Source organism: Winogradskyella flava, assembly GCF_014243395.1.
GTDB classification, from domain to species: domain Bacteria; phylum Bacteroidota; class Bacteroidia; order Flavobacteriales; family Flavobacteriaceae; genus Winogradskyella; species Winogradskyella flava.
The window spans coordinates 230,686-346,028 of the sequence record NZ_JACLCP010000002.1; the positions used below are offsets into that span (position 1 = coordinate 230,686).

General features: G+C 34.3%; 89 protein-coding genes (2 of these 89 only partly in view). 27 read left to right on the plus strand and 62 right to left on the minus strand.

Annotation, left to right across the window (positions count from 1 at the left end):
* The 19 genes from H7F21_RS08185 to H7F21_RS08275 form a co-directional block, all read right to left on the minus strand.
* Window positions 1-173, minus strand: partial view of an AAA family ATPase gene (locus H7F21_RS08185; RefSeq protein WP_185788785.1) — the start only. It extends 1,786 nt beyond the left edge of the window; the window shows 173 of its 1,959 coding nt (coding positions 1-173); its start codon is at window positions 171-173; its stop codon lies off the left edge, out of view.
* A gap of 119 nt (window positions 174-292) precedes the next feature.
* Window positions 293-805 carry a hypothetical protein gene (locus H7F21_RS08190; protein WP_185788786.1) on the minus strand — a complete coding sequence of 171 codons (513 nt, stop codon included), beginning with the start codon at window positions 803-805 and terminating at the stop codon, window positions 293-295.
* Between the two features lie 868 nt (window positions 806-1,673).
* On the minus strand, window positions 1,674-1,985 hold the full coding sequence (locus H7F21_RS08195) for an NAD(P)-binding protein (RefSeq protein ID WP_185788787.1): 312 nt from the start codon (window positions 1,983-1,985) through the stop codon (window positions 1,674-1,676).
* Window positions 1,986-2,188: 203 nt separating this feature from the next.
* Window positions 2,189-2,959, minus strand: coding sequence for a matrixin family metalloprotease (locus H7F21_RS08200; protein WP_185788788.1), 771 nt, complete (start codon window positions 2,957-2,959; stop codon window positions 2,189-2,191).
* 21 nt (window positions 2,960-2,980) lie between these two features.
* Complete coding sequence (locus tag H7F21_RS08205) at window positions 2,981-4,612, minus strand: phospholipase D-like domain-containing protein (RefSeq protein ID WP_185788789.1); 1,632 nt, start codon at window positions 4,610-4,612, stop codon at window positions 2,981-2,983.
* Window positions 4,613-4,617: 5 nt separating this feature from the next.
* Window positions 4,618-5,469, minus strand: a complete 852-nt coding sequence (locus tag H7F21_RS08210; RefSeq protein ID WP_185788790.1) for a phosphate/phosphite/phosphonate ABC transporter substrate-binding protein — start codon at window positions 5,467-5,469, stop codon at window positions 4,618-4,620.
* A gap of 3 nt (window positions 5,470-5,472) precedes the next feature.
* Window positions 5,473-6,666, minus strand: coding sequence for a ferritin-like domain-containing protein (locus tag H7F21_RS08215; RefSeq protein WP_185788791.1), 1,194 nt, complete (start codon window positions 6,664-6,666; stop codon window positions 5,473-5,475).
* Window positions 6,656-8,359, minus strand: coding sequence for a GMC family oxidoreductase (locus H7F21_RS08220; RefSeq protein WP_185788792.1), 1,704 nt, complete (start codon window positions 8,357-8,359; stop codon window positions 6,656-6,658). The genes H7F21_RS08215 and H7F21_RS08220 overlap by 11 nt, the downstream gene beginning before the upstream one ends.
* 1 nt (window position 8,360) lies before the next feature.
* Window positions 8,361-8,759 (minus strand): hypothetical protein, encoded by a 399-nt coding sequence (locus tag H7F21_RS08225; RefSeq protein ID WP_185788793.1) that lies wholly within the window; start codon window positions 8,757-8,759, stop codon window positions 8,361-8,363.
* Between the two features lie 552 nt (window positions 8,760-9,311).
* Complete coding sequence (locus H7F21_RS08230) at window positions 9,312-10,583, minus strand: nuclear transport factor 2 family protein (RefSeq protein ID WP_185788794.1); 1,272 nt, start codon at window positions 10,581-10,583, stop codon at window positions 9,312-9,314.
* A gap of 134 nt (window positions 10,584-10,717) precedes the next feature.
* Window positions 10,718-11,638 (minus strand): NAD(P)-dependent alcohol dehydrogenase, encoded by a 921-nt coding sequence (locus H7F21_RS08235; protein WP_185788795.1) that lies wholly within the window; start codon window positions 11,636-11,638, stop codon window positions 10,718-10,720.
* 2 nt (window positions 11,639-11,640) lie between these two features.
* A complete protein-coding gene (locus tag H7F21_RS08240) occupies window positions 11,641-12,327 on the minus strand; it encodes a DUF4386 domain-containing protein (protein ID WP_185788796.1) in 687 nt (228 codons plus the stop codon).
* A gap of 26 nt (window positions 12,328-12,353) precedes the next feature.
* Window positions 12,354-12,944, minus strand: coding sequence for a hypothetical protein (locus H7F21_RS08245; RefSeq protein ID WP_185788797.1), 591 nt, complete (start codon window positions 12,942-12,944; stop codon window positions 12,354-12,356).
* A 131-nt stretch (window positions 12,945-13,075) separates the two neighbouring features.
* Window positions 13,076-13,678, minus strand: a complete 603-nt coding sequence (locus H7F21_RS08250) for a hypothetical protein (RefSeq protein WP_185788798.1) — start codon at window positions 13,676-13,678, stop codon at window positions 13,076-13,078.
* Window positions 13,679-13,751: 73 nt separating this feature from the next.
* Window positions 13,752-14,879: a serine hydrolase domain-containing protein gene (locus tag H7F21_RS08255; protein ID WP_185788799.1), complete on the minus strand. Its 1,128-nt coding sequence runs from the start codon at window positions 14,877-14,879 to the stop codon at window positions 13,752-13,754.
* Window positions 14,880-14,970: 91 nt separating this feature from the next.
* A complete protein-coding gene (locus H7F21_RS08260; protein WP_185788800.1) occupies window positions 14,971-15,417 on the minus strand; it encodes a thioredoxin family protein in 447 nt (148 codons plus the stop codon).
* 40 nt (window positions 15,418-15,457) lie between these two features.
* Window positions 15,458-16,153 (minus strand): hypothetical protein, encoded by a 696-nt coding sequence (locus H7F21_RS08265; protein WP_185788801.1) that lies wholly within the window; start codon window positions 16,151-16,153, stop codon window positions 15,458-15,460.
* A gap of 46 nt (window positions 16,154-16,199) precedes the next feature.
* Window positions 16,200-17,285 carry an acyltransferase family protein gene (locus tag H7F21_RS08270; protein ID WP_185788802.1) on the minus strand — a complete coding sequence of 362 codons (1,086 nt, stop codon included), beginning with the start codon at window positions 17,283-17,285 and terminating at the stop codon, window positions 16,200-16,202.
* 12 nt (window positions 17,286-17,297) lie between these two features.
* Complete coding sequence (locus tag H7F21_RS08275; protein ID WP_185788803.1) at window positions 17,298-17,885, minus strand: ankyrin repeat domain-containing protein; 588 nt, start codon at window positions 17,883-17,885, stop codon at window positions 17,298-17,300.
* 227 nt (window positions 17,886-18,112) lie between these two features.
* Here H7F21_RS08275 and H7F21_RS08280 point away from each other — a divergent pair, with 227 nt between their 5' ends.
* The gene (locus H7F21_RS08280) at window positions 18,113-20,194 is read left to right on the plus strand and encodes a helix-turn-helix domain-containing protein (RefSeq protein ID WP_185788804.1); all 2,082 of its coding nucleotides are present in this window, start codon (window positions 18,113-18,115) and stop codon (window positions 20,192-20,194) included.
* 465 nt (window positions 20,195-20,659) lie between these two features.
* On the opposite strand, the gene H7F21_RS08285 is transcribed toward H7F21_RS08280, so the two are convergent.
* The 5 genes from H7F21_RS08285 to H7F21_RS08305 all read right to left on the minus strand — a co-directional run bounded on the left by H7F21_RS08285 (window position 20,660) and on the right by H7F21_RS08305 (window position 25,451).
* Window positions 20,660-21,004, minus strand: a complete 345-nt coding sequence (locus H7F21_RS08285) for a hypothetical protein (RefSeq protein WP_185788805.1) — start codon at window positions 21,002-21,004, stop codon at window positions 20,660-20,662.
* A gap of 148 nt (window positions 21,005-21,152) precedes the next feature.
* Window positions 21,153-22,334, minus strand: a complete 1,182-nt coding sequence (locus H7F21_RS08290) for an aspartyl protease family protein (protein WP_185788806.1) — start codon at window positions 22,332-22,334, stop codon at window positions 21,153-21,155.
* Between the two features lie 115 nt (window positions 22,335-22,449).
* Complete coding sequence (locus H7F21_RS08295; RefSeq protein WP_185788807.1) at window positions 22,450-23,208, minus strand: LytR/AlgR family response regulator transcription factor; 759 nt, start codon at window positions 23,206-23,208, stop codon at window positions 22,450-22,452.
* 10 nt (window positions 23,209-23,218) lie between these two features.
* Complete coding sequence (locus H7F21_RS08300) at window positions 23,219-24,244, minus strand: sensor histidine kinase (protein ID WP_185788808.1); 1,026 nt, start codon at window positions 24,242-24,244, stop codon at window positions 23,219-23,221.
* Entirely contained in the window at window positions 24,237-25,451 is a 1,215-nt protein-coding gene (locus tag H7F21_RS08305) for a serine hydrolase domain-containing protein (RefSeq protein ID WP_185788809.1), read from the minus strand. The genes H7F21_RS08300 and H7F21_RS08305 overlap by 8 nt, the downstream gene beginning before the upstream one ends.
* A 211-nt stretch (window positions 25,452-25,662) precedes the next feature.
* Here H7F21_RS08305 and H7F21_RS08310 point away from each other — a divergent pair, with 211 nt between their 5' ends.
* The gene (locus H7F21_RS08310; protein WP_185788810.1) at window positions 25,663-28,920 is read left to right on the plus strand and encodes a WD40/YVTN/BNR-like repeat-containing protein; all 3,258 of its coding nucleotides are present in this window, start codon (window positions 25,663-25,665) and stop codon (window positions 28,918-28,920) included.
* A gap of 91 nt (window positions 28,921-29,011) precedes the next feature.
* On the opposite strand, the gene H7F21_RS08315 is transcribed toward H7F21_RS08310, so the two are convergent.
* From H7F21_RS08315 to H7F21_RS08385, 15 genes are all read right to left on the minus strand, one after another.
* Window positions 29,012-31,012, minus strand: a complete 2,001-nt coding sequence (locus tag H7F21_RS08315) for a serine hydrolase domain-containing protein (protein ID WP_185788811.1) — start codon at window positions 31,010-31,012, stop codon at window positions 29,012-29,014.
* An 83-nt stretch (window positions 31,013-31,095) separates the two neighbouring features.
* Window positions 31,096-32,271, minus strand: coding sequence for a hypothetical protein (locus H7F21_RS08320; protein ID WP_185788812.1), 1,176 nt, complete (start codon window positions 32,269-32,271; stop codon window positions 31,096-31,098).
* A gap of 5 nt (window positions 32,272-32,276) precedes the next feature.
* Window positions 32,277-32,810, minus strand: coding sequence for a hypothetical protein (locus H7F21_RS08325; RefSeq protein WP_185788813.1), 534 nt, complete (start codon window positions 32,808-32,810; stop codon window positions 32,277-32,279).
* 86 nt (window positions 32,811-32,896) lie between these two features.
* Complete coding sequence (locus H7F21_RS08330) at window positions 32,897-33,691, minus strand: AraC family transcriptional regulator (protein ID WP_185788814.1); 795 nt, start codon at window positions 33,689-33,691, stop codon at window positions 32,897-32,899.
* Between the two features lie 83 nt (window positions 33,692-33,774).
* Entirely contained in the window at window positions 33,775-36,585 is a 2,811-nt protein-coding gene (locus tag H7F21_RS08335; protein WP_185788815.1) for a S9 family peptidase, read from the minus strand.
* Between the two features lie 13 nt (window positions 36,586-36,598).
* Window positions 36,599-39,889 (minus strand): glycosyl hydrolase, encoded by a 3,291-nt coding sequence (locus H7F21_RS08340; protein ID WP_185788816.1) that lies wholly within the window; start codon window positions 39,887-39,889, stop codon window positions 36,599-36,601.
* Window positions 39,890-40,625: 736 nt separating this feature from the next.
* Window positions 40,626-41,990, minus strand: a complete 1,365-nt coding sequence (locus H7F21_RS08345; RefSeq protein WP_185788817.1) for a serine hydrolase domain-containing protein — start codon at window positions 41,988-41,990, stop codon at window positions 40,626-40,628.
* A gap of 65 nt (window positions 41,991-42,055) precedes the next feature.
* Window positions 42,056-43,135, minus strand: a complete 1,080-nt coding sequence (locus tag H7F21_RS08350) for a serine hydrolase domain-containing protein (protein ID WP_185788818.1) — start codon at window positions 43,133-43,135, stop codon at window positions 42,056-42,058.
* A gap of 92 nt (window positions 43,136-43,227) precedes the next feature.
* On the minus strand, window positions 43,228-43,788 hold the full coding sequence (locus tag H7F21_RS08355; RefSeq protein ID WP_185788819.1) for a porin family protein: 561 nt from the start codon (window positions 43,786-43,788) through the stop codon (window positions 43,228-43,230).
* A 139-nt stretch (window positions 43,789-43,927) separates the two neighbouring features.
* Window positions 43,928-44,527, minus strand: coding sequence for a hypothetical protein (locus tag H7F21_RS08360; RefSeq protein WP_185788820.1), 600 nt, complete (start codon window positions 44,525-44,527; stop codon window positions 43,928-43,930).
* Between the two features lie 169 nt (window positions 44,528-44,696).
* Window positions 44,697-45,131, minus strand: a complete 435-nt coding sequence (locus H7F21_RS08365) for a hypothetical protein (RefSeq protein WP_185789212.1) — start codon at window positions 45,129-45,131, stop codon at window positions 44,697-44,699.
* A gap of 64 nt (window positions 45,132-45,195) precedes the next feature.
* Window positions 45,196-46,095 carry a hypothetical protein gene (locus tag H7F21_RS08370; RefSeq protein WP_185788821.1) on the minus strand — a complete coding sequence of 300 codons (900 nt, stop codon included), beginning with the start codon at window positions 46,093-46,095 and terminating at the stop codon, window positions 45,196-45,198.
* Window positions 46,096-46,199: 104 nt separating this feature from the next.
* Window positions 46,200-47,288: a helix-turn-helix domain-containing protein gene (locus H7F21_RS08375; RefSeq protein ID WP_185788822.1), complete on the minus strand. Its 1,089-nt coding sequence runs from the start codon at window positions 47,286-47,288 to the stop codon at window positions 46,200-46,202.
* A 146-nt stretch (window positions 47,289-47,434) separates the two neighbouring features.
* Window positions 47,435-48,187: an aspartate/glutamate racemase family protein gene (locus H7F21_RS08380; RefSeq protein WP_246431447.1), complete on the minus strand. Its 753-nt coding sequence runs from the start codon at window positions 48,185-48,187 to the stop codon at window positions 47,435-47,437.
* Window positions 48,162-50,522, minus strand: a complete 2,361-nt coding sequence (locus H7F21_RS08385; RefSeq protein WP_185788823.1) for a TonB-dependent receptor — start codon at window positions 50,520-50,522, stop codon at window positions 48,162-48,164. The genes H7F21_RS08380 and H7F21_RS08385 overlap by 26 nt, the downstream gene beginning before the upstream one ends.
* Window positions 50,523-50,712: 190 nt before the next feature.
* Here H7F21_RS08385 and H7F21_RS08390 point away from each other — a divergent pair, with 190 nt between their 5' ends.
* Complete coding sequence (locus H7F21_RS08390) at window positions 50,713-51,603, plus strand: LysR family transcriptional regulator (RefSeq protein ID WP_185788824.1); 891 nt, start codon at window positions 50,713-50,715, stop codon at window positions 51,601-51,603.
* A 110-nt stretch (window positions 51,604-51,713) separates the two neighbouring features.
* Here H7F21_RS08390 and H7F21_RS08395 read toward each other — a convergent pair whose 3' ends face one another.
* The gene (locus H7F21_RS08395; protein ID WP_185789214.1) at window positions 51,714-54,206 is read right to left on the minus strand and encodes an ABC transporter permease; all 2,493 of its coding nucleotides are present in this window, start codon (window positions 54,204-54,206) and stop codon (window positions 51,714-51,716) included.
* Window positions 54,207-54,253: 47 nt separating this feature from the next.
* Window positions 54,254-54,943 (minus strand): ABC transporter ATP-binding protein, encoded by a 690-nt coding sequence (locus tag H7F21_RS08400; RefSeq protein WP_185788825.1) that lies wholly within the window; start codon window positions 54,941-54,943, stop codon window positions 54,254-54,256.
* Between the two features lie 74 nt (window positions 54,944-55,017).
* Here H7F21_RS08400 and H7F21_RS08405 point away from each other — a divergent pair, with 74 nt between their 5' ends.
* The 3 genes from H7F21_RS08405 to H7F21_RS08415 all read left to right on the plus strand — a co-directional run bounded on the left by H7F21_RS08405 (window position 55,018) and on the right by H7F21_RS08415 (window position 59,220).
* Entirely contained in the window at window positions 55,018-55,713 is a 696-nt protein-coding gene (locus H7F21_RS08405) for an arylesterase (RefSeq protein WP_185788826.1), read from the plus strand.
* An 80-nt stretch (window positions 55,714-55,793) separates the two neighbouring features.
* Window positions 55,794-57,887, plus strand: coding sequence for a DUF3857 domain-containing transglutaminase family protein (locus H7F21_RS08410; protein ID WP_185788827.1), 2,094 nt, complete (start codon window positions 55,794-55,796; stop codon window positions 57,885-57,887).
* A gap of 115 nt (window positions 57,888-58,002) precedes the next feature.
* Window positions 58,003-59,220, plus strand: a complete 1,218-nt coding sequence (locus tag H7F21_RS08415) for a multiheme c-type cytochrome (protein ID WP_185788828.1) — start codon at window positions 58,003-58,005, stop codon at window positions 59,218-59,220.
* A gap of 159 nt (window positions 59,221-59,379) precedes the next feature.
* On the opposite strand, the gene H7F21_RS08420 is transcribed toward H7F21_RS08415, so the two are convergent.
* The 3 genes from H7F21_RS08420 to H7F21_RS08430 are packed head-to-tail and all read right to left on the minus strand — an operon-like array spanning window position 59,380 to window position 61,886.
* Window positions 59,380-60,840 (minus strand): MltF family protein, encoded by a 1,461-nt coding sequence (locus tag H7F21_RS08420; RefSeq protein WP_343067568.1) that lies wholly within the window; start codon window positions 60,838-60,840, stop codon window positions 59,380-59,382.
* A gap of 3 nt (window positions 60,841-60,843) precedes the next feature.
* Window positions 60,844-61,416, minus strand: coding sequence for a pyridoxine/pyridoxamine 5'-phosphate oxidase (locus H7F21_RS08425; RefSeq protein ID WP_185788829.1), 573 nt, complete (start codon window positions 61,414-61,416; stop codon window positions 60,844-60,846).
* 14 nt (window positions 61,417-61,430) lie between these two features.
* Complete coding sequence (locus H7F21_RS08430; RefSeq protein WP_185788830.1) at window positions 61,431-61,886, minus strand: DUF1801 domain-containing protein; 456 nt, start codon at window positions 61,884-61,886, stop codon at window positions 61,431-61,433.
* Window positions 61,887-62,137: 251 nt separating this feature from the next.
* Here H7F21_RS08430 and H7F21_RS08435 point away from each other — a divergent pair, with 251 nt between their 5' ends.
* Entirely contained in the window at window positions 62,138-62,953 is an 816-nt protein-coding gene (locus H7F21_RS08435; RefSeq protein WP_221892458.1) for a sterol desaturase family protein, read from the plus strand.
* A 34-nt stretch (window positions 62,954-62,987) separates the two neighbouring features.
* Here the strand turns inward: H7F21_RS08435 and H7F21_RS08440 are convergent, their stop codons facing one another.
* Together H7F21_RS08440 and H7F21_RS08445 are read right to left on the minus strand one after the other, a co-directional pair.
* Window positions 62,988-63,680, minus strand: a complete 693-nt coding sequence (locus H7F21_RS08440; protein WP_185788831.1) for a LytR/AlgR family response regulator transcription factor — start codon at window positions 63,678-63,680, stop codon at window positions 62,988-62,990.
* Entirely contained in the window at window positions 63,677-64,474 is a 798-nt protein-coding gene (locus H7F21_RS08445) for a sensor histidine kinase (protein ID WP_185788832.1), read from the minus strand. Before H7F21_RS08445 ends, H7F21_RS08440 begins: the two co-directional genes overlap by 4 nt.
* Window positions 64,475-64,686: 212 nt before the next feature.
* On the opposite strand from H7F21_RS08445, the gene H7F21_RS08450 reads away from it, so the two are divergent.
* Complete coding sequence (locus H7F21_RS08450) at window positions 64,687-65,784, plus strand: serine hydrolase domain-containing protein (RefSeq protein ID WP_185788833.1); 1,098 nt, start codon at window positions 64,687-64,689, stop codon at window positions 65,782-65,784.
* 4 nt (window positions 65,785-65,788) lie between these two features.
* On the plus strand, window positions 65,789-66,736 hold the full coding sequence (locus H7F21_RS08455) for a M28 family metallopeptidase (protein WP_185788834.1): 948 nt from the start codon (window positions 65,789-65,791) through the stop codon (window positions 66,734-66,736).
* A 495-nt stretch (window positions 66,737-67,231) separates the two neighbouring features.
* Here H7F21_RS08455 and H7F21_RS08460 read toward each other — a convergent pair whose 3' ends face one another.
* From H7F21_RS08460 to H7F21_RS08470, 3 genes are all read right to left on the minus strand, one after another.
* Window positions 67,232-67,774 carry a lipocalin-like domain-containing protein gene (locus H7F21_RS08460; RefSeq protein ID WP_185788835.1) on the minus strand — a complete coding sequence of 181 codons (543 nt, stop codon included), beginning with the start codon at window positions 67,772-67,774 and terminating at the stop codon, window positions 67,232-67,234.
* A 153-nt stretch (window positions 67,775-67,927) separates the two neighbouring features.
* Window positions 67,928-69,682, minus strand: a complete 1,755-nt coding sequence (locus H7F21_RS08465; protein WP_185788836.1) for a patatin-like phospholipase family protein — start codon at window positions 69,680-69,682, stop codon at window positions 67,928-67,930.
* Window positions 69,683-69,894: 212 nt separating this feature from the next.
* Complete coding sequence (locus H7F21_RS08470) at window positions 69,895-70,557, minus strand: peptidase associated/transthyretin-like domain-containing protein (protein ID WP_246431448.1); 663 nt, start codon at window positions 70,555-70,557, stop codon at window positions 69,895-69,897.
* A 400-nt stretch (window positions 70,558-70,957) separates the two neighbouring features.
* On the opposite strand from H7F21_RS08470, the gene H7F21_RS08475 reads away from it, so the two are divergent.
* The 8 genes from H7F21_RS08475 (at window position 70,958) to H7F21_RS08510 (ending at window position 88,110) form a co-directional block, all read left to right on the plus strand.
* Window positions 70,958-71,449: a hypothetical protein gene (locus H7F21_RS08475; protein WP_185788837.1), complete on the plus strand. Its 492-nt coding sequence runs from the start codon at window positions 70,958-70,960 to the stop codon at window positions 71,447-71,449.
* Between the two features lie 266 nt (window positions 71,450-71,715).
* Complete coding sequence (locus H7F21_RS08480; protein WP_185788838.1) at window positions 71,716-73,038, plus strand: hypothetical protein; 1,323 nt, start codon at window positions 71,716-71,718, stop codon at window positions 73,036-73,038.
* Window positions 73,039-73,105: 67 nt separating this feature from the next.
* Entirely contained in the window at window positions 73,106-74,575 is a 1,470-nt protein-coding gene (locus tag H7F21_RS08485) for a T9SS type B sorting domain-containing protein (RefSeq protein WP_185788839.1), read from the plus strand.
* Between the two features lies 1 nt (window position 74,576).
* Window positions 74,577-77,144 carry a PorP/SprF family type IX secretion system membrane protein gene (locus H7F21_RS08490; RefSeq protein WP_185788840.1) on the plus strand — a complete coding sequence of 856 codons (2,568 nt, stop codon included), beginning with the start codon at window positions 74,577-74,579 and terminating at the stop codon, window positions 77,142-77,144.
* 73 nt (window positions 77,145-77,217) lie between these two features.
* Window positions 77,218-85,440: a T9SS type B sorting domain-containing protein gene (locus H7F21_RS08495; RefSeq protein WP_185788841.1), complete on the plus strand. Its 8,223-nt coding sequence runs from the start codon at window positions 77,218-77,220 to the stop codon at window positions 85,438-85,440.
* Between the two features lie 30 nt (window positions 85,441-85,470).
* Window positions 85,471-86,454 carry a PorP/SprF family type IX secretion system membrane protein gene (locus tag H7F21_RS08500; protein ID WP_185789218.1) on the plus strand — a complete coding sequence of 328 codons (984 nt, stop codon included), beginning with the start codon at window positions 85,471-85,473 and terminating at the stop codon, window positions 86,452-86,454.
* Between the two features lie 283 nt (window positions 86,455-86,737).
* The gene (locus tag H7F21_RS08505) at window positions 86,738-87,550 is read left to right on the plus strand and encodes a DUF1853 family protein (protein WP_185788842.1); all 813 of its coding nucleotides are present in this window, start codon (window positions 86,738-86,740) and stop codon (window positions 87,548-87,550) included.
* Entirely contained in the window at window positions 87,550-88,110 is a 561-nt protein-coding gene (locus H7F21_RS08510; protein ID WP_185788843.1) for a pseudouridine synthase, read from the plus strand. The genes H7F21_RS08505 and H7F21_RS08510 overlap by 1 nt, the downstream gene beginning before the upstream one ends.
* On the opposite strand, the gene H7F21_RS08515 is transcribed toward H7F21_RS08510, so the two are convergent.
* Window positions 88,100-88,789: a hypothetical protein gene (locus H7F21_RS08515; protein WP_185788844.1), complete on the minus strand. Its 690-nt coding sequence runs from the start codon at window positions 88,787-88,789 to the stop codon at window positions 88,100-88,102. The two genes, H7F21_RS08510 and H7F21_RS08515, sit on opposite strands and share 11 nt — an antisense overlap.
* Before the next feature lie 150 nt (window positions 88,790-88,939).
* Window positions 88,940-90,448 carry a DEAD/DEAH box helicase gene (locus tag H7F21_RS08520; RefSeq protein WP_185788845.1) on the minus strand — a complete coding sequence of 503 codons (1,509 nt, stop codon included), beginning with the start codon at window positions 90,446-90,448 and terminating at the stop codon, window positions 88,940-88,942.
* 136 nt (window positions 90,449-90,584) lie between these two features.
* Here H7F21_RS08520 and H7F21_RS08525 point away from each other — a divergent pair, with 136 nt between their 5' ends.
* Window positions 90,585-91,151, plus strand: coding sequence for an ExbD/TolR family protein (locus tag H7F21_RS08525; protein ID WP_185788846.1), 567 nt, complete (start codon window positions 90,585-90,587; stop codon window positions 91,149-91,151).
* Here the strand turns inward: H7F21_RS08525 and H7F21_RS08530 are convergent.
* The 3 genes from H7F21_RS08530 to H7F21_RS08540 form a co-directional block, all read right to left on the minus strand.
* Window positions 91,148-91,561 carry a 3D domain-containing protein gene (locus H7F21_RS08530; RefSeq protein WP_185788847.1) on the minus strand — a complete coding sequence of 138 codons (414 nt, stop codon included), beginning with the start codon at window positions 91,559-91,561 and terminating at the stop codon, window positions 91,148-91,150. The two genes, H7F21_RS08525 and H7F21_RS08530, sit on opposite strands and share 4 nt — an antisense overlap.
* A 399-nt stretch (window positions 91,562-91,960) precedes the next feature.
* The gene (locus tag H7F21_RS08535; RefSeq protein ID WP_185788848.1) at window positions 91,961-94,279 is read right to left on the minus strand and encodes a T9SS type A sorting domain-containing protein; all 2,319 of its coding nucleotides are present in this window, start codon (window positions 94,277-94,279) and stop codon (window positions 91,961-91,963) included.
* A 125-nt stretch (window positions 94,280-94,404) separates the two neighbouring features.
* The gene (locus H7F21_RS08540) at window positions 94,405-96,405 is read right to left on the minus strand and encodes an alpha-ketoacid dehydrogenase subunit alpha/beta (RefSeq protein ID WP_185788849.1); all 2,001 of its coding nucleotides are present in this window, start codon (window positions 96,403-96,405) and stop codon (window positions 94,405-94,407) included.
* A gap of 148 nt (window positions 96,406-96,553) precedes the next feature.
* Between H7F21_RS08540 and H7F21_RS08545 the strand changes: the two genes are divergently transcribed.
* The 5 genes from H7F21_RS08545 (at window position 96,554) to H7F21_RS08565 (ending at window position 100,594) form a co-directional block, all read left to right on the plus strand.
* Window positions 96,554-97,504, plus strand: a complete 951-nt coding sequence (locus tag H7F21_RS08545) for an isopenicillin N synthase family dioxygenase (protein WP_185788850.1) — start codon at window positions 96,554-96,556, stop codon at window positions 97,502-97,504.
* A 65-nt stretch (window positions 97,505-97,569) separates the two neighbouring features.
* Complete coding sequence (locus H7F21_RS08550; protein WP_185788851.1) at window positions 97,570-97,899, plus strand: translation initiation factor; 330 nt, start codon at window positions 97,570-97,572, stop codon at window positions 97,897-97,899.
* 4 nt (window positions 97,900-97,903) lie between these two features.
* Entirely contained in the window at window positions 97,904-98,848 is a 945-nt protein-coding gene (locus H7F21_RS08555; RefSeq protein WP_185788852.1) for a DUF1835 domain-containing protein, read from the plus strand.
* On the plus strand, window positions 98,838-99,710 hold the full coding sequence (locus tag H7F21_RS08560) for a nucleoside phosphorylase (protein WP_185788853.1): 873 nt from the start codon (window positions 98,838-98,840) through the stop codon (window positions 99,708-99,710). The genes H7F21_RS08555 and H7F21_RS08560 overlap by 11 nt, the downstream gene beginning before the upstream one ends.
* Before the next feature lie 29 nt (window positions 99,711-99,739).
* Window positions 99,740-100,594: a substrate-binding domain-containing protein gene (locus H7F21_RS08565; protein WP_185788854.1), complete on the plus strand. Its 855-nt coding sequence runs from the start codon at window positions 99,740-99,742 to the stop codon at window positions 100,592-100,594.
* A gap of 321 nt (window positions 100,595-100,915) precedes the next feature.
* Here the strand turns inward: H7F21_RS08565 and H7F21_RS08570 are convergent, their stop codons facing one another.
* A complete protein-coding gene (locus H7F21_RS08570; protein WP_185788855.1) occupies window positions 100,916-101,590 on the minus strand; it encodes a uracil-DNA glycosylase in 675 nt (224 codons plus the stop codon).
* A 106-nt stretch (window positions 101,591-101,696) separates the two neighbouring features.
* Here H7F21_RS08570 and H7F21_RS08575 point away from each other — a divergent pair, with 106 nt between their 5' ends.
* The 4 genes from H7F21_RS08575 to H7F21_RS08590 all read left to right on the plus strand — a co-directional run bounded on the left by H7F21_RS08575 (window position 101,697) and on the right by H7F21_RS08590 (window position 108,715).
* A complete protein-coding gene (locus H7F21_RS08575; RefSeq protein ID WP_185788856.1) occupies window positions 101,697-103,862 on the plus strand; it encodes an endonuclease MutS2 in 2,166 nt (721 codons plus the stop codon).
* 45 nt (window positions 103,863-103,907) lie between these two features.
* Window positions 103,908-105,791: a tetratricopeptide repeat protein gene (locus H7F21_RS08580; protein WP_185788857.1), complete on the plus strand. Its 1,884-nt coding sequence runs from the start codon at window positions 103,908-103,910 to the stop codon at window positions 105,789-105,791.
* Between the two features lie 22 nt (window positions 105,792-105,813).
* On the plus strand, window positions 105,814-106,236 hold the full coding sequence (locus H7F21_RS08585; RefSeq protein ID WP_185788858.1) for a thiol-disulfide oxidoreductase DCC family protein: 423 nt from the start codon (window positions 105,814-105,816) through the stop codon (window positions 106,234-106,236).
* 364 nt (window positions 106,237-106,600) lie between these two features.
* Window positions 106,601-108,715: a DUF4139 domain-containing protein gene (locus H7F21_RS08590; protein ID WP_185788859.1), complete on the plus strand. Its 2,115-nt coding sequence runs from the start codon at window positions 106,601-106,603 to the stop codon at window positions 108,713-108,715.
* A 400-nt stretch (window positions 108,716-109,115) separates the two neighbouring features.
* Here H7F21_RS08590 and H7F21_RS08595 read toward each other — a convergent pair whose 3' ends face one another.
* The 7 genes from H7F21_RS08595 to H7F21_RS08625 all read right to left on the minus strand — a co-directional run.
* Entirely contained in the window at window positions 109,116-110,276 is a 1,161-nt protein-coding gene (locus tag H7F21_RS08595) for a peptidase MATCAP family protein (RefSeq protein ID WP_185788860.1), read from the minus strand.
* Window positions 110,276-111,106 (minus strand): N-formylglutamate amidohydrolase, encoded by an 831-nt coding sequence (locus H7F21_RS08600; protein ID WP_185788861.1) that lies wholly within the window; start codon window positions 111,104-111,106, stop codon window positions 110,276-110,278. Before H7F21_RS08600 ends, H7F21_RS08595 begins: the two co-directional genes overlap by 1 nt.
* The gene (locus tag H7F21_RS08605; RefSeq protein ID WP_185788862.1) at window positions 111,106-111,441 is read right to left on the minus strand and encodes a hypothetical protein; all 336 of its coding nucleotides are present in this window, start codon (window positions 111,439-111,441) and stop codon (window positions 111,106-111,108) included. Before H7F21_RS08605 ends, H7F21_RS08600 begins: the two co-directional genes overlap by 1 nt.
* A 30-nt stretch (window positions 111,442-111,471) precedes the next feature.
* The gene (locus H7F21_RS08610; protein WP_185788863.1) at window positions 111,472-112,290 is read right to left on the minus strand and encodes a sulfurtransferase; all 819 of its coding nucleotides are present in this window, start codon (window positions 112,288-112,290) and stop codon (window positions 111,472-111,474) included.
* Window positions 112,291-112,299: 9 nt separating this feature from the next.
* Entirely contained in the window at window positions 112,300-113,337 is a 1,038-nt protein-coding gene (gshB, locus tag H7F21_RS08615; protein ID WP_185788864.1) for a glutathione synthase, read from the minus strand.
* 67 nt (window positions 113,338-113,404) lie between these two features.
* Window positions 113,405-114,730, minus strand: a complete 1,326-nt coding sequence (locus tag H7F21_RS08620; RefSeq protein WP_185788865.1) for a dicarboxylate/amino acid:cation symporter — start codon at window positions 114,728-114,730, stop codon at window positions 113,405-113,407.
* Between the two features lie 29 nt (window positions 114,731-114,759).
* On the minus strand, window positions 114,760-115,343 hold the 3' portion of the coding sequence (locus tag H7F21_RS08625) for an AsmA-like C-terminal region-containing protein (protein ID WP_246431449.1). The gene runs 2,611 nt beyond the window's last position; 584 of the gene's 3,195 nt are visible here — the last part of the coding sequence; its start codon lies beyond the right edge, outside the window; it ends in the stop codon at window positions 114,760-114,762.

A 115,343-nucleotide genomic window follows, 5' to 3' on the forward strand; every position in this document is an offset into this window, starting at 1 on the left:
CCAGTTAAAGCGTAATTGAGAATTGTTATAAAAGTTGATTTACCTAAACCGTTAGCGCCTGCAAGGCAAAACACGGATTTGTCCATGTCTATCTCTATTAGGTTTTGCTTACTATATAAGCTAAAGTGATTAATTATCACTTTTGTGATAACCGGAAAGACGAATGGCTTCATTAAAAAATTATTTACAATTCAAATATAATGATTAGAGATTCACTAATGATTGTATTAATTAAGGGAATGTTTAAATATAGTAAATTTGACTTTATGCTTAAATTTTTTAGAAAAAATACTTATATAGGAGCACCTTCCTTAAAGCAAATCATTTGATGTTGACCTGCATTTTCACCTGTTCCTAGAATTAATAGAATACCTAAATTATAATTATAATGATTGCCCAAGTAACTAATTGTCAAGTGCTCTAATTTGATCAAGTCATACTCTTTCTCAGCTTTTGAACTAATGTCTTTTTTTACCTCTATAACAACTAAATTATTATTATTTGTTCCGCGCTCATGAATAATTATATCAGGTGCGAGCCTATAATTATTATTTTTATTCACTTTACGCCCAATTTCTTCGATTCTATTTCTCGCTATATCTAAAGCTTTTCTATCATTTGGTTTATCAAAATCACCATTATATTCAGGATCGACATCATAATCATTAAAATAGATATCAAGGTATTCAGATAATTTAGCAGAAAAAATTCTCTCGCTTAGATTTCTCTTTAATAAATCGATATCACTATCGTAAAGTTCTAGAATTGCTAGTTCTATATTATTTAATATTTCTTCTGTATCCAATTTAAATACTTTATTAAATTAAATATATAATATATATTCCATTCCACACACATTTTCTCCACTACTCTGCCCTTGCTAAAAAGAGTGTTCCATTAACTTTGGTTGAGAATGTTATTAGATAAATTTTTCAGAAACTTTTTAATTAACATGGGCTTTTAACCAAAGCCCATGTTTACATAACGCTAGTACATTATAGGACAAATGCTATTATTGGTTATTTGCTTAGAACATACCATTAGTCAACTATAATGATATTATGTAAAATATCCCACAGTGTTTATAATTCCATTACAATATACAGAACTTGGGCATTAAACTAGAAACGGTTTGCTTCACAGAGTTAAAAAAGCACATGTCCTATAATTTGCCGTTATGTCAAATGTCCGCTGTCAAACGCTCGATTGTTTATATAAATCAAATTGTTATTACAATTTATTTATAACTCAATTTCCAGCCGCTTGCCAGCCGCACAATAAAAGCTAACTTTTTACTTCTATTAAAAATCGCGTAAACGATAAAATGTACGTGATAAAAAATTTTAGACGATTCTCGTGGATTGCCACAAGAGCATAAATTTTAAAAAAAATAAAATTCTATGCACTTGTTATATTTAGAATTCCAAATAGTCTTTTTTTAGTTTTCAATATCTTTTGTCTTGAAACAAAAGAAACAAAAATTCAAGGCTGCATATAATTTTGGAAACAATTAACGGCTCATTCGCTATATTTTAGGAAACTTCTGAACTGATTAAGATTGCTTTGAAGTCCCATTTATAAATAAACTTCTTTATTGCATGTATTACTATCTCCCTAAAATATATACGCTCATTTCACCTATTGTTCTAACCAAAATTTTATGAGGCCGTAGTTCAAAAATTATTAAATATTTCTTTTAACCCATCATCTACATAATTTAGACTGCATTTTTCAAATAAATCAACTTTAAATCCTTTTTTTAATGCAGCTAGACTAAAAGACAATCCAGCCACGCCAGCCCCAATAACAGCAAGTTGATCACCTTTTTTTATTTTACCAGTTTCTAAAGCAGCATAAAAAATGTTTAATGCTCTTAATTGTTGGTTATAGACTGTCATTCCAGGCTGAAAAATTCCCAATAACAAATCACCCGTACCATCAATTTCAAATTGCTTTATAAATTCCTTTAATTCTTTTGTATCCAATTAGATTAAGTTTAATTGTGTTAAAAATTTTAATCTTACACTTTTAAAAGATTAAAATGGTAATGCTGAAAATTAACTAAGGGTAGATTTTAAATATAGCAAATTTTATGCATTGAGCTCTTATGGAATAAATTATTTTAGACCTTTTGTATAACAATCAATTGCTTTAAAATATTAAATTTTTATAATATTAAGAAAACAAGTTATTCATCAGTATAATAATGAAATGGATTTACTAGTTTTATCGGTGTTCCATTTAATTCCGTTAAAGATCCAGACCAAACTTTATCATATAATATATTTAAATCTGAGATGTCATTATCAGTTAGAACGGATTCTTTTCCATAATTCATTATGGAAAATTTTTGATGATTTCCATAAATAATACTTTTATATTCCTTTTCATCTATTTGAGCAAAAAAATGTCTTAATCCAAAAATATGGCCTAACTCATGAGCTATTATATTTACTTTTTCTTCGTAATCTATATACTTATTAAATAATTTAGGATAAAAAACGAACTCATTTTGACCACCATTTGGAAAAAAACTTTTCCCCATGGTACATAAATTATCTTCGTAACATTGATCATTCTGATTAATGCAAATTTCAAAATCCCATAGACTCCTTACCTCTTTAAAATCTACAGGTTTAGCTTTTCCCCAACCTCTTACTGCTTCATTGAATAATGTCCTTATATAAGTTTTTGCCTTTTCAGGTTCTTTGAAGTAGTTTATTGAATTATTAAAACGCCATCTTAATGTAATATTTTTATTCCAAAGCGGAATAAACCCTTTTCTTGCATCTAGAACAATTTCGTCAATCCCTTTTTGAATCGGCATTGAATGTCCTCTTTTATTTGTACTGCACACTATGTTTTTTCCATAAATATGCAATTCAGATTTAGTAATATCTATCTGAAATGAATCCTTAAAATCGAGTTCAGAAATACTTATGTTTTTTTTATTACACATAACTTTTAGAAAGTATTAGTATTATAATTCACCATAAAAATCATCCCATGACATCCTAACCATATTTTTTGGAGTAGATTCATTTGGTAATGCAATTCTGGGAGTATTATATGATTTATTAGTACGCAATTTACGAGTAGCTAAATGGTTCCAGTCATGTTCAAATATTTTTTTATAATAATTAGAAACTTCATCATTGTAGAATATTAGGCTAGCGTCTCTATTTATTGTTGTACCTCCATTGCTAAAGTTATGACTTCCAATTAAAGCTATTTTAGAGTCTATGATAATCCCTTTATTATGACATCTGTCTTGTAATTTAATACTATCCATATCAAAACCAAATCGCTTTATCCTTTCTAGTTGTTCCCTAGTGATAAACTCACCGCGAATTATGATTTTAACATCTATGCCTTCTTTTTGCTTTTGTAACATGATTTTCAATAGTGACATAAATTTTTCACTATTTCCTTTCTTTTTAATGCTTAATGCTTGATTTTGAAAATAAATACTTCTCTGAGCAGTCTTTAATAGCTCTGATACTCTTTCATAAAAATTATCAGGAGTTAATAAGGGCATTACTTCAATAGTAGCGTTTTCAGTATTTTTAATTTTCTTAGGTTTAAAATACTCTAGTCCCTTTTCGGTAAACTCTATTTGTTTCAATAAGAAGTCAATTGGGACAAAAACCTCTCGTTCAATCTCAAATAGGTAGTCCTTATCAGTATCTATCTCTCGATTCTTTTTTCTTGATTCGTTTAAATCATGTAGTAGAAATTCTTGATAGATGTCTGTTAATTTTTGACTCTCAACAACAACATGCCATTCCCTATTATATTTTTTTAAATAATTAATGTTATTTGAATTATCACTTAGATCAGTTGGACTTGCATCAGGAAGGTTTGAACTTTGCCAGTTTCCACTAGACAACCAAAAAAGATCATTATTGGTTGCTACTTTTATATGGTAATAACCGCCAAATATTCTGTTTTTACCTTTAACATGAGCATATGCAAAATTGAATTTATCTTTGTATACTTTTCTAAGTTTTTCTATAAGTTCTTGTTCTTTTAAATCGTTGGCCTTTGTACCACTTCCTACATTAGCTTTTTCTTGGATAACAAGATTTAGTTGATTAATATCTCCTGCTTTTTCAATTAAAGTGTCTAATATGTGTGGTGCAGTAAAATCATACATGCCAATGGTTAAATCTCCTTTTGCATTTAAAATAAATTCTTGAAGTACACCCCATCCGTTATCAGGACTCAAACTACAAACTACAGACTTGACATCATTTGCCTTTTCTAATGACACATTATTTGGCGGTGAATAAGTAATATTACCATATTTACTTTTTGTATTCTCTCTATCCTTATTATATCTAGAAAGCAAATCGATATCTAATGGACTATCTTCTTCTAGTTCTAAAATATCTTGAGGTGTTGCATATTCTATATCAATTTTATACCCAGACTCATTCACATATTCCTGTAGTTTTTGTAATCCTTTTTGACCAAGTTCTAATTCTGGACGAACTTTTAGCACAATAGATTCTTCATCTGTAATCCAATCCTCTTTCAGAGTGAATCCAATTCTAGCTTCTAATACAAATGGATGAATTTCTAATTGTTTTTTAATTTCTTCAAATTTCATAATTATTAGTTTAATATGTCAGACTCTGTTAAATTCAATTGTGTTATAGCTTCTTCAATAGATTGATAATTTTCATGTTTTGTTGGTCCAAGTTTTGTGACATTGCCCCAAAAGTCTTCAAGTAATGATTTTACTTCAGGAAGTTTTGATATCTCAAATAGACTTTCACAGAATTTTTCATAATCTGGGATTTGACCTTTGTTAACTGCTATTGGATCACTATGAATATCAACTTTCTTTATTTGTTTCAGAACTTGATTTGCATCTTCATAACCTTTTACTAATGAAAGCAAATGTATTACACCATCATGACCAGCACCTATATCTGTTTCATTTAAATAAACAGCTTTTGCAACATTATCGTGACCTCCAAAAAACTCAATCTTACGAAATTTAGTCAATGGATTGACACCAGATTTTAATAAATCTGCTGCTGGAATTAAAAAATTTGAAGTACTAAAGGAATCTCCAAAACCTAATCTATGTACCCCTTTAATATCTTCTAAAGATTCAATATTTGTGTTGGTTCTGGTATAAATTTGAGCAAAATAAGTTTCACCTTCTACTCCATCAATAATTCTCCAAGCCACTGCTGCTGGAACTACATCTTTGTTTTTATTATGGCACAAAACATATGAAACTGGTTTCATGAGACCAATACTTGTATTACCACTTGTCATTTGATGTGTTTGTTCTTTTACAGACATTATATCTAAAACTTCAATAACGACATTTTGTCCAATTCTGTTTGAGTAATCTTGCTCCAATATTTTTGAGAAATTCACAATAGCTTTACGAATTTCTTCAAGAGATTTATATTGGTTAATGTCTGGATAGTAGCTGAGTGTTAACTTCATTTTTTATGGTTTTATAGATTTTAAACTTTTTATGGCCTTATAAAATTCTTCTGGTAAATCATATTTTTTCGATATAAATTCTGATCTTTCTATTAAATGAGCTAACCTTTCATTTATTAGGATTATAGCAATGTCATAGTTAGATGGAATTTGCACATGTCGATTAATTGTAAAACTGGGGCTTGCAGTTTTATTCTTGTAAAGACTACCTGCTGGTATTTTACTTAAGCAATCTGCAAGAGGTTTGATGACAATAGGCATCATATGAATAGCAAATTTTCCTAGTTCCCTAGATTTTTTCTTATTCGAAGTCAAGAAAACATGTTGTAAAATTTGCATCATTAATACATATAAATCGTCAAATAAATCTGAAATCAAAATTGCGCTCTCGTTTTGTAAAATATTTGCATTATTGATATCAATATCTCCTTTATTAAAAACAACGGGATTCTCAATTATATTCTTTACTGGATTAAAACTATTGTCGTTAACAATTTCTTGTTCAAATTCACTTAAGATTTGAGAAAAAATCCAATAATGACTATTTTCTTCATCAATCTCTGTTCCTTCACCTTGCTCCATAATTTGATCAATAGCTTCCAATGAAGTTTTTCTATCTGTTACTTTAATAATGTCTGGAAAATCAATTACATCAGATCCTATTTGAATGTCTTTATCACCAATAAACAATTTTTCTTCTGGAATACTCTTAATTCCTTCTTTAATCATTGCATATAAATCTCCAACAGTTTTATAATCATAACTATCTTCAAAAGATAAACCAAATTCAGTTTTTACATAATCTTTTTCATTAATAGTTCGAGGTAATTCATACATTTTGAAGCGCTTCATTGTGCTCACTGAAAATGGATTAAGAGAAATTGGTATGTCAAAATGATAATATTTTGCATTTAGAGGGAAATTGGGTCTTGCATAATACGGCGTACCTCCTATAGCAGTCAATAAATTCCATACTTGAGCCAAATGCAACATTTCTTCTGACGCAACAAAGAAGATTTGAGCAGCCCATTTCTTAACCATGTGTAGTTGTTCCCATTTCAAGGATTCATCAACCTCACATTTCAACGAAAATGCTGTAAATAAATATGAACAAGCTAGTCCATGCTCTATTTCACTTGCTTCGCAAAGCAGTGTCAAAATATCACTTCTTGTTTCTGCCTTGTGCTTATACTTCATTCTTGGTAATTTTATTATTTAATAAATGATCTATTGTTCGTATTGTCAATGCAACAGCTGTTAATGTTGGATTTGCCGTTCCTGAAGTTGTAAAAACACTTGGTCCAATTATATATAAGTTATGATTGTCATGCGAATTGCCATAGTCATTTACAACTGATTTTTCAGGGTCATTTCCCATACATGTTGTTCCCATTATATGACCAGCACCTGAATAATCACGATTATCGTTTGTACTTAACTCAGAAACACCTACTTCATTAAAAATTTTTGTGCATACTTCTTTCGCGACCTCAAATGCATCAGCATTATATTTAGATATATTAAAGGAGATTTTTGGTTTTCTAATTCCAATATTATCCTTTATATCACTAAGTGTAACCCTATTATTTTTGTTAGGCAATACTTCTGTTGAATAACTCATTCTAATCATTCTAGTAACCTTTTCTTCAACAGCATTATATAGTTTACTACCTAATAGATTTTCTTTAATTATTAATTCTCTTACAACTGCATTTGGTGATTTAATTCTTCCCCATCCGTCATTACCAATAGATATTCTAAATGCAGATAACTCTTTACGTTGTTCCCCATCTCTAAATGCATCAATACCTGATGTAGTTAATGGTCCTCTAAAAGGGTATATTTTTTCGTTAGTTAATGCAGTAACATAGCCTTGTGCATGATCCATAAGGTTTCTACCAACTTGATCACTTGAGTTTGCAATTCCTGAGTTTAGCAATAATCTTGGTATTTCAATACTATTCGCGGCAAGAATTACTTTAGCTGTTTTTGTGTCTATTTCTACTTTATTATTATTTAAAGTTAAATATGACAGTGCAATAATTTCTTTGTTTTCGTTTTCTATCAGTTTGTTTACAACTGCATTATCGATAATATCGACATTGCCAGTTTTAAGAGCTTTCTTTATATGAACAGTGGCATCATACTTTGCCTGTATTGGACATATTGGTACACAGCTTGAGTTTCCAGCACAAGCCGGTCTCCCATCATAATTTTCGGAGTTTCTTGCTTGTGGCGTTGGCAAAATTCTTATCTCTTTGCCATTTATACTTTTTCCATCGACTTTTTTTATAAACAGAGTATCAGCATAGCACTCCCATATTTCAGACATAGGGAATGATTTAGATCGATAAGCACCTAAATATTTATTCCATTTTTCATGATTACCTGATACACCAATCTCATTTTCTGCTATGCAATAATAGGTCTCTAAATCATGATAAGTGATAGGCCAATCTTTTCCTACTCTATAAATAGAATTCATTTTAAAATCACTCGGAATGAATCTTGGCACATTACCTAGCCAATGCCAAGTACTGCCACCAGTGATACGTTGATATGTGGACTTAAAAACATTTTTGAATTTATTGTTTTCAATGTCGAAAACATAAAAATTTTTATTTTTTTCTGAGTTATTGTTTTTTATATTTTCGTGAAAATCGGGACTATCGGCAAATTGATTTTCTTTGACATAAGGAGAACCTGGCGTTTTTCTTGAAGTTCTTGCATATCTACCTGACATTTCTATTCTATCTTTATCTCTTGTTTCTCCAGCTTCAAGTAGTAAAACAGTTTTATTAAATTTCGCGAGAAAATAAGCGGCAATAGACCCGCAAATTCCTGAACCAACTATGATATAATCATATTTTTTATTTTTTATTTTATCCATTTCAATTTTCGGGTTTATATTTCCAATAGCCAAAATAACCACCAGTAAGCCCTAATGGATGTGCTCGTATTGCCTTCCATACTAATCCATTATAGTAGGGAACTGGCGAGCTATGGACAAATTCGTTTTGTTTATTAAAATCATCGGAAACATCAAAGAATGAATCTAACTCCGACCTTGTTATGAATTCTGAAGTATACCAAAGATAAATAATAAGACCATTTAGCTTTCTTTCTGAAGAAGTGCTCTTGGCTTTTTTACCAAAATAATTATTATTAAGTAGACTTATAAAATCATCCCCATACTCATTCAATAATAGCTCAAAATAGTAATTAGAAACTTCTAATTTTAAATCTTTAATATCGACTAGTTCAATAGAGAGTTTATAAAAAATTTTCAATAGTTCTTTTTTGGATAACATATATGAAATAATTATTTTAAAAATTACCAATTACCAATTATTAAATATCCAAAGTATTGTACAAGTAAACAATACCCAATACTGGGTAATTAATAAAAATTGAGCTATTATAATTTCTTAAAAGGGAGGATTAACCACTATTAATGCTAGTGATTACGTAAATATATAATAATTATTTTAATCTATTCCATTCCACACACATTTACTCATGTCGTTTTTATTGTTTTAAGAAATCGTGAATCTCGCGAGCTCGATTTGCCTTCACTCCTCCACCCTCTTAGAAAAAGAGTGTTTAGCGCACGTGATACTTATTTTAATAAATAAGAGCTCGTGATTGCTTCGCAATTCATTAACTGAGTAAAGAAGTTTATAGATTAAATTTTTCTAGAATAAGATTACTAACATGCGCTTTTAACCCAATCGAAGATTCATGATCTCAATAGTTTTAAAATAGAAACTTGTGAATAAATCGAAGATTCATGAGCTCAATAACTTAAAATAGATGTCACGCGAGTAAAGCCCATGTAAGCACTAAAACGGATAACGCTTCACATTTTTATGCTGCCATAGTAAATTGATGATACTCCATTTACCATCCAATTTTATTAAATGTAAATATTCCACCCAATTATCTGAAAATAGTTTAACTGTGGCAATTCTATGGTAAACATCTAAAATTTTGACTTGATTGTTTGGGCTTGGCGGAAACTTTGTATTTGACTTATTCCAGTTTTTAGCATTCTCTATCATTCGATCTCTAGATATTGCTGTTACTACTTCTTTACGTAAGGTTCTATTAAATCCTATAGTAACCTTATTTAAACTATCGTTCATAACTTCTTGCATAAGCTCCGGCTTTAACTCCTGTAGGGCTTTTAAATAGCCTAATGCTATTCGTTTTATCTCTAAGGAATCCTCCTTTGAAGCAATGTCACTTAGTTTTACGTATTGGTTGTTTGCGATTTCACGGTCACGTAATAATGTCATATCCTTATCAAAAATCTGCTGCTTAATATAATTACCTATACTATCATAGACTTTTATGCCTACAGCGAAACCGTTAGCATTATTAACTAATGTGTTAGACGCGTCATAATATGCGTATTTCACATGGTTACCAAAATCATCATAGCTATCTTGGTACGATGCCACTCCTGCGCCATTATTTACAACTTGCATGTCAGCGTTTAAGTTATAGTTAGCCAAAGGAGAACCATCTTTTTTAAAGGTCATTCCTGTAGTACCAAAATCGAAATATGTAGATAGGCTTTGCGGTTTATTATCTAGATTCACTCTTTTTTCTATGACCATCTTCTTATGTTTGATCCAAGAATATTTTGAAATTTTCCAGTTAGATGCCATGGGTTCATCTTCCAAATCAAAAAATTGTAAGGCTGTATAATTTCCGTCTTTGTTAAGTGTGAAAACCTCCTTATAAACACCTCTATCATTTGATACTCTGTTTCCTTTTACATCCAAAAAGATGCGTGTTTCTTGATTATCTTGATATGTGATAATGGTTTTATAAGCTCCAATAGAAGCCAATGGATGTCGTCGCTCCGTGAAATAGTGATTATTGGTTATTAAAATGAGTTGATTCTTTCTGTTGTAAGTAAAAATATAATGCGATGTTGTTGATGCTACTGCTTCACTAATAGGGTAAGTTCCTGTAAGTTTAACATATGGCGAAACATGATTGTATTTTAAATGTCTAAAATATTGATTATTACTTTGGCTTTGTGCTATCGCAATGAAAGACATACAAAGCGCAAATGATAATAGAAAGGATTGCTTTAAAGTCATTTTTTGATTGATTTTTGGTTAGTATTGGTCTATATGAATCGTTCGTTAACCTATCAATAATAATGCCGAAGACTAATTAATACATCGATACAATGAGGCAAATAACAAATTTATTGTTGTGAATTAATCTATGCTCATTTCGAAACTTCTATGACTACATTTCCTCTTTTACGTCCTGTTTCAACATACTCGTGAGCTTTTTCTATATCATCAAGTTTAAATGACTTGTCTATAAAAGGCTTCAACTTCCCTTCTTCAGCCAAAGTTTTTATTAATTTCAGATGTTCAGCCTTCTCTTTCGTCAACATTTTAACCGAAACGAAATTCCCTCCAACTTTAAGGACCCTTTTGGCTTTTGTTTTTGCTGTTTTTCCAACGGCATCAAAAACAATATCGAACTTTTCATTTCTTTTGGAAAAATCTTCTTTTTTATAATCGATTACATTTTTGGCTCCCAGTGATTTGACCATTTCAAAATTGGAAGTACTGCACACACCAGTTACGCTTGATCCTTTTTGATTGGATATTTGTACTGCATAACTTCCAACACTTCCAGAAGCTCCATAAATTAAAACGCTTTGCCCTTTTGCTAAATTGGCTTTTTCTAAAAGGAACATTGCCGTCATTGCTCCAACTGGTAATGCAGCAGATTCCTGGTAATTCAAATTTTTCGGTTTTATACCTACCACTCCATTTTTCCATTGTTGAGGCAAGCAAATATATTCAGCATATGAACCTGTATGAAGCATTGTAGTGGTTCCAAATACGCTGTCACCAACTTTAAATTCGGTTACACGTTTCCCAACGTCTTCCACTATTCCTGCTAATTCATGTCCTAAAATTTTCTTTTTGGGTTTGAAAAGTCCAAAAATCAATCTTGCAGGAAGCCAAAATAAAGGAGGGAAATCAGAACTTCGTAATCTTACATCTCCCGAAGTGACTGTTGCTGAATATATTTTTACCAAAATCTCATCATCTTTAGGCTTAGGTTTCGCTATGTCCTTTATTTTGAGAACATTTGGTGAACCGTATTTGTTATAAATTACTGCTTTCATATTTATTTTATATTAGGTCTGATTCCAAAAATTAGCAAATAACCAATCATCCAAAATTCACCAATGGTTGCTGGTAGCATAAGAAATCTATTGAAGCTAAAATCAATTCCGGCATAGCGTATAACTGTAGAAATTAGATAGCCTATACCACCTAAAATAATAACTCTTCCTAACCAGACAGGCAACCTTTTAGATTTGACAACTATGTATCCCATAGGAAATAGCCATAACCCGAAAAATAGGCCACCAATACCCCAAGCATTTGAAATTATATGTTGAAACACCTGAATTAATAAAACTTTGTCTTCCATAGCACCTATATCAGAATTTGCAATACCTATTGCTGAGGCGATTGAAATTGCACTTATCATAATAGCTAAAGCATTTACCATTCCCCATATACCTAAAGTCCAAGCTTCCCACTCATAATTATCTTTAAATAATTTGAAAAACCAAACTGCGGTAAGTGCTTGTGATATTACGATAGCAAACTCTAATAGCAACCTTATTCTTGCTGTAGATTCTAATTCTGCTAAATTTATCAGGGTTTGTTCAGGATTTCCAGACACAAATATTTGAGAATGAAAGACCATAAACCCCAGAATTCCTGTAATAGCCATCATTAAATACCATAAGCCAGTTATTCTAGCGGTCTTAATTAAATTTTTCTGTTCTGTATTTACATTCATAAGTCGTTTAATTTTATTATTTTAAATCAGTTCTGACTATCTACATTGTTAGCACTTGTTTTATTCCTTTTCATAAATTTAATTCCAAGTATAATTAGCATTACTATCAAGACAATAAAAAAAGCACTTGTCGAAATACTTTTTATAAGAGAAAAGGACCTAGTTGTTTTTACAGCAACCTCTGTCAATTCAGGATAGTTTTTTAACATTGCTATAATTCCGATATTTTCCAAATAATCTGCAATACCAGCAATTATTGGTATTACACAGAGATATTTATAAGGGGAATTTAATTTGTTCAATTTTTTTAAGAAATATCCCAAAAGCAAACAGTAAGAAAGCCCGAATAGTAGCGGGTAAATCATATCTACAGGTATTTGGTCGTTTAGATAAGTCAAACGTCCATTTTCTCCAAGCGAAGTGAATAATTCATTTACATAATTCAAATTATATCCTGTGGGCATCATATCCAATAATTGCATTCCGTTAGAAAATTCCATTGTTTTAGGAATTGTAACAGTCAGCATAAAGGTGTAAACAACATTTGTTAAGATAAAAAGTCCTAAAACTATTTTTGCTGAAATGTTTTTTTTAATAAATTTTGTTAATCGTTTCATTTTTTTCTCAAATAAATGCTAACAATAGAATCTATGTAATAGATTAATTTTTGGTGCTTTCATTTTGTTCATTATTAACAGTAAACTCGAATTATGCAATAGACTTTGTATTACATAATTCGGGTGAAAGCTTACAACCAACTAAATCCTAGCCCAATATTAAAGATTAGAGCATCTCTATGTGCATCTCCATCTAAAAAGGCACGACCAAGAACTAATTTGGACTGCACATTAAGCGCGAAGTTTTTCTTTTTGTAAATTTCGTAACCTGTACTAGCCATAACAGCACAACCAAAGTTCCAATCGTCATTTACATCGTCTTTAATATCATATAGCGCTGGCGAATCTATTGCTAAGCCAATTCCTCCATGAATCCACCATCTATCTTTCACCCAATATTGTACGGATGGAATAAAACCACCGAAATGCCTATCATTATCCTGAAATTCGTAGATATTTCCTGGTAAAGAGGCTGTAATGGCGAGTTTGTCGTTTAACATGTAGCCAAATTTTAAATCTGGAAAAACAAATGTGCCTTGAGATTTGTCAAAAGTTTGAATACCTGCACTATCTTCTATACTGATAAGCCCTCCACCTGCTACGAACTCGAAGATGAAACCTTCTCTTTGTGTTGTTGATTCTTGATTTGTGTTTTGTGCATATGTTATACTAGACGCTAATACAAAGGCTACACAAGCCATTCTTAATAAAAATTGTTTTTTGATTGATTTCATAATTGTTTGTTTTTTGATTTTAATTGATGTCATAATTGTTCGTTTTTTTATTGATTTTTTGATGATTTCTATTTTAATTAAACTCGTTCATTAATAATTGTTGAATAATGGTATTACGTTGTGTACCTGTATCGTCTTGTTGATTACTTAATAGTACAATTGTAGCATCATATTCTGGCACAAAACCAATCATACTCCAATAGCCATTAATATCGCCACCGTGCCAATACATTGTAGTATTGCCCTCTTGTGTTGTAAACCACCCTAAACCAAAATCAACAAATCCACTAGGTACGTTTTGAGAAAATATTTCGGTTTTTTCAGTCACTGTAAACCAATTGGTTTTAACAGCATTTGTCCAAGTTTCCATATTTTTGGGAGTACTACTAAAGTCGCCTACACCAAATGCGATAGGCATAGGATAAGTACTGTTAACACTACCATTTTCATAACCTTCAGCATGAATATCAACATCGATAATATTATTACCTTTATAGGTATCAGTCATTTCTAATGGGATAAATATTTTTTGCTGAATATATTCGTGATAAGACATTTGAGCTAATTCTTGAACTAATAAAGCTGCGATAAGAAAGTTTGAATTGCTATACTGTTTACCAGAACCTGGTGTGAAATTGAGACCGTTCTCAGAAATCATATCAGTAATAACTTCATATATATCTTCTTCATCTAAAGTTTCGCCTTGCTCATAAGCGTCTTCAACGACAAATTGGTAATCTGGAATACCCGATTGATGCGATAATAATTGTGCAATGGTAATTTGATTTCCATTTGGAAATTCGGTATCAAATTCATTTAAAGTTTGATTAAAATTGTTGATTAGACCATCGCGTCTTAATTGTACGACAGCTGCTGCGGTTAAAGTCTTAGTAACAGAACCTATGCGGTATGCAAGATTATCACCTTGAGGCATTGCTGTACTTTGATTTGCTAATCCAAAACCTTGACGCACTAAATCATTTCCATTTTTAGTTACAATGGCATAACCTTTAAAATCGATATCTGTTAATACATTTTCAACGGTTGTATAGTTTGTCGTTTGTGGATTGTTATCATCGTCTTTTGAGCATGATGATACTAAGGTTGTTATACATAGTAAAAAGGCTACCATAAAATGGTTTACTCTTCTTCTCACGATAATCGTTTTGTTCTTTTTTAATGTTTGATTCAATGATTTCATGATTGTTCGATTTTTGATTGTTTTAATTGATTTCATAATTGATCGTTTTTTGATTGATGATTTATGTTTTATTAATCTGTTTTAATTTTTTTTATTTTTGACTTAAAAGCATTTCAAGGAATTTTGTTTTCCCAACTTTTCCAACGTAGTAATCAATTACTTTTCCTTCAGGATTAATAAAAATTGTTGTTGGTGTAGCTCCAATATTATATTGCTTCACTAATGATTCAGCATTTGGGTCGTCAATGTTAATTTCAACTTGTACAACTTTTGAATCTATAGCTTTCTTAACTTCGCTATCAGCAAAAACTTGACGCTTCATAATTCTGCAAGGTGAGCACCATTCTGCAGTAAAGAATACCATAATGTTTTTATCAGAATTGTTTGCCAACTTTTGAGCAGATTCAATGTTATCTGTCCAAGTAATATCATTTGAAGGTGCATAAAATGAGTACCATGCATACCAGAGCGAGAGGACTAGAAATGTTAGCCAGAAAAAGCTCCAAAATGGTTGTGTCTTCTTTTTTGATTTCTTCATAGTTGAACTATTTTTTTATTCTTCATATTTAATTTGTGTTTTATAATTCGGAGTAAGTATTTTTTAGGCTTTTTAATGATTCAATGGCGTCATTGTAAGCCTCTATATTTTGTGCAAGCGTAGTCATTCTCGTTAAAACCATATTTTCAAAATAAATGTCTTTTTCGTAAGTATCTGAAGAAATGCCCATATCCCTAAATTTTACGTTTCGCATCAAAAAATTTTCATAATAGGCCTCTATGGTCTGTTGTTCTGAAGATTCAAGTTTTTCTATAGGGTTAAATGTTTCATAAGATTCAGAGATGGCATTACGTAAGTTTAAATCGTCAAATAATTTTAAATCACCAGAAAACTTTAAATTTTCATAGGTTATCATAACTGGATAAAACTTTTTAGACATAATTAAATAGAATGATTTTGTAGATAATCTTGGGTTATCATAATCTTTGAATAATAAAATTTTGAATACTGTATCTAACTCTTTGAGCATTTGCTTTGACTCATTTTCTAGAATTGCTAACTTTTTTAGATTGCGATCTGCTTCATCATGCAGCTGAATAATGTATGAATTTCGTAACTCCAATTTCTTCTCGCTATTTGAATGTTCATTAATTGCTAAGGCAATAAGAATCCCAACAATAACAAGAATTATTTCTCCAGTTGCGTAAGCAAAATAATTACCGAACTTATTTTGAGTAAGCATTTTTAGTCTTTTTTTTCTAAATAATTTTATCATGACTTAATGGTTTATTAAATTGAAAAACAACGTATTGAGTTTTACTTTAAGCACGCTTTAACATTTTCTCTATTACGCTTTTAACTTTCCATTTCAATCCAAACAAGGGTTTTAAAATATTAATTCGTTTAAGGATAAATTCATAAATAAGAAAACAGACAATAAACGTAAAGAGGGTGATTGCAATGAACTCTAATATAGGATGAAGATCTAATGGCAGAATGAGCAATGCACCTGCATATAAGACAAACATGTGAATAATATAAACAGGATAAACAGCAGGACTCAAATAACTTAGTAATGTACTTGGTTTATTAAAGTAGCTATAACCTATTCCAAACAAACCCAATATCCAAGCATTAGATTCTATAGTAGTGATATACATATTTGATATGGATTCATACCTTGTAAATCGAAGAGTAAATAAGACAGCTGCTATACCTATATACAACCATTTCCACTTCGAAACGGTTTGCCAGAATACTTTACCGCTATACACAAAAAGAAATCCGAAGAAGAAAGCAAGAAGCCCTATAAAAAATCCATGCCAGGTTTGAGCGTACAGTTCAAATAGTTGTGGTTTAACAAAACCCACTTCCAACATAAAAAACACAGATATGGTTAGTGGACCAAAAGCATATCTCATCACTTTAGATATTATCTTTTTGAATCTTCCTTTTTCATTTTTCTTTAGATAGAAAAATAGTGGAGACAACAACAGAACGTATACAAAAATGTTACCCAAAAACCATAAATGGCCCATATGCGGAAAGTAGCTTAATGGCATATTATAGTATTGCTGAAAAATTAAAAAATGTAATGGAGTAATGGCCAAAAATCCGAACACAAAAGGTAATAGAATTCGTTTTCCACGCTCGAAAAATAACTGCTTCCAATTTCTTTTTTTCATTGCAAAATAGAGTCCCATTCCTGATACAAAAAAGAGTAAAGGTATTCGCCAAACATTGAGCATCGTCATTGGTTTCCAAAGTCCTTCTAACGCATCATCACTTTTTATAAAACCTATAAACAATGCCCAAGGTTGAAATATAATGGCTATATGATAAATAAGTAATAAACCTATAGCAATGACTCTTAGCCAATCAATATCGTATCTTCTTTCTGTTGTCATCTTAAATTGTGTCTATTGTAACATCATTGCTACAACTGGACGTGCTTTTTCTAATTCATTAAGGTCTAATGTAAAACCCATAGGTTGTAATTGTTGAATTAGCATTTCATAGATAGGTTTCATTTGATCATAATCTACCATAACTATTTCTCTAGCTGTAGCTCCAAAATTATTGCGAACCGTTTTATCTGCTTTTGCGTCAATTAGTAACTGTACAATTTCTATACGTCCAAAGAATGCTGCTGTATGCAAAGCTGTTCCACCATCATTATTCTTTATAGACAAATCTGCATTTGCATTGATCAATACTTTAGCAACTTCAGGTTTATCAAAAGTGGCTGCAGACATTAAAGGTGTAGATCCAGACATGGCCTCTTTTTGATTGATATCTGTCCCAGCTTCAATATGCCGTTTAACTGCTTCCAAATTGCCTGTTACTACGGCACCGTGAATATCTATACTAGGCTTAGCAATATTCTCATTTGCAACGCCTGTTGTGTTTTTAGCTTCCCTTTTTTGAGAACATGATGTGAATGAAATTGCCATTACACATATAATTGTAACTAAAAATTTTACTCGAATTTCAATTGAATTTTTCATGATTTTAAATTTTAAGAATTATTATCTCGATTTGATGATACAAAGATGAGACTAACCATGATGCAGCAGTAAACACTTATGAATCAAGAATTATGACGTTTAATGCAGTACTATAAATTATGGCGCAAGACTATAAATTATGGCGCAAATCATCATAAAATCAAAAAAATTAACTCAAAGCCTGACGTTTAAATTTTACTTATCTTCGTTGCTGTTACTTAAAGAAAATGACGACAAGCAATTCTTCAAATTCATTTTTATCAGAAGCTAAATCGATAGTTTTAGATAATATCTCTAACGAGCAATTTGGAGTTTCTGAATTGGCAGAAGAAATGAATATGAGCCGCTCTAGTTTGCTTAGAAAAATTAAAAAGCAAACTAGTTTATCTGCTAGTCAGTTTATCCGAGAATTACGTTTGCAGAAAGCAGCAGATTTACTACTAGAAACTGAACTTACCGCTTCAGAAATTTCATTTGAAGTTGGCTTTAGCAATCCGTCTTATTTTACAAAATGCTATCGTGAATATTATGGCTATCCACCTGGTGAAACGAAAACCAAGAATGAAGAAGAATGGGATGCTGAGCAAAAAAATGAAGTAGTAACCAAAGAAACTGTTCTAAAAAACACAAATGCTAATAGATATATTATAGCAATTACAGCCATATCAATCATTGCTATTATTTTCTTTTTTAAAGATCAATTCACTTCTTCTGAATCTATAGCAAATAAGGAAAAGTCGGTTGCCTTTTTACCTTTTGAAAATTTAAGTGAAGACAATTCTAATTTATACTTTATAAATGGTGTTATGGAATCTTCACGCAATAATCTTCAAAAGATTAAAGATTTACGAGTGATAAGTAAGACTTCTACAGAAAAATACCGAAACAATCCAAAGACCGTTTCAGAAATTGCTAAAGAATTAAAAGTTAACTATTTAATTGAAGGAAGTGGTCAAAAAATCGGAAATGAAGTACTTCTAAGTATTCAATTAATAGATGCCGAAGCAGATAGTCCTATTTGGTCTGAACAATACAAATACCAACTCGACAATGTTTTTGAGCTTCAAAATACCATTGCAAAAAAGATTGCTTTCGCCATAGAAGCTAATGTAACACCAAAGGAATTGGCACTTATTGATAAAAGGCCTACAGAAAATATCATCGCATATGATTATTATTTAAAGGGTTTGGAAAATCAAAATGAGCAAAGTGAATCAGGGTTAAAAAAGGCTATTCTTAATTTTGAAAAAGCCATAGAGGAAGATTCTAAATATGCCAACGCTTATGCTCAGATTGCCATTTGTTACTATTATTTAGATGAAAATAAAATTGAAAAAAAATATTTAGACCAATTAAATGAGTATGCAGACAATGCCTTGTTGTATGATTCTACTTCAGAATTATCTCTAATCGCAAAAGCACTATATTATTTAAATTCAAGCGATTATAAATTGGCGGTACCATATTTGGAAAAAGCATTAGACTACAATCCCAATGCGTCTTCTGTAGTATTATTTTTATCAAATTTATATTCGCGGGTTATACCAGATACAAATAAATATCTCACTTATGCATTAAAAGGAATTAAATTAAATATTGAAGCTAACGATCGCGTGTCTAAAAGCTTTATCTATTTGAACTTAAGCAATGCGTTAATACAAAACGGTTTTACTAAAAAAGCATCAGAATACATAAATGAATCTTTAAGATATAATACAAACAATCCTTACGCTCCTTATTTAAAAAACTTTATAGATTATGCGAATAACAAAGATTTAAAAGCTTTAACAGGTAAAATGTTAATGGAGTGGGAAAAAGACACTACGCGAGCGGATATTACTCAAGAATTAGCGAAGCTATATTATTTCCAAGAAGATTATGATAAGGCATTATTTTATTATGAAAAATACATTAACACATTAGGTACCAATAGAATTGATCTGTATCCTGCAGAGAATATAAAAATTGCTTATACTTATAAGAAAATGGGTTTTTCTAGTAAAGCTGAGCAATACTTTAATAAGTATAAAGATTATCTTGATAAAGATGAGTCAATTTACAAAGACGCAGCTTTAGCTGTACTATATCTTTATGAAAATAAGCCAGATAAAGCTATTGAGGCTTATGATAAATTCAGCTTACAAGATGGTTTTCAGTATTGGGTAATCTTGTTTATGAATGAGGACCCACTATTGAAGCTATTGAAAAACCACCCTAAATACGAGGAAACTATCGAGAAAATAAAAATGCAATTTTGGGAACAACATAAAAATCTTAAAGAAACATTAGAAGAAGAAAAACTACTATAAATTTTTGAATTTTTCTTTTTGATTGAGTTGGCTCATAAACTATTGCTTTTAAGTAATTAGAGCAAGTATAGATTGTATTTTAATAGTTTCTTTTGGGAATTTGATAATAATAAATTCTCTTTGTTATTACCATTCCACACACATTTACTCATGTTGTTTTTATTGTTTTAAGAAATCGTGAATCTCTCGAGCTCGATTTGCCAACACCACTCTGCCCTTTACTCATGTGTAAATATTTCAATAAATAGGAATTCGTGAATCTTTATTATGAGTATTTGGTCTCGCTGCACTCAACCTAATCTCAAAATTCGATTTCATAAATTGAGGCTTCTATTAACTGAGCAGATAAAAATTATAAAAGCATAAAAAAGACCGCAGTCAAATGCGGTCTTTTTGCTACAAATGTTAGTCTAAAGTTGTTAGGTTTTGTAGAAGCTGATAAAATAAGTTGTATATATTTCAGCGTTAATTCTTGCTCCCAACCCATGTACCATCATAGTCTCGCACTGTGTCCACCCAAGTCCCCATGGCTTCATTATCTTCTTCAAGTTGACCAATAAATTCACGATTTTCCGAGTTCCCTATAGTAGCAGATAGTGTGCCGCTATCGGAAACTGTCCCCGTTATATCGGCAGAATCTGAAGAAAATAAAGAGGTTGCGGTGCCTGTAACATTACCGCTTCTACTTACAGTCACCGACCAAACACCTTCATCATCACCGTCATAGGTACCGGACCAGTTCCCTACCAGATGGGCACTAATTTCTTCACCGTCCTCATCTTTTGAACAAGATATGTTAATACATGTCATAGCTAATAGCCCTAAAAAAAATAGTTTTTTCATTTCATTTATGTTTTTGGATTCTATAGTGTAAACTTAGATGACATGAATCTGTATTACTAATTATCTAGGGGGACAACGTGTGGACAATGTGGAATAATGTCTTAAAAAGAGCGCGTTAGATAAGCTTAGATAATAAAACAACTATTGTTTTTAATGTGCCATCTTCTAACTTTATTATAAGTGTTACTTCCTTGTTTTCCTTTTTTAAGATATCCTTATAGTATGTTAAACTTTCGCCTGCAACACCATCAATAGAAATTAATTGTTGGCCGGCTCTTATGCCTTTGTCATAAGCTGCACTTGGTTTAGCAACTGATCTAATAAAAATTTCTTTCCCTTTCTTTTCTAGCCGTACACCACCTATGGGAAAATTAAAAACGTCATGGTATGTGGCATTGGGTTTTAGAAATATTTTTTTCTTGTTATAATCTAATATAAAATTAAACTTGCTTATATATTCTAATCCGAGATTGCCCATATAAGGTTCTATTGACAACATCCCTTGAGTTGAATTAGAAAGTGTAACTGGCATTTCTGACAACTCAAAGCCTTTGATATTAATTGATGAAGCAGCTCCAACTTTATTGCTGGATTTTGAATTTATACCTCTAGATTCAGTAGTAACTAATGTATCAAACTTTGATTGAAGCTTATGTTTTTTAACAAAAGGTGAGCTAAATGTAAATGGTGTACTCATATCACCTGTATCGAAAAAGACTTTACCTGATAGCGATGTGTTATCAGAAAGTGTAACGGATAATTTTATTTCTGGTGTACAAAAGGACTCGTTAAAACTTATAGATTTGTAGCCTTTGGTATCAGGCTTTCCCTTTGGCTTATAAAAACTAATGGTCTTAGTATCAAAATTGGTTTCACTAACAAATTCTTTAAATAAGTCAAAACCTATCAGACCTTTAATATTGCCTAAATGTGATAAGTCTGAGACATACATTTCTATGTCATTTAACACCACAACATCACTTAGAGCAACTTGTTGTTTTTGAGTCTTTTTTACATCATCATTGACGCCTGAAGTACCAGTGATTTTTGCAGCTATATCTTGCAATGGTAAGCTTAATTCATTAACAATAGTTTTATCAATAACTGTGACAGAAGCACCTGTATCTAAAACAAAATTAGAAACAGTATGATTATTAATCTTTAGTGATATGATGATATGTCCGTCATCGTTTAATGCAAACGGAATTTGAGCTAGAGGTTGGTCTTGCCCAAAAGAATTACAAGAATGGCATAAGAGAATAATTAAAATACACGTAATTGATAGAAACTTTTTCATTGATTTATGATTTTGATTGAATGGCTAAATTGAGGTATGATATCAATTTATAAAATCAGAAAAAGTTAAACACAGGTAAATAGGCAATGAAAAGGGTTAAAATAGCGATGCAAAATTAATGTTCTAACCAGATTCGGAAGGCTTTAGTCATGCTAGAACTCGTGACAACTTGATTTTTTATGTGCGCTATTTTAAGATATAATCGGTTTTTGCTGTGTGGTGCTATATTTTCTATATAATTAATTTGTACAACCTGACTGCGGTTAATTTTAAAAAATTGATTAGGATTTAGCTCATTGTATAATGCACCCAAGGATTTCGTAATGACGTGAAGCATTCCTGCGTTATCATACAATTTACATTGATCTCCAAAGACTTCAATTAAACATATGGTGCTGACATCAATGAGTTTAACACCTTCTTTTTTCTTTACGGCGAGACGTTTTTTGTACTGACTATCTTTATTGTCTAATAGTGATTTAAATTGATTAAAGATATTTCTATCATAAGGCTGTATCTCAAAAAGAGTTTCAAATTTTGTGATAGCTTGATTTAGATCCTCTTGGGAATAAGGTTTTAAGATGTACGCAATACCGTTGGTTTGAAACGCTTTTAATAGATGCTCATCATAGGCCGTGCAAAAAATAATAGGTATTGAAAATGTAACTTGATTAAAAATGTCAAAAGATGTGCCGTTTAGTATTTTAATATCTGCAAAAATAAGATCATAGACGTCATTGCTTTTTAATGCCACTATTCCATCGCTTACAGATCTAACATGCGCGTGTTCAAAACGATTTCCAAAATAATTGGTAATGTAATTTAGTAGCTTCTTGTATGCTGGCGTTTCGTCTTCTATAATTAAAATCGTCATGCTTTTATATTTAATCAATGACATGTAGTATGGGTAACGTTAAAATAAATTCTTTGTCGCGATCTTCTATCGCTATAGTCTTATCTGCTAATAATTGATATCGCTTTTTTAAGTTGTTTAAACCGGTACCAAAAGATTCTTCTCTGCGTGTTGCACCATTCTTAGTGTTAATAATTTTAATTACTTCTTTCTCAATGTAAATACTTGTAGTAATAGCGTTATTCGCATCAGCTATATTGTGTTTTACAATATTTTCAATCGAAGTCAGTAATGCGCCATTAGGGACATATTTGTTATCTAATGAGGCCTTTTCAATGATTTTAAAACTATAATCTCCTTCAAAACGTGTTTCTATTAAAAAAAAATAATTTTTAATTAAATCCAATTCTTTTTTTAAGTCCACCAATTCTTCATCTTTTGTCTGAATTAGGTTCCGATATAATGCTGCTAAATTGGAAATATATGCCTTAATGGTTTCTTTTGAAGAATAATCGACCAAAGCATCAATAGTATTGAGATTGTTGTATAAGAAATGAGGATCAAACTGGGCTCGTAGCACCTTTAATTCCAATTCTTTTTGCTCATTAATTCTCATAAATTGATCTTTTCGGTAGTCGTAGTATTTCTTTCCAAAAAATAACACCAATGGCATGGAAACATTGATAATAGAATCTTCTACATTGAAGAAAATGGTTCTGCCTATTGAGGGCAGTCGTTCCCATTTTATATGTCCATAAGGAATGTAATAGTTGATCAATAAAAAGAAGAAAAAACCAATGCTAAATAGCCCTAATATACCAATGCTAAATAGTCCAATATAACTCTTATACGTAATTAAAAAGGTTTCTATCACCCATTTAATAAACCATAAAAGTATGGTCATTTGGATAATCTTTACAGGAATTAGAATAAACGTTTCAGTAAATGAAAATTGATTGGTCTCAAAGAAAATATCAAGACTATTCCAAACCCAATAGACTAAAAAATAAATGCCTAAAAGTTGATAATCGGTTTTATTAAACTTGATATTATTCATTCAGTGTCTTGTAGTGTTTGGCTTTTGCCTTTTTAATTCGTTTTCTAATCTGAATCACAAAATAACTAAAACTACATATTATAATTACTAATATGCCACCTATGGGCCAATATAGCTTTGTTTTATCTGGTCCTGCCGCAAGGTAAAGCAATAACTCTTCACCTAATCGTTCTCCATATTCTGAATTAGTAAATAATACATAACCCCAATTTTTATGGGTATCTAAAGCAAACCATGATGTAAAACCAATATTATTACCACCATGAAGATATATGTTGGTAAAAGGAATCTTTGGCGTGCTAAAACCAAGTGTATAATAAATGTCGTAATAGTCTCGTTCTTCTACTATTGAATGTGGTTTGAATAACTCCTTATAACTCTCTTCAGTCAACCCTTCTTTGTTCATGACGGCAATCATCCATTTAGAAAAATCAATAGCTTCTGAGTGAATTGAAGATGGTGCAGAGAAAATACCTTTATCTTTTTTTGACCAATAGTTATTCTCAACATCCACTTTGCCTTCTGGGACATAAGCTGCTGCTTTATAAGCGTTAGTGTATTCATTTTCTATAAACACCGTATGTGCCATTCCTAATGGTTTGGCAACTTTTTCTTGAAAACGGGCCTCTAATCCATTCCAATCTGTATGCTCAATATGTTTTAATACTAACGCTAAATATTGATAGCCTTCGCCAGAATAACTGTAATTAGTACCTGGATCAAAATTTAATTTCAACACATCATCATCGTCATCTTCTCTCCAATTAGGAAAGCCTGTTCTGTGACTTAATACCATTCTTGCCGTTATTGCTTTATAGCGCTCATCATATGCAATATCTGGATATTCCATATATTGGTATAGAGGTTTATCTAAATCTAGTTTACCTTCTTCTACAAATTTCATAACAAAGTAGGCAAAAACCGATTTAGAAATTGAGGCACCTTCAAAGATGGTATTATTGGTAACCGGCTTTTGATGCTCTATGTCTGCATATCCTTTTGTTTTGTGATAGACAACCTCACCATTATTTATGATAGCTATAGATAAACCAGGTATGTTATAAGATGTCATTTTAGAATCTAAATAACTATCTATAGAATTTTTTGGAATATCTATGCCTAAGTAACTGTCTATAGAATCTGAATCTTTAGAACAACTAGTAAAATACAATAAAGCAATTGTAATAATAGGTACTCGTATTTTCATTTGTAAAGTGTCTTATGTATGAAACATAAATATGGTTTAAAGAAAAAAATGAAAAAAAGAAAAAAAGTTGAAACAGTATAAAACTCATATTAAGTGGTAGAATAATGCGATTGGCTTCTTCCCTACTACAAAAAAAAGTATTCTATGAACCGAGTTGAAAAACCTAACAAAATTTAATTAACTTTAAGCCTAACCTAACCAAAATAATATAATGAAAGGATTTCCATCTATTGTCTACACATTTATATTAACCCTGCTCATTACATTTAGCGGTGTTGCTCAAGAAAAAACTAAAGCCAAAAAGGATGACCCCTTTAGTGGTTTAGAATTGCGGTCTATAGGTCCTGCATTTATGAGTGGTCGTATTGCCGATATCGCCATACATCCACACAATGAAAATGTATGGTATGTCGCTGTTGGTTCTGGAGGGGTATGGAAAACGGTCAATTCTGGCACCACGTGGACGCCAATATTCGATAAGCAAAGCGTCTACTCCATCGGCACCGTATCCATAGATCCCAACCGTCCAGAAACGATTTGGGTGGGTACTGGTGAGGACGTTGGTGGCCGACATGTAGGTTTTGGTGATGGTGTCTATCGCAGTGATGATGGCGGACAAACCTGGACTAATATGGGACTTAAAGATTCACAGCATATCTCTCGTGTTATTGTGCATCCCGAGGATAGTAATGTGGTATGGGTGACGGCACAAGGTCCGCTTTGGAACAAAGGTGGTCAACGCGGTCTATACAAAAGTAGTGATGGTGGTAAGACTTGGAAAAAAACACTTGGCGACGATGCATGGACTGGTGTTACGGAACTGGTGTATGACCCTACCAATCCAGATCGTATGTACGCCGCAACGTGGCAACGTCATAGAACGGTAGCCGCCTATATGGGCAATGGCCCAGGCACTGCCTTATACCGTAGTAATGATGGTGGTGATACTTGGGAAAAATTAAGCCATGGCTTGCCAAAATCCGCCATGGGCAAAACCGGTTTGGCCATCTCACCTCATAATCCAAATACGCTGTATGCAGCGATTGAGCTCGATCGGAGAAAAGGTGCCGTGTATCGTTCAGACGATGGCGGAAGCTCTTGGTCCAAACAATCCAATACAATCACTGGTGGTACGGGACCACATTATTATCAAGAATTATTTGCATCACCACACCAAAAAGATCGCTTGTATCTTATGGATAATACCATGCAAATTTCTGAGGATGGTGGCAAGACCTTCTACAGAATGAACAATAAAAACAAGCATGGCGACAACCATGCGATTGCCTTTAAAAAGAACGATCCCAATTATTTATTAGTAGGTACTGACGGCGGATTGTATGAATCCTTTGATTTAACTAAATCATGGAAATACATTGAAAACCTGCCAGTTACCCAATTTTATAAGCTCGCTGTAGATGATGCTGAGCCGTTCTATAATATCTATGGTGGTACTCAGGATAACAGTACGGAAAGAGGTCCTTCACGTACCGATAACCTTCATGGTATTCAGAATAGTGATTGGAGCGTCGTGCTGAATTGGGATGGACATCAGCCCGCCACGGAACCTGGTAATCCAAATATTGTTTATGCCGAGCGCCAAGAGGGTACCTTATCGCGTTTGGATATGAAAACTGGTGAAGCTGTAGATATACAACCACAACCAGCACCTGGTGATGCCATTCAACGCTTTAATTGGGATGCGCCTATTTTGGTCAGTCCACACCAGCCTTCGACCATCTACTTTGCTTCGCAGCGTGTTTGGAAATCAGAAAATCGTGGCGACTCATGGACCGCCATTTCCGATGATCTTACAAAAAATGAAGAACGGATTACTTTGCCCATCATGGGAAAACAGCAGTCTTGGGATAATGCTTGGGATGTCTACGCCATGTCTAATTACAATACCATCACCTCACTTTCCGAATCTCCGAAGCAGAAAGGTTTACTCTACGCAGGTACGGATGATGGCTTTATTAATGTTACCGAGAACGATGGTACAAGCTGGAGACAAATTAAGGTGAGTCAATTACCCGGCGTCCCTGAAACCGCTTTCGTTAATGATATTAAAGCGGATCTGCATGATGCGAATACCGTTTATGTGGCTCTGGATAATCATAAGTATGGCGATTTTAAGCCGTATCTGTACAAGAGTACGGATAAGGGAAAATCGTGGACATCGCTAACAAAAACGATTCCGAACAAGCATTTGGTATGGCGACTGGTACAAGATCATGTCGATCCAAACCTGTTGTTTATCGGTACTGAATTTGGTTTGTTTTTCTCAAATGATGGCGGTAAACAATGGAAGGCCTTAAAAGGAAATGTTCCAACCATTTCATTTAGGGATTTAGCGATACAAAGGCGTGAGAATGATTTGGTGGCAGCGTCTTTTGGTCGTGGGTTTTATATCCTTGATGATTATACAACCTTAAGGCATACCTCTAAAAACGATTTAAATGCTGAAGGGAAATTGTTTGCTATTCGTGATGCTTGGTGGTATATCCAAAAATCACATCTCAGTTTTGAACCCAATAAAGGTAGTCAAGGCGATTCGCATTTTATAGCGCCTAATCCTGAGTTTGGTGCACTGATGACCTACTATCTCAAAGAGGTACCAAAGCTTCAAAAGGAGCAGCGCCAATCCAGGGAAGAAAAATCAAAGACGAGTAACATTCCTTTTCCAGGTTGGGAGGCCTTGGAAGCTGAAACCTTTGAAAACAAACCACAATTGGTCTTTGTGATTAAAAATAGTGACGGCGATGTGGTACGAAATATGGCTACTGAAGCCAAAGCAGGTTTAAACCGCATAGCATGGGATTTAAGATATCCCGATTTGAATCCTATTGCGCTCAACGATGCACAGGCCAATAATGATCAAGGACCTCAGGGCCTATTGGCAGCACCAGGAACTTATAGTGCGACCATGTACTTAGCGCATAATGCTGTTGTAAAACAAATCGATGATCCTGTAACGTTTAATGTAAAGTCCCTCTACGAAAGCACCCTAAAAGGTGCAACACCAGAAGTGGCTTCTGCTTTTTGGCGTAGTTTTGAAGAGGCCTCACGCAAAGCAAGTGTTATAGATAAATCCATGACCAAGATCGAAAAACAATCTAAGGCACTGAACAAGGCCGTCATGCATAGCACCATGAATCCTGAAGTTGGACTAAAACAATTAGAGACCATCAGGAATCAAATCAACAGTTTGAAATCAGGGTATTATGGCAATCAAGCGCGTATGGAAATTGGTGAAAAAAATCCACCATCTGTGAATGACAAACTGTTTACCATTTATTTAAGCTTATCGCGATCCACCTATGGTCCAACAGCCACCAACAAAACACAGATGCAAGTTATTGATACCATGCTGAATAAGGCCAATAGTGAATTGAAAGCCATTCAAACCGCTATCGATAATTTAAAGACTGAATTACGTGCTGCTGGTGCACCTTATATTGATGATTAAATGAATTTATACTATTAAAATAATCTTAGTTCTATGACAGCCACGCTGTTATAGAACGATATAGATTATGTTGGGCTCAGAAAAGATGATCTTAAAACAAAACCTTCTTAAAATAGACATCTTTCATTCGATGTCCTCGAGTTAATTTAAAGCCTGTAACCGAATGATCATCCTTTATAATAAATTCTAAATCGCCAAATCCACTAAAATAGTTCTCTTTTTCATGCTTTATGGGAACAACGCCATGCTTAGACGATTGCAAGCAAAGTTTAGTATTACGTTTTTTAACATCAATACTCATAAGTAACTCATCACTGTAATATTTACCCACAAATCTTTCAGTATTTAATGGCGCCTTTTTTTGAGTCACTTTTGCAACAGAAGTATCCATTATTGCAGATACTTTAGGCATGTCTGCAATAATATTATCTCCAGAACTTATAATGGCCTTAAATGCTTTGTTTTCTTCATCCAAAATAAATTCTATATTCGAATCTAAAGCACTTAAACGAAAATTTGTAGCATCTATTGGTTCTAACTGATGAATGTCTTTATTTGCATTGACATAAAATTTGTCGTTTTCAATAAAAAAATGGACCGTCATGTCTTCGCTAAACTGATAATGTCCTTCCAACAGTTTTGTAGCTTCAACGTCTAATAGCTGTTTTGGTAAATCATTAAGAGGTTTTTCAAATAAATCCTTTAAAAAAATAGAAATTATGTCCTTTCCTATTACTTCAATGGGATTAATCGATCCTGTATTCGAGAAGATGGCGAAGGATAATTTTTGATCCGGAAAATGACCGATCAATGTATTAAAACCTGCAGGTGTGGCACCGCTATGACTAATAAATTTTAATCCGTTGTATTCGGATACGCTAAGACCAAAACCGTAGTTGATGTCATCACCATTTGTTAATTTTCCCTTGGTTGTCATCATTGTAATCAATCGTTTATCCTCGGCTTTATTTGATTGTAAAAACTGTAACCATTTGGTAATGTCGTTCATTGAAGTATAGACGGCACTAGAACCAATTAACGCCATTCCATTTTCTTGTCTAAAATTCGGTTTTCCTTTATTATAATTATAGGCAACAGCTCTATTTTTTATGACCAATTCTGGATTATCATTTACAAATGAGTTTTTCATTTGTAATGGATTAAAAATAGTAGTGCTACTCCATTCTCCGATAGTTTGATTTGTAATGCGTTCTACGATTACCGCTAAAAGCACATAACCAGTATTGGAATAGCTATGTGAAGTACCAGGTTGAAAGTTAAGGGCTTTTTGATTACTCACTATTTCCAAGACTTTATTTGACGTTAAACGGTTTCCAAAGGCACCTAAATCAAACAATTCGCCTATATCCCTAAGGCCACTGGTATGATAGATTAAATCAGAAACTTTTAATTGAACTCCAAAATCCGGTAGTTCTGGAATATATTTGGAAACATCGTCTTCAAGTGCGAGCTTATGGTCTTCCACCAACGTTGCAATAGCGAACCCTGTAAATTGTTTTGCCAGTGAGGCAATGTCGAAAATTGAATTATTTGATAGTGGAATATTGTATTCTAAATTGGCTTTTCCATAAGTATTTTTTAAGACGGTTTCCCCATCTTTTATAATTACTAAACCCAATCCTGAAATGTCTTCCGAAATATGGCTTTCCCAAAATTTTAAATGTTGTTTTATTCTGTCTGTTTTCGTCAAACCGATGGTCTCTATCGCTTCAATCTGTAAACTGTATTTGCCTGATGTATTTTGTATCGTGTAAGGCTCAACTTTTATAAGATATGTGCCGCCATGTTTTGAATTTATTTTGATGAATTCCCCATTAAACCCATTGTCATCAAATTCTAATAGTTTTGAGCCATCGTTAATATAAACCGTTGCTTTAACATCGATTCCTTGATCTGTAATAGACGCTAAGAAGAATTCATTTTTAACAAGTTTTACTTCGTACTCGTGAAATTTTTCTTCATCAAAATCTCTAGTAAAAATTTCACCCACGTGATTTACTGAAACTTTCTGAGCGTTTATAGTGAGGGTGATAAAAGAGAGCGTAATTAAGATGATTTGTTTAAATGTCATATTGATTTAGTTTTGATTTGAATATTAGGTTTGCTGTACCAACTTCCATTTGAACAAACAAAATGATTAAAGATGTCAAAGGATTAATAATTCTCTAATAGCTTCCAGACTTCAATATTGAATGTAGATGTATTAATACCGAGTAATGCATCTAAAACCTTAAAATAAGCATCCATGGAGTTGGGTATTCTACCACTGTTAATGATTGAAAGAATACCGTCAATGCCTTTTTTGTGTTCGATTTCATTACAAATGACGCCAGAAATAACAGTACGAACCGATAAATCTGAATCGATATGATTGAATATTTTAGTGTTATTTTCAAACAGACCTAGTAGATCTTTATCATTATGTTTTAAGAGATAGGCTTTCAATTCTCCTACAAGTCTATTTAGCTCAATCATTTCTCCATGTTTATCAACATAATAGGCATTTCCCCAGCTGCATGCAATGCCTTCTTCTGCTATCCAATTTCTGTTTTTAGCCACATGGATTTTCCCAGAATAATAGTGAAATACATCATGAGAGAAATCTTCGTTATTCATAATTGAAAATATATAGCCCTCCTCTACACCATAACCTAGTTTATAGGTAGAAGCAGATTCTAACTGATATTCATAACCTAAAAGCCTTAGAATCTCTTGATAGTTCTCACACATATAAAATTTGAACTGCTCTGTTGGAACGTTCAACTTTTTAGACATAATAGTATTCTTGGTATTGAATTTATGCGCTCTTTCTAATTGAATGGTATCGCTGTAGACATATGTAATGTTTCCAACTTTTTTAGATTTCCAGTTTCTTGTCATGTATTTCAATGGAATTGAAAGTGTTATGAGTCCGTTATCATCTTCTGCGATGAGCCTTAAAATGGTTTTTAAAGTCCTAGGTTCTCCTTTTGTGTTTGTATTTAGAATAGCGATAGAAACCGAATACACATGCTCTGAAATAGGATAAAACTTGATAAGCTGTTTTTGATAATGATTTAGACTATCGGATCTATTGCTAAAGCGCTTTATGCCTTGTAACCCATTTAATACCGCTATTGTTAAGTCTTTATGGGGTTTGCTAATGATGTTTTCATCAATGCTACCTTTCGCGATTTGTAAGAACAACAAATCTAATTGATTGATTATTTTTTTACCTATAGAATCGTTTAATACAGTTTGAAGATGTTTATTAATTTGAATCCTCTTATAGTCTTCATGTTGTGCAAAACTGAAAGCACCAACTGACAAACACAAGACGATACAAATCACAGTTTTTATTGTTCTAGTACAGCCCATTTAGTTGATACATTGATTAGTTCTCGATCCTTTAAAAATTCATCTATTTCTTTTTCAGTCATGGTTTGCTTTAACATGTCAATCATTTTTTTATCGCGTTTAAACTTTTGTCTCATAACTCCAGTTGTACCAATGATAGCAATCCAACTATTGGGTTCTGCATTAGTCAAAAAAACAGCTGGGATTTCATTTTCTGCAGGACGTTTTGGGCCTTGGGCATAAATTGGTCTAACCTGCGCAAATACATGACCTTCTAGTATGGTTATAAATCCTGCATCAGCCCAATGCGACATTGTGTATATGGAATCTTTTGTTTGAATGCGCAAATCCCAACCTACTCTAATAGGATTGCCATTGTTTGTATAGTCTACTAATGTCTCTCTGTCCCCAAAAATAGCTTTACCTTCTTCATCCGCAGCGTATATGACTTTATAGGCATTGGAGCTTTGCGAAAAACAGACTGTAGTAAAACATAAAACGATAGCTATAATTGTATTGCTTAGTAATGTCATAGTGAGAGTTTTAAAACATATCTTTTTCATTATTACCAAAAATACCTTGATACATAGTATGAAAATAGAATGAAATTAGCGTATCACTAGAAACGTCGAAAATCTTTGGGAAGAAAGTTGGTTTGTTGCTTAAAACTTCTAATGAAATGACTTTGATCCGCAAAACCACAGGCATAAGCGATTTCAGATAGCGATAATTGTGAGTTTTTTATCAAATCAATACTGCGATTCGTTTTTAACTTACGTTGATACGCTCCTAAAGTACAGGAAAAGTATCTTCTAAAATATTTGGAAATAGTAACGGGATGTACACCAACGATTTTAGCCATGTCATTAAGCCGTAGTTGTTTGTTCCAATTATCATTAAGCAGTTCACGTAATAGATTAACCCAACGAGGTTCACGTTTATCCGATTTGGTGTTAGAGAAACTGACTAACTCAAATAATAAGGTTTGTATCGCCGTAGCACTAGTCTCGTCATTGATTTGCATTTCCTTTTGCATTTTTAATAGCAATGCCTTAGAATCAATGTTATTATGTATGGATTGTTTTATATCATCTTCGTTGAGATGATACTTTTTTAAAAAATCGGCTTCAATTTCTACATTAATGCTTTTAGAAATTGGATTTGGCGCGATCCAGCGATGTAGTTCTCCGGAATGATAAAAGAAGATACTTCCACCGTTTTTAGCGTACGACTGCTTTTTTTTAGTTTCGGCTTTTCCACCCTGAAATACAAAACTAATATTAAGCTTTTCATGACAATGCCAGTACGGAGTGCTTTGCTCGTAAGTATTAATGGTATTAGTGATTAGGTTTTTGTCTACATTAAAATGCCTTACAATTTTACCAGTGTACGCGCCCTTGTGTAATGTTAGCATTTCATGTAGTATTTAAAGCATTAAGATAGGGATTAATTTTTTGTGTCTTGAGGGACTTTATCTTATAGTCTAAAACCTATGAACTAATCCTTATCGCTTTCCACATAGTCATACCCTTGGTTAATCCCTTTTTCGAGGGCAGGGACACCACGTTCCATCCAAACCGGTTTGGGTTCGCCTTTGAGATAATGATCAAAAAACTGAGCCATCCTAATATTAAAATCAATGCGATTTTGCCATTTTAGTGGCCAATGTGGTTCTCCATTATAGTTGAGAAACCAAGAGGGTTTACCCAATCGTCTTAAGCTTACAAAGAATTCTATACCTTGATACCAAGGCACATGACCATCAGCGTCGTTATGCATAATGAGTAAAGGTGTATTAATCTTATCGATATTAAAAATGGGGGAGTTTTCAACATAGCGCTGCGGATATTCCCAAGGTGTACCTCCTATCCGACTCTGTGTATGTTCGTATTGGAACTGACGGCTTAAGCCTGTCCACCAGCGGATACCACCATATGCACTGATCATATTGGGTACTGGCGCACCAGATTCTGCCGCTTTAAAAATATCGGTCTTCGTGACCAAATACGCAATCTGATAACCACCCCAACTATGGCCTTGCACACCAATATTATCCTTATCGATAAAGCCTTTATCTATTAATGCCGTTACGCCAGGTATCACGCAATTAAAGGCGCTCTCACCAGGATAACCATCGCGATAAGACACGTCTGGATTAAAAATCACATAACCACGACTAGCGTAAAATGGATAGTTAATAGTACTTCTGCCATAAGATGGTAGGCGATGGCGATACAATCTATCCGAACTCTTTTCATAGAAATTCACGATCATTGGGTATTGCTTGTTGGGATCGAAATTCTCGGGTTTAATGAGCATGCCTTTTAAAGGTTTGCCATCTAAGGATACCCATTCTACCATTTCGGCCGTGCCCCAATTATAATCACTTTGCTGTGGATTAGCATCCGTAATCTGCTTGGGTGATTTAAAACTGGTATTACTACTCCACAAGTTAGGGAACTCGGTAAACGATTGTCTCGTAAATAGCAGGCGTTCTTTTTTATCCTTTTGTGCCAACCAAGGTCGCTCATAGACATAAGGACCTTCAATCAATGGTTTTAGGGTCTTTGTCTTAGGATTATAACTGGCAAAACCACCGTGCTTGGTTGCCTCATTAAAGGTGCTTAACATCCAAGTGTTCCCCTTTGGGATGGAGCGTTCGTCCCTATCCAATTTCAGGTAGCGATAGCGCAATTGGGAGGCTCTGCCATTGGTTAAATTTTCGGAAGCACCTGTATCGGGATCGAATGCCCAAATGTCAAAACGATCGTAAATGAGGAATCGGTCATCATCTTCGGTCCATCCTGCCGAGCCATAACTATAAGGATCATCTGGATAATCGTGCAATTCGTTATAGAATTGTTTGCCTTTGGTCAATGCCGTATATTTAAGTGTTTGTAGGTTATAGGTAAACCATGTGCTGTCCTTTCTACTGTAGCCGTAAAGGTATTTGCCTTTTGGACTTAGGGACGATCCACCATAGATTTTAGTGCCCAATTGTTGGCGCTCTCCTGTATTTAAATCCACACGTTGTATATCCATTGGCAATTGTGCTGTCCATTGGCTTTGAAGTTGGTAAGGTGTTACGTTTGCTACTATGGCATAGGTACTATTACCTTCATCGCCATAGCGTACGCGATCATAAGTGGTGTCCGCAATCGGAATCATTTGCTTCTTATTGAAATCATACAAGGTTAAATAGGCTTTTTTCTTGTCGTTCTTAGCATCCAACTCCTGAACGGTGTATAATCTGGGCTCATCATAGGTCCAAACTTCAACATTCACGATTTCCTCATCGAGTAAGGTCGTATCCTGAACAATGGGTGTGGTACGTAGTCCAAAAAACAAGCGGTCCTCATTTTTTGAAAATTGTAGGTTTTGATCACCAGACACTAATAATTTTGAAGCATTGTTTTCAGAATCTACAATCATATTGGCAGTCGAATCACCCTGATTCCAAGCATAAAGTTGAGGGGTCTTTATAAGACTTTTGGTAGAGTCTGCATCTATAACAAATCCGATACGTTTACCAGATTCTGAAATACCCAATTGTGGGTATTTGGTCTTATGATGACTGGATAGCAATTGCGTTTTTGCAGACTTATCGACATCGTAATGATATACGCCACCACCAAGACTATCAACGACTCCTGAAGTGGCATAAACGAGATGACGTCCCTCCTTGGCTATCGCATAGCGATGCACATACTTCAAGGTATCTTCCACGCCTGTTTCTAAATTTCTAATCACCAGGTGAAAGCCATTATCCTTAGAGACCTTCTTTAGCTTTTTCTTTTTTGTTTTTACGGAATCTGCTTCCTTGGTTTTGGTGGTATCCTTTTTTGGAGGTTGTGGTGCTTCGAGCATATAGGCTACAATTCCAGACCATTTTTCAGGCATTTTATAGGACTTGACGTTAGGAATCTTTTGAAGTGACTTCGATTTGATATCATAGATCATCAAGGTATCCTTAGGTAAATCCTTTTTCTTGACTTTTCGTCGTTTCATTTCTCGGATACTGTCTTTCCACGCATTAACCGCAAATACAGCATAGTTGGAATCATGGGAAAATTGTCCGCCCTTGCTTCTGTTGTAAGACAATAGCTCTTCGCCTTTAATGCTCAATAATTTTAGAGTCTGATCTTTTTCTCCTTTTTCCAGAGCATAGAGCATATGATCCCCTGAATTTGAAATATTAACGTTTCTTATACGATTCCATAAGGCCTTGTCCTCATGTTGCATGATTTTCTTTTGGGCGGTTACAGTCATTGTAAGGCATAACATGCCCAACGCGAGTAAAATTTTCATAGGATTATTCGTTTTAATTTTTATGTTCATAGCCTCGTCCAGGTGTGTATGGTGCGCCACTTTCAATAAGCTTTCGCTCTAGGTTTTTAAGATCTTCATTGAAAATACGCTCCATGTTGGCCTTAATGACTTTAATCTCATCTCTGGCTATAGCGTAACTATCACGATGGGTTTGCGTTGGTGTCGCTGTTGAATACTTCTGCTCCCAACCTATGGATCCTAATCGGCTGGCTGGAGATGGCGGTTGATCTATATCGAGACGACGCTTTACCGAATCACCATACATGGCCAACTGTACATCATCGAGTTGAATTTCAATCGCCTTAACACTAGTGGACAGATTGCCTAACGGTTGCTCTGCACGTTTAATAGCTGCTTTAATATATTTAAGTTTGTTTCTTGATTCTGACATTAAGTTCTGAGCTATGCCGAAATCAGCTTGCAACTTAGATACAGCTTTCTGAAACGCTACTTTTTCAGAACGATTCTCTGCAGGCATTTCGACATTATCTAGTGCTTTAACTTCAAAGCTTACAGGACTGGTAAGTGGCGTCAATTGACCGTTTTTAAGCATACCCATTTCAACAGTATAGCTGCCAGGCGCTACTAAGGTGCCTTCATCATTACCCGCAAATGGATTGTAAAACCTGGGCTTATTTAAATTGATTGGATTTTGACGTGTGTATCTTAAATTCCAATGAAAACGCTGAATGCCCTTTTTAGCGGATTGAAATTCCTTTTTAACGACGTTACCATTTGAATCCTTAATCGTAAAAACCAGTTCCTCCTTTGACTCTTCATTTTCGGCTTTTAGATCGGCATAGCTTGGATATGGCGTGTCTTTATTGGATTTCTTTAATTCCTTTTCGGCTTTTTGTCGCTTATCCTTTAATGATTTATAATCTGAGTTATAGTAATAGGTGATCACGGCTTCTGGGCCTAAATTTTGGGCAGTATAAAAGTTGTCTCCTTGAAAGGATTTACCTGGTAAGCCTAATGGACTGCTTTGTTCCCACATGAGCGCTGTTCTGACAGGATAAATTATAGCGTCCTCTGCAGATTCTGAATTTTCTACGGTTCGCAAAACGGAATAATCGTCCATCACATAAAACCCTCGTCCGAACGTACCGAGTATTAAATCGTTTTCACGCTCCTGTATGGCAATGTCCCTTACAGCTATGGTAGGTAAACCATTTTTGAGCTGTTTCCAATGCTGGCCTTGATCTGGTGAAAAGAATACACCAAACTCGGTACCTGCAAAAATGAGCTTGTCATCTACATGGTCTTCCTCTATGGCATAAGCACTACCACGTTCTGGTAAGTTAGATTGTATGGCTATCCAGCTTTGTCCCTTATTAGAAGACTTAAATACATAAGGTTTAAAATCACCATATTTATGATGATTAAAAGCCACATAAACTATGTCTTCATTGTGTTTAGACAAATACACACTATTGACATACGATTGATTTGGTGCTCCCGGAATATTGGAAATGGTTCTCCAATTCTTTCCACCATCTTCTGAAATATGAATTAAGCCATCATCAGTACCAGCTGCTAATAAATCTTTATTTAATGGTGATTCTGAAAAGGCCACAATACTGCCATAAAGCGATGTCGAGCCATTTTTCATAACAGCATCGATACTCACAACACGATCGTAAACCTTTAGTGTGTTTCTATTGATTTGTTGTGACAGATCATCACTGATGACGGCCCAACTGTTACCATAATCATCTGAGCGGAACACTTTTTCAGCAGAGAAATACAAGCGACCTGGCATATGTCTACTCACGACTAAAGGCGCATCCCAATTAAAGCGATAAGCGTTTTCACCCTTACGCGCTTTGGGCTTTATCCCAACGGTTTCACCGCTCTTTTTATCAAAGCGTACCAATCCGCCATATTGGGATTGTGCATAGACAATATTTGGATTATTAGGGTCGATCTGTGATTCGAATCCATCACCACCATTAGTGATAAACCATTCTGAATTACGAATGCCATGATTGGTTAATACTCTCGATGGACCTCCTAAACTAAAGTTGTCCTGTGTACCACCATAAATGTTATAAAAGGGATAGTCGTTATCTACAGCAACCTTATAAAACTGGGTCACGGGTAAATTCTTTTTGAAATCCCAAGTCTTGGCTGCATCAAAAGTTTCATAGATACCACCATCGCAACCAACAACCCAATGTTTGTTATTACTCGGATTAATCCACATACAATGGTTATCGACATGTTTAGTGTCTTCACCCACTAAATCGAATGTTTTTCCGCCATTATGAGTAACAGACATCCAAGTATCCATAGAATATACCGTATGTTCGTCTATGGGGTCTGCAATGATTTCTTGGTAATAATTTCCGCTGGTTACATGCGAACTGCGTTTTTCCCAGCTTGCACCTCTATTGGTTGAAGCAAAGAATCCACCTTTCCCATTGGCTGCTTCTACAATAGCATAGATAATTTCTGGATTTGCTGGAGAAATTGCCAGTCCTATGCGACCCAATTCCTCTTTTGGTAATCCCTTGTTAATGGTTGTCCAAGTGTTGCCGCCATCCAGACTTTTATGCATCGCAGATCCTGGTCCTCCTCCGACATATGTAAACACGTGACGTCGTCTTTGCAATGTAGACGCATAAAGTACATTAGGATCTCTAGGATCCATAACAACATCATTGACGCCTGTATGTTCATCAACTTCAATGATTGAATTCCAGGTTTTGCCACCATCCTCAGATTTATAGAGTCCTCTTTCTCCACCTTTATTCCATAGAGGGCCAATGGCCGCAACATAAATAATATCCGAATTCTCAGGGTGTACGATGATCTTGCCAATATGTTCTGAGGTTTTAAGCCCCATATGGTTCCAAGATTTACCGCCATCCGAAGATTTGTAAACGCCATCACCATAGGCCACGGAACGCTGATTGTTGTTTTCACCAGTACCTACCCAGATTACATTTGGATTATTGGGATCCATGGTGACACAGCCAATGGAATACGAGCCTTGAGCATCAAAAATAGGCTCATAAGTGACGCCAGAATTTATGGTTTTCCATACACCACCTGAAGAGGTGGCCACATAATATTCAAAAGGATTACTAGGATTAAAAGCAAAATCTGATATGCGTCCCGATGTTAAAGCAGGACCAACATTACGCCATTTAAGACCCGAAATACTTAAGGTTTCTAAGGGTGTCTTCTCGTCTTTTTGCTTTTTGGATTTTTTCTGGGCATCACAAACCGAACTAAAACTAAGACAAAGTCCTAGGAATAGCATTGATAATTTTTTCATATTGTGGAAATCTAAGGGTTGGTTAATCACGTTATAAATGTGTTAGTGTCACAGTTTTACTAGGTATCACTATGACAACCACATACTTAAATAGAGGTGTTTATGAGCGTTTTCGGAGCATTTAAATATAGTTCTTTTTAATGCAATTACATGATAAGACCGTTGTAAATTTATGCTTTTGTAAGCCTTTTTAGCCCTTAAGATGATTCTGTCTCATTATGTGTTTTGAGAATAAAATTACGGGTCGTTGTCAGTTCGAGTGATTTTGAGATTATTGAAATCAAAATATATTTTGATTGAAGATACCTAAGCGTAGCTTAAAAAATGGTACTTCGACTGCGCCCAGCAGGACTATCGAGAACCTTTTGTTGGAAAAATTCTACTTCTCGATACAAATTTTTCTCATTATTAATCGAAAAATCCACTCGAAGTGACGAATTTTATAAAAATACAGAGCAAGATTTTCTAATATTTCTCTTGTCAACTAACGTTATGAGTTAACAGATGTATAAACGATAGGCAGGGTAACATTGTAGCCGAAATCGAACTCATGTTACATGCATATAATGTGCTAGAAAATAAAGTCCAACGGATGATGAAATTTTAAAACATAGAGTTCTTTATATGATTATACATAAAACAAACAATTTTATTAATTCCGTATAGAACTAAAACCATCCTGTGGATGGTTTTAGTTAGATGGTAATTTAGTAGATTAAATCTGAGATTAATGCTTTTATTCTATTAGTAAAAAATTGGATATTTTCCTTGCAATTGAGTAGACATATTCCTCTTGTGTATTACTGAGCACAATTATTGTGATCCCTTTTTTAGGATATATCCATAGGTCTGAAGCAAAGAGATCGCTCGCACCACCATGAACCATTAATTTATCTTCTGAATTATTATTTTCAATTCCCCAGCCATATCCATAGTGGGTATATATATCATTGAATTCAAAATGAGGATAGAGATATTTAGATGTTGTTGCTTCGTCTAATACTGTATGGTTTCTTATGGCTTGGCTCCAGAGCAATAAGTCACTGGCTCTTGTCAACAAACCACCATTTGCTTTAAGATTGAGATACGGACCATTTTCGCTCCAATTTTCTTCATTTGGTTTTTTAGCTTCTTTTCCATCTAAAAAACCGTTGGCCACTTCACTCGTATTCCAATCTGGAATTATATAGCCAGTATGTTTCATTTCTGAAGGCTTAAATATCTCTATGTTTAAAAAGGTTTCGTAATCCATTCCGCTAACTTTTTCAATAATTAAACCCAATAGACTATAGCCCATATTAGAATAATTAAACTTTTCCCCAACCGGACTTATTAGCTCGCTTCTGAATACTTTTTTTAGAAATTTTTCTTCCGTAATGACATCATAATCACCTCCTATCCCGTCTGATAAACCAGAAGAATGTGTAAGCAACTGATGAATAGTTATATCCTTTTTATCTTTTGGTACATCTTCGAAATATTTAGGTAGTTTATCATCTGTAGACACCTTGTTCTGCATTGATAATTTTAGTATTCCTGCAGCTGTAAATTGCTTTGTAATAGAACATATATCAAAAACGGTATTAAGGTCATTCATCTCTTGATTGTTCTTTTTGCCATAGGCCTTATTGAATATAATACTGTCATTTTGAGCAACTAAAATGACACCTGAAAATTCTCTCGCTGTTAGTTTTTTATCAATGGTAGCTAAATCATCAAATTTCAGCTCCCCATTTCGAATTGCGGTGTATGTTCCGTCTGGTTGTGTAGCAACTAATTCTTTAAAAAATCCATTTTCAGGATTTTTAAATTCTATGTTATAATCGTCTGATACCTCAAAAGAAAATTTATGTTTACCAGTTGCGACTAATTCATATTCTGGCTGCCCTTCTACAAATAAAAATAATTTAGTATCATTAACTTTTGTGTAAATGTCTATTATCATTCCTGCTTCTTCAAGCACATATTCACCGACATATTGTTTTAAAGAATCTTGAGTGTTTTTATCAGTAGTTTTTTGTTCACTTCTATTTGTGTAACTAAAGGCCATTGATGAAAATAATAGCATTAGAAGTAATATGATTGTGTTTGTTGTTTTCATTTTATTTTCAATTTTTTCGGATTTGATTTTATTACTCTACATTAATATCGTTGTAGGTCATACTTTTACTCTACTAGTAAAAAGTTTGATATGTCTCTTGCTATTGTGTAGACAGATGCTTCAAATTCATTACTGAGTGCGATTATTGTAATTCCCTTGTTTGGGTAGATCCACATATCAGATGCAAACAAATCAGTGGTGCCTCCATGTAACACTAACTTATTCTCTGAATCATTATTTTCAATTCCCCATCCATATCCATAGCTATCATATATATTTGTAGGTTCAAAATGTGGATAGAGATATTTAGATGTAGTTACTTCATCTAATACCGTATTATTCAGTATTGATTGGCTCCAGAGTAATAAATCATTCGCTCGTGTTAGAATACCGCCATTTGCTTTAAGATTGAGATACGGACCATTATCACTCCAATTCTCTTCATTTGGTTTATTATCTTCAACGCCATTCAAATAACCATTGGCAACTTCATTATCCTGCCAATCTGGAATTATATAACCAGTATGGTACATGTTTGATGGTTCAAAAATCTCTGATCTTAAAAAGCCCTCATAATCTAATCCACTAACTTTTTCAATGATTAAACCTAGTAAGCTATAGCCTACATTAGAATAATTAAATCTTTCTCCAACGGGACTAATTAATTCGCTATCAAAAACTTGCTCTAAAAAGGCTTCCTCAGTAATAGTTTCATAGTCTCCACCAATTCCAACTACTAAACCAGAGGAATGTGTGAGCAACTGATGAATGGTTATATTTTTTTTGTCGTTAGGAACAGCGTCAAAGTATTTTGATAAACTATCATTAACTGAGAGCTCATTTTGCATCTCTAATTTTAAAATCCCGGCCGCAGTGAATTGTTTTGTAATAGAGCCCATATCAAAAACAGTATTGATATCATTAAATCCATTTTCTTGACTATTTTTTCTTCCATATGCCTTATTAAATAAGATATCGTCATTTTGAGCGACTAAAACGACACCTGTAAAGTCTCTTGCTATAAGTTCTGTATCAAGGGAAGAGAAATCCTCAATTTTCACCTCATCATCACTAGTAGAGCAACTAAAATTCATTGATAAAAATGATAGTGTTAGAAGTAATACGATTGTTTTTATTTTTTTCATGATTTTATATTTTTAATTGATTGAAATAACTGTATATATTTAAAAAATAAAACCCAAGTGAATTCACTTGGGTTTTAGAATCTTGAGATGTGTTAAAAGAAATAACCAACAGATAGTTGAAAGACGCCATTACTATTTTTATCTGGAAAACCATCTACATCATTAATATCAGATAGTCCTAGATTATAACGTGCTGTAAAATTGAGACCGTTATCGAGTTTATAGCCAACGCCAAAATTAACACCATAATCTACAGGTTTTAATAGCTCTTTATAATCTATTGTACCGCCTTTAGTGGAAAGCAAAACACCTATTTGGGGCCCTGCTTCTAAACTCAATCTTTTTGTGACATAGTACTTTCCAATTAATGGAATATTTAAATAGTTAAGACTAATGCTGCCCTCAGAAGCTGTGTTTGTGTCAGCTCCTTGTCCGGAATATATTAATTCGGGTTGCAAAGAGAATTTGTCTGACAGCTTAATTTCTGACATAACTCCGAAATGAAAATTTGTTATAGGGTCAAGGTCATTTGCATTGTCACCAGTAATAAAGGCATAGTTTAAACCTGCTTTGGCGCCAATTTTAATGTCTTGCGCATTAACATTCGATAATCCTAAAACTGCAATAACAGTTACTAAAAATAATTTTTTCATAATTTGTGTTTTTTGATTTAAGAGTGCAAACGTAATTTTCAAAACAAAACAAAAAGTTAAAGTTGAGGTTGAAAACGTACTAAAACAGTGGAATTACACGAATCAGGACGTTTTATAAATCCCTTTTTATGCATTCTGTTTAAAATAAATATTTGAGATCGAATCGATATGATATTCTAAATAACAATAATCCTAAAGACTCAGAATTTGATCGGACTATGGTCATATTTTTAGTACCCTCGTAATTTGGAGTAACTCCAAGGTATTGATACCTTAAGGATAAGACGAAATTATTTGTGTGCGCACCAATTCCGATTCCAGTGGTGAAATTTGGCCGACTTATTTTGGTTTTATCATCTGTATGAACAAATGCAAATAACGATGAATAGCCGAACCTTGACTCAATAAAGAAGTGTTTTTTTATTGGTAATCTATAAAACACCATAAGAGTTGTAAATTTAAAGTCATTCGAGGATAGCGTTTCAATATTTTCATCTTCTACACTTGTTATGCCTGGGATAAAATTTCCACCTGTAGAAATGTCCAACCCTAATTGTCCAAATTGATAAGATTTTATAATGTTAAAATGCAATTCGCCTTTGCCTCGAGCATTTCTATTGCCGATAACATTTCCAATTCCTACTCCTATTTCCGTAAATGTATCCTGTGCATTAATAAATTCTATTTGCAATAAAAAAAGAACTAGAAACAAGAAATATTTTGGTTTGATATTCTGCATAGATCCTAATTTTAATAAAAAATTGTAATTCTTCTTTTGTGAATAGTGCATTATTCTCTTTGTATAAAAAAATAGCGACTTTACTACTACCTATAAAGATTATTACGAATAACATCTCTATGTCTAGCAATAAAACCGCTACCAATTAATAGTTATTAAAAAGGGTTTTTTAGTCTATTTTTCTTTTAAATATATAGCGTGTAATAAAAATACCATTTCCGTCTTTCTCACCTGAATCACTTTCTACAGCACTTGTTACAAATATTAAATCCCAACCTTCAGAAATCATTGTCGTTAATTTTGAGGAAATTACGGCATCGTTTGCTGCTATATTTTGGAAACGTATGCCAGCAACATTATAGAAGTTTAACAATTTTGTTTCCTCAAAATCCTTTACTCTAATATCTTTTCTTTTAGATGTATTTCGTGTATTATCATCTTCACTTTGAGTAGACGTAAATTTTTTATAGTCACGTTTATCATTTGCTGAAATTAATCGCGATCTACCTAAACCATCTGGTATAATGGATTCTACGCTTGTGATGACTTTTACTTCAAATTCTGGTTTTAAATCCTCTTGTGCAAAAATGGTAGTTGCAAGCATCACAAATACCACGGTCATTCCTGTTAACGTTCTCATTTTACTTATTTTTTGTTATTAATATTAGTTATTCTATTCCAAACGCTTCGCTAAAACCCTGTACGATATAGCCATCAAAAATGTCGTCATGACCACCACTTCCAACAATTATGTTTGTGTTTTTGGACTGCAAAAACGCAATTTCTTCTGCTGTAAGCCTACCTACAGCTTCATCTGTTTCTCCATAAATGTATGTTATACTGGATAAGCTCTCAATAGTATTAAAATCTTCTGTATATCTATTCATTACTAATCCAGCGAATAATCTAGCTTCATTTCTATTAAATATATTATCAAATGGTTCTGTTCCCACTATAGGCGTAACGCCATTTTGAAACTCTGCTGGTCTGCCTTCAGCTAATCCTTGCCAAAAAACATCGTTAATATCCAATCTACCCGTCATAATTAGATATTTATCAGCGACATTTATTCCTTTTTTTGCAATAAGTTCTTGTGTTACAAATGCGCCATATGAAAGTCCTGCAATGTAAACCGTTCTTCCTTCATCTTTAAAATATTGAACAACTTGATACAGTGTTTCTGTACTTTCAGCATTAAAATTAACAGCTTGGTCCAGCGTAATTTCATTGCCTTCTATTATATTAGGATTCAACGTTTGAGCTTGATGAACAGTTACATTTAAGACATCCGTAGTATTAAAAATTCCAGAAAAAAAGTCCACTAAATCCGAGGCGAGTTCGGTACTGGGACCACCTGGTACAGTAATCACCACTGTAGAGGCCTTTTCATCGCCATTAAAATAAATTAAGTCCTTAATCTCTTGTGAGATTTTGCTAAAAGGCGAAGGAGGAGGATTGTCATCATCATTAGAACATGAGATAATAAAGATTGATAAACATGTAATTAGAAATAGTTTAAAATTTGAATGACAGTAATTAGTTGTCATTTTTAAGTGTACTCTTTTCATTGATTTTTGTTTTTTGATTTATACCGGGCAAAAGTATAGTTGTCAAAAAGATAAAAGAGTACAATTTTTACTGTAGAAGTGCTAAAACAGGAGAATCGGACGAATCAGGACGTTTTTTGAAACTTTCTGTAAGCTCCTGGTGACATCTCTAGGCTGGTTTTAAAAACATCATAGAAAGCGCTCTTAGATTTAAAACCAGCTTCCATGCCTATGGCTTCGATAGAATACTTATTAAACATGGGATCTTGCAATAAGTTTTTAGCAGCTTCAATGCGGTATTCATTTACAAATTGGATGACGCTTTTATTGATTTCCTGATTTATGATTTGAGATAAATAGCCTTCGCTTGTCTCCAATCGAGCTGCCAGATCCAATCGACTTAAGAGAGGATTTTTATACAATTCTTCATCTTCCATTAACGCATAGAGTTGAGTAATGATTTTAGACGAAGTAGAGCTATTTATCTTCTTTTTTATTGGTTTACTAGCCGTTTTGTTTGAAACCAAATAGTTATGTATTTCTTCTTTTTGGTCTATGACTTGTAATCTAAATACACCATAATATAATATCCACCATAAGAATAAAGACATAAATATCCACAACACATATGCCGAATATATTGAGTCTAACAAGTGAAGTTCTACTCTATTTAGTATCAAAATTATGATAAGGCATATGACAAATAAGTTTAAGCGTAGCAACCAATGTCTTTTATTCTCTGATATTGAATTTGAATTCCGTATGAGTTTTCTACTCCAAAAAATCAAAAAAATATTTAAGCTAATAGATGCAATATCTTTTATATAAAAGACTATAAGATCGTAGATTGTGCCATATAAGTCTAGTAAATACAATGAAAACTCAATAATAACAGAGCCAATAAAAGGAAAGTATATCCATTTGTACCACTTACTTTTTAGCAGTGGATGCTTAATTTGAATTATAAAATAGGTAAATAAAGCAGCAGCAAATAAAAAGTCGAACCTAAAAAGAAGCAAAATGTCTACAATAACACTAGACAGGCTAATGTTGAGCCATTCTATCAAGGTCAAATTAGCCATCGAGAACAATGATAGTGCCAAATAATTATTGGCACGACTCTTATAAAAAGAGGATGTGATTAGTGCAATACCGACAAAATATCCAATAATAACACTTGCAATCATTGCAAAGTCTAGTAGTGTTTTATCCAATCTGTTTGAAGTTTATCATATTAGACTATCTATTTTATAGGCGTAAATCTATAAAACTTTTTAGGGTAGAATTAGTATTTAACACATTATTAAAATAATGACAACAGCAATAATTCTAGATATAACTAATTAATAGTTGTACGTTTTTATATGCGTGATAAATTATTCAAATCTATTGCTAAACTTAGCTCAATAGCAGTATGTGCATGAATTTTTCCTGTGTCAAATAGTGGTACATCTACATCTGATTCTGAAACTAAAATAGGTAGTTCTGTACAACCCAAGATAACGCCTTGCGCTCCTTGGTTCTGAAGTTCTTTTATAATATCAATAATTTTTTGTTTTGAAACAACCGTAAATTGTCCTTGAACTAATTCGTTATAAATAATATTATGGATGAGTTGCCTATTTTTTGTTTTGGGAATCAATATCTCGAGACCAAAATCATTTATCAATGTCTTAGTGTAGAAATCTTTTTCCATAGTGAATTTTGTTCCTAATAATGCTATTTTTTGCAATCCCACTTTTTTAATAGATCTACCTGTAGTTGCAGCAATATGTAGAAAGGGCACACCTACATTTTCGGAAATATAATGACTAACTAAGTGTATGGTGTTTGTGCACAACAAAATAATGTCTGCACCTGCCCTTTCTAACTGTTGAGCCGCTTTTTTCATGAGTTCTCCAATCGCATTCCAATCTTCTTTAAACGTCAATCGTTCTATATCAGCAAAATCAACAGATACCATAATGCATTTTGCAGAATGCGAACCTCCTAATACCTCGTTTGCTTTGGTGTTTAAAAACTCGTAATATAATTTTGAAGATTCCCAGCTCATCCCACCTATTAATCCTATTGTTTTCATATGCTTATTAATTTCCTGTCCTGCTTCTTTCATTATTATTACCAGTATTATGCCTTTTAGCACTTATATTTTTATTGCCGAATTTGTAGCTTATAGATAATTGAAATGATCTGCTATCATAGTAATATCTTGCCGTTTGTAAAACGCCATTAACACGGCTCTCATTTCGCTCTGCTGAAGACTTAAAAAGGTCATTTCCTCTAATACTTATATTCAAGTTATTATTAAGTAAAAAGTATTGGAGAGCTAAGGAAAGTGAACTTGCAGATTTGGTCTTATAAACACCATTTAAACCAGGAAAATTATACCAATAATTAATTCCTAAAATAAATGTTTTGTCTGCGTTTAAATTGAAATCATTATAGGTAGAAATTGTCGCATTTAGCCCTTCTTGGTCGTCTTGTTCTTCTTCTAAATAAAATTCGGATTTAGAATAATTTATATCTATGCTATTGTTATTACTCCACCATTCAATTTTATTAAAGCTATAGTTTTCTGAAATCCCGAAACGCTGTGTGTTTATAAAATTCTCATTTGTAAAGCGAATGATGTTGGTGTCTGAATCAGCTAAAGGAACCTGAGAAAACAGATTGTCTTCATAGCTATAGTACAATTTTGTAACAAAATTTTTATAAGTATTAGTGAGTTCAAAATTATCAATAAAGGCTGGCTGTAAGAATGCATTGCCTTCAATAGTTTGAAATGGGTTCGCAAAATAAATGTTTGGATTCAACTCAAAAAAACTAGGTCGTTGTATACGTTTGCTATAATTAAATGAGAAATTTGAATGTTCTGTAGCATTGTATGAAACATAAAATGTTGGAAACAACTTAGTATAGGCGTTTTTTGCTGAGAAATTTAAATTATTAGATGCGGAATTTGTTTGAGTAGCTTCTAATCTTAATCCAAGTTGTATGCTCCATTTTTCACCAAACTTCTTATTTAAAGATAAGTATAGTGCCTGAACATCTTCTGTATACTCAAAATCATTTTGAGATATAGGCATGTTTATAATAGGATTATCAACTAAACCACTATTAAAAAACGAAACATCATTTATAGATTTTGAATTAGATATTTTTCCTCCAAAACTTAAATGGACCCAATTTAAAGGATATTCCATGTCTAATTTAGCGGACATATTGGTAACATCTTGCATATTTGCATTAACACCTTTGTAAAACTGTTCTGAAAATGGGTTTTGTATAGTAGAAGTTCCATTATATGTTCTTTTATCTGGATTTTTAAACGTAAAGTAATCTAAATTCAATATTAGCTTTCTACCCAAAGTATCTAGCTTCACTTCATTATTGTAGTTTAAAGAATGAAGTTCTGGATTAAATTTTGCAGTTCCTTCAGATTGCAGTGATCTAATAATTTCATTTGTATTATAATCAAAAACAGGTGTGTAAGGCGCATCTGTGTAATATGAATTTGAATTGTTATGCAAATATTGCGCACCCATTTCCCATTTGGAGGATACTTTATAATTCAAATCTATTCGGGCATTCATTCCTTTAAATTTACCCTTAAATGGCGATGATGTATACCAGAGTCCATCTGGGAAATACGCATAATCATCTTGCTCTTGATAATAGACGCCATCTCTATAATTTACAGACGTAGCGATACTCAATTTATCTTTATTAAAATTAAAGCTTGCTCCTCCAGAACCAGTCGCATAAGCTCTCTGCAAATACGATGATCTTAATTGCATATTCCATGAATCTTTTATGGCTTGTTTTAAAATTATATTGATTAATCCACTATTACCAGATGCTTCATATTTTGCTGGAGGTGTAGTAATGACTTCAATGTTTTTAATATCTTCTGAAGCTATGGATTTTAAGACATTAGTTAATTCTTCCTGAGATAATTGTACAATTTTATCATTAATCATGACCTGAAGATTACTTTTTCCTATCATTGTAATTTGATCATTTTGCACACGCACACCAGGTGTAACTCTTAATACTTCTAAAGCATCACCTTGTGAAGCATTAGATGAATTTTCAACATTAAAAACCAAACGATCTATCTTACGCTCTATAAGTTTTTTTTTAGACGTTATAATGACTTCATCTAATTGCTGAAAATTTTCAACTAAAATTACTCCTAGATCAATGTCTTTATCTATTATTTCAATGTCCTTAGATATCAATTCTTTCCCGACATATAGACCTTTTAATACATAAAATCCTTTTTTTAATAACATTTCAAAATTTCCATCAACATCAGTTATGGTGCCCTTTGGGTATTCTAATGATGAATTTGAAAGTATGATATCCACAAACTCAATAGGTTGTTGTGTGGCCTTATCAACAATTTTACCTTTTATTGAAGTTTGCGCATCGATAGACAAAAACATAAATAGAATTATAGTATAGATAAGTATTTTTACGAGTTTGACATTAACAAGCATATTCAATTTAATTTTTAGTTGAGACAAAACTATAATCGAAGCTTAAGTTTGAATAGTTTTGAAATTGAGATAACTAAAATGGTAATTGAAATTATTTCAACTACAACTTATCTTTGTGCTAGCTATCTTTACATTTATGGAACTCAAGTATTTTAGATTAATAAAAACTATTGCAGAAGAAGGCAGTATTGCCAACGCGACTGAACGCTTGTTTTTAACACAATCTGCTTTAAGTCATCAATTGCGTGAGTTAGAAGAACGATTAGGTTTTAAAGTATTCCTCAGAACCAGAAATAAATGGGAATTAACCCAAGAAGGTTCTGAACTCTATAAACTAGCTAATAATTTATTCAGTTCTATTGATAAAGGTTTTAGCGCTATAAGACATATTAAAGAAGGATCTAAAGGGGCTATTAAATTAAGTGCAGAATGTCAATCCTTTTTTCATACTATTCCAGGATTTATTCAAAAAATGGCTATTCTTTATCCAGAAATAACAATCGACGTAACTCTTGGCGCGACACAGCAAACTATCTCACAAGTTTTATCTGATGAAATAGACATTGCTATTGTAACATCTAAACCCTCTTCTGAAGAATTGGAAAGTATTAAAGTTTTTGAAGATGAAGTTTTTGCTGTTGTACATAAAGAAAACGTAATCAATAGTTTGGAATATTTGGAAGCTAGTCATTTTGAAAGCATACATTTATTGATCAACTCTTTCCCATTAGAAAGTGTAGCTGTCTATGATCAATTTCTTAAGCCAAATGGCATAAATCCAATTAAGATTTCTGCGATTCCGTATACTGAAATCACGTTATCTATGATACATGCCAACATGGGTGTTATGTGCGCTCCAAAATGGCAATTAGCGTCATTTAAATTATCAAAAGACTTACTATTTAAACGTATTGGGAAAAATGGTTTAAAACGAAAACATTATCTAGTTGTAAAAAAAGAACAAAGGCATAAAAAATATATTCACGACTTTATTTCTAATTTTGAAGAAGATTTTTTAGAACTGTAGTGTAGTATACAAAACACCTGCCCCTTTGACTATTATAAGCCTTGCCTATTGTTAACTATTTTATTAAGTAGGTATTCTCGACCTTTCGACAAGCATGTCGAAAATTGCTTCTATCCTTCACGTCTCAAAACCTCCAAAGGCGAGCTGCTCAAAACAGTTCTAATATTACTCAAGCCAATTACCATCACCAACAGTGTTATACCAGGTATAAATACCACAAATGGTATAGCTGAGGGTACAAATGGTTCTTGGAATAAAAACAGGGCTAAGCCTATACTACTAAGTAAGGCCAACAATAGTCCAACAACACTCCCCATAAGACCTAAAAATAGATATTCCAGTGCTGCTATCTTCAAAATTTGTTTATTCTTAGCACCTAAGGTACGCAACAATACACTTTCCTTTATACGTTGATATTTGCTGGTTCTTACAGAGCCTATCAACACGATAAATCCAGTGATAATACTAAAGAACGCCATAAAATTGATAATCCATGATACCTTATCCAAGATATCTTCTACGATGGTAAAGACTTGTCGTAAGTCTATAATGGACACATTGGGAAATTGCGCAACAAGAGCGCGTTGCAGGTCCGCAGATTTTTGTTCATCTGGTGCTGCAGTCGTCAACACATGAAATTGCGGTGCTTGTTCCAAAACGCCTTTCGGAAACAGTATATTAAAATTGATTTGCATTTGTCCCCAATCCACATTCCTTATACTACCCACTTTAGTTTCCATGAGCACCCCTTGGACGTTAAACACAATGGTATCACCAATAGTGACTCTGGCATCGCCTGCGACATTATCTGAAATAGATATGGGAATAATCTTATTAGCTTTAGCCACAGGTGTCCACTCTCCCTGCACCACCTCTTCCGATGGTGTTAAGGTATCCCGATAGGTCGTTCTAAATTCGTGGTTTAAAATCCAACGTCTCACTTGGCGTGTGGTATCTTGACGTAAATCGTTTACCAATCGACTTTTAATACTGTGCATGCGCATAGTGACCAAAGGCGTATTATTAATAATGGGCAATTCACTTTGTGCAATGAAGTCGGCCACGGCATCACGCTGATCGTTTTGTACATCCAAGATAATGAGATTGGCATTTTCAGTGGTTTGCCCCACTTCTGTCTTAGACAAAAGAATGTCTTTGGTAAAATACAAGGTGCTAATTAAAAAAGTACCCAAACCAATCGCCAATACTAAAACCACCGTTTGGTTATTTGGACGATACAAGTTGAGTAAGCCTTGACGGCTGGTGTAACTCCATTGCTTAGGAAAATAACGTTTTACCAATTTCATGAACCCATTCGCCACCAAGGCTAAAATGGCAAAGGTGATCACTGTTACACCTACAAATAAGAAGGCATACATAGCATGTCGTAGTAACCAGTAAGAAAATCCAAAAAGGAACAATAAGATGACAGCGAATACCCAGACTTTCGTGCCTCGGGATTGTTCGGTGTCCTCATCTATGCGTAATACCTTTAAGGGCGAGACATACCACGTGGTCATCAGTGGTAGTAGTGCGAATAAAATAGACATCAATAGTCCCAAAAGCACACCAATAACCAATGGTTTAGCGCTTACGGATATAACCAAGTCAAAAGGTAAAAAATCTTTAAGGATCAATGGAAATAGCTCTTGTAGTGCTACACCAATACCAGAACCTATAAGTCCGCCTAAAATGCCTATTCCCGAAATTTGTATCAAAAAAATAAGGAAACTTTGCCATCTACTGGCACCCATACATTTTAAAATCGCAATGGCCTTAAGCTTTTCCCTAATATAAATCTGTACCGAACTGGCAATACCAATACAACCCAAGAGTAATGCAATAAATGCCGCGAGATTAAGGAACTTTCCTAAGTTGTCGAAGCGTCGTCCCAAACGTCTACTGGTGCTGGTATGCGTATCGATATCGGCCTTTTCAAGATCAAGTATGGGATCAATCTTAGCTTCAAATTTCTCTAGATTTAAGGAGTCTGGAGCTTTGTAAAAGAACTGGTATTCCTTTCGGCTTCCAAATTGTAAGAGTTCAGTGGCTTCTATTTTGTGATAAGGCATCACAACCGTAGGTGCCACAGATGATGAAATAGCCGTACTGCCTGGAATGGATTTTAAAGTTCCAATAATAGGCAATGTGATTTGGCCCACTTTTATGGAATCTCCTGGTTTGACTTTAAATTGAAGCATTAAGGTAGCGTCCACTAAAGCGCCATTTTTATTTTGATAGGAAGTCGCTGCAGTAACCGGTTCTGTTTCCATATCACCATAAAACGGAAAACCACCTTCAATACCTCTAACCTTGACCAGTTTGGCACCTCCATTTTTGGGAAAAGCAACCATGGATACAAAATTCACCTCCTTGGCATCGGGTTGCAAAGAGTCTATTATCGCCTGTGCCCGTTCTGTGGGTTCTTGTCTCGTATCTATGATATAGTCAGCACCCATTAAACTTTTTGACTGTAATAGTATATTGCTTTTAAGATTGTCACTCAACAATTGAATGGCCACCACAGCAGCTATGCCTAGAATAATAGACGCGACGAATAAGAGCAATCGAACACGACTGGCCTTGGTATCACGATAGGCCATTTTAAATAGCCATCTTAGATTTAATTTTGAATTGCTTAGCGATGTTTTCAAATGACTTGGGTGCGTTCGTTAGTTAGTATTTGTCCGCCTTTAAGTCTCAGGATTTGTTGGGTACGATTCGCAAGATCCAAATCGTGTGAGATAATGACTAAGGTGGTTCCAGCCTCTTTATTCAATTCGAATAACAACTGAATGACTTTTTCACCTGTGTCTTCATCTAAATTGCCAGTAGGTTCATCAGCAAACAAAATAGAAGGTCGGTTAGCAAAGGCTCTCGCCAAGGCCACACGCTGTTGTTCACCTCCAGATAGTTGTGAAGGATAGTGATGAATACGATCTCCAAGTCCTACTTTTTCAAGTAAAGTAATTGATGTTGTTTTGGCATTTTTATCACCTTGTAATTCTAAGGGTACACTGACGTTTTCCAAAGCTGTAAGCGTTGGCAATAATTGAAAATTTTGAAAAATAAAACCCACTTCCTTGTTTCGTAGTTGTGCGCGCTCATCTTCGTTTAAGCTGTTTAAGTCATGACCACATAACTCTACACTCCCCGAATTTGGATCGTCCAATCCAGCACATAGCCCCAATAAAGTGGTCTTGCCACTACCCGACGGCCCTACGATGGAAAAGGTTTGCCCTTGCTCTACATCGAAGCTGATCTCTTTTAATACGGTTAATTGTTTTTGGCCACTTGTGTAGGTTTTCTCAAGACCATTTATCTTTAATATCTTTGACATATATGTTTTGAATTAATTGGACCTTTTGTCCGGAGTTGGAAAATAAACAAATGCTTTCTAAAATACCATAGCCCATGCTTTCTAAAATCTTAAAGTTTTGTTATTTTATCCTAGTGTCATTAGTGCTAGGTTGTGGCGAGAATCAGAACAACTCAAAAGATACGCCATCAACATCAGAAGCCGAAAAGGCTCCTGAAGCAAAAAAAAGTTCGGCTAAAACTATTCTTTGTTTTGGGGATAGTATCACGGCAGGTTATGGACTAGAGGACAATAATGATGCGTATCCTGCAGTTTTGCAAACGAAGATTGATTCCCTAAGCTTGGATTACACGGTTATTAATTCTGGTGTCAGTGGTGAAACAACGGCTGGCGGTAAAAGTCGTTTAAGTTGGATATTGAATCAGCCCATAGATATCTTCCTTTTGGAGCTTGGTGGAAATGATGGCTTGCGTGGTATCCCTTTAACGGAAACAAGCTCAAATCTACAAGCCATTATAGACATGATACGAGAAAAAAGCCCTGATACCAAGATTATTTTAGCAGGCATGGAACTACCACCCAATATGGGACAAGATTATACTGATGAGTTTCGCAACATCTTTTATGACCTAGCAAAGGAGAATGACCTTGCCTTTATTCCTTTTATTCTAAAAGATGTTGGGGGCATTGCAGCACTCAATCAAAATGATGGCATTCACCCTACTGTGGAAGGTCATAAAATCGTAGGAGAAACGGTTTGGGAGATTTTAAAGCCAATGTTGGAGCCTTAGAAGTGGTTTTATACTTTTTGAAACAATTAGGAGGACAGTCCCTATATTTTTTAGTTAATTTGTTTTTCTAATTCGTTCACATGTCCATTAAAACCATCCACCAATTCGCATTAATCTTTTTTTTTCTGCTTAGTTCAAATGTATATTATGCACAAATTAAAGTCAGTGATACACCAGATTGGGTAGTTCAACAGTCTTACGACAAAAGCCCAGAGATAGATTTAAAAGACATATCCTATGGTTTACTGGTCCTACTTAGTGATGAGCAAGTTCATGTACCCAAGCAGGAGCGTTACATTCGTTTTGCTAGAAAAATAACAGATAATGTTGGTGTACAAGATGGCTCATCTATTTCCATTAATTTTGATCCCACCTACCAACAGCTTGTCCTGCATAACATTACGGTTTTTAGAAATGGGACAACCATTGATAAACTGAATGTCAACGATTTTCAAACGATACGACAAGAATCCAATGCCGAGAGTTATATTTATGATGGCAGCCTAAATGCTATAGCAAATTTGGCTGATATCCGCAATGGTGATATTTTGGATGTGAGCTATAGTATTAAAGGATTCAATCCTATACATGGCAATCATTTTTCGGGTGCCACTGCTCTTAACGATTTTCAACCAGTTGGTAAGATTAACTATTATATCATTTCCAATAAGACACTAAAATTCAAAACTCTAAATTCCAATGCAGTACCAGACATAGGAAGTTATATGGGCTACACCACATATCATTGGCAAACTAACTTAGCTGAGAAACCAACATTCGAGGACAATTCACCAATGTGGTATTTACCTTATGATCATCTATTTGTTTCCGATTATAAAACTTGGGGAGCTGTGGTCGATTGGGCGTTAAAGATTTACAAAGACGACCTCAAATTATCTTCATCCTTAAAAGCAAAAATTGAGCAGCTAAAAAATAGCTCAGAGATCGAAGGTGAGCGTATTCTAGCGACACTGAAATTTGTCCAAGACGACATCCGATACTTAGGCTTGGAGTCTGGCATAGGCGCATACAAACCATTTTCGCCAAACCAAGTCCTAGAACAACGTTTTGGTGACTGCAAGGATAAGAGTTGGCTTATGGTAACCATGTTGCGCCAAATGGGTATCGAGGCCTATCCTGTGCTTATAAGTAGTGTCTATGGCGAATCACTAGATCAATTCTTGCCATCACCTAACGCCTTTGATCATGTTGTGGTTAATGTTGTGGATAGCAAGAATAATAGTTTGTTTTATGATCCTACTCTAAATAACCAGTTTGGATATTATAAGTCCGTTTCATTCCCAAATTATGGAAAAGGACTAATTATAAAAGAAAATGGCACTGCATTAGAGAAAATTAAGCCACAAAGTGAAGATACAGTAGAAGTTTTTGACATATTTGATCTTCCAACAGTTGGTGGTCCAGGTACATTAAAAGTAATGACATTATACAGGGGCGCAGAAGCTGATGCCATGAGAAGACGTTATAAGTCGAATAGTATATCGTCTTTAAGTGATAATTTTAAAGACTATTACGAAAATCTCTATGATGGTGTTGAAGTATTAGAAGACCCTACTTTTGATGATGATAGTCTAGCCAATAAGTTAATTGTCGAAGAGTTCTATAAAATCAATGATATATGGAAACCTATGGTAGGCAACGATAAAAATATTGCTGTAGATTTTACACCATATAGTATTTTGGATGTCTTTATCTCACCTAATGAAAAAACTCGAAAAACACCGTTTGATCTTTACTATCCTACACATAAAAAGCATAACGTCACTATAAAACTGCCAGAGTCTTGGCGTCTCGAAAAAGATAATATTAACATTACTTCTAAAAATTTTGATTTTTCGATGGCCAGTAAAATGAGTACCGCAAGAGATATACTATACCTCGATTACGAGTATAAAAACAAACATAGTCATGTAGCACCAAAAGATTTTGAGGACTATTATAACAAAGTCAAAGAGGTTGAACAAATACTATCATATTACATTTACATTCCTAAAAGTGAAGCAAGCAATAGACGCCTAAATGAAGCTTTTGATACTGATAAAATAGTGTCAAACTTATCTACAATATTTTATTGGATTTTTGGCATAGTCTTAATCATTGCTATTGGCTTGGTTGTTTTCGTAGTTCAAAGCAACAAAAACAGAGAGAAGTAATTTGTAATCATTATCTTATTTTTTCGAGAACCTATACATAAACATGGCTTTACCTCATTTATCAATTTCTATATTGTAACTTTATAAATACTATTACTTTTTTTGTAACAAAACCATGTCTAAATCCTCTAAATCATATAATGTCTATATCTTAGGGTTATTATTTTTGCCATTAATTTATTTAAGGTGTGATTTAGGTAATAAAAATTCTACAACTGCGTTCGAACCGGTGGCCATAGCTTATGACGGTCTTGGCTATGCTGGTTCACAGACCTGTGCAGCATGCCATGAAGACATCTACAACTTGCATATTAAAACACCGCATTTTAATACCTCTAAATTAATTAGTGCATCTAATATCTCTGGTGATTTTACCGAGAATAATACTTTGGAGCTTAACAATAGTATACGTTTTGAAATGACGTATGAAAACCACTATTATCAGACTGCATTCAAGGATAATAATGCCGTAAGAAAAGAACCATTTGACATTGTTGTTGGCTCAGGCACTAAAGGACAATCTTATTTATACTGGAACGACGCAAAATTATATCAATTACCAGTCTCCTACTTAACCAAAAGCAAACAATGGATTCATAGTCCAGGCTATTCTAATGAACGTATTCATTTTGATCGTGCTGTAATTCCGAATTGTTTAGAATGTCATGCGACCTTTGCTAGGAATCGTTTGCCAAGCGATTTCGGTAGTAATAATTATGTAAAAAATGAAATGATATATGGTGTGGATTGTGAAAGCTGTCATGGACCATCCTTAAAGCATGTGAATGCGCATAGTGTTGACCCTCATCTAAAAAGTGCGGAACATATTATGGATATTAAAGCATTAACACAACAACAGCAACTTGACGCTTGTGCTAGATGCCATTCTGGACTAAGAAAACCTTTAAAGATGCCTTTTACATTTAAAACTGGTGATAAACTCGATAGTTTTAGGATGCCAAACCATAGACCAATAGACACCACTACTTTAGATGTACATGGTAACCAGTATGGCTTGCTTAAAGCGAGTGTGTGTTTTAAAAAGTCTGAGAGTTTAACATGTACAACTTGTCACAATCCTCATAAAAACGAAAGGGGCCATTCAGAATCATTTTCACAAATATGTATGGGCTGCCATCAAGATTCCAAAAATCATCAATTTCCCTTGAATGACCGCATGAAAGTTAACTGTATTACCTGTCATATGCCACTCCTTAAATCGTCTGCGATAACATTCAAAGAATCAAAAAATGATTCTGTTATGGTAAGAACGCACAATATTGGCATCTATACTGACATAACAAAGGGGCTTTATAGAGACATAAAAGAATGACCTCAGGTCAATTTCCTTATAAAGACTCAGCATAATTACTTACTTGCCAACTTCGATTTTCTAATGCTGTCGTAGAGTCTTAACGTGAGCAAATATGGTAACAATGTTATAAAATGTATTTGGTTCGGTTATGATATGATTACAATCACATCAAAACGTCTATTCCTTGGTTATAAATTGCTTATAATGCTCATAGCGTTCAAAAATCTCTTTAATATAAGTTACAGGTTCAGAACCTCGCACATAACCATATTTAATAAATGGTTTTCTATAGATTTTTGGATGGCGCAAATCCAAAAGCATCTGTTCTACATTATCGTCCCAAATGTTTGGATCTAGATCATTGGCCTCTGCTAGTCGCTGCGCATCCCTAACATGTCCATAACCACAATTAAAAGATGCCATAGCTAGTTTTATACGATTAAGACTGTCTGATATATGGTCGAACCGTTCATACATTTGACTCAAGTACGATGTGCCACCTCTTAAACTTTCTTCCGGATCGGACGCGTCCTTTATATTCATGGCCTTCGCAGTTGCTGGCATGACTTGCATCAAGCCAGAAGCACCAGCCCAGGATTGTGCGCTAGGATCAAACCGAGATTCTTGATAGACTTGAGAAGCCAGTAGGCGCCAATCGAGTCCCAATTTTTTAGCATAGGTTTTTATGAGTGGATCGTATTTGCTAATCTGATTATTGGTTAAACTGTAGTCATCACTTTTTACTCGTCGTCTAAATGAACGTTTATTATTAAAATACTTATTGTAGATAACATTATAACTGGTTTTGTTACGCTGATTCTTTATCCATTTGTTAACGACAGTTCTAAACTTCTTTGACTTTTTACGCGTAACCCAAGCGATTCGTTGTGAAAATGAAATGGGTACATCTATTTTCAAAATCGGATTACTAGACGCATTGATCTTTGCCAAGTTTTCATCGGCAATGGTGTATTTTATGGTGCCATTAGCCACCATATCCATGATTTCACCTGTAGACAATTGACTATCCAAGGTATCTATGATGATCTTACCTCCTATTTCATTTGATAGACTTAATAAGCGCTCGTAATAAGCAGAGTTTTTTCTAACGGAAACCGTATCATTGATGAGTTCTATGGGATTATGGATGACATGTTTTTGCAAAGTGCTCCATGACATATTTAAATAATTGTCTGGCTTTTTCTGCACGAGTACTTGCCTAGTTAGATAAAGATAGTCTGTAAAGGCCACTTCCCATTTTCTCTGATTGGTAATGGTCATACCATGTGCAATAAGGTCCACATCACCTCTATTTAAGACTTCAAATTCGGCATCAAGATTATTAGACACCACAATATCAAGCTCCAATTCGAGATGATCCGCAAGGCGCTGCAGCAATTCATATTCAAAACCCATAGGCTGGCCTTTATATAGAAAATAACTTGTACTACTATAAACGACCAAAGTTCTTAAAACACCATCCTTTTTAATGTCTTCCCAGTCCCTATCTACAGAATTGGCAACGACACTATTATAGACTTCAGCGTCATCATCTGTGGCAATCCTGTCTTTCTGTTTGCAGGACGCAACATTTAAGACTATTAGGGTTGATAATATGAGGTATTTTAACTTCGTCACGATTTAAGGTTGAATATAATGTGATTGCCATTTCTCATTGACTAACTCATACAGTATTCTATGATGAAATCTTGATGTTTTAAATTGCATCAGCTCTATTCTTACAGGTGATATGGCAAAACCTCTCCAATTTTTTGGTCTTTTAATCTCAGTATCTTCTGAAACCTTAGTGAGAACCTTTTCCTCTAAAAATTCTAAATCAGTAACCTCTTGTCCTTGTGAACACATACTTGACACTACTTTTGATGCAACACTTCGTTCCTTAAAATATGCGTCTGCTAAATCTTCTGAAATTGGTGTTGCCATACCTTGTATACGAACTTGGCGTTCGGTTGAGGTCCACCAAAATGTCAGAGCTACTTTGGTGTTGTTTTTAATCTCTATGCCTTTTCTGGAATTTAAGGGCCCAGTAATAATGAATCGATTATCACGCACTTCCTTTAAGGATACAAATCTGGCATTCGGAAAATTATCGATCCCAATGGTAGATAAACATACTGCTGATGGTATTTGAAGATTGGATTGTAGCAATTCTTCTTGGTACCATTCATTGAAACATATAATTGGGTTTACCATAGATTATAGGATATTCAATTAGGTCTTAATTTCTTTTCGGATATAGACATTACAATGCTTTTCGGTACTATGCTACGTTGCCCTAAGCCAGGATTTAATTGTTCTGAAATCCCTAAAGCTTCCCAAATCATAGGCTTTAAGTCTTTCTTTGGAAAGGTATTTAAATTAGTCACTTTAATATGTCGTATCAGCTTCCCTTTTCCATTAAGAGTAATACTTGCTTTTGATAATTCGGCACCACGATTAAATCCAAAGTTAACATGTTTTGCGTAAACAGAAATATGACAAAAGGCATCTTTAAGTTGCTCTGATTTAGAATAAGCCATTGCCAATGCATTGTAATTGTCCCAGATAAGTTCATTGGCCTCTGGGACCACATTGACTACAAAATTCCTTAGTGCCCAAACAATATCCTGTATCTCCTGACTATAAGGTTTTAAGAAAGTGTGTAATTCGGGATGTGCTTCCATAGCTTAGAGTTATTTCTAAAATCTTGCCTTAAGATAGTCATAGTAAAGGAAAATATGGTAATCATTTTCATATTTAAGAATTTTCTTGCCAACAAAAGCCTAAACTTTGTGCAAGTATCCAATTTGTAATACTTATCTTTCCAGCTTTGCGTTAACTTAAGTAAACAAATACTATCGAAAACAAGAAACTTACCCTTGACTCCCTTTTACAATTAGATTTTAATACTATTATTTGGATTGCAGCACCAATAATGTTTGCACTCGTAGGCTTGGAGTACTATTTGTCCATAAAACAGAACAAGCAACTCTATCATGGGAAAGATTTTCTAGCTTCAGCCACTATAGGTTTTGGCAATTTGTTTGTTAATGCATTGACCAAAGTCGCTATCTTTTATATCGTGGTGATTTGCTATAATATAACGCCTTGGAGCATTCCTCATACATGGTGGTCATATATTCTTTGTTTCATCTGTCTGGATTTTATACGCTATTGGTCACACAGAATTTCACACTTTCAACGCTTTTGGTGGTCCACGCACGTGGTACATCACAGTTCAGAATATTATAATTTCTCTACCTCGTTTCGATTATCTTGGGTGCAAAACCTAAAAATCATTTTCTTTTTACCCGTGATTATGTTGAGTTTTGATCCTGTTGTCTTTATCATCGTTCACCAATTAGAGATTCTATACCAATTTTGGATCCATACCGAATTGATACGTAAACTACCAAAACCTATTGAATATGTTTTTGTGACACCATCTCACCATCGCGTACACCATGCAGTAAACGAAGATTATATTGATAAGAATTTCGGTTCCACTCTCATTATTTGGGATCGTATGTTCGGATCATTTAAGGCGGAAAAAGAACAAGCAATTTATGGGATTACAAAGCCTGTGAATTCTTTCAATCCCGTATATTTAGTCTTTCATGCATGGGGCGACTTGTTTAAGGATATTTGGAAACGACCTACCAAAGCTTGGCAAATCTTATTTGGGAGCCCAACAATCTGGGAACGTGAACAAGTTAAAAACGTTAAAGCTGATAAAGTGTCAGAACCTTAAATAAAAGCATTGATGCGATTTATACTTTATTAAACTATGTATTCAAAAAAGTTGTGATATTCTTTCTATAAGTTTGACCAATAGGAATTAAATGATCCTCAATAATAATCTTGCCGTTTGCTATCTGTTTTATTTTTGCCGTAGAAACTATAAAGGATTTATGCACTTGAATAAAGTGAATATCTGGCAATATTTCAAGATAGGATGATAATTTCTCTAGTGTAATAATAACTTTATCTGCAGTATAAACTTTTGTATAATTACCAAGAGCTTCTATGTATAGAATATCAATAATTTTAATTTGATGATGTGACTTTCCATCTTTCAGAAAAATTGTTTTCTGCTCTACAGAGTTCGTTCCTTCATTATACTTTTCAATGTCACTGCGTAACTTATTAATAGCTTTTAAAAAACGATTGAGACTGAAAGGCTTTAGTAAATAATCAACAACATCTAATTCGTAACTCTCTACGGCATAAGTATTGTAAGCAGTTGTAACAATAACTTTTGGAGGATTTTTTAATGATTTTAAAAATTCAAAACCACTAATTTTTGGCATATTAATATCTAAAAAAATCAAGTCTATACTGTTTGTGTTCAAATATTCAATAGCTTCAAAAACGTTGTAACAGTTCTTTTGCAAGCTAAGAATTTCCAAGTTTTCAGCATATTCCTCTATAATCTCATGAGCGATAGGCTCATCATCTATAATTAAATAATTAATCATAACTCAAGTTCTAATTCCGCTTTAAAAACACTGTCATGGCTGGACACTTTAAAATCGTATTTTTCTGGATACAATAATTGCAAACGCTTTTGCAAATTCTTTAGCCCCAGACCATCTGTTTCGTTTAATACATCTTCTTCAAAGTTATTCTCTACAGTAAAATTCAATTTTTTTTGCTGAGCTTTTAGGTTCAATATGATAAATGCACCATTCGTTAATTTTTCTGCACCATGTTTAAATGCATTTTCCAATAATATAATTAATAACAATGGAGCAATAGCTATATCGTCATTTTCCATGTCTTTTTCGAAGTGAATATCAACGGTATTAAAATATCGTATTTCATGTAGTGCAATAAAATTTTCTAAATAGTCTATTTCTTCTTTTAATGTTACCGATTCTTTATCACTACTATAAATAGAATATCGCATGAGATCAGATAGTTTTAATACAAACTCTCGAGATTTATCGGCATCTCTCTTTATTAAACCATACAAATTATTTAGGGTATTGAAAAAGAAATGCGGACTGACTTGACTTTTCAGATTATGAAGTTCTGCTGCCAGCCTTTCATTTTTTAGCTCTTGGTATGCTCTCCATCTTCGAAAGAACCAGTCGGCAAAAAAGACAACCAAGGTTCCAAAAAATAAAAAACGAAAAATGGCAAAATATAGATCGCTAGTTGAACTACCATCATATTCTATTTCACTTTTCATTATCAGCATCCCAATAATTGAAACCAGAATTATTGATAAACCAATAAGAACAAATATTTGCTTTTTATTTAGTGCCATCCTGAGCTAAAAATAGAAAAAAATGAGGGCAAACAAGTTATAAATTGATATACACTATAAGAATATTGATGAACACTTAATATTTATGGACAAACACTATTCATCCTGTCATTTAATCTTTACATGTAGAACTACGTTGTGTTGAACATATAAATTTTGATAACTATTAGTATCAATTTAGGTTTACCTCATAATTCTAAAAATCAATACTTATGAAAACTAACCTATTAACGATATTTGCATTCTTTTTTTCTATTGCGGTATTTGGTCAAAATAATAAACTTAACGATTCACTTCGAAATGCTGTAGATGAGAAAGTATCTTCATTTATAAAGCAGAAAAAAGTACCTGGAATGGCCATTGCCATGTTTGATGAAGGTCGTATCAGCCTAAAGAAGGGCTATGGCTTTTCAAATTTAAAAGTACGCGAGCCTATTACTTCAACAACAGGCTTCAACATAGGCTCTATCTCTAAACTCTTTACCGCATTTGGTGTAATGAAATTAGTCGAAGATGGTAAAATTGATTTGGATGAACCAATCGAAGTATATCTCACCCGATGGAAATTACCCAGCAGCGGATATGACACATCTAAAGTTACTATTAGACATTTGTTAAGTCATACCGCTGGAATTTCTGTACATGGCTACCCAGGATTTATAAATAAGGATGCACTTCCATCTCTAGAAGCGTCATTAAATGGTAAGAATGGACCTGCACGTAATGATGAAAAAGTTGAAATTATTCTTGAACCACAAACTAAATTCAAATATTCTGGTGGTGGTTATACCATACTGCAATTAATCATAGAAGAGGTGACTAAAAAATCATTTGAAAATTTTATGGCAGAAACAATTTTCAATCCATTAAAAATGGATAATTCCTCATTTGACGTTGATAAAACAATGCTAGAAAAATCAGCCGTTCCATATGATGAAAATATGCAAGAATTACCCTTTGAATATTTTACTGCTAAAGCGGCTGCGGGACTTCAGACTACACTCGAAGATTTCGTATTATTTGTAAACGATATACTTCATAACCATTCCATAGTCTCGGAAAAAACGCTAGAACACATGCTCACGCCTACTCTTAAGTCTCAAGGCGTCTATGGACTAGGTTTTAGAGTGCTAAAATTTGGTCCAATGGAGTTTAAGGGCCATGCTGGCTCTAATACTGGATGGCAATCTGGTTTCTTTCTTGACTTTACAACAAAAAGCGGATTAATCATGATGACCAATGGTGATAAAGGTGATGCCGTTTTAAAAAACACGCTAAAAACTTGGGCAACTCTTAAATACAGGAAATAGTTTTATGAAAAGGATTATAGTTATTATGGGGCTACTTCTAGGATTCAGCTCCTGCTCCAGACAAGAAGTAAGGCAATTAGAGTTTCAAAAGTTACCCGAAGATATGGCCGAAATGCAAAAACGCATCATAGGTCAATTATCTGGAAAATATGAACTAGCCAAGAACGTTAGGCTGTCTAGCAGATGGTTACCTGAAGAAAGAGAACTATCAAGAGCATATTTTAAAGCTATAGTTAGTCAACTCCATTTAATACCAATTGAACAGGACTATCAACACAGCAATATAAATTTTGGTGTAGACCTTTTAATTGAACCTTTTAAAGGTACTAATATCTATACTATTCTACCCGCCACAATAAAAAGTGCATCATACATTGTGCTAGGTGCACACTATGATTCTGGACGTAGAAATGCACCTGGTGCTATTGACAATGCCACTGGTGTTACACTAATTTATTCTATTGTTAAGAAACTACAAAAGCTAAATTACCGGAGCCAAAATGTTATTTTGGTATTTTTTGATCAAGAGGAAGAAGAAAACGTTGGTAGTAAGGAATTTATAAAACTTATCAATAAAAATAATTGGAATATAACATCTGTTCATTGCTTTGATATGATTGGCTGGGATGGCGATAATGATAACGCGATAGAGATATATACGGCTTCAGAAAGCTTAGAAAATCATTACATCTCTTTGGCAAATAGTATTGAGAAACCTATTTTAAATGTTAGTATCAACCCCGTCAATTATGCCAATAACTCTACAGATTTTGATGAGTTTGTAAGAAGTGGGTTTAATGTTATAGGCGCAGGTGAATGCGTATATCATGGAGATAGCACACCTTATAAAGATACCGCTAAAGATACATTTGAGACCGTTAATTTTGAATATCTTCTTTCATCAACAACGTTTATAGAAACTGCAATTAAAAATCTATTAAACAATAAATAATTATGAGCGCACTTATTAAATTACTTATTCGTCATCGCTTTTTTTTCATAACACTCCTATTTAGTCTGTTATTCTTTTTGAGAAAAGCCATTCAATATGCATTACTGAAGAGTTATGTGACCGCATTTATAATTCTATCAATATTTGCAATAATTGGCATAAGTTTAGTGTTAAACAAAAAAGTTAAGCTTACACTTCGTTTTTGGAGTATTTTAATAATCATTTGGGCATCAGTAAGAATTCTGTTGTTTCTGGCAAATAGCTTTTTAAAGGAAATATCTGAAAGTCATTTACATCATCAATTATTTAACACGAAAGGAGTCATAATTAGTGCGTCATTTCTCGTAGCAGGTGTATTTTTATTCAGAAATTCAAACAGAATATATTGGATATAGACACTTATTACCTAATAGTAATTAATATTCTCATAAATAAAAATCTGCATTTAATGCTAAATAGGAAAAAGTTTATTATCGTTGTCACTGCCTAAAGAAATCATTCCTTTTTAAGAATAAATTTAATCTTTAATTTTCCAAACCATTCTGGTTTGTTGCCATTAGGATAGGTTTCGTCGTACATGACTAGTTCTAAACCTTTATTTGTAAAATCTAGCTTATAGTATTGACGTCCTCCTTCAAAGCCTGGTACTTTTGCGATATCTGCCGTCGTTGTAATAACACTGTCTTCTATTGCGTAAATTCCTGTATTAAATACAATGCTTCTAAAAGCCATTGAGATTTCTTCTATGGTAGGTTTTGATAAGTTGTCAAAGGCCTTGCGCTTTTGCATTCTTGGATTGTATATTAACACGTAGTTAGAATCTGTAAAGATAAAACGCCCGTGATCTTCATCGTTCACAATGTAAGTCGTGTCAGTGTATTGGTATTGAATTTCCTGCAGTTTCCATGAACCAAGAATTTTTTGCCTTTCTCCTATTGATCGTTTATCCTTTTTTGTTTGACTTGCCTTGGATTGTGCATATGCAAAACTTGATATTGCGATATATAATACAAGCAAAGTTAGCTTAGATAATTTCATTGTTCTTTTTTAGATTATGAACTCCAAAGAAAGAGATGAATTTCTATTTCTTAAACTTTCTCTAAGACCAAAAAGTAAAGAACAATTATTATTTCTTTATTGATAAGTCATAAATCTCTCTATATCATGCTTCTTAAGTCAAAAAGAGAATGCTCACATACCTCTTTTCTTAAAATCTTTTTCAATGGCTTTTATTGTCCAATCGGTAAGCTTTTTTGCAATTCTGCCAACAACCAAACCTTTGGCTATCCACCAAAACCAGCCAGAAACCTTATTATTAAGTTCCGCCTTTAATATAGCTTTTATCCTATTTCTAATTGGTTTTTCATATTGCCTGAAAGCTTTAATATCAAATTCAGGAAACTCTTGAACGATATAGGATGACGGATTAGAGTCGTCATTTGGATCTAGCTTACTTACATCTGGTATAATAGGCATATAAATTTTGCCATTGTCTTCTTTTTTAAACTTCTCAACAGCCTCTGCGCTAACACCATGAAATAAATTGTCTGGATCGTCCGCATCACATTCCAAAAATAAAAATCCTCTCAGGAAATTTTTGGCATTCTTACGTCCCAAAAAGAAATCATGTTGCCTAAATTTAATATCCAAAAACCCTCCAAAACCACCAACAGCTCCAGTTGCCAAGGGATATTCAAGGTCTTCGGTTAAATTACCTAGCGCTTTGTATTTAAGTGGGTATGCCATGAGTTTAAATAATTCTGCCCCATAAGTATCTGTTTGCTTATTTCTTGCTTGGTTGAGAATAGTCGGTACGAGATTACCAATAACATCCATAATACTCTTTATTTCATAATCTGGATCTTTATCAGTCTTCAAATCCCTAAAATTCGGAAAAGGGTCTATCATGATCGTTCCATACTTTGGATTCTTTTCGTCTATGTTTCCATGGTTTTCGATGAGGCAGCGTAAGACTTCATCAAAAGGTTCATTATTTATAGCACCTCCATCAACGGCTGTGAATTTAAAATCATCTGAATCAAAATCATCAAATTCAATATCCATATTAGCCGTAAATCGCTTTCGTTTACTCAAGCTATTTTGAACATATTTCTTAGGGAACTCATTCTCAAAATAACGTGGAGATAAACCTATAGGAAAAGCACCTGTTGCTTTAGTAACCTTGATTAACAAATCCTTATTGGAGATATGATCTGAATCTGGGACTGGTCTAAATGGTAGATAATTTTCAGTATCATTGTTATTGCCATCTTTGTAGTTAATCTTAAAATGTGCAACAATGTCATGATTACTCACGCGATGTGATGGTGGAATGGTTTTTAGAAACTTAGACTGTAATCGGCTAAGACCTACTTTATAGTCCAAGGGTCTTAAACTGGTAATAGTGAGTAATATTCTTAAATCCTTGGAAATATATTCAGGAATATTAGAAATACACCAATCATCTGAAAGGTTATCAAAAACACGTTCTGCAATCTTATCAATAGGTCTTGAGTTTAACAATGATGGTGCTCCTTTTTTGTCATCGAGATCAGAATTGGACAACATCTTTTTAAAAGTGGTTTCTCCTCTCCCACTGCCATCATAAAGACTATCATCATCGTCTAAAAACACCCAACTGTCATAAAGTATATTTCCAGTTTTCTTGTTGGAAACATTTTTTACAGGTTTAAAATTCTTTTCACACAGCGCTAAAGCCGTAATCATACTAACCATGCCTCCAGCTGAAGCACCACCAATTGCATCTACAGAAACATTATGTTTTGGTATACTGCTATTAGGGTTGCCCTTGTTTAATTGCTTTGCTTTCTCCCATTCGGATAAAGCTTCGAGAACGTAGTCCATAAAACCCGCAGTATATGCTCCTGCCGAAACAGCTCCTGCCATCGTTAGTCCTAAATGAAATGTTTTCGATGTAATACTCATAATATCATACGTTAATTTATCCAACATAGCTCACACATTATGTTGGAAATAAGTTTGTCAAAAGGATTAATAGCAAGATATCATTAAGGGATAGTTAAAGATACAGGTTTTTAGAATATCTATTCGAGTACTTTAGTCAAAATTGAGGCATAAAAAAAGTTCCAAAACATTATGTCTGGAACTTTTTCGCGGTTGTAATAAAACATATACTGTTATAGTATCGGTTCAGTATGTTTTGGTAATACAATATCTTTATTGGCAATAAGCACGCCGTTTTCTTCTTTGGTATCTAGTATTCTCGTTTCATGACCTTTTTTAGCCAGGCGTTTACGACAACGCTTCGTTAATAAAGGATCATCGTTAAAAAGTAAAGATTCCAATTTTATTTCCGATTTTGAATCCTCCTTTATGGTAGGAAATATTTGCTGCATTTGGTTGTAACGTCTATCATTACCAGGAACAAATGTATAAAATGTATATCTACCGTTTTCATCAGTCTTTACCCAACTTCTGTGAAAAACATAACGCTCATCTCCAGATCTTCTTAAATCAAAATCACCATTTTCATCTGGCTGCTCTATAAACAAGATAACATCCTTAGCTGGAGTAACACCATCATTTTGATAAACGATGCCTGTTAATTTTAACTTGTTGGTTTTTGATCTGTAATCAGGAATGGTATCTGTATTACTTAGTTGTGATTCTGCTCTATCATATATTGGACTAGTTTGGGCAGATACTACTTGGATTGCACTGTAAAAGCAAATAAGACAAAACGTTGTAATAAGATTTTTCATTTCGGCAATATGATTTGGGTTCGGACCAAAATTCCCCCAAAAATCTATGACAACAATAAAAATCTTATATATGTCCAATTTTTACGATAAATAGAAAAAAACAACGTAAATCTTCGATAAAATACATACTTGATTATCAAATAATTATTAATATGATTTCTAATAAATTTCGAAATTTAGTTCTTTGAATTTGATAGTTGGTATAATATCTTAAAAAATGCATTTAGTTTAGGTGATATGGACATCAAATAAAACAAAATGATTGATTTTTTGATAGAAAAACTACATAAAAAAGCGAAAAATGCACACATGTATTTCGTCGACTAAATATGCATTTTATCCAGTATTTACGCAGTTTATCCGTGTTTTATGCACTTAAAGTGTTAAAAAAAAATAGCCGAAAATGTACAATTTTGATTGTTTTTCTTATAATTTTATATAGATTTGTCTCCATTAGACCGAATCTAAAACTAAAAACATGAAAGCAAAACTTACTTTATTTGGTACATTTTTCTTCCTAATGCTGAGTATGGGTCATGCCCAAGAAAATACCGTACAAGAAAAAGTCGTTACCGTAAAAAAGAAAAAAAAGCTATCTCAAAGCATTATTAGTGGTAATGTTAGAATATCAAAATATCACAGTAGAGAACAATTGGACGCTATGTCTAAAGGAGAATTACTTGGTTTATATATAGAACGTATAGAAGTTATAATTAATATCTTACCTAATATTGCTTTCGCTACAAAACCAGGAGTTACTATGAAATCATTAGGAATTCCTGAAACAAAAGATAATAAAAAGGCCTTGGAAGACAATATTGAAGCGACTGATAATTACTTTGAAAGTGCTGTAGAATTCCAAACCAAGATTTTGCCTTATTCTGACACAAACGATTTAATCGCCGCAATTTTGTTCTACGAATCTACGCTTAAAGCTTTGCATACATACAATGATTTTAAGGAGGATTAGTTAGTTCAAATAATTCGATAAATTAAAGACCTCGTCCATTGTATGACGAGGTTTTTTAGTTAGTAAAAGTAAATAGTTATTGATATTGTTATCACACTTACAAACGTCAAACCAGTATAAAATGATAATTTATTTGTAGGAAAAATAATAATTTTTATAATAAATAACGTATTTTATCGATATTTTTTGTGCTTCATAGGCTTAATTACTATGTTTGATACTATAGCTATAATACCCCTTAATCTAAAATAATTGAATTAACTACTATGAAAAAATTTATTCAAACCGCGCTATTTTTTCTGTTGACAGCTAGTTTGGGCTTTGCTCAACAAGAAAAAGGAATTACAGGTTACAGCAACTGGCTAAATACCTGGACAGATTTTAAACCTAGTACTTTACGACATGGAGAGCCAACACAGATCTTAAGTGGCAAGATCTCCAAGGATACAAAATTACGCAAGAGAGATGTTTATTTACTGTTAGGTGATGTCTTTGTTACAAATGATGCTACATTGACTATCGAACCTGGAACTATTATCCTCGGAGATTTTAAAACCAAAGGATCTCTTACCATTACCAAAGGTTCTAAAATAATTGCTAACGGTACTCAAACCGACCCTATCGTATTCACATCTAGTAGAAGCAACAAAAAACAAGGTGACTGGGGAGGCTTGTTCGTTCTTGGCGATGCTCCGTTAAATATCTTCGGTAATGTATCCTCATTAAACTACGGATTAGAAACATCATCAACTGAAAGTATTGCCTATGGCGGTACAGATGTTGAAAGTAATTCAGGCATATTAAATTACATTAGAATTGAATTTGCAGGCAAGAGAACAAAAGAGTATGGTTATTTCAACGGGCTTACACTTGCTGGTATAGGTAACAAAACTGTTGTAGAAAATGTAATGGTAAGCTATTGTGCAGGAAATTCCATCAATGTTATGGGAGGTACCACCATTTTAGAAAAAGTCGTATCCTACAGATCTAATCAAAACGATTACGAATTTAATTATGGTGCACAATCTCAATTGATTAATTCTCTCGCTATTAGATCTCCTTATATTTCGAGTCCAACTGGCTCACGTTGCATTGTCGTTAAATCTTATGACATTAAAGAGGAGGCAGATACTTCGAAAAAGGAAACTTTCGTTAATGCAGAAAACTTAACCCTTGTTACTATTTCTGAAGATTTAAAATCAGATATAAGCATGGGATTGGTACAAGAGGCCATTTATATTGGTGCTGATGTATCATTTTCTATAAATAGAAGTGTAATTTCAGGTTTTTATCCTGCCGTCGTAATGGATAACATGATTCAACTTAATAATGAAAACCTTGAGAAGATTCAATTCACTAAAACATACTTTAATAACTGTAAAGGAAACATTTATAGAAAAGGTTTCACCAATAATGACGATTTAGAAAGCTGGTACGGTAGCAGAGCTTTTGACAATTTATATGCCAAAGGTCCTGATGATGAAACATTTATTGATGCTAAAAATAGTCGCGACCCAGATTTTAGATTACAAGTAAATAGAATCATTGCGTCAAATGATTTCTTTGATGATGATGACGATGACGATTAAAATTTAGACAAATTATTTAACCAAAATATGTAATCGCTTATAGATAAGAAAATTACACCTTACTAAGATGCCCCTAATCACTAACCTAAATAACCTACTTAAAGGATTACTGTGCCTTATTGTTTTTGCCTTGCAAAATCATACAGGCGCACAGGTAGTTATAGGTACACCTAATTTAGGTTTTAGTCAGGCATGTGCAAGCGATTCCTTTAATTCTTTCAATACCACTTTTGTTTTTTCTCCTGAGTCTTCATTGCAAAGTTCAAATCAATTTATAATAGAACTATCTGATGCTAGTGGAGATTTTACCAATGCAACAACAGTTTATACATCATCAGCCGGATCGATAACGCAATCGCCAGCGACATTAAATTTTGATATACCAGAAACCACTGCTGGTGAAGATTATAAGATTAGGATTGTAAGTACTGCTCCAGCTGCAACAAGCACACCATCAATGAGCTTTGCAGCTTATTATAAGCTTCAAGATTCGCCGTTCACTATAAATAACCTAGTCTCAACTGGAGCCTATTGTACTGGTGGAAGTTATTTGCTATCCATCGATAATCCAGGTACAGGTAATAATGACTCACCTCTAAACTACCCTAGCTTAACTTTTAATTGGTATAAAGAGACGAGCGCAACGACTTCAGTGTTCGTAGCTAATGGCCCAACATTGACCGTAAGTGAAGAGGGAACTTATTTTGTGGAAACTAATTATGGTACATGCACGTCCAATTCCTTTTCTAATCGTGTGACTATAAGTGAAGTGAGTATATCTGGCCAAGCAGATGCAACTATTGTATCGAGCTTAGGCAATCCATATTGCCCAGAACAAGGCTTAACAACATTAAGTACCATTGGAGGCCTAAGTTATCAATGGTTTAAAGATGGCGTGGAGATTGAAAATGCCACAAACCAATCCTACCAAACTAACGAGTCGGGTGAATTCTCTGTTCAAGTGGATTTGGGAGATTGTTCGGCTTCAGGATCAATAGAATTGGTAAGTGAACTATTTGAAAGTGAAATTAATGTAAACGAAACTAACCAACTCTTCGAGGGAGAAACGCTAACAATAGAGATCACCACTACAGCTGCAAATCCTGAGTTTACATGGTATTATAATGATGAAATAATCCCAGGTGCATCACAAAACACATATGATGCAACAGAGTTTGGAGATTATGAGGTAGTGATTACTGAAACTTCAGGCTGTAATGCTTCCATTATGTATCAGTTCACGATTCAGGAAGGCGTAGACCCTTTTCCCGATGTAGATAAAATACCAAATATCATTAGTCCAAATGGAGATTTTACAAATGATACTTGGACATTACCATTAAAATACACGACAGGTACCAATACTGAAGTTGTCATATTAAATGAACAAGGTAAAGTTGTATTTCAAACTATGGACTATCAGAATAATTGGCCAATAGATGACTTAAACTTATCCGCTATCAATCAAGTATACTATTATATCATCACGACCACTGATGGTAAAACAAAAAAAGGATCTATAACACTAATAAAATAGAATGAAATTGAATCTTTTGATACTAACTATACTAATCTTTTCTGTACAGCTTGTCTGTTCTCAGGATACTGATGGTGTGGTGTCATTTGATTTACCTATTAGAAATTCTTTAATGTTTAATCGCTATGCTATAAATCCAACATTTAGTTTTGTAAGAGAACAGCATAGATACATTAGCTTTAACAATAAACGTGAATGGGTTCAGTTTGATAATGCTCCTGAAACCCTTTTAGGAAGTTATTCTGGGCGTTTTTCAGAAAATATTGGTGCTGGTATTGCTGCTTTTCAAAGAAATTATGGTGTATTAACAACATTTGGAGGTTTATTAAACTTCGCCTACAATGTGAAGTTAAAGCAGAATACCAACCTTACGTTCGGCTTAAATGTTGGTGCTTATAAAAGTGGTATTAATACGTCTAACGTTGTCACTAATTTTGATGATCCTTCATTGCAGAACGTGCCGGATAATTTTTTACTTACTGTAAATCCTGGAATTAATTTTGGTACAAAATTTTTAGATTTTGGTATTTCCATTAATAATCTTGTTCTATATAATCTCGAAACCTCAACAATGATTGAGGACGATCCTATACAAGGTATCCAAGCCCATGTTATGCATACGGGTTATTTCGATGGCCGCGGTTTTTTCGAAGACACTAAATTCTCGGGGATAATTACATCAGAATTTAGAAAGGATGAAACTATTATTGGTGGTCTAGCTTCAATGATGGTTCCAAGTGGTATATGGTTTCAATTAGGCTATAACAACAGATATGGTGTATCAGGTGGTCTAGGGTTAAACGTTACTAAAAATATTGCACTAGAGTATAATATTGAGAAAGCAATTGGAGATTTAGTAGAATTTGGACCTTCACATGAAATTACCTTGGCCTACAGGTTTATACCTAGAAAAAGATTGGACTACAATGGCGATGAAGAAGTAAGTGGGCTTTTCAAAAAGAAAAAGAAGAAACTTATAGTGAAAGCGTCGGAGGCCGAACTTGCAGAGATAAGAGAAAGAGCTGCAGAACGAAGAGAACAAGCGAAACTGGATAAAGATTCTCAAGCATTAGCTAAAAAAGAAGCTGAGGCGAAGGCGCTAGAAGAAGCTAAAGCCAAAGCACAAGAGGAAGCCGAAGAAAAAGCAAGGTTATTAGCAGAAGAAAGAGCTAAGCAAGAAACTGAAGCACAGGCTAAATTACTTGCAGAACAAAAAGCCAAAGCAGAAGCTGAGGAGAGCGCTAAACGGATAGCCGAGACAAGAGCCAGACTATTGGCAGAGCAAAAAGCTAAAGAAGAAGCCGAAGCACAGGCAAAGCAAATTGCCGAACAGAAAGCCAAGCAAGAAGCAGAAGAAAGGGCAAAGCAGTTGGCTGAACAACAAGCGAAAGCCGAAGCGGAAGCTAGAGCAAAACAGTTAGCAGAACAAAAAGCTAAGCAAGAGGCTGCTCTGCAAGCAAAATTATTGGAAGAGCAAAGAGCTAAAGATCTTGCAGAACAAAAAGCCAAAGAAGAAGCGGAAGCTAGAGCTAAACTATTAGCAGAACAAAAAGCACGAGAAGACGCTGAGGCGCAAGCCAAGTTATTAGCCGAACAAAAAGTTAAAGAAGAAGCGGAAGCTAGAGCACAACAATTGGCTGAACAAAAGGCTAAGGATGAAGCAGAAGCTAAAGCAAAGGCAGATTTAATTTCGAATCCAAATGATGCTATCGGCAAATCAATGCTCGCTATAACAAAAGAAGCAGATAGCGCCAATGCCGCTCAGACTGATCTTTTAAAACAATTTGATGATATCGTTGAGATAAAAAATAAAGATCTCAAGGATTTAAAAGAAGAGAATGATCTAAGTGAGCAAGGTATTGCTGTGCAACCTAAACCATTTAAAAGTGTAACCGCAGAAAACAATAAATTAAATGCGATTAAGTCAAGTTTAGAAGATGCTATAAAATCACGTGATGAGAAAATTGACGAATTAAAATCGCTATATGAGCAGAGAACCAGAATTAAAGAGACCGAACTAGATGAAGTGAGTCTCTTTTACAAGGACAAAATTAAACGCTTAACACAAGAACAATTAAAAAGTGTCAAGGTAAAAGAGCAACTAGAGGCGAAACTAGAAACCATTAGAGTAGCAACAGAATTTGAAAAAAGAAGAAGAATAAAACGTGCTGCCTATACTAATGAAGAAGATAGATATGCTCAAGATAGAGCCATATTGCAGAATATAAAAAGAACAACACAGTTAGCAGATACACCATACACGTCAGATGATTTTGATTTTGGTGAAGCACAAGGTGACAACATTCAAATTTTAAAGAATGTTAAGAACGTAGAAAGCGGTTACTACTTAATCATAGCTGTACATAGCGATGTTAAGAAACGAAACGATTTCGTGAAAAAAGTAATGGCTTCTGGACGTAGTGATGTAGATTTCTTTTTTGATGTTAATACAAGTAAGTACTATATCTATTATGATAAATATAAAGATATAGGACAAGCCAATAGTGCTATGTCATCAAAAGGTAACAGACCGTATAATATTAATATGACCCTCGTGAAAATAGAATAGTAAATATGTTAAGCAAGTTCTTCACGTTTTCATTGCCCCATGAAAAAGTGAGGAAGTAAAACAACAAAATATCATGAAAAAACCTACTTTTTCAAGAATAGCAATTGTTATGGTAACGATGTGTCTATTTATGACCTCGTTTGCACAAAATGTTGTTCCATTCTCACCGCGCTACGATCAAGCGATAAAAGGCGATATGCTTTTAATCGGTAATAGTAACGTTGGTTTACACCCTACTGACCCCTATAATGGAAACCAAACTAATGATAATGCCGATGCCGCAGTTTATGTAGATATTGATGGTGATCCAACAACATTTAACTCTAGTAGCGCCAACTTAGACGTTCCTAGTGATTTAAATTGCTATCAAATTGTATATGCTGGTTTATACTGGAGTGCCGTAGTTAATGGCACAGAACCTATTAGTGACATAAAGTTTAAAGTCCCAGGAGGTTCCTATTTAGATATTAGTGGTACGGAAATTTATTATCAAAATGCAGCAAATAACAATAATTCGAACACTTATGCCTATTATCATAACGTTACAGATATTCTAACAGCTTTACCAGATCCTGAAGGTACTTATACTGTGGCTAACATATCAACCTTGGTTGGTCCAAAGCCAAATGCTGAAGGCTTATCAGCAGGTTGGTCATTATTCGTGGTTTATGAAGATCCTCTTTTACCTAGTAAGTACATAACATCATTTGATGGTTTTACTAAAATCACCAGTGTTATAAATGAAACATTTCCAGTTTCGGGATTTACCACCATTCCAACAGGTCCAGTTAGAGCTAAATTTGCTTTTAGTACTATTGAAGGTGATAGAGGCTATACAGGTGATTACCTGAGGCTTAACGGAACAACTATAAGTGCAACCAACGACGCTGGTAATTTGATCAGACCAGGTAATAACTTTTTTAACAGTTCTGTTTCAGATATAGATTACACTACAAATACGTCGGAACTATTCCTGGACAGAACACCTAATAGTACCAACACATTAGGATTTGATGCTGGTATCATAAATATTCCAAACCCTGGAAATTCATTGATTGCCAATGGTGCAACTACAGCCGACATTAGTTTAGGAAGTAATTTGGATATCTATTACTATTACTTCAGTGCATTTGCTATTGAAATTATTGCTCCGAATATTGTATTAACAAAAATTGTTGAAGATGATATGGGCAATGATATTGGAGGACAACTTGTAGATTTAGGCGATCCTCTAACCTACATTATAGGTTTTCAAAACAATGGTAACGATGACGCTACAAATTTGACGATAAGGGATATTTTACCAATTAATATTTTATATGATCATCCTACCGATTTAGTATTACCTGCAGGAGTTACGGTTCAAAGTTACAATCCAACTACACGAGAACTAGTGTTTGATATTGATGAGTCTCTTGTTGAGGAAAATGATCCTGTTTATGAAATACGTATTAATGCAAGAGTAGTTGATGAATGTGGACAATTGGCAGATGCTTGTTCCAATATCATCAACAATCAAGCTTATGCGACCTACCAAGGTACTATAAACCCAGATTTCACAATAACAGATGACCCTAGTGTCAATAGTAATACAGGGTGTTTATTAACACCTCAAGCCACAAATTTCTTAGCTGATCTAGACTGTACATTTGAAGAAAATGAAATCCTTTGTGGAGAAAGTCTAGAATTAACAGCAGCTAATGGGTATGATTCTTATTCATGGTCTACAAGTCCAACGGGAACGCCAGTCATTGGAACAACCCAAACCATTACAGTAACACAAACGGGAACTTACTATTCATTCAATACGGCGATTGCGCCATGTCAATCTATTGAGCAGCAATACAACGTGCAACTCTTTGGAGGTGACATAACTAATCCTGTGATACCGTACGCAGACGAAGTGGTAACATGTCCTAACGATGGAAAATTATTGCCTAACATATTTTTATGTGGTATTAATGATTCAAGATTAATTGAAACTAACATTTCAGATTCAACATCAATAATATGGGAACAATTAGATGAATCTAGTTGCTCGGCAGTAACAGATCCAGATTGTGCGAATGAAGATGCAGCGTGTACCTGGAATAACGTTGGTAATGGCTCAAGTTTCTTGGCAGATACCTCAGGTCAATTCCGATTAACGATTAATTATCCTGGAGGATGTTTTAATCAATTCTATTTTAATGTTTATCAAAATTTATTAGAACCAACAGTCGTATCTACAGACATTATATGTACTACAAATGGTAGCATTACTGTAAATGATGTACCGTCGGGTTACGAATACAGTATTGATGGTACAAATTATCAGACAAGCAATATATTTTCTGTTAATGTAGCTGGAACCTATTCTGTTTATGTAAGACAGATTGGAGTGCCAACTAATCCTTGTGTATTTTCTGTGCCAGATGTACTAATTAGAGATAGGGATTTTACAGTAACATCCACAGTGTCACAACCATTATGCTTTGGTGATAAAGGAAACATTACATTAGCAGCAAATGATGTTGACCCTCAATATACATTTACAATAAGTGAAAGTGGAACAATAGTGAATACTGTTGGACCAGTTGTGGATAATACTTACGCTTTCGACAGTATAAATCCTGGAACATATACGGTTACTGTTGAAACTGAAAATGGATGTCTATATTCTGAAGATGTAACCATAGTTGAACCTCCATTATTAACAGTTACTGCTGCACTTACAACACCATTAAGTTGTACTGATGGTGAGATTACCATCTATGCAGAAGGTGGTACACCACCATATTACTATTTTATAAATAGTACGACTGATTTTCAATCCGTCCCCGAAGTTGTTGTCACGGCTCCTGGTATTTATGATATTACTGTAGTAGATGCCAACAACTGTAGTTCGAGTACCACTATTACAGTTGATGATTTTCTTGCTCCAGAATTCACCATAGACACTACTGATATTCTATGTGGTGGAACGGGTGATACAGGCACAATTGCAGTCAACATTACCAATCCTAATGGAAATAGTATTGCATATAGTATAGATGGAGGATCTACATTTACAAACTCATCTGTTTTTACTGGTTTAATTGCTGGAGATTATGATGTTGTTGTACAATACACCTCTGGAACTGCAGTGTGTACAACAGCTCCGCAAACAGTTACAATTATTGAGAACACAGCTATATCAGGTACAGCTGAGCTTACAGCGCCATACGATTGTACTAGTGATGGAACTATAACAGTTACTACTGTTTCAGGAGGGAATCCACCTTACGAATATAGTCTCGACGGATCCACTTTCCAGAACAGTAACGTATTTACGGGTTTAACTCAAGGCACGTATACAATTACCATTAGAGATGATAATGATTGTACGGCAATTACGAATGACATTGTATTAGATGCCTTAAATCCTCCAACGGACTTAGCGTTTTCGAACACTCCAGTTGATTGTGCATCGATGACCAGTGATGTAACAATTACAAGTGCTACGGGTGGAACTGGAACTCTAGAATATCAAATTATTGCTCCAGCTTCTGCTGTAACTGCATACCAGACTTCAAACGTATTTTCTGGATTGGCTCCTGACACTTATACATTTCAGGTAAGAGATGAAAACGATTGTATTTATAGTGAGTCTTTCACTATTGATCCAATCGAAACTCCGACTATAAATGTTGTGTTAACTGAAGGATTAGACTGTACCGCGACTCCCGATGCTCAATTTACGGGAACCATAACCGGAACCGCACCCTATACTTATGCTATCTCATTTAATGGCGCCGCTTATGCATCATTGGGATCAACAGGAGCTGCTTTCACTTATAACACGTCCAATAATGGAACATATCAATTTCAAGTGACAGATGCGAACGGTTGTACCGCTGAATCATCAGTAATAACTGTTAATCCGATATCTCCACCTGCGTTTAGTGCAGTGGTGGTAAGTCAACCTGTTCTTTGTAATGGTGACTCTAATGGATCAATAGATATTACTATTGATAATACAGTAGGAACGCCTCCGTTTACCATCAATGTTAACAATGATACTACAAGCACGGATTATGGTACACAAACCTCAGGTCTTACAGCAGGAGCTTATACCATAACCATTACGGATGCCAACTCTTGTTCCTCAACAGAATTCATAACAATTTCTGAACCCAACGCTATTAACTTTGATTTAAGCAAAATAGACATTACATGTACTAACCCTGGAGGATCTTCTTTAGGTGCTATTACTGTGGAAAATATTTCTGGAGGGACATCACCTTTTTCATATTACATTACCAATAACTTTGGAGATGTAATTCCTGGTAATCCTTACAATGCTACATCTAATGAAGATCACACATTTAATAGTCTTGATTTTGGAACATACACTATTAGTGTAGTTGATGCCAATGGTTGTGAATTATCACAGCAAATAGTCATTGCCTCTCCTCCATCAGATTTATTAATTGATGTCAATGTAGCTGTACCAGATTGTACGACGGGAGGAACTGCAGAAGTTACTGCCGTTTCAGCAGTTGGAAGTGGAAGTTATGAATTTGGTATTCTAGAATTCAATACCGTACCCTATACCTCAACATTCTTTCCGCCAGATACACCAGGTGGTAGTACAAGAACATTTACAAATTTAATCCCAGGAGTTATATACACTTTTGTGGTTCATGATTTGGTGACAGATTGTTATTATGTGGAATCAGCAGATGCCGCAATTGATCCCGCTTCAACAATAACATCATCAGTGCTACCTAACAATGTTTCATGTTTAGGTGCAGCAGATGGAAGTGTTACCTTTACTATAGATAATTTTGATAGTACAACTACTTCGGTAGATTATAGTATTTATACAGCATTTGATAACCAGTTAGTTGGTTTACCAAGCAGTGTTTCTGTAACCTTTGGTGTACCCGAAACAGTAACAACCCCTGTTCCAGGAACATTATCACCTGGTCAATATTATATCGTATTCACTGAAAATGGTACAGGATCGTTTAACGGTTGTAATACAGCCTCCCAAATTTTTGAGATAATTGAATCTTCTGTTCCATTGGATTTATCCGTTTCTGTAGATCAAAATGCAAATTGTAATCCTAATTCTGGTGTTATTAGTGCGATTGGTCAAAATGGAACAGCACCATATGAGTATCAAATTACATCATCTCCTGCTGCTCCGCTCGCAACAGATACTGGATGGGATTCTGTGAGCATATTTAATGTCGATGCAGGCAGTTATTATATACATGTGTTAGACGCTTTTGGTTGTATTGTTACTAGTCCGGTTACTATTGTAGACTTTGATACTTCACCATTAATATCAGCAGTTCTTATCGACCCTTGTGAAGTTACTGACGGTAATTACGAAATAGAGGTTACACTGGATACACCAAGTACTGCACCATATAGTTATAGTATTGATGGCGGAGCGTTCCAAACACAAACAGCTCCATTTACCATTTCTAATTTATTTGCAGGAACACATACAATCGAAATTCAAGATGTTTATGGTTGTGGAAATACTATATCTATTGATATAGATGAACCAATTGAAATAACGTCTGATGTTACGGCAATGCCATCTTGTAATAATGATGATGGTGAAATTACAGTAACAGGTTCAGGCGGTTCTGGTTCTTATGCGTATAGTATTTCTCCCAGCCCTACTTCAATTAGTCTTGCTGGAAATACGTTTTCTGGTGTCCCATCAGGAATTTTCACAGTAACTATTACCGATACGGTATTGCTATGTACTACTGAAGCAACAATTTCAGTACCTGAAGCTACAATCCCTATGTTTACGCTAACACCTTCAGGTGTCACGTGTTTTGCAGATAATTCGGGCTCTTTTAATATTGATGTTACCAACTATTCTGGTGCTTACACTTATGAAGTTTTTGACAATTTAGGCGCATCAGTAACTGGTGTAGTAAACGCCAATACATCTACCAATCCATTAACAGTAAACGGTATGCCATCTGGAACACTTTCCGTAGTAATTACAGAAACTGAAGTGCCGTTCTGTTCAGATACAGCTATTGTCGTTATCGCATCACCTCAAGAAGCTTTAACGCTTAATATCTCCGAAACATCAAATGTTACATGTAATAATGGACAAGGTACTATAACTGCTATCGCAGATGGAGGTTGGGGAAGTTATGAATATGAGTTAACTGGCGATGCTACTGCGGCTTATTCGACTAATAACGTATTCACAAATTTATCTGCCGGAACGTATACAGTAAATGCAAGAGATGCAGAAGGATGTATTACTTCGGAGACGATTACTTTAAATGAACCAAATCCAATAACAGCAACATTTACGCCTAGCGTAAGTACATTGGCTTGTTTTGGTGACCAAAATGCCAGTATAACCGTAACTATGGTTTCTGGAGGTCAAGGTAGTAATTACAGTTACACGCTAAATACTACTTCTCCAGTAGTGAGTTCATCAGGTCCACAAACATCCAATGTATTTAATGACCTGGGTGCTGGAACTTATACTATTACCATAACAGATGGATTTGATTGTGAAATGACATCTTTGGATATTGTCATAGCCAACCCTACAATTATCGAAGTAGACTTGGTGAGGACTTCTACACAAACATGTCTAGTGGAATCTACTCTAACGCTTAGTGCAACTGGAGGCACAGGACCATATACCTATAGCAATACAAATAATTTTACTACAACTCTAGGTAGTTTTAACACATCAATAACATTCCCAGTTCCAGAAGGCACATACACATATTACGTAAGAGATGCTAATGGATGTACATCTAATGCATCTAATGACATCACAGTTGATGCTCTTCCTGAGTTAGTGATTAATCTAGAATCTTCTGATCCAACCATTAATTGTGCTGGTGATAATACGGGATCTATTTTGGCCACTGCCCAAGGTGGATTAGGAGGTTATAGTTATACATTACAAGACACCTCTGGAACAACGATTCCTGCAACTGAAAATAGTCCAGGATACTTTACGGAATTAGTAGCTGGAGATTACATTGTTGTTGTAGAAAGTGGTGATTGTAGTACTACCTCTGCTCCAATTACAATTACAGAGCCATTAACACAACTTGATGCCACTATCGCGGTTAGCGATGTGACTTGTGCAGGAAATGACAACGGCAGTGTGGAAATTACGGCGACTGGTGGAACAGGTATTATAAAATATGCCATTTCTCCACAGTTGAATCAATTTTTTGAGACCAATATTTTTGAAGACTTGGCACCAGGAGATTATGACTTGATTGTGCAAGACGAACTTGGTTGTTACTTAACATTTAATTTTACAATAGCAACACCAGAGCCTGTACTCATTACTATTGTTGCCAATTCGTTGTTCCCAGAACTTTGTGAAGGGGATGGAAATGGAGAATTTAGTATTGATATTTCAGGAGGAAATATGCCTTATAGTGTAAGTCTGGACAATTACGATGGTCCTTACACTACTGGTACTGCAGCTCAAACCGTATTTGATTTTACTAATCTTGGTGGTGGAGATCATATTGTTTATATACGTGATGCAGAAAATTGCGAATCACAATGGAATATTACATTCCCAGAGTCAGTAACAATCAATCCTGAAACTGAAATTGAGTATTTATGTGAAAATAATGTGCAGAGCAATGTCGTCACAGTTACTATAGATGATTCTAACACAGATTTATCGCAGTTCGATTATTCATTAGATGGCGGAGCATTCCAAATCAGTAATAAATTTGAAAATGTTCCTGCTGGTACTGATCACTATATAGAAGTCAGACATACCAATGGCTGTATTCAAACTACGGAATTCTTTGATATTGAAAGTTATGACCCAGTAACATTGACCTTAACTGAAGGTGGCTTAAATGAAATCATCGCGAATGCCAATGGCGGTACAGGCGATTATGAGTTTACACTAAATGACGAGAGTTATGGTACCGTCAGTTCTTATACTATTGAAGAAACTGGATTGTATATTATTACAGTTACCGATAGTGCTGGCTGTATGGCCGAAGCTCAAATAGAAATGGAATTTGTTGGACCTTGTATTCCTAATTGGTTTACACCAAATGGTGATGGCGAAAATGATACTTGGGCACCAGAATGTATAGATAATTATCCTAACCTCACTTTTGACATCTTTGACAGATATGGCCGTAAGGTCGCAACTTATAATGTTGGCGAAGTATGGGACGGTAGATATAATGGACAAGAATTACCAACTGGAGACTATTGGTTTGTTGTTAAAACCAATGACCCGAATGTTGATAAAGAATTTGTTGGACATTTTACACTATACAGGTAACCCAAATTGACTGACTAAAACCTACTTATGATGAAAAGAATAATTCAATATATACTGCTGTTAGCCGTGATGCAGACTTACGGACAAGAACTCAATTTACCTGTATGGACACAGTACCTTGCCGATAATGATTTTGTAATTTCTCCAACATACGCAGGTATAGGCGATAATTTAAAAATTAGAGCCAATGGATTAACACAATGGGTAGGTATTAAAAACGCGCCTGACAATCAATCTATTTATGCAGATTTTAGAATAGCTAATCAATCTGGTGTTGGTATTTCGGCTTATAATGATAAGAATGGTAATACAAGACAAAAGGGTCTAAAACTGTCATTTGCACACCATTTGATGTTAGATTGGAAATCGAAACAGTACTTATCTTTCGGAATATCCTATAATATTAACAGCTTTAGAATAGACATTGAAAATTTTAATAATATTTATGATACGCCTATTCTAGATCCAGCTGTAACCGACGATAGATCAGTAAATAATAATAATTTTGATGCAGGTATTCTATACAGATGGGATAATTATTGGTTGAGTCTCAATGCTAATAATTTAGTTTCAAAAGATACGGACCCATTTGTTGGTTTAGAGCCAAGTCGTCTACTGAATTATCAAATTTATTCCGGGTATGTCATAAAACCAAAGAAAAATAAGGATGTAGAATTTGAGCCTTCCGTATTCTTTCAATTGTTTGATAGTGATAAACGTTCTTCTACAGATGTTAATTTCAAGTATCGAAAGTTCAATAGAAAAGGTGATTATTATTGGGTAGGTGCTTCGTATCGTTTTCTTAATGATCAATTCTTCGATCCACTAAACGTTGGACCAATGGCTGGTATATTACAGAACAATATATATTTTGCATATTCCTATCAATTGACTTTAAATGAATTATCTGGTTTTAATAGCGGGACACATGTTGTAACCATTGGATTGAACCTATTGCAAAATGCAAGTAATTGTCCATGTACCAAAGGCACTAGTCAGAGTTATTACAGATAGAAAAGTAAAAAACCACAAGTAGGCGACTTGTGGTTTTTTGATTTAGTTAGTTAGAACAAAACCTAGACGGCTTCTAAAAAGTAATCCATCATTTCTTCTTTTTGGCATAGGATTTTAATCATCAAATTAAGGCGTATACGTTGCCCTACCTCGTGTTAATGAACGTAATTGGGTACAGCAATGAAACTTACAACATTGAAGGTAACCTTGCTTCAAAAGAAAAAATAAGATATAAGTTAGGTTTTCAATATTTTTGAAATCCAATCATTGAAAATTTTCATACTTGAATAAAAACATAAGTTACCACTATATGTTCGATGGTTTCCAAAACACCTCATTGCTTTGGAAGCGCAATAGTGTTGAGCATTTGGAGCAGTTTGTTGTACCCGAAACTTCTGAAAAATTCAAACCAAAAACTGAAGATAAAAAGCTACGTCTAGGAAAATGGGTAGAGCAATTTGTGAGTTTTCAACTTCAACAGCAATCAAATGTAAATATCATTGAAGAAAATTTGCAGATTAAAATTGGTAAACAAACTATTGGAGAATTAGATCTCTTATTCTTAAAAGATAAGCAACCTTTCCATCTTGAAATCGTCTATAAGTTTTACCTGTATGATACCTCTAAAGTATCCGCAAATACATTCGATTATTGGATAGGGCCAAATCGAAACGATAGTTTAACTTATAAGTTAGATAAGCTAAAGAACAAACAGCTACCACTACTCTACCATAATGAAACCAAGGCGTCATTGAAATCCTTTATACATACTGAGTCTATAAAACAGTGTGTTTGTTTCAAGGCACAATTATTTTTACCTTTCGGAAAACAAAACATTTGTGTAGAGCCTCTAAACAAAAATTGTATTTCAGGCTTTTACCTACCTTTCGCCAAAATTAAAGCTTTAGAAATGTTTCAATTTTATATACCTGATAAGCTGGAGTGGTTAGTGACACCTAGTGATAATGTGACTTGGTTAAATTTTAAAACTGCCACAATGCGCATTAAAGAACAAATTGAACAACAACGATCATCAATGGCTTGGTTGAAAAATGAAAAAAACGAATTAATGAAATGCTTTATAACATGGTGGTGATGAAGCATAGATATTACAAATTATACAAACCTTATGGTTATTTGAGTCAATTCGTTAATAATCAGAATAGACGGCGTAATAAAAAACTTCTCAATCAATTTTATGATTTTCCAGATGGGATAATGGCCGTTGGCAGACTTGATGAAAAATCCGAGGGCTTACTATTACTTACAACAGACGGCAAGTTCAGTAATTATATTACAAGTTCTAAAATCGAAAAGGAATATCATGTTATGGTCGATGGTTTAATTACGGAAGAAGCTATATATGAAATACAACAAGGTTTAGAGATTTCCGTAAATGGAAAACCTTATATAACTAAACCTTGCCCAGTAAAGATACTGAATGACACTTCACATATCGAAGAACGTTTTGTGAGAAATGAAAACCATGGACCTACGTCATGGCTTAGTATGATTCTAAATGAGGGTAAGTTTAGACAGGTCAGAAAAATGACTGCTAAGGTGGGGTTTCCCACATTAAGATTAGTAAGAGTTAGGATTGGAGACTACAAATTAGGACGAATGCTGTCCACAGATGTGATGGAGATTAATTGTTAGAAGCTTCGTCTTTATTTTCTTCTTCAGAAGATTTTGGCTTAATCACAACTTTTTCGTTGTTAAACACAATGATGGCTTTAACACCAGTTAGCAAGTTCCACTCCTTAGACGATATAAGGTTTCCTTGGTCATCATAGACTACAAACTCTGCCGTATTTGGCCCAGATTCTCCTTGGTTTAAAGCTTCTATTTCAATAGTATTTTTACCTTGAGCCAAGTCCACCTGCACACGTCTATAACTATTAGTGAGCACTAGGTTTTGTTTTATTATAACATCATTTATATAAATTCTAACGCGATCTCCATCAGCATATTCATGATCTCTACAAATGATATTAACAAACTTGGTATCAACTTGATGTTCGCCAAGAAATTGGTCAGACATTGTTCTTATTACGCCTCCCTTTTCAAGTTCTTTGTTCCAACGTTTTTCAAAAATTTCTCCAGGATTCTTGAGACCATCCTCATCCGTCATAGAAAATGGCTTTTCAGACTCTTTAAAAACAAATTTCTTTTTTTCTTCTGATTTACCACTAGATTTATCCACATCTTTATCTAGCTTCGGAGCTACTTTGATCTTAACTGGTGTAGAGTCTTTTTTCTTTTTTGAAGGCTCAGCAGGAATCCGAATAGACTTATTCTCTTTGTCCTTGACTTTTTTTTCTTGAGAAAAAACCATGGTGCTACATAAAAAGCAGCATAGAACTAATATGAGATTAAAGGTTTTCACTTGTGTTTTAGACTAGGTTTTGTTTATAAACTTGTGGTACAAAAACCATACCCTGCTTCAAAATAAACGTATAAAACTATAATTCCTTACAAAAAAACGTTAAAACTTCCCATTGAAGCTTATGCGCAACTTACGGTTATATTCTTCGAAAAGCCAATCTTTATAGTTTTGAGTACTATTCATTATACAATAACAATATTGCTTGATACGATACGCTATTTCATCTTGAAGCAATTTCGTCAAATCCCTAGCATCATAAACGTCCTCACTATTCTCTATACAAATCTTGGAATGTTGAGCTATGGAACGTTCAATAACTGCAAACGACTTTTGGCCAGAGCCAATAACATCATTATATTCTGCTTTAATATCAAAATCAAGAGATTCAGATTTTTCAAACTTTTCCCTTAATGTGTCTGGCATTACATAAACAAAATCACGCTCTAGGGATTCATCGTCAACAATATTCTCAAGATACAAATCTGGATATTTAAAAATGTGTTGCCAGTCTACTGGCTGACTCCATGGTCCAAAACGTGCGACGTTATTACCTAAATCTATAACTTGAAAGGTTTTTCTATCCTTATAAATACGACTTCCACGTCCAATCATCTGAAAATACAAGGTCAAAGAACGTGTTGCCCTGTTTAGAATAATAGACTCAACAGATGGTTCGTCAAAACCTGTTGTTAATATACTTACTGAAGACAAGACCGCATCTGGTGTGTGTTTAAACCATTTTAAAATATCCTTACGCTCTTGCTTGTTAGCCGTATTGTCTAAATGTCTTACATTATATCCAGCTTTCTTAAATGTATAATGCACCTCTTTTGAGGTATAAATACCATTATTAAAAATTAGTGTTTTCTTCCCTTTGGCTAATTCCTCGTAAGCTGTTAAAAGCTTAGATTGCATTAAACTATTAGTGTAAAGTGCTTCAGAAGATTTTACCGTGTAATCGCCATTAATACCAATCTTTAAAGTTGTTAGTCCTACATCATAGTGATATACATCTGCACTTGCTAAAAACCCATTTTTTATTAATGTCGAGATATCATCACCAACGATCAACTTGTTATAATTGTCTTTCATTGGTAATTTAATATTACTGCTTAAAGGCGTCGCCGTAACACCAAGGATAAAACAGTGCTCAAAAAACTTAAAGAGCTTCCTAAAAGAGTTATAATGCGCTTCATCTATGATTACTAATCCTACATTTTTTAACACAAAATCTTTGTCAGATAGGCGATTATTCAAGGTCTCTACCATGGCCACAAAGCATTGGTATTCGTCTTGGTCTGGTAAGGTCTTGACTTTACTATTAATAACCTTATTCTTAACCTTGAAACCGGAAAGTACATTAGAGGTTTGCTTGCATAACTCAATTCTATGTGTTAGGATGACTACTTTCTTATTGTGCTTTTCTATGTATCGCCTAACTATTTCAGAAAAAATAACAGTCTTCCCTCCGCCTGTCGGTAATTGGTACAGCAAGTTGAAATCATCAGATTCTTCTTGCATTACATCAAAAATACGATTAAGGTCCTTGATTTGGTAATCGTAAAGCCGTTTCTCTGTTACAGTTTCGTTAAGCGTGTCTACTGACATAAATTATTCCCTCCAAGGTTAATTTTGCAAAAATAGCATATTGTTAGTGTTTTTGGAATGAATTGTTAATAACCTTTAACAAGATTGGTACTGTTATTGAGCCTTAAAAACTATTAACATTTTAAATCTTTACATTATGAAATCATTTCGAAGACATTCTGCGACGGTCAACGCAGGATCCATGGCAGACATTGCCTTTTTGTTACTTATTTTCTTTCTAGTGACCACGACCATTTCTGCCGATAAAGGTATTTTAAGACAATTACCAACTGATTGCCCTCCAGGCAGTCATTGTGGTGATAATGTTGCCGAGCGTAACCTGCTGAGGATTAGCTTAAACCGAAATCAAGAAATTTTTATCGAGGATGAAGTCGTCAAACTAGAAGAAGTGGAACAAATAGTAAAGGCCTTTGTTGATAATAACGGTAAAGCTAATTGTGATTATTGTGCGGGTGAACAAATACCTGAATCATCGGATCATCCAAGAGAAGCTGTTATTTCATTAAGCCATGACGCACAGACCAAATATCAGCTATTCATTTCAGTACAAGATGAAATTACAAAGGCGTATTACGATTTAAGAGAACATTACATTAAACTGAAATTCAATAAGGCGCTTAATCATGTAAACAATGAAGAATTAAGAATTGTGAAAAAAGCCTATCCATTTATAGTTTCGGCAGTGATGGTGAAGCGCGATTAATCAATAGAATCCGTTACAGGAACACAATATTCTATGTTTATCTTTTTTTTGCCCCATTTCTTTGCTTTATACACATCATTTCCCATATAAATGTCAATACGCTTTCGCCAACGTTTGTTCATTTTGTCTTTGACCGTAAATGAGCCATCAAAACCTTCAAGTCTCACTTTAGTATTATGAACCAAACCAGAATCCAACAAATCCCTTGATACAGCAATATATTTCAGCCCTGGTCTCAAACTATCTCCAAAAGCCGTTATATTAGGATTAGAATTGGTTTGATATTCTAATGAATTGTATGCTGTAGCTGTAACTTCAAATCTTTTTGGCACGCATTCCACACCTACTCTAGTATTACAACAATAGAGTAAAGCTAGCAATGACCATAAATAGCATATTGTTCTCCTCATTGCTATAAAGATACTTATTATAGTTAAAATTTGTTAAATCATTACTATGCAATACACAGTACTGTAACATTTCTATTTCTTCATCGTCTATTAAGTATAAATCAATTAAAAAACGAAAATCATGAGAACTTTAAACAGCAATCAATTATCAAGTACATCGAAAGAAACAAAAAGTTTTACTTGGAACAACAAAAGACGTTATAGATAATAACGCATTTCATCAATCATTAAATCAAATCAATTATGAGAACTTTGTCTAAAATTGTCAATACATCTAATAGTTTAGATGATGACTTAGAAACTATTAAATTATGAATTGGATTCATCTCCCAATTAGGTTAAAATAAAAAACCAATACAATATTGTATTGGTTTTTTATTTTTTAGAAATTATTGCCAATTAGTTCTTTACAATTTTCTTTGTAAAGCTACTTGTTGCGCTACTTAGCTTAATAAAGTAAATTCCACTTTCTCGTTGAGACATATCCAATGTATGTGACAAATTTGCTTCCAGATTACCCTTGGATACTTGTTGACCAAGTGTATTGAAAATCTCGTAATTTAGATCCTCATTCAAATGATTGAGTACAATATGCAAACTATCAGTTACTGGATTCGGGTAAATACCAACTAAGTTGTTCAATCCAAACTCATTGACACTTAAAGGATTTTCAACATTAAACAATACAGATTCTAAAGAACCGAAATCACCACTAGAATTGATGATAAAATTCCCGTTCCCATCTTGAAGATTGTAGTTGCCAATACCATAACCGCAACAAATACCATCATCGGCAGAATCAGAAATTATAAACGTGTAACAATCGTCCGTTATAGGTAAAGTTATTGTTTCTTGGTAAGATGTGTTATCAGCATAAGGTAATGAAGGACCATTAGCAATAATAGAACCTGAGCTATCCAAGAGACTCCAAGCAGTCTCGTCGCCATAATCATCCGTAAGTATATTAAATACAACAGTTGATGTAGTGTATGATGGACTAACTTCAAAATTAAACACGAATGTATCATTAGAAGTATTTTCATCAGTAACACCATTAGGGTTTGATACTGAGACCGTAAAAGTATGTGCTCCTGAAGCTAAATTACCATATGTTGGTGTGGCAACAACTTCCTGTTCGCTAGATGCCAAAGATCCTGTCCAAGTCACATTAGTATTCGTTCCTCCATCAAAGGAATAAGTAACATCTGCCGAAGTAAGAGTTAAATCTCCCCTATTTATTAATGTAACTTGTGGCATAAAATCCTCGCCGCATATCTCAGTTTCACTTCCTGAACCAATGCTTACTGAGGCATCATTATCAAATGTTTCTAAAGCTGGATAGATATCTAATGTCATGGCTCCTGTATTTCCGGGGTCTAGCCATTCCCGTAATCTCGATGCTTGTGAACCTCCAAAATCCCATGCCACACCGAAACGACCATAGACATCAAATCCACCGTTATCATTAGTTCCAGAACATGCTGCACTCCCCCCTGATAACATACCAATTAAATGCCCATTTTCATTAAAAAGTCCAGAACCCGAAGATGCTGGCTCTGTAACTCCCAAATCCCAGTCTGCAATTCTCCACATCTCTGTCGTAGGATTACCATTAAATCCCGTTATAAAACGAGTTGCACCTTGATCGTCTCTACAAACTTTCTGGATATCTCCCCTAGGATGGTGTATACCAAAATTGATTTGGGGTGTTTGGGTTGTAGATCTGTTCCATCCAGCCCACACAATATCTGGATTATTATTAAAGAAACTTGCATCAGTAATTTCTACCAACTCCATATCTGATTCAGAACTTGCCGCTCTGACTATAGAGCCGCTAACTGTTTGGTTAAATGAACCATTAGTACTATTTGTAAAAGTACCACATGATGGATTAGGACTTCTCCAATTGAATCTGAATGCCCAACTCGCTTCACCACCACTACAATGGTTAGCAGTCATAAAATATGGCGTACCATCATTACTGGTATTATTAACAAGTGTTCCAGAACAAAAACCATTTCCTCCAGTTACTAGCATTCCTGCTGCTTTTTTCACTTCCTCTTTTCTTGTATTTATGTCAAAAGGGTCTGCGCCTAAGGGTGTTATATCACAATCCACATCATGGTTACAAGCACCGGAATCATTAAGTGCTTTTTGAAAGGTTTCTGCTGTGCGATAACCATGAATAATAGAACCTACTGTAATTCTGGCTTGTCCATTTACGCTAGCAGGTTGATAATACTCTATCCACGCCTTTTCGCCATTAACAAGCCAAGTACCTAAAACTTCTTCTGCGTTATTATTATGATGTGTAAATGGTCTTAAAAGATCATTCTTTTCATCATTATAAACATATAATTTAGCACCCTCAGGTATCCAGAATGCATCAAACATAAAGTTTATAGTATGAGCTCCCAATGATTCATAAGACATTCTCCAAATGCGATCGCCATTTTCTAGAGTAGTCCAAATTCCCACATCATTAAAATTATGGTCTACATAAATATCCTGTCCAAAACGCCAAGGAATGGATTTGTCTTTATCATTAATCTTATCCTCATCTTGAAGTTTTTTTAAATCAAAAGATTGAAGTTTATAAGGTTTTACTGAAGGTAAATCAGAAATATTCCAACTTGGTGGTTTAACCTCTTCAGGAATAATTTGACAAAATGCGAATGTCGTTGTTAGTAAAAACGAAAGAAGTAGTCTAAATTTCATAGCTATTAATATTTTATGCCTAAAAATAATACTATGAAATAGATTTAGAATAATAAAATTTTAAGACTTCATTAACAATAGATAAAAAGCAAATATATCGGATAAAGTGCAGTAATATGCAAGAATTAAAAACTTAATAAATCTCTTAAAGTGCTTTCGAATTTACCTTTTGCTAGATACTGGTTTTCGAGCTGCATAGCAAAGGGAATTGGAGTTTCCATGCTAGCTACACGTTTAACAGGTGCGTCTAAATATTCAAAGCATTCTTCAACGAGCATAGCAGAAATATCACTAGCAATACCGCCAAACATAGAATCTTCTTGTAAAACAATGGCTCTTCCTGTCTTTTTTACGGAATTTATTATGGTCTCCTTATCTAAAGGTTGAAGTGTCCTTAAATCAATGATATCAGCAGAAATGTCAGGATTATTATCTAAAGTTTCTAGTGCCCAATGTACGCCTGCGCCATAAGTGATAACACTTACGGAATTTCCCTCTTTTAAAACTGAAGCTTTTCCAAATGGCAAAGTGTAATAATCTGCTGGCACATCTTGGCGTATACTTCTATATAGTGCCTTGTGCTCAAAAAACAATACTGGATTCGGATCATTTATCGCTGTGGCCAGCAAGCCCTTGGCATCAAAAGGAAATGCCGGATATACTACTTTTAAACCGGGAGTTTTTGTGAACCAAGCTTCGTTTGTTTGTGAGTGAAATGGTCCTGCAGCCACACCAGCGCCACATGGCATCCGAACCACAACATCAGCATTTTGTGACCATCGATAATGGGACTTCGCTAAATAATTGACAATAGGGTTAAATCCAGAAGTGACAAAATCAGAGAATTGCATTTCTACCACTGCTTTCATACCTGCAATAGATAAGCCCATAGCAACTTCGACTATGGCAGATTCACAAATTGGTGTATTACGTACCCGCTCTTTTCCAAACTGCTCAACAAAACCCTCTGTAATTTTAAAAACACCACCATATTCGGCAATATCTTGCCCCATAATCACTAGATCTTTGTGAGTATTCATAGATTGTTTTAAGCTTTCAGAAATAGCATCAACCAAACGTAATTCTTTAACCTTTGAACTTGGTTTAATATCTTGATATTCAAAATCTTTATAAACATCATTTAATTCAATAGTTTCATTAGGGATAATATCTTCTTCAGCATAGGCTGATTCCAAAGCAGTATCAATTTCAGCTTTAATTTCAGAAACATATTGCTCATCAATCACTGGAGATAAAATCTTCTTACTAAAAAGGTAACTTCTGAAGTTCTCTATAGGATCCTTGGTTTCCCATTCGTCCATCAATTCCTTTGGAACGTATTTAGTACCACTTGCCTCCTCATGCCCTCTGCGCCTGAATGTTTTGAACTCTATTAAAATCGGTCTTGGTCGTTTTCTAATACTTTCGACCAGCTTCTTAACTTTGGTGTAGGTCTCGATAACATTATTACCGTCTAGGATAAAGGATTCCATGCCATAGCCCTTACCTCTATCCGCCAGATGCTTGCAATGGTATTGCTCATTTGTGGGTGTCGAAAGCCCATAACCATTATTCTCGATACAGAAAATCACAGGTAACTGCCAGACTGAAGCTACATTAAGTGCTTCATGAAAATCACCTTCGCTTGTACCACCTTCACCAGTAAAGACGGCGGCAACTTGACCGTTGTTTTTTAATAAATTGGCCAAGGCTATACCATCTGCAACACCGAGCTGTGGTCCTAAATGAGAAATCATACCAACAATATTGTAGTCTTGTGTACCAAAATGAAAAGAACGATCCCGACCTTTTGTAAAACCGCTTGCCTTTCCTTGCCATTGACAAAATAAACGATGCAATGGAATCTCCCTAGTAGTAAATACGCCTAGATTTCTGTGCATAGGCAAAATATATTCACTTGGCTTTAATGCCATAGTGACTCCAACAGAAATCGCTTCTTGCCCAATACCAGAAAACCATTTGGAAATTTTACCTTGTCGCAATAGGATCAACATCTTTTCCTCAATTAATCGAGGTTTAAGCATGTTGTAATAAAGTTGCAGTAGCGTCTTATCACTTAAATTGCGCTTATCGTAGTCTATGTTACTTTTAGTTATGGTAGGCATAAGTTCGTGTTTCTGTATTGATTCAAATGTAAATAAAATGCATCAATATAGTGGCATTACATCGTTATATTGTCCGTAAATGATGTTCAATTTTTTACCACTATTTTAGTTACTTTTGTATATTGACTTAAAATTAAATAAAATTCCAATGGATAGAATACCTAGCGTAGATTTAAAGGATTTTCTTTCAGAAGACCCAAATAGAAAGCAAAAGTTTATCGATGAAATAGGAAAAGCTTACCAAGATATAGGTTTTGTGGCTTTAAAAGGGCATTTCTTAGATGATGCGCTTGTAGACAATTTATACGGCGAAGTAAAAAACTTTTTTAGCCTTCCACTAGAAGTGAAAGAAAGCTATGAGATACCAGGAATCGGCGGTCAACGAGGCTATGTGTCTTTTGGCAAAGAAAGTGCAAAAGGTAAAAAGGAAGGAGATTTAAAGGAGTTTTGGCATTTTGGACAATATGTTGAGGATGATGAAGAGCGAAGAAAGGAATATCCTGAAAATGTTCAAGTCAAAGAACTCTCCCAATTTAATGAAGTTGGGAAAGAGACTTACCGAATGTTAGAAAAAACTGCCAAATATGTACTCCGTGCGTTGGCTTTACATTTGGATTTGGAAGAAACATATTTTGATGACTACATCCATAATGGAAACTCTATATTAAGACCAATCCATTATCCTCCTATCACTCAAGAACCTAAAAATGCCGTAAGAGCTGCTGCGCATGGAGATATCAATCTCATCACGCTTTTAATGGGTGCTCAAGGGCGTGGGTTACAAGTACAACGTCATGATGGTGAATGGTTAGATGCTATTGCAGAACCAGATGAATTAATGATCAATGTGGGTGACATGTTATCCAGACATACAAACAACAAATTAAAATCCACCATACATCGTGTTGTAAACCCACCGAGAGAGCTTTGGGGCACATCACGATATTCCATTCCTTTTTTTATGCATCCAATCAGTGAAATGAAATTAGATGTTTTAGAGAGTTGTATTGACGAAGACAATCCAAAACAGTTCGAAGATATTACTGCTGGTGAATTTTTGAACCAGCGCCTTGTAGAATTAGGACTAATTAAAAAATAGAATTCTGACGTAATCTCTCGGCAAATTCGTATTGCCACTGAAAATTATGACTGAAACCTAACATTATGGATTTACAAGATCAGTTAAAAAATTTATTTCCAGACCATGTATCGGGCACATCAAATGATGTCAGCGACAAGAAAAGCGATATTTGGCTTCAAGACGAGCCCATTATTTGCAAATACGAAAAGCGAAAAGGGAAACCAATAACAATACTAGAAGGTTATACAGGTGCAACGGAAGATTTTAAAAAGCTTGCCAAGGAATTAAAAACAAAACTCAGTGTAGGTGGTAGTTTTAAAGATGATAGAATTATTATACAAGGTGATTATCGTGACAAAATTATGACTATTCTTAAGAGCAAAGGGTTCAACGTAAAACGTGTAGGCGGTTAATTTTATGAAAAAAAAGAATATTCTCCACATCACTAATGGTAATGTACTAACGGATTATCTCAGAGAACTTGATTTTAAAGATGATATATTGACATGGCAAGAAATGCTATGTGAGGGACCTATAATTCCAAAAATTGATTCTGATGAATTTTTTGAAATTAGAAGTCAGTTCCTAAAGGAGTTTTATGATATTGAAGTAAATAAAAATGAGCTTCAGGATGAGCTAAAAAAACTTGACAATGCTGAAGACTATACCGAAATTAATCTTTGGTTTGAATACGATCTCTTTTGCCACATTAATCTTCTCGGTGTAATTAATTTGCTCCATCAAAAAGAAATCGACAAACCCCTTTACCTCATTTGCAGCGGACGCGTTGAAGGCGAAAAAAACCTAAAAGGTCTTGGTGAGTTATCTCCAGAACATCTTTTGAGTCACTACAAGAATAAAATATTGTTAACAGATAAAGACAAAGAATTAGCAGTGACACTTTGGAGAACCTATTGCGGCAAGGACCACAATATCCTTAAACCATATATTGTTACAAAATCCAACTTTAGATACATGAGCAATTGCCTTAAAGCACACTTAAAGCGTTTCCCTCACCAGAAAAGTGGACTAAGCGTTCTTGAAGATAATATACTTCGGATAGTAAGGGATAAGGACATAAAATCAAAGCATCATTTATTGGGATACAGCCTTAATTATCAAGGATATTATGGTTTCGGAGACACACAACATAGACGACTCATTGAGAGGCTAAGCATATTTTTTGAAGAAACGGAAACAAGCCTAAAACTCAATAGAAAAGGTCATGAGGCGCTGTTAAGACAACATAATTTTGCTTCAGAACTAAATAATAATATGATCTATGGAGGCGTTGACCGTTTAGCTTTTCAGTTCAGTGTAGAACAGAACAAACTAGTTAAAACAATATTTCATGTCAATTAAAGACTCAGAACTAATACTGAATCCAGACGGTAGCGTTTATCACCTAAATCTAAAACCAGAGGATATATCGGAGACTATCATTTTTGTTGGAGATCAAGATCGTGTTGAAAAAATAACGACACATTTCGATAGTATTGAATTCAGCACTCAAAAGCGTGAGTTTAAGACACAAACAGGTTACTACAAAGACCGAAGAATTACGGTTCTTTCTACAGGTATTGGTCCTGATAATATTGATATTGTATTAAATGAGTTAGACGCTCTCGTAAACATTGACTTAAAAACACGTAAACCTAAAACGCAGCTTACAAGCTTAAATATTATAAGAATTGGAACTTCTGGTTCACTCCAGGCAGATATTCCTGTTGATGCTTTTTTAGTAAGTACCCATGGATTGGACGTCAATGGTATGTTGCATTTTTATCAAATTAAGGGAATCAGTAATCCAGACATTGAAGATGCGTTTATTGCACATACTGGTTGGGACAAAAACAAAGCGAGACCTATTATCATTAACAATAGTAAGTATTTAGAAAAATATTTTGAAAGTGAAAAGGTTTTTATGGGTATGACTGGCACTGCAGGTGGTTTTTATGGCCCTCAAGGTCGTGTCTTGAGATTACCATTACATGACGCTAAGCTAAACGCCAAACTTGATAGTTTCAGTTATAAGGATTTCCGAATAACTAACTTTGAAATGGAAACTTCGGTTATTTATGGACTTTCAAAGTTACTAGGACATGAAGCCTTATCGCTCAATGCCATAATTGCCAATAGAGCGACAGGCGACTTCAGCAAGAATCCGAAGAAAACCGTAGAAAAGTTGATTTTATATGCCCTTGAGCGCATTGTTAACATATAATTAGACCCTTGATTTCATAGGAAGCAAATATGAAAAAAGTAAATATAGGTGGTGTTCCTGAGCACTTTAATTTAGCTTGGTACTTGACGCTAAAAAACGGTGAGTATAAAGCAGAAGACATTAATTTGAGGTGGCACGACTATCATGGTGGTACTGGAGCAATGTGCAAAGCCCTGCGCTCTGGAGAAATTGATATAGCCGTTATTCTTACAGAAGGAATTATAAAAGACATCATCGCAGGAAATCCCTCAAAAATTGTGCAGACCTTTGTTGAAACGCCATTGATTTGGGGTATTCATGTTGCAGACCATTCAAAATTCAAATCCATCGAAGATATTAAAGGTACAAGAGCTGCTATAAGTCGTTATGGTTCGGGCTCCCATTTAATGGCTTACATTAATGCAAAAAACCACAATTGGAACTTAGACACAGATCTAAACTTTGAAGTCATCAAAAACCTTAATGGTGCTATTGAAGGTCTCTCCAATGATGAAGCTGATTATTTTATGTGGGAGAAATTTACTACCAAACCCTTGGTTGATGATGGTGTTTTCAGAAGAATTGGTAATTGCCCGTCTCCATGGCCTTGCTTTGTCATTGCAGTTAGAAATGAGTTTATTGAAAATAGTGAGGATGACTTAAAGACGATACTAGATATAATCAATCAAACTACTTCAGAATTTAAATCTATTCCAAGTATTGATAGAACCATTGCCAATCGCTATGAACAAGAGTTAGGGGACGTACAAGAATGGCTTTCTCTTACCGAATGGTCTCAAGATATAATTGATGAAAAAACCATAAATAATGTGCAAGACCAACTTCTTAGTTTGGATATTATCCCTAAGAAAGTTGATTATTCCGAGTTAACTCACAAACTTTAAGAGTCTTATAGATTTTGATCTTTAATTGAGTATAACTCAACTTCAATTGTTATTTTAATACCAATCGACTTTAAGCTATAATAGCGTAAAGTCTTACAGTTTGTAGTTGAATAATTTCGGTATGTGGAAAATTTAATTAACTTTGTTTATACAGCTTGCTATTCATCACAGAAACCAATATGATTTTAAACATTGTTCTGATTTTATCTTTTTTAGTAGCGCTCAATTTTTTATTACTGATATTTAGCTGTAATAAAAACACAAAAAGGGTCGATGATATAAAGCCACCCGTTATACGTGAAAGTAAGCCAGTAGCAACAGCTACTTTAGCTCCCAATCAATTGAATAAACGCCAACTTGCGCCAACAGGGAGTTAGTTTTACTAAAATGCTTATTGCCAAACCAATATCCTCTATTAGCACTTAATGGAGATGGATGACCTGTTTCTAAAATAAAATGTTGCGCAGTATTTATTAATTTCTTTTTCTTTTTAGCGAAACCACCCCAAAGTAAAAAGACTATGTTTTGTTTTTGCTGATTAATAAGTTGTATTACTGCATCAGTGAATAGTTCCCAGCCTTTATTCTGATGACTACCAGCTTGATGTGCTCTTACAGTCAAAGTAGCATTTAACAACAATACACCTTGATCTGCCCAAGGTATTAGGTTTCCGCTAGTTGGATAAGGAATTTCTAAGTCTTGTTCAATCTCTTTGAAGATATTAATTAAAGATGGAGGATGTGCAATGCCATCATTAACAGAAAAACAAAGCCCATTGGCCTGATCGACACCATGATAGGGATCTTGACCAATAATAACGACCTTTACATCATCAAAAGAGCAATGGTTAAAAGCATTGAAAATTTGTGAACCTTTTGGAAAACATTTATGAGTTCTATATTCTAATTTTACAAATTCTGCCAAACCCTTAAAATAAGACTTCTCGAATTCTGGTTGTAGATATGGTTTCCAACTGTCGTGTATGTCAACATTCATGAACAATAAAGTTTATTCAAAAATAAGGATTACAATGCTAAAAATACACGTTAGGCATATCGTAACATTTAAACTAAATTTGCAACTTTAAAACGAACTTCAGTCCATGATACGGATTCACGAAAAAACCCTTAAAGATCTTGAATTCTTTACGGTTTTAGAACAAATAAGTGAACATACCATTACAGCTTTAGGAAAGAAAGCCGTTTTGACTGTACTTCCTATTGAGGTAGAAACTCAACTTATTCGTGAATTGGATTATGTGCATGAATACTTATCGTCTTTTGATAATGATAACCGTATTCCAAATCATGGTTTCGAACCTATATCCAAAGAATTAAAACTTCTAAAGATTGAAAACACCTATCTAGAAGTTCAAAGTCTACAGAAACTCATTAGTATATCTCTAACAGCCAATAGTATTGTAAAATTCCTCGAGAAATTTAAGGACTACTACTCCAAGCTTCAGCAATACAGTCAGCATATCGAAATAACAACCTCAATAATAGAACAGGTAGATGCTGTTGTCGATCGGTTTGGTGATATTAAGGATGATGCATCTCCAGAACTGGCAGTACTTAGGCGTGACATCAATAAATTAAAAGGAAAGATTAACAGTAGTTTTTCCTCAGCGCTTACGAGGTATCACGGCTTGGATTATTTAGATGACATCAGAGAGTCTGTTGTTGACAATCGACGTGTTTTGGCTGTTAAGGCCATGTATCGCAGAAAGGTCAAAGGCGCTATAATGGGTGGCAGTAAGACTGGAAGTATCGTTTATATAGAACCTGAAACTACACTACAGCATACACGTGAGCTTAATAATTTAGAATACGAGGAAAAGGAAGAGGTCATTAAAATTCTAAAAGAGTTAACAGATTATATCCGACTTTTTCTTCCGCTTTTAAATGATTATCAAGGGTTTCTGACTAGGATTGATATTATTTCTGCTAAGGCAAAATATGCTAAAAGCATGAATGCCATTTTACCAGAAATTACTGATGATAGGAGTATGTACCTAAGAGATGCTTACCATCCACTCCTCTATTTAACTAATAAGGAAAAAGGTGAAAAAACCTGTCCTCAAACTATTGGATTAAACAAAGACAATAGAATAATTGTTATTTCCGGGCCAAATGCTGGTGGTAAGAGTATTACCTTAAAAACTGTTGGGCTCTTGCAGGTTATGTTACAAAGCGGCATGCTGATTCCAGTCCATGAAAGAAGCACAGTGTGCTTGTTTGACAGAATCGTCACCGATATTGGAGACAATCAGTCTATTGAAAACCACTTAAGTACCTACAGTTACCGCTTAAAACAGATGAATTATTTTCTGAAAAAGGTCAACAACAAGACCTTATTCTTAATCGATGAATTTGGAACTGGTAGTGATCCAGAGCTAGGCGGTGCATTGGCAGAAACATTCTTGGAAGTGTTTTATGATAGAAAAGCATTCGGAATCATTACAACCCACTACTCCAATCTGAAACTATTAGCTAATGAGTTACCTCATATGCAAAATGCCAATATGTTGTTTAACGAGCGTAGCTTAGAACCCATGTATAAATTAGTTACAGGCCAAGCTGGTAGTTCCTTTACATTCGAAGTGGCACAAAAAAATGGTATTCCATACAGTCTAATAAACAAATCTAAAAAGAAGATTGAACGTGGTAAGGTAAGATTTGATGCTACTATAGCAAAATTGCAAAAGCAAAGAAGTAGACTGGAAAAAACGGAACAGTCCCTTAAGGCCAACGAAAAAAAGAAGCTTACAGAAGCAGAGAAACTCGAAGAAACTAACGCTAAGATTCAAAAGAAGTTGGAAAGCTATCAAGAATTATACGATAGTAACCAACGCTTAATATACTTAGGCCAGAAAGTGAATGACTTAGCAGAAAAATTTCAGAATAATAAGAAAAAACGCGAGTTAATGGCCGAGCTTTTCCGTTTAGTGCAAATTGAAAATTCTAAACGTAAAAAATTATCAGCGAAGCAGCAAAAAGCTGAGAAAGCTAAAGAAAAGCAGATACAGCAAGAAGCTGAGAAAAAGGTTGCAGTAATTCGTAAAAAGAAAAAAGAAGCCAAGCAAAAAGAAGTTGTTATTGAGAAACCCAAACCTATCCTAAAAGTTGGTGATCGCGTGCGCATGCATGATGGTAGAGCCATTGGTAGTATTGATAGAATTGAAAAAGGAAAAGCGACGGTTAACTATGGCATGTTTACCACCAATGCTAACTTAGACCTCCTCGAGCTTGTAGAAGCTAAAAAGTAAATTGAACTTTTATCATTAAATTAGTGCTGCCTAACCACTAAGAAAATGAATCAGTTTTTACGTCTTTCATTATTTATTATTTGTACAGTCTACTGCGCGCAAGCTCAAAATAAAGAGAAAATTGTATCTCTTTTAAAAAAGCTTGAAACTTCCAAACTAGACACCTTAAGAGTCACCTATCTTGACCAGCTCTGGGGATTGACAGCATATAGTGATCCTCCTGATGCCATAAAATATGCAAAAGACGCCATAGAGGTTTCAAAAAAAATTGGATTTGCAAAAGGTGAAGCGAGAGCCTATCAAAGATTGGGTATTGCATATTCTAATACTTCAGATTATAAGAACTCAAACAAAGCCTATAAAAAAGCTTTAAAATTTTACAAGACAAATAGTGACGATTATAGAATAGGCTTAATGTACTATAACCTGGCTATTAATTTTAAAGATGAATCACAATATGATAGTACATTATATTATAACAATATTGCAGAAAGTCACTTTAAGACAGCAAACGATTCTTTGCAACTAGCAAATACTACAGGGCTCAGAGGCAGTGTTTACTTTGAAAAAGGACAACTCTTATTAGCACTTCAATATACATTGAGGGAAGCAGAAATGTTTAAGGAATTAAAAGACACGTTAAGATATACAGATGCTATAAGAACACTTGCAAGTATACAACACTATAAAGGAGATTTTAAACAAGCCATCAAGAATTTTCATGAATGTATTAGTCTTTACAAAAAATATAATGATAACTATTTTTTATCCATTGCATACAGAGATTTAGGTGTAGCATATTTAAAATCTAAGCCTGTGGTCGCAGATAGTGCAAGTTTTTATTTTAACCAAGCCATAAAAATTGCTAATAAAAACTCTATGGATTATCAAGAAGCTGCGGCTTTGGCTTTTTTAGGGGAATTACATATTAAACAAGATAAATTTAAAGAAGCCGAAAGGGTACTCTTAAAGAGTAGAAGCATTTCTCAACAAATTAATAATAATCTAAGTGAATCGTCAGCTCTATTAGACCTAGCATTGATATACCGAAAACAAGGTAAATTAAACAAAGCACTGAGATTTGCAAATGATGGATTACGATTAGCTTCTGACAAAGAGCTTTATGATAATATAAATAGCGGTTATCGCAATTTGTATGAAATCTATAAAGCAAAATCTGATACTAAGAATGCGTTATTCTACTTTGAAAAGTTCAAACAATCCGGTGATAGTTTATATAACATTAAACAAAGTAATACTATAAATGAGCTTCAAATTATTCATGAGACAGAAAAAAAAGAAGCTGAACTCGCTTTGCAAGATGAAGAGATAGAAACCCTGAATAAAGAAGTTGAGATAAGCAACTTAAAAAATATCCTTTATAGTGTTGGAATGGTTGCTTTTATAGTTATTGCCGCTCTTACTTATTTCTTATTTAAACAACGCATAAAAAAACGTCGCATAGCTCACGAAAAGGAAACCGAAATCTACAAGCAAAAGATAGACTTTAAACAGCGCGAGTTGGTGTCACAAACGCTGCACTTAGTCCAAAAGAAGACCTTTATGCAAGAAATTCAGGATAGTTTAGAACGTATAAAACAAGATCCTAAACTTTTCAATACCGAATCCAAAAGACTCATTGCATTGCTTAAACGCGAAAACGCAACGGATAGGGATTGGGAAACATTTAAATCCTACTTTGCCGAAGTTCACAGTGATTTTGACCTTAAACTAAAAAGGATCACCTCAGAAATAACGGACAAAGAGATTAGACTGGCTGCATTCTTACGAATGAACCTTTCTACTAAAGAGATTGCTGCGATGCTCAATGTGTTACCAGATAGCGTGAAAAAATCGAAATACAGACTTAAAAACAAACTCGCTTTGGGCAAGGAAGCCGATTTAACGCAATTTTTAAATACATTATAAGCCTAAGACTTATCTTTGTATTGTGGTAGACATTATCCCAAATGATAAGCAATTAATACTGTTTGACGGCGTTTGCAATCTCTGCAATAGTAGCGTGCTTTATGTAATAAAACGCGATAAAAAGAATCTGTTTTTATTTGCGCCTTTACAAAGCGATATTGGCAAGACAATAATTAATGAATTCAATATAGATACTGTACAGACAGACTCTATTATTCTTTATAAGGCTAAAGAACGAAGAATTTATCATAAATCCTCAGCAGCTTTGCATATTGCTAAAAGGCTAAATTTTCCTTCCAACCTAATGACCGTCTTTTTCATTGTTCCAGTCTTCATAAGAAATTGGGTTTACAACTATGTTGCCAAAAACCGTTATAAATGGTATGGAAAAAAAGATGCGTGTATGATACCTACTCCAGAGTTAAAATCTAAATTCCTTGAATAAAAAAAGCCTTTTAGCATCCATTCTAAAAGGCTTTTCTAAATTAACAACTTACTTAAAACTAATTTAATCTAAACAAAATCGAAATTCGCTTTTGAGGGAAAATAACGAATTTGTTAATAGCACATAATTTTGTTTATTCAAAAATAGAACATCCTCTAGGTCAGAATAAAAAAACTCGATATAAGACCATTTATAATTGTTTAAAAAGTTAAAAGTGCAGATAATATCCATGAGGTGCATAAGAATACATGGCGCCTACTAACCCAAAAACATAGTTTACTTAACCCACAGTTTATTTTACTCATTCTTGGTTTAGCATCCTATCGATTCGCAATAGTTTTGGTTTAAACTAAACATAACCGTTATGAAAACGCTATCTCAATTTCTGATTACTTTATGCTTTGTGACAATTGTCAGTGCCCAAAAATCAAGTAAAATCACCAATGTAACCGTCTATCTTGATGGTGCAGAAATCAATCGTATGGCAAACATTGATCTTAAGTCTGGTACGACTGAATTTATATTCAATGGCTTATCACCACATATTGAAGAAAGTAGCATCCAAATTTCTGGATTAAAAGATGCCACAATTCTATCAATAAATTACGGTATCAATTATTTGTCCAAGCAGAAACAAACAGATTCCATCACCAATCTAAGGCAGCAATTAAAATCATTAGACGACAGCATTCAAACCGAATATGATTTGGTTTCTGGATACAACGAAGAAATAGATCTTATTAAAAGCAACAAACGTTTAAGCAATGAAAATGAAGTCGTTAATCTAGAAGAACTTAAAAACTTTGCTAAATACTATAGAGAACGGATCACCCAATTGAAAATTTCTATTCATGAGTCCAATAAAAAGGTCGAAACCTTTGAAGAGCAGCAAAATGACATTAAAAAACAACTCTCTGAATTTAATGTTGATAAAAAAGTTCAGACTGGTGAAATAAAGTTGAAGCTCAATACGAAAAAGGCTGAGTCACTAGATTTAAAAATCACTTATAATATTAAAAATGCAGGTTGGTTTCCTATTTATGATCTTAAAGCAGAACAAATAAACAGCCCTATAAATTTAGAATATAAAGCGCATATATTTCAAAATTCTGGTTGCGATTGGAACGATGTAAAACTCACACTGTCCACAAGTGATCCGAATACTAATAATGAAAAGCCAATTGTTAATCCTAAGTATTTAAATTTTATAAGTGCTTATAGCAATTATCAATCACAGCGTGCTACAAGAAACTATAACTACAAATACAATCCACTGGTTAAGACCGTAAAAGGTGTTGTAACATCTGCTTCTGATGGTCTTCCATTACCTGGTGTGAATATTATTGAAAAAGGAACATCTAATGGCACTACAACGGACTTCGATGGAAAATATGCGCTTAAAACCAATGGTGAGAAATATCTAACCTACTCGTATGTAGGCTTTGAAACCGAGACTTTGCCAGTACATTCTAGTATTATGAATATAGCAATGAATGAGAATATGGTAGCACTTGATGAAATTGTGGTCGTGGGATATGGTACTTCTTCAGGAAATTCGTCTTATGCAGTATCTTCAGTAAGCTCTGAAGATATTGTTAGTAGTTTATATGGTAAAGCAGCAGGTGTGACCATTAGAGGAGCCAGGTCTTTGAAAAGCAAAAGTAACATCCTATATATTGTAGATGGTATTCCGGTAAAAGCAAATGCAGCAAGCAAAATTAATCCAGATAGCATAGAATCCATAGAGGTTTTGAAAGATAGCCAGGCTACAGCACTTTATGGCAATCGAGCTGCCAATGGTGTCATAATTATCAATACAGGAAACTCCACTCAAAGAAGAGTTAATGATTTAGGAGTTGTAGTGGAAACAGGCATCACCAATACACGTTTTGAAATCGATAAAGCCTATTCCATTCCGTCCGATGGTGATGTTACCGTAATTGAAATTGATAAATTTAGTGTGCCAGCCCAATACGATTACTTTGCCGCACCAGTTCTAAACGAAAACGTCTTTTTAACAGCCAAAATTGGAAATTGGGAACAATACAACCTACTACCAGCGGAAGCTAATGTTTATTTTGAGGGTAGTTATTCTGGTAAAACCAACATAAATCCTGGAGCGACAACAGATAGCTTAACCATTTCACTAGGTGTTGATCCAAATATTGTGGTCAAGAGAACGCAGCGCAAGGACTATAAGAAGACAACATTAATTGGCAACAATAAAGTGGTCTATAAAGGCTTTGAAATAGAGGTTAGAAACAATAAGCTAGCCAATGCACAACTAACTTTAGTAGATCGAATTCCAATCGCCCAAAATAGAGATATTAGATTAGATGATATCGAAACTGGAACATCCAGCTACGATAAGGATAAGGGCATATTAAAATGGCAATTCAACCTAAAGCCAGGTGAAATAGAAAAAGTGGAGCATTCCTACTCCATAAAGTACCCTAGAGGAAAACGTGTTAATCTTTAATCAAATGAAATCATTATTTATTTAAAGAACAACACCATATAAAAACGTTTGTCATTCTGAATTTATTCAAGAATCTGAAATAAATTCAAAATGACATTCAAGATTATCACAGGTAATGGTTTTAGAGCAAGTTGGTCTTATAAACCTCAAAGCAAGATGCTTTTAGTCCGACCCTAACTTCAGTTAGTTGGGAACGAATCGGATTCTAAAATGAAGCAAGTCTAACTTTATTTTAGTATTGTTGAAAGATGATAAGCAGAAACATTTAGCTTTGAGGTTTTGTTTTTCTCATGCTTCTAAAAATGTCTGGTCGTTTGTAGTCGAAACAATAAGCAGTTCATAAATCTAGACCTCTCGACTGCGCTCGAGGTGACAGCATAATATTTAGATAGTGCTTGATCTACTTCAAGCTCTTTAGAATGAAGTCCAAATTAGGATTGGTATTATCATTATCGACATAAGCGTCCGTATAATATTTTGGTATAACAGCCAATCCCAAATCAATAAGTTTATTCATAGTAGGTATATATTCCTGACTTACTTTACCAGTTAACAATACACCAAGATCATTTCCTGATTTTGCATATTTATAAATGTTTCTTATACCTCTTAAATACAAATGATCTTTAGTAAAACCACCACCGCGATGTACACGCAATGTTATAACAAATGCCTTATCTCTGTTGAGTTTATGCTGATTATGCAATAAATGAAAAGTATCAGAAAAACTATAGCCTTTATTTAAACTATCCACGGCAATTACTCTAAACGCTAATTCCTTTAATCGCTCTATGGTTAAGCAACCGCTCATGAATTCAGAATACACAGCCAAACCTTCTTGCGTTTCCACATTATTTGGAAAGCCATTTGAAAATACTTTCAGTGGCTGCTCCAATCCATTGAATGTCGTCACCATATGCACACCGATTTCGTGGTTAGATAATACCTTTAACTGATTTAAACTGTACTTATGACTTTTTCTTAACACTAAGGTCTGTGTATTATTCAGTACCATAGCTGCCGCAGAAAGGTTATTAGATATCTTTATATTGTATTTAAAATCGTAGCGTTTGGAAAATTCTTCAAAATAGTCCTTTGCTTCTGCTGAATTATACATGGGAAGCATTTCTTCATTAAATTCAGAATTGTCAAAACGAAGAATAAACTTAGCATTCTCAATATCCTTTTCGGTAGGTGTTCCGAAACTTTTCAGGCTGTTGAAATAGAACTTCCTACCTTGACCAATAGTTTCTATGCACTCAATTAAACCCGAATATTCGTAAATGATATCTTCATACAATTGTCTAATATCATCATCTTCTATGCGTTCTAAACGTTGTGAAAAAAATAAACGATGCAATTTATAGCCGTTGAATCTCACCTTTCGGTATTTAAATTCTGGCTCATAATTGTACTTTGAGGCGTAGAATTTCTTCTTCTCTGAAGCTATGTTAAGGGGATTGATATAATTGAGTAATTCAATATTCTTGACTAATCGATTAAGATTGGCATCGATATCAAATAAATCTTGATACTCTTGTGTTGTTTTAATTTGGGACATTACGCTTTAAACCTATTATAAAATTCGATGGCATGTTTAGGCAAAAGCGTTTTCAATTGTTTCTCTACGGCAGTCACCACTTCCGGGTAGTTTATCTGCTTGTATTCATCACAGTAGACTTTTGCAATTTCAGTTGCCAAAACTAAGGTATTCTTAAAGTTTTTGGTAATGTATTTTAAAAAATATCCATTGCCCTGAAAAGTATCATTGATTTTAGCCGTTTTCTTAATATCATTAGGCAATTCAATACTAGCCAAAGTTTGTCGCCAAGATTCCACTTGGTCGCCAAAACGATCATTGTCTATATTAGACGTTCCTAAATTCCAAGTTGGCACTTCCCTATCCCAACGCTGCCAGTTATAGCTATGCATATCATATACAATGCCGACTTCAAACTTTTCCTCAAGTTTTGAAATTAGCGCATGTACTACTTTATAAAAATTGGTGTGCTTTTGTAAACTCTTCTCTTTTTCTGATTCTGATAGTGGATTCTTCCAAAGCTCCTTTCCCCAGGCCGTATCAAAAACGGCATTGTCAGGATCCCGATTCAGGTCGTATTCAAATCGAGAATCGCATCCTGCGATTAAGATTGGGTGAGATATCACCATAGTCTTGGTTTCAGGATCTTCCTCGTACCATCTGTCGTATTCAGAATGTAAGCAATTATCCCAAAGATTTTTTCTAAACTGATGACCATTATGTACAGCAGCACATGCATAATGCACGTACTTATCTATCTTAAGTGTAAATGAATAATCATCGGAAACCGCATGAAAGGTCTCCTCGTTTTGAATCCTAGTTATTATCTGATCAACGCTTAGTCTTTGCATTATAATGTTTTAAATAAACGTTCTAGGGATTTAAGCATATTTCGCTCATTGATATTGAATTCGCCATCAGAAAAGAACAAGATCTTAATATCTGCCATTAGAATTTCAACATCGTCTTTATCATAATTATGCTGTCGTAAACTCGTCATGATTTTTTGTATGCCTTGATAATCGTTATCATTATCAAATTCATCATGGATTTCTTGAAAGGTATCCATATCTACCTTAGAAATAATCACATTACGCTCTTTGTTATCTTCCTTAAAATCTGAATTAGCTGCAAACAACAAAATGTAGGCTACAAGCTCATCTCTTGTCCAGTCGATTGTTTTCATCTGTTTAAATAAGTTATTTGGGCATTTATATTATGCTGTTAGAGTTCCATATTCGGTCCATGATCCGTCATAGACTACAAGATTATTATAACCACATTGCGTTGCGGCCAATGCCAAAATACATGCTGTAATGCCAGAACCACAACTAAATACTAATATACGTTCTTCTTCTACTAAGTTATTAAAGATTTCTGAAAGTTCTTCTTTTGATTTCAATTTGTAGCCATTAAAGAGTTCTGTATATGGCAAGTTTTTGGAATTTGGAATCGTTCCTCGTCGCAATCCATCTCTTGGTTCATCCACCAAGCATTTAAATCTAGCTTCGGATCTTGCATCCAGAATTAAGGTATTAGTGTCTTGAGAGAATACATTAACTCCTTTAAAATCTGTCATTAAGCCAGGAGAATAATAGGCTTCAAAATTGCCTTTAAGGTTAATCTCGTTAGCATAATAATCCATATTAAATCCATTGGCTTTCCATTCAGGCAAGCCACCATCTAAAACAGCGACATTGTCAAATCCAAATACTTTAAACAACCACCAAGCTCTAGCACTAGAATAAACACCTTTATCATCATAAACAACAATGATAGCATTATTATTTACGCCAAGTTTCCGTGCTTCTGTTTGAAATTGATCAGAACTTGGTAATTTACTCGGAAACGTAGCCTTAATATCACTAAAGTTCTTCTTAATATCGAAAAATCTGGCACTTGGTATTCTTTCAGTAGAACTGTCTACAACCTTATTAATGGTCGCATCCAGAACGACTAATTCCTTAGCGCTAATATGAGATTTGAGCCACTGAACTGTGACTAAAGGTGTTTGAAAATCACTAATGGTTGACATGAGATTTAACTAAGCTTCTTCAACAGTCTTTCGTAATCTTGTACGTCTATCAAAAGCTTGTAGTTTATCTAGAACCTTGCTTTCCAAAAAGTCAATGACTTTTTCTTCGACCTTGTGCTTATTCTTGTAAACCTTATTGATATAGGTAATACCACCTGGAGACATGACATTGACCTCTACCAATTTTCCGCCAATAACGTCGATACCAACGAAATAGAGGCCATCCTTAACCAATTTTGGTCCTATCTGCTTACAAAGAGCCTTTTCAGCCTTAGTTAAAGAATGCTTTTGAACACTTCCACCAGCAGATACATTAGAACGATGATCGTCTGAACCAGGAACACGTTTCATAGCGCCAACGGGCTCTCCATTTAATAGTAATATTCTAACATCACCTTGATCCGCACCTTCTATATAATCTTGAAGAATAACGTAGTTAGACTCACCATCACCAGAAGAAATATAAAAGTCTAGTAGTGAATTAATATTATTCATGGCAGACTTTTCAATAAGAATCACACCAGAACCTCCAAAACCATTTAAAGGTTTCAATATCATTTTATCAGACTTGGATTCCTTGATCTGCTTTATCAGATAGTTCTTATTTTTGGAAACATGTGTATTTGGTATAATATTGCTGTGCGCATCACCAAATGCTGCTGTATAGAGTTTGTTATTTGCCTCCCTCATACCTTGCAGAGAATTCACGATAAAGACGTCATCTTTAACAGAATCCAGAAAATTAAGCATTATCGGATCCAATGGTGGATTGGCCCTAAAGAAAATAGCATCGAAACCTGCCAAAGGCAGCATTTCTTCCCTCAATTTCGCCTTATTATAAAAAGACTTTAGGGTCGACGGTACTTTATCCATCCTATTAACGACATTACAAAACGCATTAGTAACACTGTCTCTTATCGTAAGATTTGCAGGTGTGCACATAGCGACACCATGGCCTCGCTTAACACATTCCTTTATTAAGGCTAGGCTTGTATCATTCTCTGGGTCAATATTCTCCCAAGGATACATAATGAAGCAAATATTCATTGCGTTATTTATTTTGGTTGATTCTCTATCTCTATAAAGTTAATGAGTTTTACTGAAGATGAAAAAATTATTTCACTTCCTCGTAATGATCATCCCATTCTTTAGGTCTAGGATCATCATGAAGTTTGTTCAATGATTTGGCGACCATCATAGATACCGTTGCATCGCCCGTAACATTAACAACCGTTCTGCACATGTCCAATGGTCTATCTACTGCAAAAATTAAGGCTAGTCCTATTGGCAACAACTCCGCTGGAAACCCAATAGATTCCAAGACAATGACTAACATAACCATCCCTGCACTAGGAACTGCCGCACTACCAATAGAGGCTAAAAGTGCGGTTAAAACTATGATTAATTGATTTGTAAATGTTAAGCCATCTGGCCAGATCACTTGCATGATAAACACAGCTGCAATACCTTGATATAAACTGGTTCCATCCATATTTACTGTGGCTCCAACGGGCAATACAAAACCAGAAACTTCCTTATCCACTCCTAAATGTTCTTCAACACGTTCCATAGTGACAGGCAAGGTTGCTGCGCTACTACTCGTTGAGAATGCTAATAACTGTGCAGGACTTATTTTATTTAAGAACCACATTGGTGATTTTTTCACAAAGACCTTAATTAGGATTAAATAGAATCCAATCATTAGTAGTAAGCCACCAACAACACACAAGGCATACTGCAACAATTTGAGTAAAATTTCAGTATCGTCAAAAGCAATAATTACATTCGCCATTAAAGCAAATACCGCATAAGGTGCAAATAACATAATGAGATCTACCATTTTCATAACAACTTCATTAAGCGAATCGAAAATATCTATCATGGGTTTGGCTTTCTTTTCACCAATTAGCAATAAGCAAATACCAACAAAAAGAGCAAAAAATATAATCTGAAGCATTTTAGCTTCTCCCATGGCTTGAAAAATATTACTTGGAAATATGTCTACTAAAGCCTGCAAAGGACCTGCATCTTGCTGTGCACTTGCCTTGGCTAATTTATCCGTGACTCCAGCATCATTTTCATATTTTATTTTAATCTTTTCTATAGTATCCTGAGGCATTCCTGTTCCAGGCTTTACCAGATTTACTATTGATAAACCAATGATTATAGCTACAAGTGTTGTACCTACATAAATGGCAATAGTCCGCAATCCCATATCCCGAATTTTAGAAATATCCTTTAAATCGGATATGCCCTTAATCAAAGAGGCCAAGATCAATGGCACTGCTATCAATTTTAAAAGATTTATAAATATGGTTCCAAAAGGAGCAATCCAATCCGTTACAAACTGCTGACCACTAACTGAATTCATAATGAATCCAAAGATGATACCCAATACCATTCCTATAATAATCTTCCAATGTAATGCGAGTTTTTTCATATGTTATTTCTAATGTCTCTTTATTATTTTTAATCTTTTTTCTTTCCTAAAGATATATCATAATCATCTAGCGTTCCAATTATTTTAAGGTTTAGGTAGCGTGTTCTTCTTGTTTTATCTACTTTCATTATATCCTCTTCTCCATATACAGAATCTGCTTTCTTTTTGTTGCCAAAAACTTTATAAAGCGATGCCTTTTTAACTGTTTTCCAAGGTATTCTCAGGTAGTATTCGATATTGTGACTACTATCATGACTACCAGAAAATTCTATATGACCTAAAGTAGACTCAATAGTCATGTTCGGAATAACAACCTTACCTTTATCGATATCTATTTTATTTTGCAGCGTATCAAACTTAATTTTCTTTAGATTTTTGTCTCCAATATAATCAGAAAACATGGACATAGGCTCATAATCTTCAAGTCTTCCTTCTAATATCTTGACATTCATATGAATTTCTGATTGATCCAGGTCTGGTACCATATCCGGATATAATCGTACGTTACCTGTGATTTTTGATGTCAATTTACCATGTAAATTCTCAGATAGCACCTGATCTTGACCAAAATTCTCAAACTTATAAGCAAGTCTATCTATATCTACATTTTGCA

What these genes read in the sequence shown, in the direction of transcription:
- H7F21_RS08590 (WP_185788859.1), top strand. Translation starts at nt 106,601, where the DNA reads ATGAAAACGCTATCTCAATTTCTGATTACTTTATGCTTTGTGACAATT.
- H7F21_RS08330 (WP_185788814.1), bottom strand. Translation starts at nt 33,691, where the DNA reads ATGCTAACATTACACAAGGGCGCGTACACTGGTAAAATTGTAAGGCAT.
- H7F21_RS08445 (WP_185788832.1), bottom strand. Translation starts at nt 64,474, where the DNA reads ATGGCACTAAATAAAAAGCAAATATTTGTTCTTATTGGTTTATCAATA.
- H7F21_RS08465 (WP_185788836.1), bottom strand. Translation starts at nt 69,682, where the DNA reads ATGAGTATTACATCGAAAACATTTCATTTAGGACTAACGATGGCAGGA.
- H7F21_RS08415 (WP_185788828.1), top strand. Translation starts at nt 58,003, where the DNA reads ATGTCTAAATCCTCTAAATCATATAATGTCTATATCTTAGGGTTATTA.
- H7F21_RS08455 (WP_185788834.1), top strand. Translation starts at nt 65,789, where the DNA reads ATGAAAAGGATTATAGTTATTATGGGGCTACTTCTAGGATTCAGCTCC.
- gshB (WP_185788864.1), bottom strand. Translation starts at nt 113,337, where the DNA reads ATGAATATTTGCTTCATTATGTATCCTTGGGAGAATATTGACCCAGAG.
- H7F21_RS08385 (WP_185788823.1), bottom strand. Translation starts at nt 50,522, where the DNA reads ATGTTTTTGTCTATCGATGCGCAAACTTCAATAAAAGGTAAAATTGTT.
- H7F21_RS08260 (WP_185788800.1), bottom strand. Translation starts at nt 15,417, where the DNA reads ATGAAGAAATCAAAAAAGAAGACACAACCATTTTGGAGCTTTTTCTGG.
- H7F21_RS08340 (WP_185788816.1), bottom strand. Translation starts at nt 39,889, where the DNA reads ATGAAAAAATTATCAATGCTATTCCTAGGACTTTGTCTTAGTTTTAGT.
- H7F21_RS08380 (WP_246431447.1), bottom strand. Translation starts at nt 48,187, where the DNA reads ATGAAAGAAGCAGGACAGGAAATTAATAAGCATATGAAAACAATAGGA.
- H7F21_RS08460 (WP_185788835.1), bottom strand. Translation starts at nt 67,774, where the DNA reads ATGAAATTATCTAAGCTAACTTTGCTTGTATTATATATCGCAATATCA.
- H7F21_RS08500 (WP_185789218.1), top strand. Translation starts at nt 85,471, where the DNA reads ATGAAAAGAATAATTCAATATATACTGCTGTTAGCCGTGATGCAGACT.
- H7F21_RS08325 (WP_185788813.1), bottom strand. Translation starts at nt 32,810, where the DNA reads ATGACATTACTAAGCAATACAATTATAGCTATCGTTTTATGTTTTACT.
- H7F21_RS08290 (WP_185788806.1), bottom strand. Translation starts at nt 22,334, where the DNA reads ATGAAAAAGTTTCTATCAATTACGTGTATTTTAATTATTCTCTTATGC.
- H7F21_RS08425 (WP_185788829.1), bottom strand. Translation starts at nt 61,416, where the DNA reads ATGGTAAACCCAATTATATGTTTCAATGAATGGTACCAAGAAGAATTG.
- H7F21_RS08365 (WP_185789212.1), bottom strand. Translation starts at nt 45,131, where the DNA reads ATGCTTGCAACTACCATTTTTGCACAAGAGGATTTAAAACCAGAATTT.
- H7F21_RS08475 (WP_185788837.1), top strand. Translation starts at nt 70,958, where the DNA reads ATGAAAGCAAAACTTACTTTATTTGGTACATTTTTCTTCCTAATGCTG.
- H7F21_RS08440 (WP_185788831.1), bottom strand. Translation starts at nt 63,680, where the DNA reads ATGATTAATTATTTAATTATAGATGATGAGCCTATCGCTCATGAGATT.
- H7F21_RS08545 (WP_185788850.1), top strand. Translation starts at nt 96,554, where the DNA reads ATGGATAGAATACCTAGCGTAGATTTAAAGGATTTTCTTTCAGAAGAC.
- H7F21_RS08275 (WP_185788803.1), bottom strand. Translation starts at nt 17,885, where the DNA reads ATGAAAAATTCAATTGAAATTCGAGTAAAATTTTTAGTTACAATTATA.
- H7F21_RS08345 (WP_185788817.1), bottom strand. Translation starts at nt 41,990, where the DNA reads ATGAAAACAACAAACACAATCATATTACTTCTAATGCTATTATTTTCA.
- H7F21_RS08490 (WP_185788840.1), top strand. Translation starts at nt 74,577, where the DNA reads ATGAAATTGAATCTTTTGATACTAACTATACTAATCTTTTCTGTACAG.
- H7F21_RS08315 (WP_185788811.1), bottom strand. Translation starts at nt 31,012, where the DNA reads ATGACATTTAAACAAATCATCTTAATTACGCTCTCTTTTATCACCCTC.
- H7F21_RS08450 (WP_185788833.1), top strand. Translation starts at nt 64,687, where the DNA reads ATGAAAACTAACCTATTAACGATATTTGCATTCTTTTTTTCTATTGCG.
- H7F21_RS08495 (WP_185788841.1), top strand. Translation starts at nt 77,218, where the DNA reads ATGAAAAAACCTACTTTTTCAAGAATAGCAATTGTTATGGTAACGATG.
- H7F21_RS08295 (WP_185788807.1), bottom strand. Translation starts at nt 23,208, where the DNA reads ATGACGATTTTAATTATAGAAGACGAAACGCCAGCATACAAGAAGCTA.
- H7F21_RS08390 (WP_185788824.1), top strand. Translation starts at nt 50,713, where the DNA reads ATGGAACTCAAGTATTTTAGATTAATAAAAACTATTGCAGAAGAAGGC.
- H7F21_RS08395 (WP_185789214.1), bottom strand. Translation starts at nt 54,206, where the DNA reads ATGGCCTATCGTGATACCAAGGCCAGTCGTGTTCGATTGCTCTTATTC.
- H7F21_RS08370 (WP_185788821.1), bottom strand. Translation starts at nt 46,095, where the DNA reads ATGAAAAGAGTACACTTAAAAATGACAACTAATTACTGTCATTCAAAT.
- H7F21_RS08200 (WP_185788788.1), bottom strand. Translation starts at nt 2,959, where the DNA reads ATGTGTAATAAAAAAAACATAAGTATTTCTGAACTCGATTTTAAGGAT.
- H7F21_RS08350 (WP_185788818.1), bottom strand. Translation starts at nt 43,135, where the DNA reads ATGAAAAAAATAAAAACAATCGTATTACTTCTAACACTATCATTTTTA.
- H7F21_RS08550 (WP_185788851.1), top strand. Translation starts at nt 97,570, where the DNA reads ATGGATTTACAAGATCAGTTAAAAAATTTATTTCCAGACCATGTATCG.
- H7F21_RS08240 (WP_185788796.1), bottom strand. Translation starts at nt 12,327, where the DNA reads ATGAATGTAAATACAGAACAGAAAAATTTAATTAAGACCGCTAGAATA.
- H7F21_RS08570 (WP_185788855.1), bottom strand. Translation starts at nt 101,590, where the DNA reads ATGAATGTTGACATACACGACAGTTGGAAACCATATCTACAACCAGAA.
- H7F21_RS08580 (WP_185788857.1), top strand. Translation starts at nt 103,908, where the DNA reads ATGAATCAGTTTTTACGTCTTTCATTATTTATTATTTGTACAGTCTAC.
- H7F21_RS08435 (WP_221892458.1), top strand. Translation starts at nt 62,138, where the DNA reads ATGTTTGCACTCGTAGGCTTGGAGTACTATTTGTCCATAAAACAGAAC.
- H7F21_RS08355 (WP_185788819.1), bottom strand. Translation starts at nt 43,788, where the DNA reads ATGAAAAAATTATTTTTAGTAACTGTTATTGCAGTTTTAGGATTATCG.
- H7F21_RS08515 (WP_185788844.1), bottom strand. Translation starts at nt 88,789, where the DNA reads ATGGTTTTTTCTCAAGAAAAAAAAGTCAAGGACAAAGAGAATAAGTCT.
- H7F21_RS08575 (WP_185788856.1), top strand. Translation starts at nt 101,697, where the DNA reads ATGATACGGATTCACGAAAAAACCCTTAAAGATCTTGAATTCTTTACG.
- H7F21_RS08565 (WP_185788854.1), top strand. Translation starts at nt 99,740, where the DNA reads ATGAAAAAAGTAAATATAGGTGGTGTTCCTGAGCACTTTAATTTAGCT.
- H7F21_RS08305 (WP_185788809.1), bottom strand. Translation starts at nt 25,451, where the DNA reads ATGAAAATACGAGTACCTATTATTACAATTGCTTTATTGTATTTTACT.
- H7F21_RS08285 (WP_185788805.1), bottom strand. Translation starts at nt 21,004, where the DNA reads ATGACATGTATTAACATATCTTGTTCAAAAGATGAGGACGGTGAAGAA.
- H7F21_RS08400 (WP_185788825.1), bottom strand. Translation starts at nt 54,943, where the DNA reads ATGTCAAAGATATTAAAGATAAATGGTCTTGAGAAAACCTACACAAGT.
- H7F21_RS08210 (WP_185788790.1), bottom strand. Translation starts at nt 5,469, where the DNA reads ATGAAGTTAACACTCAGCTACTATCCAGACATTAACCAATATAAATCT.
- H7F21_RS08620 (WP_185788865.1), bottom strand. Translation starts at nt 114,730, where the DNA reads ATGAAAAAACTCGCATTACATTGGAAGATTATTATAGGAATGGTATTG.
- H7F21_RS08220 (WP_185788792.1), bottom strand. Translation starts at nt 8,359, where the DNA reads ATGGATAAAATAAAAAATAAAAAATATGATTATATCATAGTTGGTTCA.
- H7F21_RS08230 (WP_185788794.1), bottom strand. Translation starts at nt 10,583, where the DNA reads ATGACTTTAAAGCAATCCTTTCTATTATCATTTGCGCTTTGTATGTCT.
- H7F21_RS08430 (WP_185788830.1), bottom strand. Translation starts at nt 61,886, where the DNA reads ATGGAAGCACATCCCGAATTACACACTTTCTTAAAACCTTATAGTCAG.
- H7F21_RS08300 (WP_185788808.1), bottom strand. Translation starts at nt 24,244, where the DNA reads ATGAATAATATCAAGTTTAATAAAACCGATTATCAACTTTTAGGCATT.
- H7F21_RS08270 (WP_185788802.1), bottom strand. Translation starts at nt 17,285, where the DNA reads ATGACAACAGAAAGAAGATACGATATTGATTGGCTAAGAGTCATTGCT.
- H7F21_RS08535 (WP_185788848.1), bottom strand. Translation starts at nt 94,279, where the DNA reads ATGAAATTTAGACTACTTCTTTCGTTTTTACTAACAACGACATTCGCA.
- H7F21_RS08485 (WP_185788839.1), top strand. Translation starts at nt 73,106, where the DNA reads ATGCCCCTAATCACTAACCTAAATAACCTACTTAAAGGATTACTGTGC.
- H7F21_RS08600 (WP_185788861.1), bottom strand. Translation starts at nt 111,106, where the DNA reads ATGCAAAGACTAAGCGTTGATCAGATAATAACTAGGATTCAAAACGAG.
- H7F21_RS08520 (WP_185788845.1), bottom strand. Translation starts at nt 90,448, where the DNA reads ATGTCAGTAGACACGCTTAACGAAACTGTAACAGAGAAACGGCTTTAC.
- H7F21_RS08245 (WP_185788797.1), bottom strand. Translation starts at nt 12,944, where the DNA reads ATGAAACGATTAACAAAATTTATTAAAAAAAACATTTCAGCAAAAATA.
- H7F21_RS08525 (WP_185788846.1), top strand. Translation starts at nt 90,585, where the DNA reads ATGAAATCATTTCGAAGACATTCTGCGACGGTCAACGCAGGATCCATG.
- H7F21_RS08250 (WP_185788798.1), bottom strand. Translation starts at nt 13,678, where the DNA reads ATGAAATCAATCAAAAAACAATTTTTATTAAGAATGGCTTGTGTAGCC.
- H7F21_RS08560 (WP_185788853.1), top strand. Translation starts at nt 98,838, where the DNA reads ATGTCAATTAAAGACTCAGAACTAATACTGAATCCAGACGGTAGCGTT.
- H7F21_RS08530 (WP_185788847.1), bottom strand. Translation starts at nt 91,561, where the DNA reads ATGAGGAGAACAATATGCTATTTATGGTCATTGCTAGCTTTACTCTAT.
- H7F21_RS08215 (WP_185788791.1), bottom strand. Translation starts at nt 6,666, where the DNA reads ATGAAGTATAAGCACAAGGCAGAAACAAGAAGTGATATTTTGACACTG.
- H7F21_RS08405 (WP_185788826.1), top strand. Translation starts at nt 55,018, where the DNA reads ATGCTTTCTAAAATCTTAAAGTTTTGTTATTTTATCCTAGTGTCATTA.
- H7F21_RS08205 (WP_185788789.1), bottom strand. Translation starts at nt 4,612, where the DNA reads ATGAAATTTGAAGAAATTAAAAAACAATTAGAAATTCATCCATTTGTA.
- H7F21_RS08410 (WP_185788827.1), top strand. Translation starts at nt 55,794, where the DNA reads ATGTCCATTAAAACCATCCACCAATTCGCATTAATCTTTTTTTTTCTG.
- H7F21_RS08555 (WP_185788852.1), top strand. Translation starts at nt 97,904, where the DNA reads ATGAAAAAAAAGAATATTCTCCACATCACTAATGGTAATGTACTAACG.
- H7F21_RS08280 (WP_185788804.1), top strand. Translation starts at nt 18,113, where the DNA reads ATGACGACAAGCAATTCTTCAAATTCATTTTTATCAGAAGCTAAATCG.
- H7F21_RS08235 (WP_185788795.1), bottom strand. Translation starts at nt 11,638, where the DNA reads ATGAAAGCAGTAATTTATAACAAATACGGTTCACCAAATGTTCTCAAA.
- H7F21_RS08360 (WP_185788820.1), bottom strand. Translation starts at nt 44,527, where the DNA reads ATGCAGAATATCAAACCAAAATATTTCTTGTTTCTAGTTCTTTTTTTA.
- H7F21_RS08540 (WP_185788849.1), bottom strand. Translation starts at nt 96,405, where the DNA reads ATGCCTACCATAACTAAAAGTAACATAGACTACGATAAGCGCAATTTA.
- H7F21_RS08480 (WP_185788838.1), top strand. Translation starts at nt 71,716, where the DNA reads ATGAAAAAATTTATTCAAACCGCGCTATTTTTTCTGTTGACAGCTAGT.
- H7F21_RS08610 (WP_185788863.1), bottom strand. Translation starts at nt 112,290, where the DNA reads ATGTCAACCATTAGTGATTTTCAAACACCTTTAGTCACAGTTCAGTGG.
- H7F21_RS08510 (WP_185788843.1), top strand. Translation starts at nt 87,550, where the DNA reads ATGAAGCATAGATATTACAAATTATACAAACCTTATGGTTATTTGAGT.
- H7F21_RS08255 (WP_185788799.1), bottom strand. Translation starts at nt 14,879, where the DNA reads ATGAAATCATTGAATCAAACATTAAAAAAGAACAAAACGATTATCGTG.
- H7F21_RS08310 (WP_185788810.1), top strand. Translation starts at nt 25,663, where the DNA reads ATGAAAGGATTTCCATCTATTGTCTACACATTTATATTAACCCTGCTC.
- H7F21_RS08265 (WP_185788801.1), bottom strand. Translation starts at nt 16,153, where the DNA reads ATGATAAAATTATTTAGAAAAAAAAGACTAAAAATGCTTACTCAAAAT.
- H7F21_RS08595 (WP_185788860.1), bottom strand. Translation starts at nt 110,276, where the DNA reads ATGTCCCAAATTAAAACAACACAAGAGTATCAAGATTTATTTGATATC.
- H7F21_RS08605 (WP_185788862.1), bottom strand. Translation starts at nt 111,441, where the DNA reads ATGAAAACAATCGACTGGACAAGAGATGAGCTTGTAGCCTACATTTTG.
- H7F21_RS08335 (WP_185788815.1), bottom strand. Translation starts at nt 36,585, where the DNA reads ATGAAAATTTTACTCGCGTTGGGCATGTTATGCCTTACAATGACTGTA.